This window comes from Chromobacterium sp. ASV23 (assembly GCF_016428945.1).
GTDB lineage: Bacteria > Pseudomonadota > Gammaproteobacteria > Burkholderiales > Chromobacteriaceae > Chromobacterium > Chromobacterium sinusclupearum.
Genome location: NZ_JAELTR010000002.1, coordinates 1 through 111534 on the forward strand (window position 1 = coordinate 1; position 111534 = coordinate 111534).

General features: G+C 64.5%; 103 protein-coding genes and 1 rRNA gene (1 of these 104 only partly in view). 63 read left to right on the forward strand and 41 right to left on the reverse strand.

Annotated features, from left to right (window positions below; translation table 11 throughout):
* The first annotated feature begins 9 nt into the window (after positions 1-9).
* Together rrf and JHD59_RS01185 are read left to right on the forward strand one after the other, a co-directional pair.
* Positions 10-124 (forward strand): 5S ribosomal RNA (rrf, locus tag JHD59_RS01180).
* A gap of 98 nt (positions 125-222) precedes the next feature.
* Complete coding sequence (locus JHD59_RS01185) at positions 223-1185, forward strand: ion channel (protein ID WP_233163832.1); 963 nt, start codon at positions 223-225, stop codon at positions 1183-1185.
* A gap of 24 nt (positions 1186-1209) precedes the next feature.
* Here JHD59_RS01185 and JHD59_RS01190 read toward each other — a convergent pair whose 3' ends face one another.
* Positions 1210-3000 (reverse strand): GAF domain-containing sensor histidine kinase, encoded by a 1791-nt coding sequence (locus tag JHD59_RS01190; protein WP_233163833.1) that lies wholly within the window; start codon positions 2998-3000, stop codon positions 1210-1212.
* A gap of 98 nt (positions 3001-3098) precedes the next feature.
* A complete protein-coding gene (gene pssA, locus JHD59_RS01195; protein ID WP_199152836.1) occupies positions 3099-4442 on the reverse strand; it encodes a CDP-diacylglycerol--serine O-phosphatidyltransferase in 1344 nt (447 codons plus the stop codon).
* A 186-nt stretch (positions 4443-4628) separates the two neighbouring features.
* Between pssA and JHD59_RS01200 the strand changes: the two genes are divergently transcribed.
* Complete coding sequence (locus JHD59_RS01200; RefSeq protein ID WP_189338848.1) at positions 4629-5156, forward strand: RNA pyrophosphohydrolase; 528 nt, start codon at positions 4629-4631, stop codon at positions 5154-5156.
* Positions 5157-5269: 113 nt separating this feature from the next.
* Complete coding sequence (gene parE, locus JHD59_RS01205; RefSeq protein ID WP_103319772.1) at positions 5270-7234, forward strand: DNA topoisomerase IV subunit B; 1965 nt, start codon at positions 5270-5272, stop codon at positions 7232-7234.
* A gap of 131 nt (positions 7235-7365) precedes the next feature.
* Here parE and JHD59_RS01210 read toward each other — a convergent pair whose 3' ends face one another.
* A complete protein-coding gene (locus tag JHD59_RS01210; RefSeq protein WP_199152837.1) occupies positions 7366-8058 on the reverse strand; it encodes an ABC transporter substrate-binding protein in 693 nt (230 codons plus the stop codon).
* 238 nt (positions 8059-8296) lie between these two features.
* The gene (locus tag JHD59_RS01215) at positions 8297-8893 is read right to left on the reverse strand and encodes a short chain dehydrogenase (protein WP_103319767.1); all 597 of its coding nucleotides are present in this window, start codon (positions 8891-8893) and stop codon (positions 8297-8299) included.
* Between the two features lie 104 nt (positions 8894-8997).
* Between JHD59_RS01215 and JHD59_RS01220 the strand changes: the two genes are divergently transcribed.
* The 4 genes from JHD59_RS01220 to JHD59_RS01235 all read left to right on the forward strand — a co-directional run bounded on the left by JHD59_RS01220 (position 8998) and on the right by JHD59_RS01235 (position 11908).
* A complete protein-coding gene (locus tag JHD59_RS01220) occupies positions 8998-9882 on the forward strand; it encodes a LysR family transcriptional regulator (protein WP_103319765.1) in 885 nt (294 codons plus the stop codon).
* 68 nt (positions 9883-9950) lie between these two features.
* On the forward strand, positions 9951-10508 hold the full coding sequence (locus tag JHD59_RS01225) for a chromate transporter (RefSeq protein WP_199152838.1): 558 nt from the start codon (positions 9951-9953) through the stop codon (positions 10506-10508).
* Positions 10505-11020, forward strand: a complete 516-nt coding sequence (locus tag JHD59_RS01230; protein WP_199152839.1) for a chromate transporter — start codon at positions 10505-10507, stop codon at positions 11018-11020. Before JHD59_RS01225 ends, JHD59_RS01230 begins: the two co-directional genes overlap by 4 nt.
* A 42-nt stretch (positions 11021-11062) precedes the next feature.
* Complete coding sequence (locus JHD59_RS01235) at positions 11063-11908, forward strand: hypothetical protein (RefSeq protein ID WP_199152840.1); 846 nt, start codon at positions 11063-11065, stop codon at positions 11906-11908.
* Positions 11909-11914: 6 nt separating this feature from the next.
* On the opposite strand, the gene fumC is transcribed toward JHD59_RS01235, so the two are convergent.
* Positions 11915-13300 carry a class II fumarate hydratase gene (gene fumC, locus JHD59_RS01240; RefSeq protein WP_199152841.1) on the reverse strand — a complete coding sequence of 462 codons (1386 nt, stop codon included), beginning with the start codon at positions 13298-13300 and terminating at the stop codon, positions 11915-11917.
* Between the two features lie 142 nt (positions 13301-13442).
* Between fumC and acnA the strand changes: the two genes are divergently transcribed.
* The 8 genes from acnA (at position 13443) to JHD59_RS01280 (ending at position 23784) form a co-directional block, all read left to right on the forward strand.
* Positions 13443-16115 (forward strand): aconitate hydratase AcnA, encoded by a 2673-nt coding sequence (gene acnA / locus JHD59_RS01245; RefSeq protein WP_199152842.1) that lies wholly within the window; start codon positions 13443-13445, stop codon positions 16113-16115.
* Between the two features lie 119 nt (positions 16116-16234).
* A complete protein-coding gene (hemE, locus tag JHD59_RS01250; RefSeq protein ID WP_199152843.1) occupies positions 16235-17299 on the forward strand; it encodes a uroporphyrinogen decarboxylase in 1065 nt (354 codons plus the stop codon).
* A gap of 555 nt (positions 17300-17854) precedes the next feature.
* Entirely contained in the window at positions 17855-20038 is a 2184-nt protein-coding gene (locus JHD59_RS01255) for a primosomal protein N' (protein ID WP_199152844.1), read from the forward strand.
* Positions 20039-20042: 4 nt separating this feature from the next.
* Positions 20043-21443, forward strand: coding sequence for a D-alanyl-D-alanine carboxypeptidase/D-alanyl-D-alanine-endopeptidase (dacB, locus tag JHD59_RS01260; protein WP_233163834.1), 1401 nt, complete (start codon positions 20043-20045; stop codon positions 21441-21443).
* Between the two features lie 55 nt (positions 21444-21498).
* Positions 21499-21756, forward strand: coding sequence for a glutaredoxin 3 (grxC, locus tag JHD59_RS01265; protein WP_199152845.1), 258 nt, complete (start codon positions 21499-21501; stop codon positions 21754-21756).
* A gap of 110 nt (positions 21757-21866) precedes the next feature.
* The gene (secB, locus tag JHD59_RS01270) at positions 21867-22319 is read left to right on the forward strand and encodes a protein-export chaperone SecB (protein WP_103319995.1); all 453 of its coding nucleotides are present in this window, start codon (positions 21867-21869) and stop codon (positions 22317-22319) included.
* A gap of 10 nt (positions 22320-22329) precedes the next feature.
* Positions 22330-22770 (forward strand): SH3 domain-containing protein, encoded by a 441-nt coding sequence (locus JHD59_RS01275; protein ID WP_043620680.1) that lies wholly within the window; start codon positions 22330-22332, stop codon positions 22768-22770.
* A gap of 9 nt (positions 22771-22779) precedes the next feature.
* The gene (locus JHD59_RS01280) at positions 22780-23784 is read left to right on the forward strand and encodes an NAD(P)H-dependent glycerol-3-phosphate dehydrogenase (protein WP_199152846.1); all 1005 of its coding nucleotides are present in this window, start codon (positions 22780-22782) and stop codon (positions 23782-23784) included.
* 418 nt (positions 23785-24202) lie between these two features.
* Here JHD59_RS01280 and JHD59_RS01285 read toward each other — a convergent pair whose 3' ends face one another.
* Together JHD59_RS01285 and JHD59_RS01290 are read right to left on the reverse strand one after the other, a co-directional pair.
* Positions 24203-25387 carry an FAD-dependent oxidoreductase gene (locus tag JHD59_RS01285; protein ID WP_199152847.1) on the reverse strand — a complete coding sequence of 395 codons (1185 nt, stop codon included), beginning with the start codon at positions 25385-25387 and terminating at the stop codon, positions 24203-24205.
* A 41-nt stretch (positions 25388-25428) separates the two neighbouring features.
* Complete coding sequence (locus JHD59_RS01290) at positions 25429-26394, reverse strand: LysR family transcriptional regulator (protein ID WP_199152848.1); 966 nt, start codon at positions 26392-26394, stop codon at positions 25429-25431.
* A gap of 267 nt (positions 26395-26661) precedes the next feature.
* On the opposite strand from JHD59_RS01290, the gene JHD59_RS23075 reads away from it, so the two are divergent.
* The 5 genes from JHD59_RS23075 (at position 26662) to adhE (ending at position 32396) form a co-directional block, all read left to right on the forward strand.
* Complete coding sequence (locus tag JHD59_RS23075; protein WP_255521346.1) at positions 26662-26793, forward strand: hypothetical protein; 132 nt, start codon at positions 26662-26664, stop codon at positions 26791-26793.
* Entirely contained in the window at positions 26790-27206 is a 417-nt protein-coding gene (locus JHD59_RS01295; protein ID WP_199152849.1) for an ester cyclase, read from the forward strand. The genes JHD59_RS23075 and JHD59_RS01295 overlap by 4 nt, the downstream gene beginning before the upstream one ends.
* An 87-nt stretch (positions 27207-27293) precedes the next feature.
* Positions 27294-28157, forward strand: coding sequence for a DMT family transporter (locus tag JHD59_RS01300; protein WP_199152850.1), 864 nt, complete (start codon positions 27294-27296; stop codon positions 28155-28157).
* Between the two features lie 176 nt (positions 28158-28333).
* Positions 28334-29368 (forward strand): carbonic anhydrase, encoded by a 1035-nt coding sequence (locus JHD59_RS01305; protein ID WP_233163835.1) that lies wholly within the window; start codon positions 28334-28336, stop codon positions 29366-29368.
* Positions 29369-29732: 364 nt separating this feature from the next.
* A complete protein-coding gene (gene adhE / locus JHD59_RS01310; RefSeq protein WP_103320005.1) occupies positions 29733-32396 on the forward strand; it encodes a bifunctional acetaldehyde-CoA/alcohol dehydrogenase in 2664 nt (887 codons plus the stop codon).
* Between the two features lie 36 nt (positions 32397-32432).
* Here adhE and JHD59_RS01315 read toward each other — a convergent pair whose 3' ends face one another.
* Positions 32433-33245, reverse strand: coding sequence for a transporter substrate-binding domain-containing protein (locus tag JHD59_RS01315; RefSeq protein ID WP_199152851.1), 813 nt, complete (start codon positions 33243-33245; stop codon positions 32433-32435).
* Between the two features lie 232 nt (positions 33246-33477).
* Between JHD59_RS01315 and JHD59_RS01320 the strand changes: the two genes are divergently transcribed.
* Positions 33478-34869 (forward strand): amino acid permease, encoded by a 1392-nt coding sequence (locus tag JHD59_RS01320; RefSeq protein WP_199152852.1) that lies wholly within the window; start codon positions 33478-33480, stop codon positions 34867-34869.
* Positions 34870-34910: 41 nt separating this feature from the next.
* Here the strand turns inward: JHD59_RS01320 and JHD59_RS01325 are convergent, their stop codons facing one another.
* Positions 34911-35816 (reverse strand): LysR family transcriptional regulator, encoded by a 906-nt coding sequence (locus JHD59_RS01325; protein ID WP_199152853.1) that lies wholly within the window; start codon positions 35814-35816, stop codon positions 34911-34913.
* Between the two features lie 99 nt (positions 35817-35915).
* Between JHD59_RS01325 and JHD59_RS01330 the strand changes: the two genes are divergently transcribed.
* Positions 35916-36905, forward strand: a complete 990-nt coding sequence (locus tag JHD59_RS01330; protein WP_199152854.1) for an aldo/keto reductase — start codon at positions 35916-35918, stop codon at positions 36903-36905.
* A gap of 304 nt (positions 36906-37209) precedes the next feature.
* Entirely contained in the window at positions 37210-38412 is a 1203-nt protein-coding gene (locus JHD59_RS01335) for a diguanylate cyclase (protein ID WP_103320014.1), read from the forward strand.
* Here JHD59_RS01335 and JHD59_RS01340 read toward each other — a convergent pair.
* From JHD59_RS01340 to mfd, 3 genes are all read right to left on the reverse strand, one after another.
* Positions 38409-38927 carry a DinB family protein gene (locus tag JHD59_RS01340; RefSeq protein ID WP_199152855.1) on the reverse strand — a complete coding sequence of 173 codons (519 nt, stop codon included), beginning with the start codon at positions 38925-38927 and terminating at the stop codon, positions 38409-38411. The two genes, JHD59_RS01335 and JHD59_RS01340, sit on opposite strands and share 4 nt — an antisense overlap.
* A gap of 281 nt (positions 38928-39208) precedes the next feature.
* A complete protein-coding gene (locus tag JHD59_RS01345; RefSeq protein WP_103320016.1) occupies positions 39209-39826 on the reverse strand; it encodes an ATP-dependent Clp protease proteolytic subunit in 618 nt (205 codons plus the stop codon).
* 495 nt (positions 39827-40321) lie between these two features.
* Complete coding sequence (gene mfd / locus JHD59_RS01350; RefSeq protein WP_199152944.1) at positions 40322-43711, reverse strand: transcription-repair coupling factor; 3390 nt, start codon at positions 43709-43711, stop codon at positions 40322-40324.
* A gap of 287 nt (positions 43712-43998) precedes the next feature.
* Between mfd and JHD59_RS01355 the strand changes: the two genes are divergently transcribed.
* Positions 43999-47265 (forward strand): EAL domain-containing protein, encoded by a 3267-nt coding sequence (locus JHD59_RS01355; RefSeq protein WP_368671508.1) that lies wholly within the window; start codon positions 43999-44001, stop codon positions 47263-47265.
* A gap of 63 nt (positions 47266-47328) precedes the next feature.
* Positions 47329-48078, forward strand: a complete 750-nt coding sequence (gene rlmB, locus JHD59_RS01360) for a 23S rRNA (guanosine(2251)-2'-O)-methyltransferase RlmB (protein ID WP_199152856.1) — start codon at positions 47329-47331, stop codon at positions 48076-48078.
* A gap of 41 nt (positions 48079-48119) precedes the next feature.
* On the opposite strand, the gene JHD59_RS01365 is transcribed toward rlmB, so the two are convergent.
* Positions 48120-49010, reverse strand: a complete 891-nt coding sequence (locus JHD59_RS01365; protein ID WP_199152857.1) for a LysR family transcriptional regulator — start codon at positions 49008-49010, stop codon at positions 48120-48122.
* A gap of 104 nt (positions 49011-49114) precedes the next feature.
* Here JHD59_RS01365 and JHD59_RS01370 point away from each other — a divergent pair, with 104 nt between their 5' ends.
* Together JHD59_RS01370 and JHD59_RS01375 are read left to right on the forward strand one after the other, a co-directional pair.
* Entirely contained in the window at positions 49115-49558 is a 444-nt protein-coding gene (locus JHD59_RS01370; protein WP_199152858.1) for a CidA/LrgA family protein, read from the forward strand.
* Positions 49548-50231: an LrgB family protein gene (locus tag JHD59_RS01375; protein ID WP_233163836.1), complete on the forward strand. Its 684-nt coding sequence runs from the start codon at positions 49548-49550 to the stop codon at positions 50229-50231. The genes JHD59_RS01370 and JHD59_RS01375 overlap by 11 nt, the downstream gene beginning before the upstream one ends.
* Before the next feature lie 76 nt (positions 50232-50307).
* On the opposite strand, the gene JHD59_RS01380 is transcribed toward JHD59_RS01375, so the two are convergent.
* Entirely contained in the window at positions 50308-50814 is a 507-nt protein-coding gene (locus JHD59_RS01380; protein WP_103320025.1) for a Cd(II)/Pb(II)-responsive transcriptional regulator, read from the reverse strand.
* A gap of 80 nt (positions 50815-50894) precedes the next feature.
* On the opposite strand from JHD59_RS01380, the gene JHD59_RS01385 reads away from it, so the two are divergent.
* Complete coding sequence (locus JHD59_RS01385) at positions 50895-53285, forward strand: heavy metal translocating P-type ATPase (RefSeq protein ID WP_233163837.1); 2391 nt, start codon at positions 50895-50897, stop codon at positions 53283-53285.
* A 1-nt stretch (position 53286) separates the two neighbouring features.
* Here JHD59_RS01385 and JHD59_RS01390 read toward each other — a convergent pair whose 3' ends face one another.
* Positions 53287-54030: a putative metalloprotease CJM1_0395 family protein gene (locus JHD59_RS01390; protein ID WP_199152859.1), complete on the reverse strand. Its 744-nt coding sequence runs from the start codon at positions 54028-54030 to the stop codon at positions 53287-53289.
* 96 nt (positions 54031-54126) lie between these two features.
* Here JHD59_RS01390 and JHD59_RS01395 point away from each other — a divergent pair, with 96 nt between their 5' ends.
* Positions 54127-54603 carry an acyl-CoA thioesterase gene (locus JHD59_RS01395; protein ID WP_199152860.1) on the forward strand — a complete coding sequence of 159 codons (477 nt, stop codon included), beginning with the start codon at positions 54127-54129 and terminating at the stop codon, positions 54601-54603.
* Positions 54604-54674: 71 nt separating this feature from the next.
* Positions 54675-55349 (forward strand): TIGR01621 family pseudouridine synthase, encoded by a 675-nt coding sequence (locus tag JHD59_RS01400; RefSeq protein WP_199152861.1) that lies wholly within the window; start codon positions 54675-54677, stop codon positions 55347-55349.
* A gap of 14 nt (positions 55350-55363) precedes the next feature.
* Here JHD59_RS01400 and JHD59_RS01405 read toward each other — a convergent pair whose 3' ends face one another.
* From JHD59_RS01405 to JHD59_RS01425, 5 genes are all read right to left on the reverse strand, one after another.
* Entirely contained in the window at positions 55364-56173 is an 810-nt protein-coding gene (locus JHD59_RS01405; protein ID WP_199152862.1) for a ChbG/HpnK family deacetylase, read from the reverse strand.
* A 55-nt stretch (positions 56174-56228) separates the two neighbouring features.
* Positions 56229-56618, reverse strand: a complete 390-nt coding sequence (locus tag JHD59_RS01410; protein ID WP_199152863.1) for a GtrA family protein — start codon at positions 56616-56618, stop codon at positions 56229-56231.
* Positions 56615-57625 carry a glycosyltransferase family 2 protein gene (locus tag JHD59_RS01415; RefSeq protein WP_199152864.1) on the reverse strand — a complete coding sequence of 337 codons (1011 nt, stop codon included), beginning with the start codon at positions 57623-57625 and terminating at the stop codon, positions 56615-56617. The genes JHD59_RS01410 and JHD59_RS01415 overlap by 4 nt, the downstream gene beginning before the upstream one ends.
* Positions 57626-57639: 14 nt before the next feature.
* Complete coding sequence (locus JHD59_RS01420) at positions 57640-59109, reverse strand: glycosyltransferase family 39 protein (RefSeq protein WP_199152865.1); 1470 nt, start codon at positions 59107-59109, stop codon at positions 57640-57642.
* 118 nt (positions 59110-59227) lie between these two features.
* Positions 59228-60604: a peptide MFS transporter gene (locus JHD59_RS01425; RefSeq protein WP_199152866.1), complete on the reverse strand. Its 1377-nt coding sequence runs from the start codon at positions 60602-60604 to the stop codon at positions 59228-59230.
* Between the two features lie 342 nt (positions 60605-60946).
* Here JHD59_RS01425 and JHD59_RS23080 point away from each other — a divergent pair, with 342 nt between their 5' ends.
* Complete coding sequence (locus JHD59_RS23080) at positions 60947-61078, forward strand: hypothetical protein (protein WP_255521348.1); 132 nt, start codon at positions 60947-60949, stop codon at positions 61076-61078.
* 110 nt (positions 61079-61188) lie between these two features.
* Complete coding sequence (locus JHD59_RS01430; RefSeq protein WP_199152867.1) at positions 61189-62574, forward strand: tryptophanase; 1386 nt, start codon at positions 61189-61191, stop codon at positions 62572-62574.
* Positions 62575-62585: 11 nt separating this feature from the next.
* Here JHD59_RS01430 and JHD59_RS01435 read toward each other — a convergent pair whose 3' ends face one another.
* Complete coding sequence (locus JHD59_RS01435; RefSeq protein ID WP_199152868.1) at positions 62586-63161, reverse strand: methyltransferase domain-containing protein; 576 nt, start codon at positions 63159-63161, stop codon at positions 62586-62588.
* 165 nt (positions 63162-63326) lie between these two features.
* Between JHD59_RS01435 and JHD59_RS01440 the strand changes: the two genes are divergently transcribed.
* Both JHD59_RS01440 and JHD59_RS01445 read left to right on the forward strand, forming a co-directional pair.
* Positions 63327-63776, forward strand: a complete 450-nt coding sequence (locus JHD59_RS01440; protein WP_199152869.1) for a YbaK/prolyl-tRNA synthetase associated domain-containing protein — start codon at positions 63327-63329, stop codon at positions 63774-63776.
* Positions 63773-64111: a hypothetical protein gene (locus JHD59_RS01445; RefSeq protein WP_199152870.1), complete on the forward strand. Its 339-nt coding sequence runs from the start codon at positions 63773-63775 to the stop codon at positions 64109-64111. Before JHD59_RS01440 ends, JHD59_RS01445 begins: the two co-directional genes overlap by 4 nt.
* A gap of 73 nt (positions 64112-64184) precedes the next feature.
* Here the strand turns inward: JHD59_RS01445 and JHD59_RS01450 are convergent, their stop codons facing one another.
* The 6 genes from JHD59_RS01450 to ccoN form a co-directional block, all read right to left on the reverse strand.
* Positions 64185-64718, reverse strand: a complete 534-nt coding sequence (locus JHD59_RS01450; protein WP_103320048.1) for a FixH family protein — start codon at positions 64716-64718, stop codon at positions 64185-64187.
* Between the two features lie 4 nt (positions 64719-64722).
* Complete coding sequence (gene ccoG, locus JHD59_RS01455) at positions 64723-66156, reverse strand: cytochrome c oxidase accessory protein CcoG (RefSeq protein ID WP_199152871.1); 1434 nt, start codon at positions 66154-66156, stop codon at positions 64723-64725.
* Between the two features lie 113 nt (positions 66157-66269).
* Positions 66270-67199: a cytochrome-c oxidase, cbb3-type subunit III gene (gene ccoP, locus JHD59_RS01460; protein ID WP_103320052.1), complete on the reverse strand. Its 930-nt coding sequence runs from the start codon at positions 67197-67199 to the stop codon at positions 66270-66272.
* Positions 67196-67387, reverse strand: a complete 192-nt coding sequence (locus JHD59_RS01465; protein ID WP_199152872.1) for a CcoQ/FixQ family Cbb3-type cytochrome c oxidase assembly chaperone — start codon at positions 67385-67387, stop codon at positions 67196-67198. Before JHD59_RS01465 ends, ccoP begins: the two co-directional genes overlap by 4 nt.
* A gap of 3 nt (positions 67388-67390) precedes the next feature.
* Positions 67391-68005, reverse strand: a complete 615-nt coding sequence (gene ccoO, locus JHD59_RS01470) for a cytochrome-c oxidase, cbb3-type subunit II (RefSeq protein WP_103320058.1) — start codon at positions 68003-68005, stop codon at positions 67391-67393.
* A gap of 18 nt (positions 68006-68023) precedes the next feature.
* A complete protein-coding gene (gene ccoN / locus JHD59_RS01475) occupies positions 68024-69448 on the reverse strand; it encodes a cytochrome-c oxidase, cbb3-type subunit I (protein WP_103320060.1) in 1425 nt (474 codons plus the stop codon).
* Positions 69449-69606: 158 nt separating this feature from the next.
* Between ccoN and JHD59_RS01480 the strand changes: the two genes are divergently transcribed.
* The 3 genes from JHD59_RS01480 to pepN all read left to right on the forward strand — a co-directional run bounded on the left by JHD59_RS01480 (position 69607) and on the right by pepN (position 74409).
* On the forward strand, positions 69607-69822 hold the full coding sequence (locus JHD59_RS01480; protein ID WP_146042138.1) for a hypothetical protein: 216 nt from the start codon (positions 69607-69609) through the stop codon (positions 69820-69822).
* An 84-nt stretch (positions 69823-69906) separates the two neighbouring features.
* Positions 69907-71700, forward strand: coding sequence for a M61 family metallopeptidase (locus tag JHD59_RS01485; RefSeq protein ID WP_199152873.1), 1794 nt, complete (start codon positions 69907-69909; stop codon positions 71698-71700).
* Between the two features lie 90 nt (positions 71701-71790).
* A complete protein-coding gene (gene pepN, locus JHD59_RS01490) occupies positions 71791-74409 on the forward strand; it encodes an aminopeptidase N (protein ID WP_199152874.1) in 2619 nt (872 codons plus the stop codon).
* A gap of 74 nt (positions 74410-74483) precedes the next feature.
* On the opposite strand, the gene JHD59_RS01495 is transcribed toward pepN, so the two are convergent.
* The gene (locus tag JHD59_RS01495; protein WP_199152875.1) at positions 74484-74909 is read right to left on the reverse strand and encodes an Hsp20/alpha crystallin family protein; all 426 of its coding nucleotides are present in this window, start codon (positions 74907-74909) and stop codon (positions 74484-74486) included.
* Between the two features lie 304 nt (positions 74910-75213).
* Here JHD59_RS01495 and JHD59_RS01500 point away from each other — a divergent pair, with 304 nt between their 5' ends.
* Positions 75214-76131: an alpha/beta fold hydrolase gene (locus tag JHD59_RS01500; protein WP_199152876.1), complete on the forward strand. Its 918-nt coding sequence runs from the start codon at positions 75214-75216 to the stop codon at positions 76129-76131.
* Between the two features lie 218 nt (positions 76132-76349).
* On the opposite strand, the gene JHD59_RS01505 is transcribed toward JHD59_RS01500, so the two are convergent.
* On the reverse strand, positions 76350-76910 hold the full coding sequence (locus tag JHD59_RS01505) for a YqaA family protein (protein WP_199152877.1): 561 nt from the start codon (positions 76908-76910) through the stop codon (positions 76350-76352).
* A gap of 136 nt (positions 76911-77046) precedes the next feature.
* Here JHD59_RS01505 and JHD59_RS01510 point away from each other — a divergent pair, with 136 nt between their 5' ends.
* From JHD59_RS01510 to JHD59_RS01545, 8 genes are all read left to right on the forward strand, one after another.
* On the forward strand, positions 77047-77676 hold the full coding sequence (locus JHD59_RS01510) for a 2OG-Fe(II) oxygenase (protein WP_199152878.1): 630 nt from the start codon (positions 77047-77049) through the stop codon (positions 77674-77676).
* A 144-nt stretch (positions 77677-77820) separates the two neighbouring features.
* A complete protein-coding gene (locus JHD59_RS01515) occupies positions 77821-78912 on the forward strand; it encodes a PTS fructose transporter subunit IIC (protein ID WP_255521349.1) in 1092 nt (363 codons plus the stop codon).
* Positions 78913-78936: 24 nt separating this feature from the next.
* Entirely contained in the window at positions 78937-79230 is a 294-nt protein-coding gene (locus tag JHD59_RS01520; RefSeq protein WP_071108237.1) for a PTS fructose transporter subunit IIB, read from the forward strand.
* 44 nt (positions 79231-79274) lie between these two features.
* Positions 79275-81767: a phosphoenolpyruvate--protein phosphotransferase gene (gene ptsP, locus JHD59_RS01525; protein ID WP_199152880.1), complete on the forward strand. Its 2493-nt coding sequence runs from the start codon at positions 79275-79277 to the stop codon at positions 81765-81767.
* Positions 81764-82960: a mannose-6-phosphate isomerase, class I gene (gene manA, locus JHD59_RS01530; protein WP_199152881.1), complete on the forward strand. Its 1197-nt coding sequence runs from the start codon at positions 81764-81766 to the stop codon at positions 82958-82960. Before ptsP ends, manA begins: the two co-directional genes overlap by 4 nt.
* A gap of 38 nt (positions 82961-82998) precedes the next feature.
* On the forward strand, positions 82999-83817 hold the full coding sequence (locus JHD59_RS01535; RefSeq protein ID WP_043620578.1) for an AraC family transcriptional regulator: 819 nt from the start codon (positions 82999-83001) through the stop codon (positions 83815-83817).
* A 50-nt stretch (positions 83818-83867) separates the two neighbouring features.
* Positions 83868-84968, forward strand: coding sequence for a chorismate synthase (gene aroC / locus JHD59_RS01540; protein WP_199152882.1), 1101 nt, complete (start codon positions 83868-83870; stop codon positions 84966-84968).
* Positions 84969-85026: 58 nt separating this feature from the next.
* The gene (locus tag JHD59_RS01545; RefSeq protein WP_199152883.1) at positions 85027-86448 is read left to right on the forward strand and encodes an EAL and HDOD domain-containing protein; all 1422 of its coding nucleotides are present in this window, start codon (positions 85027-85029) and stop codon (positions 86446-86448) included.
* 268 nt (positions 86449-86716) lie between these two features.
* Here JHD59_RS01545 and JHD59_RS01550 read toward each other — a convergent pair whose 3' ends face one another.
* The 3 genes from JHD59_RS01550 to JHD59_RS01560 all read right to left on the reverse strand — a co-directional run bounded on the left by JHD59_RS01550 (position 86717) and on the right by JHD59_RS01560 (position 88484).
* Positions 86717-86989 (reverse strand): hypothetical protein, encoded by a 273-nt coding sequence (locus JHD59_RS01550; RefSeq protein ID WP_199179922.1) that lies wholly within the window; start codon positions 86987-86989, stop codon positions 86717-86719.
* Positions 86990-87090: 101 nt separating this feature from the next.
* Positions 87091-87963: a 4-hydroxybenzoate octaprenyltransferase gene (ubiA, locus tag JHD59_RS01555; protein ID WP_368671510.1), complete on the reverse strand. Its 873-nt coding sequence runs from the start codon at positions 87961-87963 to the stop codon at positions 87091-87093.
* Positions 87960-88484 (reverse strand): chorismate lyase, encoded by a 525-nt coding sequence (locus tag JHD59_RS01560; RefSeq protein ID WP_233163838.1) that lies wholly within the window; start codon positions 88482-88484, stop codon positions 87960-87962. Before JHD59_RS01560 ends, ubiA begins: the two co-directional genes overlap by 4 nt.
* A gap of 99 nt (positions 88485-88583) precedes the next feature.
* On the opposite strand from JHD59_RS01560, the gene JHD59_RS01565 reads away from it, so the two are divergent.
* From JHD59_RS01565 to JHD59_RS01575, 3 genes are read left to right on the forward strand one after another with little or no spacing between them, the layout of a single operon-like run.
* Complete coding sequence (locus JHD59_RS01565) at positions 88584-88928, forward strand: CidA/LrgA family protein (protein WP_199152886.1); 345 nt, start codon at positions 88584-88586, stop codon at positions 88926-88928.
* A complete protein-coding gene (locus tag JHD59_RS01570) occupies positions 88925-89641 on the forward strand; it encodes an LrgB family protein (protein WP_233163839.1) in 717 nt (238 codons plus the stop codon). The genes JHD59_RS01565 and JHD59_RS01570 overlap by 4 nt, the downstream gene beginning before the upstream one ends.
* A 60-nt stretch (positions 89642-89701) precedes the next feature.
* The gene (locus JHD59_RS01575; protein ID WP_199152887.1) at positions 89702-90160 is read left to right on the forward strand and encodes a histidine phosphatase family protein; all 459 of its coding nucleotides are present in this window, start codon (positions 89702-89704) and stop codon (positions 90158-90160) included.
* Positions 90161-90224: 64 nt separating this feature from the next.
* Here the strand turns inward: JHD59_RS01575 and metE are convergent, their stop codons facing one another.
* A complete protein-coding gene (gene metE, locus JHD59_RS01580) occupies positions 90225-92507 on the reverse strand; it encodes a 5-methyltetrahydropteroyltriglutamate--homocysteine S-methyltransferase (protein ID WP_199152888.1) in 2283 nt (760 codons plus the stop codon).
* A gap of 94 nt (positions 92508-92601) precedes the next feature.
* On the opposite strand from metE, the gene JHD59_RS01585 reads away from it, so the two are divergent.
* A complete protein-coding gene (locus JHD59_RS01585) occupies positions 92602-93528 on the forward strand; it encodes a LysR family transcriptional regulator (RefSeq protein ID WP_304490676.1) in 927 nt (308 codons plus the stop codon).
* Here the strand turns inward: JHD59_RS01585 and JHD59_RS01590 are convergent.
* Positions 93508-94125, reverse strand: coding sequence for a hypothetical protein (locus JHD59_RS01590; protein WP_199152889.1), 618 nt, complete (start codon positions 94123-94125; stop codon positions 93508-93510). The genes JHD59_RS01585 and JHD59_RS01590 overlap by 21 nt on opposite strands.
* 188 nt (positions 94126-94313) lie before the next feature.
* Here JHD59_RS01590 and JHD59_RS01595 point away from each other — a divergent pair, with 188 nt between their 5' ends.
* The 5 genes from JHD59_RS01595 (at position 94314) to JHD59_RS01615 (ending at position 99067) form a co-directional block, all read left to right on the forward strand.
* Positions 94314-95642 carry an MFS transporter gene (locus tag JHD59_RS01595; protein WP_199152890.1) on the forward strand — a complete coding sequence of 443 codons (1329 nt, stop codon included), beginning with the start codon at positions 94314-94316 and terminating at the stop codon, positions 95640-95642.
* Complete coding sequence (locus JHD59_RS01600; protein ID WP_199152891.1) at positions 95639-96331, forward strand: transglutaminase family protein; 693 nt, start codon at positions 95639-95641, stop codon at positions 96329-96331. Before JHD59_RS01595 ends, JHD59_RS01600 begins: the two co-directional genes overlap by 4 nt.
* A 69-nt stretch (positions 96332-96400) precedes the next feature.
* Positions 96401-97678, forward strand: coding sequence for a phenylacetate--CoA ligase family protein (locus tag JHD59_RS01605; RefSeq protein WP_199152892.1), 1278 nt, complete (start codon positions 96401-96403; stop codon positions 97676-97678).
* A 10-nt stretch (positions 97679-97688) separates the two neighbouring features.
* Complete coding sequence (locus JHD59_RS01610) at positions 97689-98510, forward strand: pyridoxal-phosphate dependent enzyme (RefSeq protein ID WP_199152893.1); 822 nt, start codon at positions 97689-97691, stop codon at positions 98508-98510.
* Positions 98507-99067 (forward strand): hypothetical protein, encoded by a 561-nt coding sequence (locus JHD59_RS01615; RefSeq protein WP_199152894.1) that lies wholly within the window; start codon positions 98507-98509, stop codon positions 99065-99067. The genes JHD59_RS01610 and JHD59_RS01615 overlap by 4 nt, the downstream gene beginning before the upstream one ends.
* A gap of 35 nt (positions 99068-99102) precedes the next feature.
* Here JHD59_RS01615 and JHD59_RS01620 read toward each other — a convergent pair whose 3' ends face one another.
* A complete protein-coding gene (locus tag JHD59_RS01620) occupies positions 99103-99261 on the reverse strand; it encodes a hypothetical protein (protein WP_199152895.1) in 159 nt (52 codons plus the stop codon).
* A gap of 161 nt (positions 99262-99422) precedes the next feature.
* Here JHD59_RS01620 and JHD59_RS01625 point away from each other — a divergent pair, with 161 nt between their 5' ends.
* Positions 99423-99923, forward strand: coding sequence for a VOC family protein (locus JHD59_RS01625; protein ID WP_199152896.1), 501 nt, complete (start codon positions 99423-99425; stop codon positions 99921-99923).
* 3 nt (positions 99924-99926) lie between these two features.
* On the opposite strand, the gene JHD59_RS01630 is transcribed toward JHD59_RS01625, so the two are convergent.
* From JHD59_RS01630 to glnA, 5 genes are all read right to left on the reverse strand, one after another.
* Positions 99927-100679 (reverse strand): ABC transporter substrate-binding protein, encoded by a 753-nt coding sequence (locus tag JHD59_RS01630; protein WP_199152897.1) that lies wholly within the window; start codon positions 100677-100679, stop codon positions 99927-99929.
* A gap of 88 nt (positions 100680-100767) precedes the next feature.
* On the reverse strand, positions 100768-102180 hold the full coding sequence (gene ntrC, locus JHD59_RS01635; protein WP_103320112.1) for a nitrogen regulation protein NR(I): 1413 nt from the start codon (positions 102178-102180) through the stop codon (positions 100768-100770).
* A 34-nt stretch (positions 102181-102214) separates the two neighbouring features.
* The gene (glnL, locus tag JHD59_RS01640; protein ID WP_199152898.1) at positions 102215-103276 is read right to left on the reverse strand and encodes a nitrogen regulation protein NR(II); all 1062 of its coding nucleotides are present in this window, start codon (positions 103274-103276) and stop codon (positions 102215-102217) included.
* Between the two features lie 151 nt (positions 103277-103427).
* Positions 103428-103889: a DUF4124 domain-containing protein gene (locus JHD59_RS01645; RefSeq protein ID WP_043620536.1), complete on the reverse strand. Its 462-nt coding sequence runs from the start codon at positions 103887-103889 to the stop codon at positions 103428-103430.
* A gap of 127 nt (positions 103890-104016) precedes the next feature.
* The gene (gene glnA, locus JHD59_RS01650; RefSeq protein ID WP_103320117.1) at positions 104017-105435 is read right to left on the reverse strand and encodes a glutamate--ammonia ligase; all 1419 of its coding nucleotides are present in this window, start codon (positions 105433-105435) and stop codon (positions 104017-104019) included.
* Between the two features lie 403 nt (positions 105436-105838).
* Here glnA and JHD59_RS01655 point away from each other — a divergent pair, with 403 nt between their 5' ends.
* From JHD59_RS01655 to JHD59_RS01680, 6 genes are all read left to right on the forward strand, one after another.
* The gene (locus JHD59_RS01655) at positions 105839-106291 is read left to right on the forward strand and encodes a rhodanese-like domain-containing protein (RefSeq protein ID WP_103320134.1); all 453 of its coding nucleotides are present in this window, start codon (positions 105839-105841) and stop codon (positions 106289-106291) included.
* Between the two features lie 101 nt (positions 106292-106392).
* Positions 106393-107214 carry a shikimate dehydrogenase gene (aroE, locus tag JHD59_RS01660; protein WP_199152899.1) on the forward strand — a complete coding sequence of 274 codons (822 nt, stop codon included), beginning with the start codon at positions 106393-106395 and terminating at the stop codon, positions 107212-107214.
* A gap of 2 nt (positions 107215-107216) precedes the next feature.
* The gene (mtgA, locus tag JHD59_RS01665) at positions 107217-107903 is read left to right on the forward strand and encodes a monofunctional biosynthetic peptidoglycan transglycosylase (RefSeq protein ID WP_199152900.1); all 687 of its coding nucleotides are present in this window, start codon (positions 107217-107219) and stop codon (positions 107901-107903) included.
* A gap of 294 nt (positions 107904-108197) precedes the next feature.
* Positions 108198-109634 (forward strand): magnesium transporter, encoded by a 1437-nt coding sequence (mgtE, locus tag JHD59_RS01670; protein WP_199152901.1) that lies wholly within the window; start codon positions 108198-108200, stop codon positions 109632-109634.
* 6 nt (positions 109635-109640) lie between these two features.
* Positions 109641-110459, forward strand: a complete 819-nt coding sequence (prmC, locus tag JHD59_RS01675; RefSeq protein ID WP_199152950.1) for a peptide chain release factor N(5)-glutamine methyltransferase — start codon at positions 109641-109643, stop codon at positions 110457-110459.
* A 60-nt stretch (positions 110460-110519) separates the two neighbouring features.
* Complete coding sequence (locus tag JHD59_RS01680; protein ID WP_199152902.1) at positions 110520-111209, forward strand: phosphatase PAP2 family protein; 690 nt, start codon at positions 110520-110522, stop codon at positions 111207-111209.
* Between the two features lie 67 nt (positions 111210-111276).
* Here JHD59_RS01680 and JHD59_RS01685 read toward each other — a convergent pair whose 3' ends face one another.
* Positions 111277-111534 carry the 3' portion of a peptidylprolyl isomerase gene (locus JHD59_RS01685; RefSeq protein WP_043620513.1) on the reverse strand. It continues 222 nt past the right edge of the window, so only the last 258 of its 480 coding nucleotides appear in the window; the start codon falls outside the window, past its right edge; the stop codon is at positions 111277-111279.

A 111534-nucleotide genomic window follows, 5' to 3' on the forward strand; every position in this document is an offset into this window, starting at 1 on the left:
AAGTTTATGTCTGGTGGCCTTAGCGAGGTGGTCCCACGCCTTCCCATCCCGAACAGGATCGTGAAACGCCTTAGCGCCGATGATAGTGTGGCATTCGCCATGTGAAAGTAGGACACCGCCAGACGCCTCATACGACAAAGCCCAGCTCACACGAGCTGGGCTTTGTGCTTTGCGCGCGCCAATCTATCCCTGTCGTCCGCTATTGCGCTTTCGAGTGCGCGAATGGCCGCCATTGACGTCTGTTTGCATCCCTCACACAATCAGCCTTTGCAGACTTTGACATGGTGGCGCCAGATGGTTACTCGCAGCAGCAAACCCGCGCGACGCATAGAGGCGGGCGGCCGCAGCCTGTTCATTCACAGCCTGCCGCGCCACTCCCTGCATGACCTCTATCACTACTGCATGACCATCAGTTGGCCGCGTTTTTACCTGTTTATCGCGGCGGCTTTCATCGCATTGAATCTATTGTTTGCCGGGCTCTATCAATTGCAAGCCGGCGGCATAGCCAACCAGTTTCCGCCTGGTTTTTTAGGCGCATTCTTTTTCAGCGTCGAAACGCTGGCGACGGTTGGCTATGGCGATATGCATCCGCAAACGCTGTATACGCATTGGATTTCCATGCTGGAAATTTTCATCGGCATGATGAGCATTGCATTGATTACCGGCGTGACGTTTGCCCGCTTCTCGCGGCCCAGGGCGCGTATCGTGTTTACCAGCAGCCCCGTAGTGCGGCCATTGAACGGTGAGCCGGTGTTGATGCTGCGCGCGGCTAATGCCAGAAATAATGTGATCATTGATGCCAGTGCCCGCCTGCGGCTGTTGCAGCAAGAGGTGACTGCCGAAGGAACGACCTTTCGCAAGCTGTACGATCTGGAACTGGTGCGGGATGAGCACCCGATGTTTGTACTCGGCTGGACGCTGATGCATAAGATAGATGAGCGCAGCCCCTTGTATCAACGCGATGCCGACTCACTGGCGGCGGTCAAGGCGCAGCTGATCTTGTCCATCAACGGCATGGATGAAACAACCATTCAGCCTATGGTGGCGCGGCATACGTTTTCGCATCAGGATATTCGTTGGAATCATGCCTTCGCCGACCTGATCTATACCGATGAAGATGAAAACGACCATGTCGACTACCAGCGCCTGCAGGAAGTCCGGCCGTTGTCATCGGCCAAGGATTAGGGCGGGTTAGGGGAGTGGGGGCGGCTAGCAGGCATTGGCCGAGAAGGTGATGATGAAGGCGGCGCCATGCCCCGGCTCGCTTTCCAATCGGATCTGGCCTTTCAGGATGACCTGAACGATGTTGTGGACCAGCGCCAGACCAAGCCCGATGCCGCCCTGGCCCATGCGGGTTGTGAAAAACGGATCGAAGACCTTGCCATGCAGTTCTGTCTCGATGCCCTTGCCGTCGTCAGCATAGCGCAGCGTGATTTCGTTGCCTTCGCGGCTGATGGCTACGGTGATGCAGCCAGTCTCCTTGCCGTCGAAACCATGAGCCAGCGAGTTGGCAATCAAGTGGGAAAGCAGTTGTTCCAGCGCGCTGGGATAGTTATCGATGATCAGATCGGACGGAGCCTGTAACTCCACTTTGACATGCGGATGATGTTCTGGCGACAGCAGGGTTTGCAGCAGTCTGGCGATGACTTGGCCGAGATTGAAGCTGCGTTTGGGTTGATCCAGTTGGTCGACTGCGATTTGTTTGAAGCGGCCGATCAAGTCGCCGGCCTGTTCGCTGTTCCTCTGCAATAAATCGCAGCTTTCCGTGGCTTTCTCCAGAAATGCCTGCAGGCCTTTGCGGGAGAGTTGTTTCTCGGCGTCTGCCTTGGCGATGGCTTCTACGTCGGCATGGATTTGAGACGAGCACAACAGGATGTTGCCGATGGGCGTGTTCAGCTCATGCGCCATGCCGGCGACCATGCGTGCCAGCGCCGCCTGTTTCTCCACGATGCTGATTTGCTGCATTGCCTTTTTCAGCTCGGCGGTGCGGATGGCGACGCGTTCTTCCAGGTGGCTGTTCAGTAATTGCAATTCCTCCTCTGCGTGCTTGCGTTCCGTGATGTCGGAGTAGGTGCCTATCATGCGCAAGGCTTGGCCCTGCGTGTCCAGGCTGACCGCCATGCCGCGTCCCAGCAGCCAGATCCAGCCTTGATCTTTGAGAAACCGGTGTTCGATGGCAAAGGACCCTTGCGGCTGGCGCAGATAACTGGCCAAGTCCGCCAAAACGGTTGGCAGGTCATCCGGATGAATGCCGGTCTGCCAAAGTTTGAAATCGGCGATTTCCTCCGGTTGGCTCAGGCCAAGCAGTTGCTGGCAACGATTGGATAAGTAAATCTCGCCGCTGGCGATGTCCCAGTCCCATACGCCGTCGCCGGCGCCTTCCAGCGCGAAGTGCCAGCGCTCCTCGCTTTCTCGCAGCGCCTGCAGCGCTTTGCGCTCGCCTGCGCGCAACAGTTCGAACTCGCGGCGTACCCGTTCCGCCTCTTCGGCGCGCAAGGCGGCGTCTTCCTGCGCCCTGGCCTTGTCGTTGTAGATCTGCCGCAGGTCTCGCTCCACCATGCTGCGAAACTGGGCCAGCAATTGGCGATAAGTTTGGGTGTAACCGTTCTCCTCGCGATCCAGAATGCAGATGGTGCCGAAGACCTCCTCGTTAGGCCAGATCAAGGGCATGCCCATATAGGAGATCATGCCCAGCTTGATGTCCGGATTGTTGCGCCAGTGCGGATCGGTCAAGGCATTGGGCACCGTCAGCTCGTTGCGGGTGCTCATCACCGTTTCGCAATAGAGGCCGGTGCCCAGATCGGCCAGCTCGTCTTCCTCATAAGGATTGCCATCGCTATGGCTGGACAGGAACACCTTTATCTTCGGTGGCTCCACGCGCATGATCAGCGCGGCGGGAATGCTGACAATGCGGGCCATCAGATCCAGCACTTGCTGCCACTTTTCCGAATAGTCGTGGCTGACCGACAAATGGCGCGTTTCCACGCGGATGGCTCGCATCAAACGGCTCCGCTTGCATGATGACTGACTGTATCAGCATAGCCGGCTGGCGCGGCGAGGGCGGAAAAAACAAGCCCCGCGAAAGCGGGGCGAGGTGCTTACAGCATCAAATTGAGCATGCGGTCTATCCGCACGCGGCTCAAGCGGGTGAGCAGTTTCTTGATCTGTTCCGGGTAGTGCTTCACGTCTTCCAGCTGGCGGTAGTGAGCCAGCGGAGTGGTGTGGCGCAGAATGCTGTGTTGTTCGGCTTCGCCCTGCGCGCGCAGGGAGCCTTGCGGGTCGCGCAGCAGCAGCGCGTTTTCCAGGTCCAGGCGGAAGGCGCGGGGATTCAGGTTGTTGCCGGTCAGCAGGATGTAGCGCGCGTCGCTCCAGATGCCCTTCAGGTGATAGGTGTTGTCGCCGTCTTTCCACAGATGGATGCGCAATTGCTGGCGCGACACGTATTGGCGCTGGCGTTTGGCGAAGCGGCGCAGATTCATCTCGTACAGATAGGGCAGCGCGCCGATCACGCGGAACGGTTGCTCCGGCGGGATGTAGAAGTCGTTGGCGGTCTTGTCGCCGACCACGATGTCGATTTCCACGCCGCGGCGCAGGGCGCGGTTGATTTCCAGCACCACGGCGCGCGGAAAGTTGAAATACGGCGTGCAGATGAACAGCTTGCTGTCCGCGCTGGCGATGATATCGAGTATCGTGCGGTTCAGCCGGTTGCCCTTGCCGATGCCGACAATGGGGGCGATGGCCAGTTGCTCCGCCGAGCCTGGCTGCAAGGCGGCGGGACGGTACTGGCTGTGCACCAGCTTGTCGCGGAACTGGCGGATCTCCTTGCGGATGCTGCGGGTGGACGGCGCGGGTTTGTCCAGCCGGAATACCGCCGGGTCGTTGAAAAACTGCTCGGCCATGAAATCGGCCATGGTATCAGCCAGCTGCGGGCTGCGGATCAGGTGATAGCGGTCGAAGCGGTACTTGTCCAGCTTGTGCAGATAAACATTGTTCAGGCTGGCGCCGCTGTAGAACACGGTGTCGTCGATGACGAAACCTTTCAGGTGCAGCACGCCGAACAGCTCGCGCGTTTGCACCGGCACGCCGTAGATCGGAATGTCCAGATCGCGGCGGGCGGCTTCCTCGCGGTACCAGCTGGCGTTGCAGTGCGACTGGTCTTCGCCTATGCGGCCGCGCTGGGCGCGATGCCAATCCACCATGACGCGCACGTCCAGCTCAGGCTGGCGTTGCTTGGCCAAGTACAGCGCGTCCAGGATTTCCTGGCCCGCTTCCTCGTTTTCCAGATACAGCGCGCACAGGTAGACGCGCCGGGTCGCCGCGGCGATCGCTTCCAGCAGCCGCAGGCGAAAATCGCTGGTCTGCAGCAGCGTGGTGAAGTCTTGCGGCGGCAGCGGAAGCCAGGGCAGGCGGGTCAACGTGGGTCGATTGAGCAGAAATGCCATGAATGCGCAGTAGATTGACGTTCAATCGACGCATCGTAGCATCGTTTGGCCGATTTGGGGGAGTGCGCGAGGGCGCAAGTGACGGCGGTCAAGCGTTTTGACGCGCCGCCGGCTGGCGGGCCGCGTGGCAAGGCGGGCCGAAATGTGCAAAAATTCCGGTAACGAGACGAATTGCAGGTTTTTTCCATGCTGGACCGGGACGGATACCGCCCAAACGTCGGAATCATCCTCACCAACGCCAAAAACGAGGTGTTCTGGGGGAAGCGCGTGCGCGAGCATTCCTGGCAGTTCCCGCAAGGCGGCATCAAACCGGGCGAAAGCCCGGAGGCCGCCATGTACCGCGAACTGCTGGAAGAAGTGGGCTTGCTGCCCCAGCACGTGAAGATCCTGGGACGCACCCGCGACTGGATGCGTTATGAGGTGCCGACCAATTGGGTTCGCCGCGAATGGCGCGGCAGTTACAAAGGGCAGAAGCAGATCTGGTTTCTGCTCAGGCTGGTGGGCCGCGATAGCGATGTTTGCCTGCGCGCGTCCACGCATCCGGAGTTCGATGGCTGGCGCTGGAACGATTATTGGGCGCCGGTGGACGCGGTGATCGAGTTCAAGCGCGATGTGTACGAGCGCGCTTTGTCCGAGCTGTCGCGCTTCCTGCGGGGCGTGGAGAGCCACGACGCCTACCTGGCGCGCATCGCCGCGGCGCAGAGCGAGCAGTGAGCGGGCCGCGCAATTTTGCAGCACAGCGACGGCGGGCAATGCCCGCTGTCTTTATTTGAGCCGTCCCATATGGACGGCGTCGACGTGAAACGCCGACAGGGTAAGACCACAACATGACTCAACAATACGACGAATCCTCGGTACGGGTGCTCAAGGGGCTGGAGCCGGTCAAAGAGCGGCCCGGCATGTACACCCGCACCACCGATCCCACCCACATCTGCCAGGAAGTGATAGACAACGCCGCCGACGAGGCGCTGGGCGGCTACGCGCGCAAGATCGCCGTCACCGTGCACCAGGACGGCTCGCTCAGCGTGGAAGACGATGGCCGCGGCATTCCGGTGGGCCTGCATCCGCAGGAAGGCGTGCCGGTGGTGGAGCTGGTCTTCACCCGCCTGCACGCCGGCGGCAAGTTCAACAAGAAGGACGGCGGCGCCTATGCCTTCTCCGGCGGCCTGCACGGCGTAGGCGTATCGGTGACCAACGCGCTGTCCACCCGGTTGGAAGTCGAGGTCAAGCGCGATGGCGGCGTGCACCGCCTGGTGTTTTCCGGCGGCGACGTGATCGAACCGCTGGCCCGCGTGGCAGACTGCGGCCCGCGCACCAGCGGCACTCGCGTGCGGGTGTGGCCGGACGGCAAGTATTTTGAAAGCCCGCGCTATTCGATGCAGGAGCTGGAGCGGCTGCTGCGCGCCAAGGCGGTGCTGCTGCCCGGCGTGGCGGTGACGCTGACGGTAGAAAAGCCCAGCGGCGACGAGGTCAAGGTTTGGCAGTATCCGGAAGGCTTGAAGAGCTATCTGGCCGAATTGTGCAACGGCGACGAACCGGTGGCGCCGCTGTTCGCCGGCGAAGCCTATATCGGCGACGACCACGAGCAGTTCGCCAAGGGCGAGGGCGCGCAATGGGCGATGGCCTGGTTCGAAGACGGCGCCAGCGGCGAGAGCTACGTCAACCTGATCCCCACCCCGGTGGGCGGCACGCATGAGGCCGGCCTGCGCGCCGGCGTGTTCGACGCGGTGAAGAGCTTCATCGACCACCACAACCTGCTGCCGCGCGGCGTCAAGCTGATGGCTGAAGACGTGTGGAGCCGCGTGCGCTTCGTGTTGTCCGCCCGCGTGCTGGACCCGCAGTTCCAGGGCCAGACCAAGGACAAGCTGACCAGCCGCGACGCGCTGAAGCTGATCTCGGGCCTCGCCCGCGATCCGGTCGAGCTGTGGCTGAACCAGCATGTGGAAGCCGGCAAGAAGATCGCCGAGCTGGCCATCCGCCAAGCGCAGAGCCGCCTGAAGTCGGTCAAGAAGGTGGAAAAGAAGAAAGGCTCCGGCGTGGCGGTGCTGCCGGGCAAGCTGACCGACTGCGAAAGCGAGGACATCGAGCGCAACGAGCTGTTCCTGGTGGAGGGCGATTCGGCCGGCGGTTCGGCCAAGCTGGCGCGCGACAAGGAATACCAGGCTATCCTGCCGCTGCGCGGCAAGGTGCTGAACAGCTGGGAGACGGACAAGGACCAACTGTTCTCCAATGCCGAAATCCACGACATTTCCGTGGCGATAGGCGTGGACCCGCATGGCCCGAACGACCAGCCGGACCTGTCCGGCCAGCGCTACGGCAAGATCGCCATCCTGTCCGACGCCGACGTGGACGGATCGCACATCCAGGTGCTGCTGTTGACGCTGTTCTTCCGCCATTTCCCGCGGCTGGTGGAAAACGGCAATATCTACATCGCCCAGCCGCCGCTGTTCCGCGTCGATGTGCCGGGCCAGGGCAAGACCCGTCCGCCGCGCAAGCTCTATGCGCTGGACGAGGGCGAGATGACCGCCATCCTGGATCGTCTGCGCAGCGAGGGCGTGCGCGAGAACGCCTGGACCATTTCCCGCTTCAAAGGCTTGGGCGAGATGAACCCGGAGCAACTGAAAGACACCACCATGAACCCCGACACCCGCCGCCTGGTCAAGGTGCAGGTGCGCCCCGGCATGCTGAAGGAAACGCTGGACATGTTCGTCATGCTGATGGGCAAGGGCGAAGCGTCCAGCCGCCGCAGCTGGATGGAAGCCAAGGGCAACGAGGTGGAAGCCGATATCTGATCCGCCGCCTTGGCGTATTCCCGAACCCGCCCGCTTGGCGACAGGCCGGCGGGTTTTTTGCGCTTTGCGTCGCTAACCAAGCCTCGCAGAGGCCCAGAGCCAAGGGCGGCGACGCAGGATCAGACGCGGCGCTAATCGTAGCGCGCCAGCAGCGCGGCGATTTCCTGCTTGCCCTGTGGCGATGAGCAAGCGGCGCGCAGCTTGTCCAGCATGGCGGCGTCGCGCGCCAGCGGGTGGGCGCGCGACACATAAACCGCCATCGGCTCGTTGCTGATCGACAGCTCCGCCCATTTGTCCCCCGGCGTCGATATCTCGCGCAGGGTGCGGCCGCAGCCGGGACGGACGCACATCATCGCGTCCAGCCGGCCGATGCGCAGCATGCGGAAGCCCTGATGCAGATCGCTGACGTATACCCTGTCCGCGCCGCTATCGGCGAGGAAGTCGTCCAGAGTGTGGGTGCCGCGCAGAATGCCGACCGGGCGCTGCCGCAGATCGGTCTGGCTCAGCTTGCGGCCGGCATCATGGTAGATCACGGACAGCCGGATCGCCGTCGGGCGGCACACTTCCAGGCCGAAGCCATCGCGCTCCGCCGACGCGGTAATCAGCGCCAGCGCGTTCTGGCCGCTTTTGAGGTCTTCCACCACCCGCGGCAGCGGCCGGATGTCCTGGCGCAGCTGCAGGCCGCTTTGCGCGGCCAGCCAGCGTAGGAAGCGCGGCGCCAAGCCGTCGCCGCTGGCGGCGTCGCCCCATGGCTCTATCGCCTGGCTGGACGACTGCACCGGTTCTGCGTGCGCCGTCTGCAACCACAATATCGATACCAGCATCCCCAGCCATGTCCTGCCCATTGCCGCCCTCCGCCATTGCGCGCCCAAGGCGTCGGGCGCGGCTAGTGCAGTATAGGCAGGCGTGTGCGCCGCTCAGGGGCGGACAGCATGATTCTTACCATCGCCTTCAGGTGGAGCGTTCCTTGGAAAAGATGCCGCGCAGTCCATCGCTATCCGGCCCGAAGTGGCGGCGGCATTTCAGACTGCGGCTTCGATCGGTCAGATCTTGTAAGACGGATTACCACACCGTCAGCGTCTGGCCGTTGGCGATGCCTTCCACGCTGCGCACATAGGCCAAGGCGGCGCGGGCGGCGGGCACCGCTTCGAAGCCGGGGAAGTAGGGGGCATAGCCTTCCCATGACTCCTGCAGCACATTCGGGCTGACGACATTGATGCGCTGGCCGCGCGTCAATTCCAGCGCGGCGGCGGCGGCGAAGCCTTCCAGCGCGCGGTTGACGGCGGTGGCGTTGCTGCCGTGGCGGATCGGCTGGGCGCTGACGATGCCGCTGGTCAGCGTGATGGAGCCGCCGTCGTTCAGATAGTGCTGGCCGGTCAATGCCAGGTCGATCTGGCCCAGCAGCTTGTTTTCCAGGCCGATGCGGAAGTCGGCGGCAGTCATCTCCGCCAGCGGGCCGAAGTGCAGGCTGCCGGTGGCGCTGACGATGGCGTCGAGACGGCCTGCCTGTTCGAACATCCGTTGCACGCTGGCGCTGTCGGTGATGTCGACGCGCAAGTCGCCGCTGCCGCGGCCGGCGGTGAGAATCTGGTGGTGGGACAGGGCGTGCTGGACGGCGCGGCCCAGCGTGCCGCTGGCGCCTATTAGCAGGATTTTCATGGTGTTTCTCCAGTGGGGTGAACGATGAGCGTAGTGTGCAGGGATTAGCCGTTTTGATTAATCCGTTATGATGAACAGGATTCATAACCTGGAGTTTCTAATTTATGGACAGGCTGCTCAGCATGGAGTTGTTCGTCGCCGTGGTGGACAAGGGGAGTTTCACCGCGGCCGCGGAGGCGCATCGGTTGTCCCAGCCCATGGTCGGCAAGCATATCGCCGCTCTGGAAAAGCGCCTGGGCGGCCGGTTGCTGGTGCGCACCACCCGGCGCCAGCAGCTGACTGAGCTGGGGCAGCACTATTACCAGCGCTGCCGCGCCATCCTGGCGGAGCTGGCGGCGGCAGAGGATGCCGCCGAGCTGCTGCGGCAACAGCCGCGCGGAGTGCTGCGGCTCAATGCTTCGGTGACGTTTGGCAGCTTGCGCCTGGCGCCGCTATTGGCCGAATTCATGGCGCGCTATCCGGAGATAGGCGTGGAGCTGGAGTTGAGCGACCAGTTGGTCGATTTGGTGGCGGACGGCTACGACGCGGTGTTCCGCATCGGCCAGCTGGCCGACTCCGGCATGGTGGCCAGGCGGTTGAAACCCTATCGGATGATGATCGCCGCCTCGCCGGCCTATCTGGCCACGCGCGGCACGCCGCAGACTCCGGCCGATCTGGCCGGCCACGACTGTCTGGGATTCAGCCGCTGGCAGCGCGATGACGGCTGGGACGCGCTGGCCCGCCGGCACGGAGTGGAGATCGCCGCCAGCCGTTTCCAATGCAACCAAGGCCAGGCCTTGCGGCAGCTGGCGCTGGCCGGCGCGGGGCTGGCGCTGCAGGCGGAGGCGCTGCTGGCCGACGATGTGGCTTCGGGCCGGCTGGTGTCTTTGCTGGATGGTTATCTGCCGCCGCCCAAACCCATGCACCTGATCTACCCGGCGGACCGGCAGCCCTTGCCGAAATTGAGGGTCTTCGTCGATTTCATCGTCGAGCGCCTGGGCGCGCTGTGAGTTTTATTGACCGCCCCTGTCAGAAATTCTCGTTTGTAGTGTTCCTGGCCCAAGAGTAGTGTCAAAGCATGAATACCGAACTGATCAAACCGCGCCGGCGCGACTTGTTCGCCGGCTTCTTCTCCGTCGGCATCACCGGCTTCGGCGGCGTGCTGCCGCAGGCGCACAGCATGCTGGTGCAGCGTCGGCGCTGGCTGTCCGAGGGCGATTTCGCCGAGCAGCTAGGGCTGTGCCAGGTGCTGCCCGGCCCCAATATCGTCAATATGGCAGTGTCGGTCGGCGCGCGTTTCCACGGGGCGATGGGCGCGATGGTGGCCGTGTCCGGCTTGCTGCTGGCGCCTTTGGTCATCGTGCTGCTGCTGGCGTCTCTTTATGGCCGTTATCGCCAGCTGCCGCTGGTGGAGCAGGTGATGCACGGGCTGGCTTCCGCCGCGGCCGGCCTGCTGCTGGCGATGGCGCTGCGCCTGCTGCCCAGGCTGGAGCGGCGCGGCTGGAGCGCGCTGGTGGTGATTGCCACCTTCGCCGCCATCGCGCTGTTCCGTTTGCCCTTGCTGTGGGTGTTGCTGGCCACGATACCGCTGGCGCTGGGCCTGGCTTGGCTGAGCAAGGGAGGGCGCGGGGAATGATCTTGCTGACCTTGCTGTGGGAGTTTGGCTTGTTGTCGCTGATGGCGGTGGGCGGCGCCAATGTAGTGCTGCCGGAGCTGCAGCGCATCGTGGTGGCGCATGGCTGGATGAGCGCGGCGCAGCTGGCGGAGTTGTTCGCGCTGGCCCAGGCCGCGCCGGGACCGAATGTGCTGGTGGTGAGCCTGGTGGGCTGGCATGTGGCCGGTGTGGGCGGCGCGCTGGTCAGCATGCTGGGCATTTGCCTGCCGTCGTCCTTGCTGAGCTTTTATGTGTCGCGCTGGTGGGCGCGCCACCGCGGCGGCGAGCTGACTGGGCTGTTGAGCCGCGCCTTGCTGCCGCTGACGGTCGGCTTGATCGGCGCCAGCGCCTGTTTGCTGCTGCAGGCGGCCAACCGCGGCTTCGCCGGCTGGGGGCTGAGCGCCGCGGTGGCGCTGTTGGCCTGGAAGCGCAACTGGAACCCCTTATGGTTGCTGTTGCTGGGCGGCGTGGCGGGCGGCTTGGGCTGGCTGTGATCTGCGGCCATAATGGCCTTATCGCTATGTAATGGACCGCATATGGCCAAGATGCTGAGTCTGTTGCTGCTGGGGTGCTGGCTGTCGCTGGCTCAGGCGGCCGGCGTGCAGATCAATTATGCGCTGGTGTCAGGCGACAACGATCCGCACTGGCCGTATATCCAGGCGCTGTTGCTGCTAGCTTGCGGCCAGATGAACCTGCGCTGCGAGCTGCTGGCCGCGCGCGACATGAACCAAGGCCGGGCGATGGAGCAGATGCAGCGTCCGGACAGCAGCGTCGACCTGTTCTGGGGCATGACCAGCCGCGAGCGCGAACGCAAGCTGTTGACCGTGCGCATCCCGCTGGACAAGGGGCTGATAGGCTGGCGCGTGCCCTTGATCAACGCCGACCGGCCGCAGCTGTTCAAGGACGTCAAGACGCTGCGGCAATTGAGCGCGTTCCGGGCCGGCCAGGGCCAGGACTGGCCGGATACTCAGATCTTGCAGCATGCCGGCCTGCCGGTGCTGACCAGCCCGGACTACCCCAATCTTTTTTCCATGCTGCGCCAGCGCCGCTACGACTACTTCCCGCGCAGCGTGATCGAGGTGCAGCAGGAGCTGGCATCGCCGTCCGGCAAGGGACTGATGCTGGACCCGTATCTACTGCTTCATTATCCCACCGCCTTTTATTTCTTCGTTTCGCCGCAGCGGCCGGAGCTGGCGCGGATGCTGCAGCAGGGTCTGGAGAAGAGCGTGCGCGATGGCAGCTTCGACCAGCTGTTCAAGACCTTCAACAGCGACCATCTGCGCGCCTTGAAGCTGTCCGGCCGCACCGTGATCGAGCTGGACAACCCGCTGCTGCCGGAAGGCACGCCGCTGTCGCGGCGCGAGCTGTGGTTCCATCCGTGAGGACGCTTAGATCATGTCTTCCGGCCTGACCCAGGCATCGAACTGTTCCGCGCTGAGATAGCCCAGCGCCAGCGCGGCCTCGCGCAAGGTGGTGCCGTGATGGTGGGCGTGCTTGGCGATGGCCGCCGCCTTGTCGTAGCCGATGTGCGGGTTCAGCGCCGTGACCAGCATCAGCGAGCGCGCCATCAGCTCGGCGATGCGGGCGCGGTTGGCCGCCATGCCGTCCACGCAGTGCTCGCGCAGGCTGTCCATGCCGTCGGCCAGCAGCCGCGCGCTTTGCAGGAAATTGTGGATGATCAGCGGCTTGAACACATTCAGTTCGAAATTGCCGGAGGCGCCGCCTATGGCCAGCGCCGCGTCGTTGCCCAGCACCTGGCAGCACAGCATGGTCATCGCCTCGCATTGGGTGGGGTTGACCTTGCCCGGCATGATGGAGCTGCCCGGCTCGTTTTCCGGCAGGGTCAGCTCGCCCAGGCCGCTGCGCGGACCGGACGCCAGCCAGCGGATGTCGTTGGCGATCTTCATCAGCGCGGCGGCCAGCGTTTTCAGCGCGCCGTGGGCGAACAGCAGCGGCTCGTGGCCGGCCAGGGCGGCAAACTTGTTGCCGGCGCTGGCGAACGGCAGGTTGCATTCCTCTGCCAGCCGCGCGGCTACCTTGTCGCCAAAACGCGGATCGGTATTGAGCCCGGTGCCGACCGCGGTGCCGCCAACGGCCAGCTGGCACAGCATGGGCAGCGTCGCGCGCACGGCCTCTTCGGCCAGGCACAGCTGCGTCGCCCAGCCGGAGATCTCCTGACCCAGTGTCAGCGGCGTGGCGTCCTGCAGATGGGTGCGGCCTATCTTGACGATGTCGGCGAATTCGGCGGATTTGGCCTCAAATGCTTGCCGCAGCAAGGTCAGCGCAGGCAGCAGCCTGGCGTGCAGCTGCTCCGCCGCGGCGACGTGCATCGCGGTGGGGAAAATATCGTTGGACGACTGGCCGCGATTGACGTCGTCGTTGGGATGGACCAGGCGGCCTTCGCCGCGCTTGCCGCCCAGCAGCTCGGAGGCGCGGTTGGCCAGCACCTCGTTCATATTCATATTGCTCTGGGTGCCGGAGCCGGTCTGCCAGACCGACAGCGGGAACTCGCCATCATGGCGGCCGGCCAGCACTTCTTCGGCGGCGGCGGCGATGGCCGCGGCCTTGACCTCGTCGAGCGTGCCCAGCTCGCGGTTGGCGATGGCGCAGGCGCGTTTGACCCGGGCCAGCGCCAAGATCAGCTCCGGCGGCATCTTCTCGCTGGAAATATGGAAGTGCGCCAGCGAACGCTGGGTTTGCGCTCCCCACAGCGCATCGGCGGGCACGTCTATCGGGCCGAAGCTGTCGCGCTCGGCGCGCATGGATTTTTTCATGTCATCATCCTTTCCTGGCAGAACCGCTGGCGGGGCGGGCTGTCCTACGTTTGTTCAGAAGCAGATCTCGTGGGCGGTCGGCAGACCGCTCTTCCATCGTGGCCTTTCCGGCCCGCACGGCCGGCGTTCACCGGAGTCGATCATGTCCCTGCAAGCTCAAGACAGTCTGCGCGAATTTACCCTGGCTTCGGGCCGGCGCGCGTTTTTCCATTCGCTGCCGGCGCTGGCGGCGCTTGGCGTCGGCGATGTCAGCCGGCTGCCGGTGTCGCTGCGCATCGTGCTGGAGTCGCTGCTGCGCAAGCTGGATGGCCAGCGTATAACCGAAATGCATGTTCGGCAACTAGCCGGCTGGCAGCCGCAAGCCGAGCGCAGCGAGGAGATTCCCTTCGCCGTCGCCCGCATCTTGCTGCAGGACTTCACCGGCGTGCCGCTGTTGTGCGATCTGGCGGCGATGCGCAGCGCCGCGGCGCGTTTTGGCAAGCCGCCGGCGCGGATCGAGCCGCTGGTGCCGGTGGACCTAGTGGTGGACCACTCGGTGCAGGTGGACTACTTCCGCGAGGCCAATGCCTTGGATCTGAACATGAAACTGGAATTCCAGCGCAATGCCGAGCGCTATCGCTTCATCAAGTGGGGCATGCAGGCTTTCGAGACGTTCAAGGTGGTGCCGCCGGGCATCGGCATTGTCCATCAGGTGAATCTGGAGCATCTGGCGCGCGGCGTGCTGCAGGATGGCGATGTCTACTATCCGGACACCCTGGTCGGCACCGATTCGCATACCACCATGATCAACGCGTTGGGCGTGGTGGCTTGGGGCGTCGGCGGCATCGAGGCCGAGGCCGGTATGCTGGGCCAGCCGGTGTATTTCCTGACGCCGGATGTGGTGGGCGTGCATCTGAAAGGCCGGCTCGCGGCCGGCGTCACCGCCACCGATCTGGTGCTGGCGGTGACCGAGCTGCTGCGCGGCGCGCATGTCGTCGGCAAGTTCGTCGAATTCTTCGGCGAGGGCGCCGCTTCCTTGACCTTGCCGGACCGGGCGACGCTGGCCAATATGGCGCCGGAGTACGGCGCGACCATGGGCTTCTTTCCGCCGGACGAACGCACCGTCGATTATCTGGCGGCGACCGGACGCAGCGACGAGGAGATCGACGCCTTCCGTCGCTATTTCCAGGCGCAGCAGCTGTTCGGCATGCCGCAGGCGGGAGAGATCGAATATAGCGAAACTCTGGTGTTGGATTTGGCCTCCATCGTCCCCAGCGTGGCCGGCCCGCGCCGGCCGCAGGACCGCATCGCGCTGACAGCGTTGAAGCCGCGCTTCAGTGAGCTGTTGCGCAAACCGGCGGCGGATGGCGGCTATGGCAAGGGCGCCGCGGTCGCTTCCGGGCGCGCGCTTGCCGACGGCGCGGTGCTGATCGCGGCCATCACGTCCTGCACCAATACTTCCAATCCCGGCGTGATGCTGGCCGCCGGCCTGCTGGCGCAGAAGGCGGCGGCGCGCGGGCTGACCGTGGCGCCGCACATCAAGACCTCGCTGGCCCCCGGCTCCCGCGTGGTGACCGACTACCTGGGCAAGGCCGGCCTGCTGGAGCCGCTGGCGCAGCTGGGTTTCCGCGTGGTGGCTTACGGCTGCACCACCTGTATCGGCAACGCAGGCCCGCTGGATGCGGATATCGAGACCGAAATCTCCGCGCGGGAGCTGGTGTGCGCGGCCGTGCTGTCCGGCAACCGCAATTTCGAGGCGCGCATCCATCCGGCGCTGAAGGCCAATTTCCTGATGAGTCCGCCGTTAGTGGTGGCTTTCGCCATCGCCGGCCGGGTGGACATCGATCTGGACGCCGAGCCGCTGGGCATGGGTAGCGACGGCCAGCCGGTGTTCCTGCGCGAGGTCTGGCCCAGCCAGGACGAAGTGGCCGCGGCGCTGGCCCAGGCGGCCGATCCGGAAACCTATCGCCGCCTGTACCGCGATCTCGGCAGCCTCAATCCGCTGTGGGGCGGCATCGTGGCCGATCGCGGCGAGACCTATGGCTGGGCGCCGTCCAGCTATATCGCCGAGCCGCCGTTTTTTGCCGATTTCGCGCTGACGCCGCCGGCGCCAAAGCCAGTGCGCGGCGCGAGGGCGCTGGCGATCTTCGGCGACTCGGTCACCACCGATCACATCAGCCCCGCCGGCTCGATCAAGCCGGCGTCGCCGGCCGGCCTGTACCTGCAGGCTCAAGGCATCAAGCCCGCGGACTTCAACAGCTACGGCTCGCGTCGCGGCCATCATGAGGTGATGATGCGCGGCACCTTCGCCAATGTGCGCATCCGCAACCTGATGCTGCCGCCCGGCGCCGATGGCCGGCCGGTGGAGGGCGGGCTGACGCTGCATCAGCCGGACGGCGCGCAAATGGCGATCTACGACGCCGCGATGGCCTACCAGGCCGAAGGCACGCCGACCGTGATCTTCGCCGGCGAGGAGTACGGCACCGGCTCCAGCCGCGATTGGGCGGCCAAGGGCACGCGGCTGCTGGGCGTGCGCGCGGTGATCGCCAAAAGCTTCGAGCGCATCCACCGCTCCAATCTGGTGGGCATGGGCGTCTTGCCCTTGCAGTTTCAGCCGGAGGACAGCGCGGCGGGCCTGGCGGGCGACGAAACGTTCGATCTGGAAGGGCTGGACGGCGAACTGAAGCCGCGCCAGGACGCGACTTTGGTGATCCGCCGTCCGGACGGCGGCGAGCGGCGGCTGCGGCTGACGCTGCGCATCGACACCCCGGTGGAGGCGGAATACTACCGCCACGGCGGCATTCTGCCGTATATGCTGCGCCAGTTGCTGGCCTGAGCCTACCGGCTGGCAGCGCGCGTCCTGACAAGGCGCGGCCGTTTTTTTGAGCGGCCGCAGTCGGGCCCCGGCGCGCGCTGCGCTATAATGGCCGCCGATTTCCATAGCCGCGTGACGCCATGACCCAGCTGAAAAACGATACCTTCCTGCGGGCTCTGCTGAAGGAGCCGGTTGAATACACCCCGATCTGGATGATGCGCCAAGCCGGACGCTACCTGCCGGAATACCGCGCCACCCGCGCCCGCGCCGGCAGCTTCATGGGCCTGTGCACCAGCCCGGACTACGCCACCGAAGTGACGCTGCAGCCCTTGGAGCGCTTTCCGCTGGACGCGGCCATCCTGTTCTCCGACATTCTGACGGTGCCGGACGCCATGGGCCTGGGCCTGTATTTCGCCGAAGGCGAGGGGCCGAAATTCCAGCGCCCGCTGCGCGACGAAGCCGCCATCCGCGCGCTGGTTCCGGCCGAGCTGGACAAGCTGCGGTATGTGTTCGACGCCGTGGCCAGCATCCGCCAGGCGCTGGACGGCCGCGTGCCGCTGATCGGCTTCTCCGGCAGCCCGTTCACGCTGGCCTGCTATATGGTGGAGGGCGGCGGCTCCGACGACTTCCGCCACGTCAAGGCCATGCTGTACAGCCGGCCTGAGCTGCTGCACCACATCCTGGAAATGAACACTCAGTCGGTGATCGCCTACCTGAACGCCCAGATCGATGCCGGCGCGCAGGCGGTGCAGATTTTCGACACCTGGGGCGGCGCGCTCAGCCATGCCGCTTACCGCGAGTTTTCGCTGGCTTATATGCAGCGCATCGTCGCCGGCCTGAAGCGCGAGGCCGATGGCCGTCGCGTGCCGGTCATCGTGTTCACCAAGGGCGGTGGGCAGTGGCTGGAAGACATCGCCGCCATCGGCGCCGATTGCGTGGGCCTGGACTGGACCACCGACATCGGCCGGGCGCGCGCCCGCGTCGGCGCCAAGGTGGCGCTGCAAGGCAATTTCGATCCCAATGCGCTGTTCGCGGAGCCGGCCGCCATCGAGCGCGAAGTGGCACGCATCCTGGCCGGCTACGGCCAGGGCAGCGGTCACGTGTTCAATCTGGGGCACGGCATTTCGCAATTCGCCGACCCGGCTCATGCCGGCGCCTTGGTGGACGCCGTCCATCGTTTGTCCCGCCGCTATCATTGCGATTGAGCGGCGCCGGCGGGCGAGATGGCGCGGCCCGGGGCGGCTGCGCCATCTTGGTGCGTTGGACGGTGTTTTGAAGGATTTTCTTCAAACAGACGGAAGACTCGATTGCAGAATTTCTTAGCGGCGCCGGGCGAAAGGCGCTTGATTTTTTTAAATTTTTATTAAATTTTCATCGCTTGCACGGCGCTAAGCCATTGCCGCATGGCAGGGTATTCTTGCCCGCCGCTAGGCTGTTCGAGTACGAATCAAGTCGTTGATGTCGATGCCCCAACATGCGGGTTGACAGCCGAAGCGGCTGGTGTTCCAGAAGTTATGCACACCGCCTAGTCCCTGCGTCCTGCCTTGTCAAGCATGGGCGGCAAAAAAAATAGCAACGATTTAAGTTGTTGAAAATAAAAGACTTTTACATTTGATTAATTTTTGTGCAATCCAGCGGAAACACTGATTTAGCGGCTTTTTGCTGGCTATCGCCAGGGTTGTTCACAAAGTTATCCACAAGATCTGTGCACAGCGAATGCAAAGCCTTGTCGCAGCAGGGTTTGCCGAGGAAGAGCATAAATGTCCGAGCGGGATTCTGTTCAAGTGGCGGTCGACGTGCCGCTGGCCGGAACGTTCAGTTACCTGACTGAATCGCCTGTCATGAGCGGCATGCGCGTCTGCGTCCCCTTCGGTCCGCGGCGGCTGTGTGGCGTCGTGGTCACGCCGATACCGGGGGAGGGTGTGCCGGATTGCGACAGCGCCAAACTCAAACGCATCGAAATGGTGCTTGATGGCCTGCCGCCGCTGCCCGAGGAGTTTCTCGCCCTGGTCCGTTTCGCCGCGGATTATTACCACCACCCGCTGGGGCAGACCTTGTTCGCGGCCTTGCCGACCACGCTGCGCGAGCCGCGGGACATCAAGCGGCCGGACCGTCGTCCCTTCGCGCTGACCGCGCAGGGCCTGGCGGAGCCGCCGCCGGCGCGGCAGAAGGCCAGACTGGCTTTGTGGCAGGCCTTGCTGGACGGGCCGTTGACCTTGGAGGCCGCCAAGGCCCATACGCCGCAGGCCGGCAAATGGCTGGCCGACTGGCTGGCCGAAGGCAAGGCCGAGCGCGTGGCGCTGGAGCCGCCAGCCTTGCAACTGGGCGAATCGCCGGCGCTGAACGACGAGCAGCAGGCGGCGCTGGACGCGTTGCGCCGCAGCGAGGGTTTTCAGCCCTGGCTGCTGCATGGCATCACCGGCAGCGGCAAGACCGAGGTTTATCTGCGGCTGATCGCAGACAGCTTGGCCACCCGCCTCCAGGTGCTGGTGCTGGTGCCGGAAATCAATTTGACGCCGCAGCTGATCGACCGCTTCGCGCGCCGCTTTCCCGCCAGCCGCATCGTGGTGCAGCACAGCCATCTGGCCGATGGCGAGCGCTTGCAGGGCTGGCTGGATGCCTGGCATGGCGAGGCCGATGTGGTGATCGGCACTCGGCTGTCGGTGTTCACGCCGCTGCCGCGGCTGGGGCTGATCGTGGTGGACGAGGAGCATGACGGCTCGTTCAAGCAACAGGACGGTTTGCGCTACCATGCGCGCGACCTGGCGGTGTGGCGCGCGCGCCGCGCCGGCATCGCCATCGTGCTCGGCTCGGCCACGCCCAGCCTGGAGACGGTGGCCAATGTCGAGGCCGGCCGTTACCAGAAGCTGGCCTTGAGCCGGCGCGCCCATGGCGCGGCGCGGCTGCCGGACGTCCGGCTGGTGGACACCCGCCGCAAGAAGCTGGTGGAGGGTTTGGGCGAGCCGGTGCTGGAGGCCTTGAAAACCAGGCTGGCGCGCAAGGAAATGAGCCTGGTGTTCATCAACCGCCGCGGCTTCGCGCCGGTGGTCGCCTGCACCGCCTGCGGCTGGACCAGCGGCTGTCCGCATTGCTCGGCCAAGCTGGTGGTGCACCTGATGGAGCGCAAGCTGCGCTGCCACCATTGCGGCTGGGAGGAACCGGTGCCGCCGGCCTGCCCGGACTGCGGCGATCCCGACATCAAGCCGCTGGGCGAGGGCACGCAGCGGCTGGAATCGGCCTTGCAGCGCATGCTGCCGGAGGCGCGGGTGTTGCGCATCGACCGCGACACCACCAGCCGCAAGGATGCGTGGGACGAGATTTACCGCAAGGTGAACGGCGGCGAAGTGGACATCCTGGTGGGCACCCAGATGCTGGCCAAAGGCCACGATTTCGGCACGCTGTCGCTGGTGGCGGTGCTGGGAGCGGACGGCGGGCTGTATTCAGCCGATTTCCGCGCCTCGGAGCGCTTGTTTTCACAGCTGATGCAAGTGGCTGGCCGCGCCGGGCGCGCGGAGTCGCCGGGCGAAGTGCTGGTGCAGACGCAATGGCCGGACCATCCCTTGTACCAGGCCTTGGTGGCGCACGATTTCGACGGCTATGCCGCCAGCCTGCTGAACGAGCGGCGCCAGGCCGGTTTCCCGCCCGGCGTGTTTCAGGCCTTGCTGCGCGCCGACAGTCCGCAGCTGGCGCAGGCCACGGCTTTTTTGCGGGAAGCGCGCCAGGCGCTGGAGCCGTTGGCGGAGGGCGTGCTGATCTCGGGCCCTGCGCCGGCGCTGATGGCGCGGCTGGCGCAGCGCGAGCGCGCGCAATTGGTGCTGGAATCGCCGCAGCGCGCCGCGCTGCATCGCCTGTTGGATGTTTTGCCGCCGCTGCTGGATGGCTTGGCCAAGACGCATGGCCGCGCCCTGCGCTGGTCGTTGGATGTCGACCCGCAGGATTGGTGAAAGGATGAAAATGAAATACGCGTTTGTCGCGCTGATTTTTGCCGGGCTGGGCGCCCAGGCTTCGGCGCTGGACCTGCATGGCCTGAAGCCGGACGAGGTGGCGGTATGGGCGGCGCCGGTGGAGGGCGGCGCGCCGCTGGCCAGCCACCGCGCCGACGAGCCGGTCAACCCGGCCTCGACTATGAAGCTGCTGACCGGCTGGGCCGCGTTGAACCGGCTGGGGCCGGACTACCGCTGGAAGACCGCGTTGCTGTCGGCCGCGCCGGTGGAGGGCGAGGCGCTGAAGGGCGATCTGTACTGGCTGGGCGGCGGCGATCCGCGCTTCGACAACGGCAATCTGCTGAGCCTGTTGTACAGCCTGCGCTTGCGCGGCATCCGCCAGCTGGACGGCCGGCTGCTGCTGGACAAGCGGGCCTTCGGCAAGGTCGGCGGCGCCGATGATTTCGACGACGACGCCGGGCGCGCCTTCGTGGTCGGTCCCGATACCCATCTGGTGAATCTGAAAGTGGCTTGGCTCACCTTCTACCGCGACGGCCAGAACGCGCGCGTGGTGCTGGATCCGCCGCTGGCCGGCGTGGAAGTCCGCAGCGAGCTGAAGCCGGGCGGCGACGAGCCGTGCCCCGATGTGCGGCGTTTTGTCTCCATCGCCAACGACGGCCGCCATGTCAGCGTTGCCGGCAGCCTGCCGCAGGCCTGCGACGGCCAGCGCGCCTACGTCAATGTGCTGGAGCACGACGAATTCGCCGCGCAGGACTTCGCGGCGCTGTGGCATGCGCTGGGCGGCGTCGGCCCCTTGCGCACGGAGCAGGGCACGGCGCCGGACGGCGCGCGCGAACTGGCGGCCTGGCAGTCTCAGCCCTTGTCGGTAGCGTTGGCCGACATCAACAAATACAGCAACAACACCATGGCGCGCACGTTGTTCCTGACGCTGGGGCGCGAGGCCGGAGGCGGGGACGACACCGCCGCCGCGGCAGAGCGCGCCTTGCGCGACGAGTTGCAGCGCCGCGGCATCGCCGACGCGGACGCGCTGCAGCTGGAGAACGGTTCCGGCCTGTCGCGGCGCGAACGGGTGACGGCCCGGTTGCTGGGAGAGGTGCTGCTGGACGCGGCGCGCGGACCCTATGCCGGCGAGTTCATCGCCAGCCTGCCCATCGCCGCCACCGACGGCACGCTGAAGAAGCGCTTCGCCGATCTCGGCCCGCGCCTGCGCATGAAAACCGGCACGTTGAACGACGTCAAGGCACTGGCCGGCTACTGGCAGGCTGCGGACGGCAGGCGGCTGGCCATCGTCGCCATCGTAAACGGCCCGCGGGCCAAGGCGTCCGGCCCGGCGCTGGACGCGCTGGTGTCGGATCTGGCCCTGAGTTTCAATACCGCGGCGATGCGACCCAGCGCAAAGCCTTGAGCGGCCAACTCAGGCTATAATCGTCGGCGATTGATATTTTACCCAGGCAATGAACATGAAACCGGTAACGATGTACACCACCGCGGTCTGCCCCTACTGCGTCCGCGCCAAACAATTGCTGGTCAGCAAGGGCGTCAGCGGCATCACCGAGATCCGCATCGACCTCGACCCGGCCGAGCGCGACAAAATGATGGCGCTGACGGGCCGCCGCACCGTGCCGCAAATCTTCATCGGCGAGACCCATGTCGGCGGCTGCGACGACCTGGTGGCGCTGAACCAGGCCGGCAAGCTGGACACGCTGCTGGCCGACTGAGCGGCGCGCCCATCCGCGGTGTTGGCCGTGGCCGGCTTTCGTGCGATGATGCCCGCCGTTGGACCGATAAAATTCTACCGTCATCGAGACGGTTTTTTGTGAGATAGAACATGAGCGAACAACAAGAGCTGCAACCGGCGTTTTCCATCGAAAAAATCTATGTGAAGGACTTGTCGCTGGAGGTGCCGAACGCGCCGCAGGTATTCCTGGAACAAGCCCAGCCGGAAATCGACATGCAGCTGGCCAGCGCCGGCCAGCAACTGGATGACGGCTTCTTCGAAGTGACCCTGACCGTCACCGTGACCGCCAAGCTGCCGGAAAAGACCCTGTTCCTGTGCGAAGTGGCCCAGGCCGGCATCTTCCAGATCCGCAACATCCCGGCCGAAGACCTGGACCCGATCCTGGGCGTGGCCTGCCCGAACATCCTGTTCCCGTACGCCCGCGAAGCGGTGTCCAGCGTGGTGAACCGCGCCGGCTTCCCGCCGGTGCTGCTGGCCCCGATCAACTTCGAAGCCCTGTACATGCAGCAGCGTGCGCAGCAGGCCGAAGCCGGCAACGCCTGAGGCTGACCGGATGAAGCGCCTCGTTATCACGCTGCTGCTGGTCCTGGGCGTCGCCCAGGCCGCCCAGGCCCTGGAGTTCCGCTCGGTCAAGGAAACCGGCGTCGCGTTATACGAGGCGCCCACGCTGACCGCCAAGAAACTGTTCGTGGTCAGCCGCTATTACCCGGTGGAAGTGCTGCAAAGCCAGAAGGAATGGGCGCGCGTGCGCGACGCCACCGGCGGCATCGCCTGGATTCCTTCCGCCGCGCTGTCCAAGCAGCGCTGGCTGCTGGTGGTGTCCGCCCAGGCCGGCGTGCGCGACAAGGCCGGCGAGGACGGCAAGCTGCTGTTCACCGTGCCCAAGGACGGGGTGGTGGAGATGCAGGACGCGCCGCAGGCGGGCTGGGTCAAAGTCCGCCACCGCGACGGCAGCGTCGGCTATGCTCGAATCACCGACCTCTGGGGTTTGTAAGGGCTTGCCATGAAACTGGCCATACTTGGCGCCGGCGCTTGGGGAACCGCGCTGGCGATCGCTTTTTCCCGCCACCATCAGGTGACGCTGTGGGGCCGCGACCCCGCGCAAATCCAACAGATGGCCGATGAGCGCGTCAACCGGCGCTATCTGGCCGATTGTCCGTTTCCCGACGCGCTGAATGTGTCGGCCGATTTGGCCGAGGCGGCCGACGGCGCCGAGCTGCTGTTGATCGTCACGCCGATGTCCGGCCTGCGGCCCACGCTGCGCGCGCTGACGGCCCTGGACATCGCCTTGCCGCCCATCTTGTGGGCGTGCAAGGGCTTTGAATCCGGCTCCAGCCTGCTGCCGCATCAAGTCGTGGCGGAGGAGCTGCCCAGCGATCACCGCTGCGGCGTGCTATCCGGCCCCAGCTTCGCCCGCGAAGTGGCGCAGGATCTGCCCTCAGCCGTGACCATCGCTTCCGACGACGCCGAATTTGCCGCCTATGTGGCGCGGGAGCTGCACAGTCCGCGCCTGCGGCTGTACGCCAATAACGACCTGGTGGGCGTGGAAGTGGGCGGCGCGGTCAAGAACGTGATGGCGATCGCCACCGGCGTGGCCGACGGCCTGCATTTCGGCCTGAACGCCCGCGCCGCGCTGATCACCCGCGGCCTGGCCGAGATCACCCGCCTGGGCGTCGCGCTGGGCGCCAGCCAGCAAACCATGATGGGCTTGTCAGGCATGGGCGATCTGATCCTGACCTGCACCGGCGAGCTGTCACGCAACCGCCAGGTTGGCCTGAAGCTGGCCGAGGGCAAGCCCTTGGAACAGGTGCTGCAGGAGCTGGGCCATGTCGCCGAAGGCGTGGCCACGGCGCGCGAAGTGCTGACCATGGCAGAACGCCTGCAGGTGGACATGCCGATCACCGCCGCCGTGTGCGGCCTGCTGTATCAGGGCAACGACCCGCAGCAGGTGGTGGACGGCCTGCTGGGCCGATCGCCCAAATCCGAGTCCGGCGGCGCGCTGGACTGATCGCCGCGCCGAAAGCGCTTGAATGACCAAGGCCGCACCCGATCGGGGCGGCCTTTTCGTTTGCCCCTAGGGGCTGTTGACGTTTGGTGAGTGGATCGCGTTTGCGCCGATTTGGGCCGGAAGCAAGGCGCACAGTCCGCCGCATAGTCATTCTATGCAAGGGCTGGGCAACGTGGCTTCCGGCCCAAAGCGGCCAAACCCGCAGGGCCGGGCGCCTTTCGTGCCGACTCTTCGTTGTTCCGCGCTGGCAGAGAATGACTATGCGGCGCGCGAAACGCCTCGATTCGGCGCAAAACGCATCCCGGCGCGACCGCTCACAAAACGTCAACAGCCCCTAGTGGCTTGGTGAGATGCCTAATCTGAGATTTTCCGTGCGATAGGCGATGTATGGAGCGCCCGGTTTGGCCGGGCTTGCGCGCTATTTTGAGGATAGGCCCAGCGCATAGCGTATCACGCCGCGCTTCAGCGGCCCGGCCTTGTCGGCCAGCCGCAAGCCCAGTCCGCGCAGCGCCTTCAGCGGCGGTATGTCGTTGCCGAATCCATAGCAGAACGCGTCCATGCCGGTCTGCATCGCCAGGTTGGCCGGCTTGCGCGCGCGCTGATAGCGCGCCAGCGTCTTCTCGCTCGCCCAGTCCTCGCCCTTGGCGTGGGCGTCCAGAATGGTCTTGGCCAGCAGCGCGGCGTCCTGGAAGCCCAGGTTGACGCCCTGGCCGGCCAGCGGATGGATGGTGTGGGCGGCGTCGCCGGCCAGCGCCACGCCTTCGCGGACATAGCATTGGGCATGACGGCGGGTCAGGCCGAAGCTGCCGCGCGCCGCGATGCGCTTGATGCCGGGCAGTTTGCGCGGGAAAGCCTGGCTGACGGCGGCGATCAGCTCGTCATCCGGCAGCGCCAGCAGCCGCTTCACCTCTTCCGGCCGGTGATACCACACCAGGGACGCGGCGTCGCCGCACAGCGGCAGGAAGGCGAGCGGGCCGCTGGGGGTGAAGCGCTGCCAAGTGATGTCCTGCTGTTCGCCATCAATATGGCAAGCCAGCACCAGCGCATGCATCGGGTAATCCCAGCTGGTGATGCCGATGCCGGCCGCCTCGCGCACCTGGGAGCGCGCGCCGTCGGCGGCGACCAAGAGCCGCGCCTGCAGCTGGCTGCCATCCGCCAGCGTCAGTTGCGAGGCCTGCGGCCGGTAGACGATATCGCGCACCACCGCCGGGCAGCGATAGTCGATGTCGCCCTTGTCGCGCAGCGCCGCGGTGGCGGCCAGCTGCACCACGCGGTTCTCCACGATGTGGCCCAGCTCCGGCACGCCGGCTTCGGCGGCGTCGAACAGCGTGCCGCAAGACTCGTCCTGTTCCCATACCTGCATGCGCCGGTACGGCGCGGCGCGCATCGCCAGCACCTGGTCCCAGGCGCCGATGCGCTGCAGAAAGGCGGCCGATGCCGGACTGATGGCCGAGACGCGCAAGTCCGGCGCTTGTTCCGGGGCAAACGGCGCCGGCGCTTCGCGCTCCAGCACCGTGACCGACAGTCCGCTGCCGGAGAGCGCGGCGGCCAGCGCGCTGCCTACCATGCCGCCGCCGACGATGACGATGTCGCGATGTTCCATTGCATTCTCCTTGCTGTGCCGGCCATCGGCGCAAATGGGCGTCATTCTGACAACGACGGCATGGCCGCGCCTTGGTCTGGATCAAGCCTGTCGTCCAGCAGCGCGCGCATCCGCGGCACCACGTACTGGATGAAAGCCTCGTACTTGCGCGGCAGCGGGTGGCGATACGGGTAGACCAGGAACACCGGCCAGCAATCATGGCTCCAGCCCGGCAGCACCGGTACGAGGCGGCCGCTTTTCAGGTGCTCGCTAGCGACATAGCGCGGCAACAGGGCGATGCCGCTGCCGGCAATGGCGCCGGATAGTAGCGGGGCGTACTGGTGGCTGCTGAACACCGGCTGTATGCCGATCTGTTTTTGCACGCCGTCTTTTTCCAATAGCCATTCCGGCGTGGCGCGCAGCTTGGGGCGGCTGGTGTCCAGCAGGATGCGGTGGCGCGCCAGGTCTTCCGGTTCCACTAGCGGCGGCGCCTTGGCCAGGTAGTCCGGCGAGGCGTAGGCCCATTCGCGCACAAAACCCAGCGGTTTGGCCACCAGCGCGTCATCGTGGACGTTGCGGGTGCGGATGCAGAAATCCAGGCCTTCGGCTATCGGGTCTTGCAGCCGGTTTTCCACCTGCAGATTCAGCTTCAGGCCAGGATGCAGCACGGCCAGCTCGGCCAGGATGGGGGCCAGCAGGTACTGGGCGAACGAGGTGATGGAGCTGATCACCAGCGGGCCGCTGACTTCTCCCTCCGCCTCGTTGATGTCTATGCGCGCGCGCTCCAGCAGGCTGCGCAGCTCGCGCGCGTGCGCGGCCAGGCGCTGGCCGGTTTCAGTCAGCGCCACGCGGCGGGTGTTGCGCAGCACCAGCACGGAGCCCAGGTCTTTTTCCAGGGCCTTCACCAGTTGGCTGATCCGGCTCTTGGTGCAGTCGAGTTCCTCGGCGGCGGCGGTGAAGCTGCCGCAGCGGACCAAGGCGTCGAAGGCCAGCAGCGCTTGGGCATCGGGTAGGTGGTTTGTTCTCATTTCTTGAACAGTGTGTCATGACATATGGGCTTTTTCAATCATCAAGCGCTCTATAGCATCTTGGCATGATGATTGATTGAACAATGGAGGCCGTAATGTGGGTGATCAGACCGTGGCGGAAGCTGCGCAGATGGCTGTGGAGATTATTGGGCGATGAGCGCCAGGTCAGGGAGCGCATCCATTGGGTAGAGGGGCGGCAGGGCTGAGCGCAGCCCAGGCATGCTGGGCCGCGGATAGATCGGATAAGGATGGAAAAGGCGGGCGAAGATGGACAAGTTGCGTGCGGTGTACAGAACGTGGGTGGATTGGTGGTGGCAGGGCATGACGATACATGCCCGCCAGGTGTGCCGAGACGAGTCGGAGATACTGGAGCGCATCCGCGACGGAGGAAGACGATGAGCAGTGAACAAACCCGAGCCGTGGTGCAAGGCTTTCTGACCGAGGTGGGCTCCGGCCGCAACCCAGACGCGGCAGCGCGATATATGGCGACCAGCGTGGCGGCGCATCAGCTGGAATCGGAAAATCCGCGCACGCTGGCGCGCAGCCCGGCGAATTACGCCGAGCATGTGCGCGATTTCCTGCGGCTGTTCGGCAATTTCGAGCTGCGCATAGACGAGCTGTTGGTCAACGGCGACCGCGCCTATGCGCGCTGGACTCAGTTTGGCCATCTCCAGGCCGAAATCAACGGCGTGCCGGCCAGCGGCGAGCCGCTGGTGCTGATCGACAGCGCCTGCTACCGGGTGGCGGACGGCAAGATCGTCGAATACTGGATACAGGCGGACCGGATGGGCTTGGCGCGGCAGCTGGAGTGAGACAGCGTTCGACAGCCGTCATCGGATTCTGAAACAATGTCTCCTTAGGGCTGCGCAGACGGCCCGACTACCGCAACAGGAGACGCCTTGCCCTACCTCGCCCTGACGCTGTCCATGTTTCTATGGTCTAGCGCCTTCATTGTCCTGAAATACGTTTTCCAGTTCTACCACCCGCTGGCCGTGCTGTTCGCGCGCATGGCCGTGGCCACGCTGTGCCTGTTGCCGCTGGCGATGGGCGGCCGCATCAGCTGGCATTACCGCAAGGGCGACTGGCGCTGGCTGCTGGCGATGGGCCTGGCGGAACCCTGCCTGTACTTCCTGTTCGAGGCCAACGCCTTGACCTTGACCAGCGCCTCGCAGGCCGGCGTGATCACGGCCACGCTGCCGATGCTGATGGCGATAGGCGCCAGCCTGTTCCTGCATGAGCGCCAGTCGCGCCAGGTGTGGTTGGGCATCGCCTTGTCGTTTGCCGGGGTGATCTGGCTCAGCATGGACAGCCGCGCCGGACCGGGCGCGCCCAATCCTTCGCTGGGCAATGCCCTGGAGTTCTGCGCCATGGTGTGCGCCTGCGGCTATGTGCTGATCGCCAAACGGATGTCCGCGCGCTATTCGCCGCTGGCCATTACCGGCATCCAGACGCTGACCGGTTGCGTCTGGTTCGGCCTGGCCATGCTGACGCCGTGGGGCGTCTGGCCGGACACGCTGTATCTGATTCCCAGCCTGTGGGTGTTGTATCTGGGCGCGGTGATCACGCTGGGCGCGTATGGGCTGTATACCTGGGCCGTATCGCGCATCCCGGTGGCCAAGGCTGGAGCTTTTAATAATCTGATCCCGGTGTTCACCGTGCTGTTGGCCTGGCTGCTGCTGAATGAGCGCTTCGAAGCCTGGCAGGCCGCTGCCGGCGCGCTGGTGTTCGCCGGGGTGTGGCTGAGCCAGCGGCGGCAGGGGTGAGGGGACGCGACAGGGGTAGACACAGACAACACGGTTGTCAGTTTTGTCCTGCCTGCCAATGGATGGCTTAGGCAGTTTGCTGCCACGCGGCAATATCGCAATGACGCTGGCGGCTTCCCCGCCCATGGTCGATGATGCAGAATACAAACCATTGCGTATGACCTAAGGAATCGAGCATGAGTCCACGGCTGATCATAACTTGCATGGCGGCGCCGCTGATATTGGCCATGGCGATGGCGCGCGCCGAAGATACGCCCAGCGCGCCCCAGGTGCAGCAGGTGATCAAGCTGCCGCTCAAGGTCAAGCCGGTCGTCGCGGCCCCGACTACGCCTATGCCTGCATCGTCGGGGGCGATGCAGGCCGCGCCGGCCGCCGCCGGCAAGATGGCTCCGGCGCAGGGCAAGTCCATGCCGCAGGCGGCGCCGGAAGCGATGGCGCCGGGCGTCACCATGGGCCAGCCGCCTGCCCGCGATCTGTCGCAACCGAGTCCCGAGGTCCGGGCGCCGGGCACCAAGCCCAGAACGGCGCATCGCGCCAAGTCCAGGAAGACCAAGATGGCGCATGGCGGCGCCAAGACCATGGGCGAGGCCGCCCAGGTCAAGGATGTGGTGTCGAGCATTCTCAAAGCCAATAGCGTCGCCATCAGCAAGCATAATCCGGGCTATCTGGCCAAGCTCGGCGATCGCGCCATGCCCAAGGCCACGGTGGTGACCTGCTCCAGCCCGGGCGGCCAGTTGGGGATGTCGGGCGGCGATGCGGATCTGTTCGTGATCAGCAATATGGGCAACCAGCTTGCCACGTCCGAGGGCTCGGTCGAGTACGGCGTTCGCCATCTGCACACGCCCTTGCTGATGTTCGTCAGCCATACCGGCTGCGGCGCGATCAAGGCGGCGGCCGGCGACTACAGCAATATGGAGCCGTCCATTCAGAAGGAGCTGGACAGTATCGAGATCCCCAAGGGAATCGACGCCACCAACGGCGCGCTGATCAACATCAACAACCAAGTGGAGGGCGCCATCCTGAAGTTTTCCGGCGAGGTGGAGGCCGGCAAGCTGGCGGTGCTGGGCGGCTACTACGATTACAACAACGATCTGAAGCAGGGCCGCGGCCGGCTGGTGATCACCAATATCAATGGCGAGACCGATCCGGCGCGCATCCGCGAGCTGAGCAGCAGCGGCCGCTATTTCCACTATGGCTTCATGGGGCGTTGAGCGGCCCGGTAGCGATGCCGTTACAACCGTTCTGATCCAGACCATGCAGAGAGCGCCGATTCGGCGCTCTTTTTCATGGAAAACTGAAAATTGTTTGGCCGTGCGCAAAAACGAATATCCGAAAACGGACTACGATGGCAGGGAATCGAGCGAGTCATGGCCGATTGCCAGTAAAGCCCCTGAATTTTATAGGGGTATAGTCGGGTGGATGTAATGGCTCCGCTACAAAGGGTTTGATGGCGCCGTCATGGTTTGATGGTGCGAAATGGGTTTTTTGCCGGTTGTTTTTTCGATTGTGAAAATTTTTAGTCGAAAACGAACAATCAGGCGCTCGATATTTTCATTTGGTTTCTGGAGAGACAAAATGGCTGTTAGCAATCAAATCGAACTCGACGCCCTGGTGGCCCGCGTAAAGAAGGCGCAAGTCGCCTTCGCGCAGTTCACGCAAGAGCAGGTTGACCACATCTTCCGTTGCGCCGCGCTGGCCGCCGCCGACGCCCGCATTCCGCTGGCGCGGATGGCCGTCGCCGAAACCGGCATGGGCGTGATGGAAGACAAGGTGATCAAGAACCACTTCGCCTCCGAGTACATTTACAACAAGTACAAGGATGAGAAGACCTGCGGCGTGCTGTCCGAGGATGACACCTTCGGCACCATCACCATCGCCGAACCCATCGGCGTGCTGTGCGGCATCGTGCCGACCACCAACCCGACTTCCACCGCCATCTTCAAGGCGCTGATCTCGCTGAAAACCCGCAACGGCATCATCTTCTCGCCGCACCCGCGCGCGCGCCGCTCCACTTGCGAAGCCGCCCGCCTGGTGCTGGAAGCCGCCGTCGCTGCCGGCGCGCCGCAAGACATCATCGGCTGGATTGATGAGCCGTCCGTCGCGCTGTCCAACCAACTGATGCACCACCCCGACGTCAACCTGATCCTGGCCACCGGCGGCCCGGGCATGGTGAAGGCCGCTTACTCGTCCGGCAAGCCCGCCATCGGCGTCGGCGCCGGCAACACCCCGGCCGTGATCGACGAAACCGCCGACATCAAGCGCGCGGTGGCCTCCATCCTGATGTCCAAGACCTTCGACAACGGCGTGGTCTGTGCCTCGGAGCAGTCCGTCATCATCGTCGACCAGATCTACGACGCGGTGCGCGAACGCTTCTCCAAGCACGGCGGCTACATCCTGTCCAAGAGCGAAGCCGAGGCCGTGCGCAAGGTGATACTGCAGGATGGCAGCCTGAATGCCGCCATCGTCGGCCAGAGCGCCGCCAAGATCGCCGCCATGGCCGGCATCACCGTGCCGCCCACCACCAAGGTGCTGATCGGCGAAGTGACCGAGGTGTCCGATCAGGAAGCCTTCGCTCACGAAAAACTGTCCCCGACCCTGGCCATGTATCGCGCCAAGGACTTCATCGACGCTTGCGACAAGGCCGCCGCGCTGGTGACCATGGGCGGCATCGGCCACACGTCCTCGCTGTACACCGACCAGGACCTGCAGGAAGAGCGCGTGCGCTACTTCGGCGACAAGATGAAGACCGCCCGCATCCTGATCAACACCCCGTCCTCGCAGGGCGGCATCGGCGACTTGTACAACTTCAGCCTGGCGCCGTCGCTGACCCTGGGTTGCGGCTCCTGGGGCGGCAACTCGATCTCCGAGAACGTCGGTCCCAAGCACCTGATCAACAAGAAAACCGTCGCCAAGAGGGCTGAAAACATGCTGTGGCACAAGCTGCCGAAGTCCATCTACTTCCGTCGCGGCTCCCTGCCGGTGGCCCTGGAAGACCTGGCCGGCAAGAAGCGCTGCCTGATCGTCACCGGGCAGTACCTGTTCGAACACGGTTTTGTGGACGAACCGATCCGCCTGCTGAAGAAAATGGGTCTGGAAGTGGAAGTGTTCTTCGAAGTGCCGGCCGACCCGACCCTGGCCGTGGTGCGCAAGGGCGCGGACCTGGCCCACGCCTTCAAGCCGGACGTGATCATGGCGATCGGCGGCGGCTCGCCGATGGACGCGGCCAAGATCATGTGGGTGATGTACGAGCATCCGGAAGTGCACTTCGCCGACCTGGCGCTGCGCTTCATGGACATCCGCAAGCGCATTTATCAGTTCCCGAAACTGGGCCAGAAGGCCATGATGGTGGCGGTGCCGACCACCTCCGGCACCGGCTCCGAAGTGACCCCGTTCGCCGTGGTGACTGACGAAGTGACCGGCGTGAAGTACCCGATCGCCGACTACGAGCTGACCCCGAACATGGCCATCGTGGACGCCAATCTGGTGATGGACATGCCGAAGTCGCTGACCGCCTTCGGCGGCATCGACGCGGTCACCCACGCGCTGGAAGCGTATGTGTCGGTGATGGCCAACGAGTACTCGGACCCGCAAGCCCTGCAGGCGCTGAAGCTCCTGAAGGAATACCTGCCGTCGTCCTACCTGAACGGCGCCAACGATCCGAAGGCGCGCGAACAAGTGCACAACGCCGCCACCATCGCCGGCATCGCCTTCGCCAACGCCTTCCTCGGCGTGTGCCACTCGATGGCGCACAAGATCGGCGCCGAGTTCGGCCTGGCCCACGGTCTGGCCAACGCGCTGTTGATCAGCAATGTGATCCGCTACAACTCTGCCGACGTACCGACCAAGCAGACCGCCTTCAGCCAGTACGACCGGCCGAAGAGCGTGGCGCGCTATGCTGAAATCGCCCGTCACCTGGGCCTGGAAGCCAACCGCGACCACGAGCGCGTCGAGAAGCTGATCGAGTGGGTGGACGAGCTGAAGAAGACGCTGGGCATCCCGTCGTCCATCCAGGCCGCCGGCGTGGCCGAAGCGGACTTCCTGGCCAAGGTGGACGAAGTGGCCGAGGCCGCGTTTGACGACCAGTGCACCGGCGCCAACCCGCGCTACCCGCTGATCAGCGAGCTGAAGCAACTGCTGCTCGACAGCTACTATGGCCGTCCGTACAAGGAAGCCTGGGAACGCGAAGAGCCGGCTGCCAAGGCGGAAGCCAAGCCGGCCAAGGGCAAGGCCAAGGCCTGAGTGAGTTAGACCTGTATCAGACCCAACCGGTCGGCGTCAGCCGGCCGGTTTTTTCATTGCCGCTTTAGGCTGCGGCGGCGGGACGCCATCCAGCTTGTTGTCCATCAGATAGCGGTGGGTGATGGCTTCGACATTGATGTGCTTGAGTCCCTGATTCAGGATGTCGGCCAGCCTTTTGCCTTCGGCCGATGGTTTGAAGCAGACGTATAGCAGCTTCTCCTCCAGCAGGTGCGGATTCATCCGCAGATTGCCGCGCGCGGTTTTCAATTTCGGATCGTTCTGCATCAGGTAGTCGAAGACATAGCGGTCAATCACCGCCAGGTCGATATGACGGCGATCGAGTTTCAACAGGTTTTGGGTGTCGTCCAAGGCCTCGTCCGCATTCTGCCGTTTGGTGGCGATGCGCTCGTCCAGTTCCGCGGTATTGACGTAACCCTGCACCACGCCTACGCGCAGGCGCGACAGCTCGGCCAGTTGTTGCCACTGATAGTGGCTATTCATGCGCTCGGCGAAGCCAAGGGGGCTGCGGCCAATCGGGTCGGAAAAGAAAAAGGACTTGCGGCCGGCGGCGGAGTCGTATTCCGGAAAGTAACCCGCCACCTGAGGATTGAGGGTGGCTTCGGCTACGGCGCGTTGCCAGGGCACCACCTTGATGCGCACCTTGTAGCCCATGGCGGCGTAGGCGGCGCGGATCACCGCGCTGTTGAGGCCTTGCTCGGCGAGCTGGCTGCCGGTATAGGGCGGCCAGTCCAGCGTGGTCAGCGTCACGGTATGAGACGTGTCGGCCAGGGCGCTGCCCGCCGCGGTCAGCGACAGGATCAGGCAAAGGCCAGGCAGGCTTCGTATCACGCGTCCCTCCTTGTGTCTGTCCTATTGCATCATAGGTTTTCCTAAGTGGATAGAGGGGGACTTGTCGGTTTGCGTATTTGGTGTTTTCCGCTCTTTTTACGCATTTCAACGGCGTTAAGTTTTGCTTGTTGGAATAATTTCATTTTATTCAAATAAAATATATCGATGACATGGCAAGTTGTATGTGCTAATTTCGCCGCGTCGATTGGGCGAGAGAAATTAGGAGAACATCATGCAATCCACGCAACAGACCCTGCATAGAGGTCTGGAGGAAAGGCATATCAATTTGATGGCGCTGGGTGCCACCATAGGCGTCGGCCTGTTCCTGGGATCGGCCACCGCGATCAAGATGGCCGGTCCGGCCATCATGCTGGCCTACGGCATCGGCGGCTTGGCCATCTTCATGATCATGCGCGCGCTGGGCGAGATGGCCATCCACAACCCGGTGGCTGGTTCGTTTAGCCGCTATGCGCAAGACTACCTCGGCCCGCTGGCCGGCTACCTCACCGGCTGGAACTACTGGTTCCTGTGGCTGGTGACCTGCATGGCGGAAATCACCGCCGTCGGCGTCTACATGGGCATCTGGTTCCCGGACGTGCCGTCCTGGTACTGGGTGCTGGCGGCGATGCTGGCGATGGGCGGCGTCAACCTGATCGCGGTGAAGGCTTACGGCGAGTTCGAGTTCTGGTTCGCGCTGATCAAGATCGTCACCATCGTGTTGATGATAGCCGGCGGCTTCGCCATGATTGTGTTCGGCTTCGGCAACCACGGCGTCGCCACCGGCATCGCCAATCTGTGGGCGCACGGTGGCTTCATGCCGCATGGCTTTTCCGGCGTGCTGATGTCGCTGCAGATGGTGATGTTCGCCTACCTGGGCGTGGAAATGCTGGGCCTGACCGCCGGCGAGGCCAAGAATCCGAAGAAGGCGCTGGCGCGCGCGGTGGATTCGGTGTTCTGGCGCATCCTGATCTTCTACATCGGCGCCTTGTTCGTGATTCTGTCCATCTACCCGTGGAACGAGCTTGGCACCCGCGGCAGCCCCTTCGTGATGACTTTCGAGAGCCTGGGCATTCCGGCCGCCGCCGGCATCATCAACTTCGTGGTGCTGACCGCCGCCTTGTCCTCGTGCAATAGCGGCATCTACAGCACCGGCCGCATGCTGTTCAATCTGGCGGAGCAGAAACAGGCGCTGCCGCTGTTCGCCAAGGTTTCGAAAAGCGGCGTGCCGGTGCCGGCGCTGTTGTTGTCGATTGCCGCGCTGTTGGTGGGCGTGCTGCTGAATTACCTGGCGCCCAAGGAAGTGTTCACCTGGCTGACCGCCATCTCCACCTTCGGCGCGGTATGGACCTGGCTGATCATCCTGCTGGCGCAGTTGCGTTTCCGCCGTTCGCTGTCGGCCGATCAACTGGCATCCATCAGCCACCGCATGCCGCTGTGGCCTTACGGCTCCTACCTGACGCTGGGCTTCCTGGCGCTGGTGATCGCCCTGATGGCTTACTTTCCGGACACGCGCGTCGCGCTGATCGTCGGCCCAGGCTGGCTGGTGTTCCTGGTAGCGGTGTACTACCTGCTCGGTTATCACAAGCAGGACGCCGCCTGGCGGCTGGCGCAGCAGGGACGCTGAGCATTGGACTGATCATTGAAACCCGCCGTTGGCGGGTTTTTTTATCCGGCAACGCCGTTTGCGTCGCGCAGAAAGTCTATCAAGGCGCGCAGCTTGGCCGGTGGGCGGCGTTGCTGCGGGTAGAACAGGTACAGCGCTTCCGCCGGCGGCAGGTACGGTTCCAGCACGGAAACCAGCCGCCCGGCCTGGATGTCGTCGCGCACCAGGTCTTCGGCCAGATAGGCCAGCCCCACGCCGCCGCGCACGCCCAGCAGCCTGGCCTGGTTGTCGTTGGTGAGCAGCGGTCCGCGCAGCGCCAGTTGCCGCAGCTGGCCTTGTTCGATGAACTGCCAGCGGTATTGCGGCCCGCTGGCGCCAAAGCGGTAGCCTATGCATGCGTGCTCGGCAAGGTCGTCCGGCGTGGCCGGCACGCCGCGCCGCGCCAGATATTCTGGCGTGGCCGCCACGACGAAGCGGATGGGCGGGCTGACCTGCGCGGCCTGCATGCCGGGTTGTAGCCGGTCGCTGAAGCGGATGCCTGCGTCGAAGCGCTGGCCGACGATGTCGACCAGGCCATCGTTGATGTCCAGCTCCAGCGTGAGCGCCGGATGTTGCCGCAGGAAGCGGTCCAGATGCGGATACAGCACGATCTGCGCCGCGGTGTGCGGCAGGGTCAGCCGCAGCGTGCCGGCCGGCTGGCCTTGCTGCTGGCGCGCGTCGTCCAGCGCTTGCCTGATCTCTTCCAGCGCCGGGTTCAGCCGTTCCAGCAGGAGTTCTCCGGCTTCGGTCGGCGTCACCTGGCGGGTGGTGCGCGCCAGTAAGGGCACGCCGAGCTGGCTCTCCAGCTGGCGCATGGCTTGGCTCAGCGCCGAGGCGCTGACGCCGAGTTCGGCCGCGGCGCGGGTAAAGCTGCGATGGCGGGCGATCAGCGCGAAGGCTTGCAGGGCGTCGTGTTGGGGTCGCTGCATTGTGAAGCTCGGCTAATTAATGTTTGTCATTTTCGGCCATTTATCCTCGCCTGGCCATCTCCTATGCTGACGTCACTTTCCAAACGAGGAGCAAGGGCGATGCAAAAACGCACACTGGGCCGCAATGGCCCGCAGGTTTCGGCGCTGGGCTTGGGTTGCATGGGGATGAGCGCCTTCTATGGCGCGCATGACGACGCCGAGTCGCTGGCGACGCTGGACCTGGCGCTGGACCTGGGCGTCAACCTGCTCGATACCGCCGATATGTACGGCCCTCACACCAACGAGCTGCTGCTGTCCAAGTTGTTGGCCCGGCGCCGCGGCGAGGTGGTATTGGCCACCAAGTTCGGCATCGTGCTGGATCCGGCCAACCCGGCCAAGCGCGGCGTCAATGGCCATCCCGACTACGTGCGCAGCAGTTGCGAGGGCAGCTTGGCGCGGTTGGGCGTCGATCATATCGACCTCTACTACCTGCATCGCATCGACCCGACGGTGCCGATCGAGGAAACGGTGGGCGCGATGGCGGAGCTGGTGCGGGCCGGCAAGGTGCGCTATCTGGGCTTGTCCGAGGCGTCGGCCGAGACGCTGCGCCGCGCGGCGGCCGTGCATCCCATTCATGCGCTGCAAAGCGAATACTCGCTGTGGACGCGCGATCCGGAAGACGGCGTGCTGGCCGCCTGCCGCGAGGTCGGCGCGAGCTTCGTCGCCTACAGCCCGCTGGGCCGCGGCTTCCTGACCGGCGCGATCAAGAGCCCGGACGACTTCGCCGCTGATGATTTCCGTCGCAGCAATCCGCGTTTCCAGGGCGAGAACTTCCAGCGCAATCTGCAATTGGTCGACAAGGTGAAGCAAATGGCCGCGGCCAGGGGATGCAGCCCGGCGCAGCTGGCGCTGGCCTGGCTGCTGGCGCAGGGCGACGACATCATCGCCATTCCCGGCGCGCGCAAGCAGGCGAATCTGCGCGACAACCTGGGCGCGCTGCAGCTAGCGCTGACGGCAGCCGACCTGTCTGAACTGGACGAGGTGTTCGCCGCTGGCCAGGTGAGCGGTTCGCGTTACGCGGCCGAGGTGATGCAGTTGTTGAATCGCTGAAGGCGGCCGGCGTGGGCTGATGCCGGCGCGGAATGATTTTGCGCTCCCGCACGGATGCAAAATCGTTAATATCCCGGACCGGCCGCGAGCGGCATGGATTGGCCAGACGTCGGCAAAGCGCTTTGCCGGGCATCAGCCGTCCGGCCGTTGCGGCAAAGACACGAGTGGCGGACGGATGATGTCAAAAGCATCAATTGTCTTAAGCGTTGAGCGAAACGATCTGTTATGTTGTGAACGTTTTGATTCCGGGGCGCGGAGTTGACGCAGATGGCGAGCAGGCGCCAGCGTCGCACGGCCTGCATCCATGACCATCCAATCCGTTCATAGCATTCTAGATTTCAAAGCCACCTTGCTCAGCACCACGGGTTACACGCTGATGCTGACCTTGGTGGTGCTGCTGTTCTGGCGCTACAACCGGCGCGAGCCGGCCCTGTTGACGTTGGGGTTGAGCGGGGCGATCAGCGCTGCCGGCTCCACCCTCGCTTTCCTGCCTTTCCCGCTGGCGCCATGGCCTAGCTTGCTGCTGGTCACGCTGCTGTTGCTGATGTTCCACCCGATGGCGCTGCTGGCCACGCGCCAGCTGTTTGGTCTGAGGGACCGGGGCGTGTTTTGCCTGGGCAGCGCCGCGGCGGTGATGCTGGCGTTCATCCTGCTGGGCGGCGAGGCGAATTACGGCCATCGCGTCATGGTGACATCGTTCTCCCATGTGATTTTCTGGTCCTTGATTTTTGCGCAGTTTCTGCGCGCGCGCGGCCAGGCGACGCCAGTTGGGCACTGGCTGGCGGCAGGTTTGGCCACGCTGATCATCCTGATCTCAGTTTGCCGCTTCGCCGTGGCCTGGTGGATGGGCGATCCGGGGTTTGCCGAGCGCGGCGGGCTGTTCAATCTGTTTTCGTCGCTATGTCTGTTTTGGCTGACTTTCTGCTTCAGCCTCAGCATATTGTTCATCAGTTATGAACGCCTGCTGATGCAACTGCGCCAGCAGGCCGATCAGGATGGCCTGACTCGGCTGCTCAACCACCGCACGTTTCTGGAAAAGGCCGACGGAATATTCCGCCGCGCGGTCGACAGGGGGGAACCGCTGTCGCTTTTGCTGATCGACCTGGACCATTTCAAGAGCATCAATGACCGCTACGGCCATCAAGTGGGCGATGAGGTGCTGCGCCAATTGGCCGACTGCCTGCGCCGCGAGGCGCGCCTGGGCGACTTGCTGGGGCGGCATGGCGGCGAGGAGTTTGTGGCGCTGCTGCCGCAGACCAGCCGCCTCGACGCCTACCACGCGGCGGACCGGCTCAGGCTGGCCATCAGCACTTTGCAGCCGCGCATCGGCGAGTTTTCCTTGAGCATCAGCGCCAGCATAGGCGTGGCCAGTTTGCGGCCGGCAGAGCATGAAAGCCTGGCCAGCCTGTTTCTGGAGGCGGACTTGCTGCTGTACCAGGCCAAGCATAACGGCCGCAACCGGGTGGAGATGGAGCGCGTGGCCGCGCCGGTGGTAGCGGCTGTCTAGAGAGGTAGAGCGGCCTCGCGATGCACGTCGCGCAGGTAGACCGGCAGGTCGGTCGTGGGCGGCGTGGCCGGCAGCTGGTACAGCATGTCCGCGACAAAGCCGCGATGATAATTCTTGTGGTTGACGATGTGCAGCAGCATATCGCCCCGCCGCATTCTGCCCTTGCCGCCATCGACGAACAGGAAGTCGATTTCCGCCTCGCTGTCCGCCGCATTCAATCTGTCCGCATAATCGATATACCAGCGGTCCAGTTCCGTCTGGGCGGCGTCCAGCTCCGCCAGGCTGGGCGTCGCTTCGGTATTGCGGCTGGCATAGCCGTGGGGACGCTGCTGCAAATGGGCCTGCCAGATGCGGTCCACCACCAGATTGTGATTCAGCGTGCTGAGGATATTGCCGAAGACGGTGGCGCGAGGCTTGCTCAATTCGGCCTCGGGCAAGGGGTCCAGCGTATCGAACAGGCTGCGGTTGGCCCAGGCGTTATAGCGGACCAGCATGCGGATATGGCGCAGGGACATGGCGTGTGCTTTTGGAGTGGATTATCCTGATTTTAAATGACAATGGATTTTCAAGCGAGCCGGATAGCGAAAGCGGACGGGTGAGGAAGTCTTTAACGCCGTCTTGTGGCAATTGCTTCCCGACATAGGCTGGGGTCAGTGTCAACGCGGCTTCGGCTGGACCAGACTAGGTTGGATGGGAAATTAAACTGAACCAAGCGGCCAGATAATGGCGCAACGGCATGAGCCAAGTAGCCGTGATGCTTTGGTTATCCGCCAATCGTGGGCGCGGGCAAGGCTGTTCAGCCAGCGTTTGGTTTGGTTTTGGCATGCGCTGCCTTGCGTGGCGCGATGGCCGGCGCGCCTTTTTGGATGTTCCCCAGGCGACGGCGGATGTTGTCGCTGTCCAGCCAGATGTCCTCGCCCTTCAGGATGCGATCCAGCTCTTCATCGGTCAGGAAGGGGCGGCAGACATGGCGCATGACTTTTTCAAACCATTTGCCGCTGGCCATCACCTGCGCCTGCTGCTCGTTGCCCTTGCCGATCAGCGCCGAGGAGTAGTTGTGGAACATCAGCTGGCAGGTATCGTGCACCACCAGTTCGTCGCCGGCCAGGAAGATCAGCGCGCCCATGGAGTAGGCCCGCGCTTCCAGAATGGTGACCACATGGGCCTCGCTGGCGCGGATGTTGTTGATGATCTGCAGGCCGGCGTCGAAGTTGCCGCCGGGGGTATTCAGGTGCAGGTAGACGATGTCGTTACCGCTGGCGGTGCGCAGGGTGTACAGCAGGTCGGTGTAGTGGATGGCTGCGCCAATCTCCTCCGACAGATAGAACGAGATCTGCCGCACCGTGCCTTGGGTTTCGTACTGGCGGTACAGCGGGACGGGTTTGTCGTCGTCATCGGGGTCGGTGCGGGGCATGATGGCTCCTCATTGCGCTGGTCTTTCCAATTTAGCCCTGGCGGGGGGCTCTTGCCTTGTATTGGCGTGAGTTGCTCCTTTCCCATCTCTCATCTGAGTGGTTGTAGTTGGCGCAAGGGTGTTGTGTCCGCTTTGCGGACGATGATTGAGTGGCGGGACTGCCCGCCGGGCAGGTCAGGGAGCTGTCTCGCCAGTTCCCCGACACCCCTAGGCGACCCCAGCAGCGCTGCGAAACCCCGGCTCCTTGCCCAGCGGTTTTTTTGTCGGGGTTTCGCGGGCTGCAGGGGCGGCCTGGGGTTGTCTGCGTGCGAATCTTTGATTCGCTCAGCGATAGGGGGCTGGCCGCACAGCCCCCTCACCCGTTTGCCGGGCGGAACCGGTATCTAAATCATTATCCGCTTAGCGGATTCATCAGAAGAGATCGCGTGGATAGGAGAACCGTCAATTCAATCGAGCCGGCTGCTCATTAGCGGCACTGATGGAAATCAAGCCAGCCTACGTGCCCAACTCCTTCAATACCTCTTTCACCTTGACGATCCGCTGCGCCACTTCCGGCAGCGCCTGCTCCACCCGCAGCTTGTCCTGCCCGGCCAGGCGATAGTTCTTCTTGCTCTGGATCAGCATGATGATCTTCACCGGATCGATCGGCGGGTTCTTGATGAAGGCGATCTGCACCGCTACTTCGCTGGCGTCCAGCTTCTGCACGCCCAGCTCTTTGGCGGTCAGGCGCAGACGGTGGCTTTCGATCAGCGTCTTCACGCTCTGTGGCGGCAGGCCGAAGCGGTCGATCAGCTCTTCGTGGATATCGTCGATTTCGCCCTCGGTTTCGCAGCTGGCCAGGCGTTTGTAGATCAGCAGCCGTTCGTGCACGTCCGGGCAATAGCCGTCCGGCAGCAGGGCGGGGCTGTGCAGATTGATCTCGGTGGTGACGCCCAAGGGCGCGTCCAGGTCCGGCGCGCGGCCTTTTTTCAGGTCGCGCACGGCTTGTTTCAGCATCTCGGTGAACAGGCTGAAGCCCACTTCCTGCATCTCGCCGGATTGGCCTTCGCCCAGGATTTCGCCGGCGCCGCGGATTTCCAGGTCGTGCATGGCCAGATAGAAGCCGGCGCCGAGTTCGCCGGACAGCTGGATCGCTTCCAGGCGTTTTTGCGCGTCGCGGGTCATGCCGTCCGGCGTCAGCAGGTAGGCGTAGGCCTGGTGGTGCGAGCGGCCGACGCGGCCGCGCAGCTGGTGCAGCTGCGCCAGGCCGAACTTGTCGGCGCGGTTGATCAGGATGGTGTTGGCGTTGGGGATGTCGATGCCGGTTTCAATGATGGTGGAGCACAGCAGCAGGTTGAAGCGCTGCTGCAGGAAGTCGCGCATCACCTGTTCCAGCTCGCGCTCGCGCAGCTGGCCGTGGGCCACGCCGATGCGCGCTTCCGGAATCAGCTCGGCCAGCTTTTCCCGCATGTTTTCTATGGTGTCGACTTCGTTGTGCAGGAAGAACACCTGGCCGCCGCGTTTCAGCTCGCGCAGCACCGCCTCGCGGATCACGCCGTTGCTCAAGGGGCTGACGAAGGTTTTCACCGCCAGGCGGCGGCTGGGGGCGGTGGTGATGGCGGAGAAGTCGCGCAGGCCTTCCAGCGCCATCGACAGCGTGCGCGGAATCGGCGTGGCGGTCAGCGTCAGCACGTCGACGTTGGCGCGCAGGCGTTTCAGCTGTTCCTTCTGCCGCACGCCGAAACGGTGCTCCTCGTCGATGATGACCAGGCCCAGATTCTTGAACTGGATATCCGGCTGCACCAGCTTGTGGGTGCCGATGACGATGTCGACGCTGCCTTCGGCCAATCCCGCCAGCGCCTGCTTGGTTTCCTTGCCGCTTTTGAAGCGGGATAGCTCGGCGATGCGCACCGGCCAATCGGCGAAGCGGTCGGAGAAGTTCTGGAAGTGCTGTTCGGCCAAGAGGGTAGTGGGCACCAGCACCGCCACCTGCTTGCCGCCCATCACCGCGACGAAGGCGGCGCGCAGCGCGACTTCCGTCTTGCCGAAGCCGACGTCGCCGCATACCAGCCGGTCCATGGGCTTGCCGGAGCACATGTCCTGGATCACCGCCTCGATGGCGCTGGCCTGGTCCACGGTTTCTTCAAAGCCAAAACCGGCTGCAAAGGCGGCGTAGTCGGCGTGGGACAGCTGGAAGCTGTGGCCTTCGCGCGCGGCGCGCTGGGCGTACAGATTGAGCAGCTCGGCGGCGGTGTCGCGGGCCTTTTCCGCCGCGCGTTTCTTGGCCTTTTCCCAGGCCGGGTTGCCCAGCTTGTGCAGCTGGATGTCGTCGGTGGCGCCGCCGGCATAGCGCGAGATCAATTGCAGCTGCGACACCGGCACGTACAGCGTGGCGCCGTCGGCGTACTCCAGCTGCATCAGTTCGGTTTCGCCCTCGCCCAGGTCCATGGTTACCAGGCCTACATAGCGGCCGATGCCGTGCGCCTCGTGCACTACCGGGTCGCCGGCCTTGACCTCGGCCAGATCGCGCAGCATGGCGTCGGACGCCGCCCGCTGGTGTTTGCGGCGGGTGTGGCTGCGCGCGACGTGCTGATACAGCTCGCTTTCCGTCACCACGGCGATGCCAGGCTCGGCCAGCGCGAAGCCGGAATACAGCGGCGCCACGGTCAGCGCCAGCGGCATCTTGCCGGCGATGAAGTCGGCCCAGCTGTCCACCGGCGTCGGCTTGAGGCCGTTTTCAGCCAGGAAGGCCAGCATGGTTTCGCGGCGGCCCAGGCTTTCCGCCGCCAGCAGGATGCGTTTGTCGCTGGCGGCGATGAAGCTCTGCAGCTTGTGCAGCGGCGCCTCGGCGCGGCGGTCCACCGCCAGTTCCGGCAGCGCGGCGCCGCCGGTTTCGCCTTCGCCGGCCAGTTCGATGCGGGCATACGGCTTGAGCCGCGCCATCAGTTCGTCCGGCCGCAGGAAGATGTCGGCCGGCGGCAGCACGGGCCGCTCGGTATCGCCGCGGGCCATGTCGTAGCGGCTTTGCGCATCGCGCCAGAAGGTTTCCGCCGCGGCCTGCACGTCGTGGTGCAGCACCACCAGCGCGTCCTCGCCGACGTAGTCGAACAAGGTGGCGGTTTCGTCGAAGAACAGCGGCAGGTAGTACTCGATGCCGGCCGGCCACAGCCCCTGCGAGACATCTTTGTAGACGCGGCTCTTGCTCGGGTCGCCTTCCATCTTTTCGCGGTAGCGCTGGCGGAAGGCGGTGACGCCGCTTTCGTCGGCCGGATATTCGCGCGCCGGCAGCAGGCGGATTTCCGGCACCGGGTACAGCGTGCGCTGGCTGTCGGGATCAAAGGTCTTCAGGCTGTCGATTTCGGCATCGAACAGGTCGATCCGGTACGGCAGCGGCGAACCCATGGGATACAGATCGATCAGGCTGCCGCGCACCGAGAATTCGCCCGGCGCCATGACTTGCGTCACGTGCTGGTAGCCGGCGGTGACCAGATCGCCGCGCAGTTTTTCCACATCCAGCTGCTGGCCGGTTTTCAGGAAGAAAGTGCGGCCCAGCAGATAGCTGACCGGCGCCAGCCGGCTCAAGGTGGTGCTGACCGGCGCGATCACCACCTGGCATTCGCGCTGGCGGATCTGCCACAGCGTGGCCAGTCGCTCGCTGACCAGGTCGCCGTGCGGCGAGAAGTGGTCGTAGGGCAGCGTTTCCCAGTCCGGGAACAGGGCGATGGACAGATCCGGCGCGAAGAACGGCAGCTCGGCCTTCAGCCGTTGCGCGGCTTGGGCGTCGGCGGTGAGGATCAACAGCGGTTGGCGCTGCGCGGCCAAGGCGGCGATGGCATGGCTATCCAGGCCGTCTGGCAGACGGCCGCAACGGGTTTTCTGGCCGGCGGGCGGCAGGGTCGGGTGCATATCCAACTTGATCTGCTTCTGTGCGGAGTTGTGCTTGTGGCGATTATAACAGCGCGCGCGGCGTTTCCCCGGCGGCGAACGCTAGCCGGCGCGGTCAAACCCGGCTATCGTATGCGTTTGGCTCAAATGTCATTTATCTCAATTAGAAGAAAAACAGCATGGGGCCAGGATTAGACATTCAAAAAAATAATGCATAACACCGCGACTCATGTCGAAATAAATGAAATTTGCATGATGCGGGCGTGGCCAAGATCCGGCAAACCGGACGACAGCTAAAGGATGGAAGCGTGAGAACCACACTAAGGGTGGAGGAGGGGTTGGTTTTCCTGGGGTTTGTCGGCGGCGTGGCCTTGTGGCCGCGCAGTCCCCAGGCGGCACTGACACTTGCCAGTTTTTTGCCGCATGGCCTGTTTGCCTGGCAACAGCTCGCGCGCGGCGCGCGGCGCAGCTGGTGGTGGCCGTTGGCCGCCTTGTTACCGGCGCTGTGGCTGATGCCGTCGCTATGGGGCATGCTGCTGGCCGGCTCCTTGTATCTGATTCCGCCCGGCCTGCGTTTGGGGCGTTTGACGGCCTGGCGGCCGCGTCCGGCCACGCCGAATCAGCTGCGCGATCTGCTGCTGGCCTTGATCGTCTATCCGGCGCCGCTGGCGGCCTTGCCGCTGGGCGTCTACGTCTGGGGCTCCGGCGGCGGCCATGTTGTCTGGTCATGGGCGTGGCAAGGCTGGGCCGCCCTGGCTTCCGCGCTGTTCTTGTGCGTGCCCCTGGCGTGGCCGTCTCCGCACGCGCCGTCCTGGACGGTGCGCCTGGAGCAGGCGCTGATTCTGGCCTTGGTGGCCATGGAGGCCGGCTTGCTGCAGTCCAGCGAGATCAATCTGAACATTCCCAACCAGCTGTTGTTTTTTCCCTTCATTCTGTGGGCGGCTTGCCGCACCGGCTTGGGCGGCGCCGCGCTGACCGCCGGCGCGGTGGCGGTGGGCTTGTCGCTGGCGTCAACCGGTTCCGGCGCCGTCAGCCACGCCATCATCGGCCATGTCTCCACCGATCTGCTGCTGGCGCTGGCGCTGAACGTCTCCGGCCTGCTGGTGGCGATTCTGATGGATGGGCACCGCTCCGACGAGGCGGCCTTGAAGACGTTCCGCGCGCGCATCGACTCCCTGGTCAATAACAGCCCGACCATGATGTCGCTGAAGGACATGGATGGCCGTTATCTGCTGGTCAACGCCGCCTATGCGCGGCGGGTGGGGGTCTCGCCGGGAGAATTGCCGGGGCGTCGGCCGGAGGACGTGTTCGATCTGGACGATGCCCGGCAGATCCGCGAGCAGGACCAGCAGGTGCTGAACCTGCTGGCGCCGCGCCAGTTCGAGGAGCATTTCGTGCTCAACGGCGTGGAGACCTATCTTTTGGCCTCCAAGTTTCCCCTGTTCGACGCCGACGGACGGCCCGCCGGAGTGGGCAGCGTCGATACCGACATCACGCTGAGCAAGCGCGAGCAGCGCGCCAAACGCGAGGCCGAGGAGCGTTATCTGGCGCTGGTGGAGCAGTCGCTGGTCGGCATCTACATCATGCAGGACGAGCGGCTGGCGTATGCCAATCCCAAGCTGGCCGAGATCATGGGCCATGCGCCGGAGGAAATGGTGGGCATGACCATGGCCCAGTTGTTGGTGCCGGGCGAGGCGGTGAGGCTGCGCCAGCAGCTGCTGCGCCGCTTCCGCGAGAATATCGCGGTGATGCACTATTCCACCCGCGGGCTGCGCAAGGACGGCGTGGTGGTGGACATGGAGGTGCACAGCCGTTTGTTCGAGCTGGATGGCCGCAAGGCGGTGATCGGCGTGGTGATGGACATTTCGGATCGGCTGCTGGCCGATACCAATCTGCGGCTGGCGGCCAAGGTGTTCGAAAATTCGGCCGAGGGCATCCTGATTCTAGACGCCAGCGCCCGCATCATCGCCGTCAACGACGCCTTCACCCGCATCACCGGCTATACGGAAGACGAAGCGCTGGGCAAGCCTTCGCGCATCTTCCATCTGGGCGAGCGGGAGCGGGAAGCCATGCGGGAGGCCCTGGCCGGCAGCGGCCACTGGCAGGGCGAGATGCAGGACAGGCGCAAGAACGGTGAATGGTATCCGGCCGAACTTTCCATCTCCGCGTTGCGCGACGAAGACGACGAACTGTGCAACTACGTGGCGGTGTTTTCAGACATCACCCAGCGCAAGGAGGCCGAGGCGCGGCTGCAGTTCCTGGCCAATCACGATCCGCTGACCCGGCTGCCCAACCGCAGCAGCCTCACCGCGCAACTGGACGAGGCGTTGGCGCGCATGGCCAGCCAGGGCGGCCAATTGGCGGTGATGTTCATCGACCTGGACCGCTTCAAGCTGATCAACGACTCCTTCGGCCACCAGGCCGGCGACCTGCTGCTATGCGAGATCGCGCTGCGCCTGGCGCGCGTGGTGGGCGAGCGCGGCATGCTGGCGCGGCTGGGCGGCGATGAATTCACCCTGTTGATGAGCGGTTTCGACAGCCACACCCAGCTGGGGGAGGTGGCCACCGACATCCTGACCGAACTCGGCCGGCCGCTGAGCCTGGAGGCGCATGAGGTGTTCATCACCGGCAGCATAGGCATCAGCGTATTCCCGCATGATGGGCAGGATGCGCAGACCTTGCTGAAAAACGCCGACGTGGCGATGTACCGCGCCAAGGATTCCGGCAAGAACACCTACCAGTTCTTCGACGCCGGCATGAACACCCAGACCTTCGAGCGTCTGCTGCTGGAAAACGGCCTGCGCATGGCGCTGGAGCGCGGCGAATTCGAACTGCATTACCAGCCGCAACTGGCCGCCGACAGCCGCGCGCTGCAGGGCGCGGAGGTGTTGCTGCGTTGGCGCCATCCGCAACTGGGCCTGGTGCCGCCGGTGCGCTTCATCGCGCTGGCCGAGGAAACCGGGCTGATCAAGCCGATCGGCGACTGGGTATTGGCCGAGGCCTGCCGCCAGTTGGCGGCCTGGGACCGCCAGGGCCTGGCGGTGCCGCGGCTGGCGGTGAACCTGTCGCCGCGCCAGTTCGGCCAGCCGTCGCTGCCGGCCAAGGTGGCCGGCGCCTTGCAGGCGGCGGGCCTGCCCGCCAGTCGGCTGGAGCTGGAAATCACCGAGAGCATGCTGATGCAGAATCCAGACGAAGCCGTGCAGCTGTTGGCGCAACTGAAAGCGTTGGGCGTATGGCTGTCCATCGACGATTTCGGCACGGGTTATTCCTCACTGTCCTATCTGAAGCGCTTCCCGCTGGACACACTGAAGATAGACCAGTCCTTCGTCGACGGCCTGCCCGACGACGAGGACAATGCCGCCATCGCCGAAGCCATCCTGGCCATGGCCAAGAAGCTGAAGTTCCACGTGGTGGCGGAAGGGGTAGAGAACGAGGCGCAGGCGGCCTTCTTGCAAGGCAAGGGCTGCCACACGCTGCAGGGCTACCACTTCAGCCGGCCGCTGCCGGCGGCGGAGTTCGCCGCGTTGGTGGCTGGCTGGCCGCAACCGCTTGCGGCGGCGGGCATCCCGGCGTGAAGCTGGGCCGTGGGGCAGCTTGCGGCTACAATGGCGGGAATTGTGAATTAGAGAATCTCCGCCATGAGCAACAAACGCCTGATACACGGCTTCCACGCCATCAACGCCCGACTGTGGCAGAACCCGAAGAGCCTGCTGGAAATCTGGCTGGCCGGCGGACGCCATGATGCCCGCGCCAAGGCGGTGCTGGGCAAGGCCGGCGAGGAAAAGGTCAAGCTGCACATCGTGGACAAGGAACGGCTGGACAGCATGAGCGGCAACGCCCGCCATCAGGGCGTGGTGGCGATGATAGACGCCAGCATGAACTACGTGGATCTGGACGATGTGCTGGAAAACCTGTCCGAGCCGCCGCTGCTATTGATCCTGGACGGCGTGACCGATCCGCACAACCTGGGCGCTTGCCTGCGGGTAGCGGACGCGATGGGCGCGCACGCGGTGATCGCCCCCAAAGACCGCTCCGCCACACTGAACGCCACGGTGTCCAAGGTGGCTTGCGGCGCGGCCGAGGTGGTGCCTTACATCACCGTCACCAACTTGGCGCGCACCCTGCGCGATCTGAAGGATGCCGGGGTGTGGATTGCCGGCACCACCATGGAAGCCGATACCGACCTGTATCACTTCGAAGCATCCGGCCCGCTGGCCTGGGTGATGGGCGCCGAGGGCGAGGGCATGCGCCGCCTGACGCGCGAGCACTGCGACGTGCTGGTGTCCATTCCGATGTTCGGCACCGTCGAGAGCCTGAACGTGTCGGTATCGTCCGGCATGGTGCTGTCGGAAAGCCGCCGCCAGCGGGTGCTGAAGACGCAGGGTTGAGCTTTGGTTTAGTCAGAAAAAGGCCGCGCATGCGGCCTTTTTCATCCCTGTCCGCCCAGCCGTTCCCGCGTCAGCGCCAGCCAGGCGCGGGCGGCGTGGGACAGGTAGCCGCCGCGCTGCCAGATCAGGCCCAGGTGCCAGTACAGCTTGTTGTCGTACAGCGGGATCACGTCGTATTGCCCGCTGTCCAGCCGCGCCACGATGCTGCGCGGCAGCAGGGTGACGCCGAGATTGGCGCCCACCAGTTCGACGATGAAGTCCCAGTGCGCGCTGCGGCCGACGATATTGGGCGTTTTGCCCAGCTCGCGGAAGGCGTCGGTGACGCGGCGGCATAATGTGAAGTCTTCCGGATACAGCACCAATGGCTGGTCGGCGATGTCGGCCAGGCGCACCAGCGATTGGCCTTGCCAGCGGGAGCCGGCGGGCGCCACCAGGCACAGCGGGTCGCGCACCACCGAATAGTGTTCGAACAGCTGGCTGTCCACCGGCAACACGGCCACGCCGATTTCCAGTTCGCCGCTCTTGATGCGGTTTTCGATGGCCAGCGCGCCGTCTTCCACCATTTTCAATTCGATCTGCGGATACAGTCGGCGGTAGTGGCTGACCACCGGGGCGAAGAAAGCCACGCCCACCATGGGCGGCAGGCCGACCACCAGCTCGCCGCGGCTGAGGCCGGACAGGTCGGTCAACTCGTTTTTCAGCTTATGCATCGCCGACAGCACATCCAGCCCGCGCTCGTAAGTGACGCGGCCGGCGTCGGTCAGCCGGAAGCTGCGGCCCTCGCGCAGGATCAGCGGCATGCCGAGTTCCTCCTCCAGCTGTTTCACCATCTTGCTGATGGTGGGCTGGGTGACGAACAGCGCGTCGGCGGCGCGGGTGAAGCTTTGGCATTTCACCAGTTCGACAAAATAGCGCAAGGCGCGGATGTCCATTTGCATTCCTGATTGGAATCGTAACGATAATTTTAATTCATTTTTAGAATGAAATACGGCTGGCTATACTAGCTTCAACTCCGTAAGTCGATGGAAGCCGAATCATGGCACGCCGCCTGTTTTACCGCCTGATGCCGCTGTTGCAAACCTGTAGCCAGGTTGCGCTGCTGAGCCTGGTGTGGCTGGCTGCCAGTCAGCTGAGCCACCGTTTTCTGCCGGCCATGCCGGCCGGCGTGCTGGGCATGCTGCTGGTGCTGCTGGGTTTCTGGTCCGGCCTGCTGCCGGTGAGCTGGTTCCGGCACGGCGCGCGTTGGCTGTTGGCGGAGATGCTGCTGTTCTTCATCCCGGCGGTGGTGGCGGTGGTGCAGTATCCGGAAGTGATTGTATCCGCCGGTGTCCGCCTGTTGTTGGTGATTGTGGCCTCTACCGCCTTGGTGATGGTGGTGACCGCTCTGGTGGTGGATCGCTGCTACCGCCTGGAAATCTGGATGCGCCGTCGCGCCAGCAACCGCAAGGCGCAGATGAGGGTTGAAGCCCATGGAGCATGAAATTGCCTTGATCTCCTTTGTACTCACCGTGGTGTTGTACTGGATGGTCAAAAAGTATTACCTGAAGACCCGCAGCTGGTGGAGCACGCCGATTCTGGCGGTGCCGCTGCTGGTCATCGGCCTGGTGGTGTTGGCGCGTGTGCCGTATCACACCTACTTTGCCGATACCCGTTGGCTGACCTGGCTGTTGGGGCCGGCGACGGTGGCGTTTGCGATACCGATTTACGAGCAGCGCGCGCTGATCCGCAAGCATTGGCTGTCCCTGAGCTGCGGCGTGCTGGTGGCGATACCGGTGGCCGTGGGCAGTTCGGTGATGCTGGCGCGCTGGCTGGATTTGTCCGAAGCCATGCAGAAGAGCTTGGCGCCGCGTTCGATCAGCACGCCGTTCGCCTTGGCGGCGGCGCATACGCTGGGCGGTTCGGCCGATCTGACCGCCTTGTTCGTGGTGGTGACCGGGGTGTGCGGGATGATGCTGGGCCAGCTGATGTTGACGATGCTGCCGATTCGTTCCGCCCTGGCGCGGGGCGCGCTGTTCGGCGCCGCGGCCCACGCGGCCGGCACAGCCAAGGCGAATGAGATTGGCGCCGAGGAAGGCGTGGTAGCCAGCCTGACGATGATGCTGGCCGGGGTGGCGACGGTGTTTGCCGCGCCGCTGATTGGATACTGGCTGTAACGAGTTTGTGTTGTGACCTGGCTGCCGGTGGGGTGGTAGCCAGTGGGTTTCTCCTCTTCCCCAAAACGAGCGTTGATTACGGCCGGCCCTTTTGGGTCCGGCCATTTTTTTTGGCCGCGTGGTCGTGATCGTGGCTATGGCCGTGGTTGTCCTGGCCGAACGGCGTGTGGCAGACGCAAGGTTCGCCCTCGGCCGCCTCCACCAGCGTTTGCAGAATGCCGCAGTCGGCGGCGGCGTGGCTGTCGTGGCATTTGTCGCGTAAAGCCAACAGCTGCTGCTCCAACAGCCGCAGGGCCTCCACCTGCTGGTGCACCTTGGCGATCTGCTGGTCGATCAGCAGATTGATGTCCTCGCAGTCGTGCTCATGATCCGCCTTGAACGCCGCCAGGTTGCGGATGTCGGCCAGCGACATGCCCAGCGAGCGGCAATGCAGGATGAAGTTCAGTTCGCCCAGCTGCTCCGCATTGTAATGGCGGTAGCCGGAAGCCGAGCGCTGCGGCGCCGACAGCAGGCCCTCGCGCTCGTAATAACGTATGGTTTCCACCTCGCAGCCAGTCTTTTTGGCCAGTTCACCGATCAACATCCTGCCTCCCGCTCAAAAACGCTTGACCCTGTAGCAACTACAGGGTGTGCAATGTGCCCAGACTATCAATGGAGGCGCATATGTCAAGCGTTACGCGTTATCGCAAGGCGGGCAAACCGCATCAAAACCGGCCGCATAGCCATGGCGGCGATTGCTGCTCGGCCAAGGTGGAGGCGGGCCTGGCGCTGGCCGACGCGCAGCGTCACGACCACGCGCACGATCACGGCCATGCGCATGGCGCATCGTGTTCGCAAGAGCATGGCCACGATCACAAGCACGATCATAAACATGATCACGGCCATGGCGCCGGCTGTTCGCACCATCACGATGACGCGCCGGCCCGCGTGCAACTGGGCCAGGGGCAGGGCGCCAAGCGTTCCCGGCTGCAGATCCAGGCCATGGACTGCCCGACCGAAGCCCGCCTGATCGAAAAGGCCTTGTCCGGCATGAACGGCGTGGTGGCGCTGGAGTTCAACTTCATCGAGCGCGTATTGCTGCTGCAACATGATCTGCCGAATCTGGACGACGTCAAACGCGCCATCGCCAAAGTCGGCATGCAGGCGGTGGAACTGGGCGGGGGCGAACATGCCGCCGCGCCGATTGTCTCTACCCGCCGCGCCAATCTGCTGTTGCTGGCCTCCGGCCTGGCCGCGGCCGCGGCGGAAGCCACGGCCTGGAGCCTGGGCGACGACAAGCCGGCGGTGGCGGCGCTGGCGCTGGCTTCCATCCTGCTGGGCGGAACTTCCACGCTGAAAAAGGGCTGGATCGCGTTGTCCACCCGCACCCTGAACATCCATTTTCTGATGTCTGTCGCGGTGATCGGCGCCATGCTGATCGGCCAGTGGCCGGAAGCGGCGATGGTGTTGTTCCTGTTCGCCATTGCCGAGCGGCTGGAGGCGATGTCGCTGTCCCGCGCAGGCGAGGCGGTGCGCGCGTTGATGGCGCTGGCGCCGGAAACCGCCTGGGTGGCCGATGGCGCCGGCTGGCGCGAGGCGCAGGCCGCCGAGGTGGCGGTGGGCAGCCGCGTGCGGGTGCGTCCGGGCGAGCGCGTGCCGCTGGATGGCCGCATCGTGTCCGGCCACAGCAGCTGCAACGAAGCGCCGATCACCGGCGAAAGCCTGCCGGTGGACAAGGGGCCGGACGACGGCGTGTTTGCCGGCAGCATCAACGGCAACGGCGTGATCGAGATCGAAACCACCGCCGAGGCGTCCGGCTCGGTGCTGGCGCGCATCATCGCCACCGTGCGCGACGCGCAGGCCGCCAAGGCGCCGACGCAACGTTTCATCGACCGATTCGCCGCCGGCTATACCCCGGTGGTGCTGGCGCTGGCCGCATTGTTTGCGGTGGGCGCGCCGATGGCCGGCCTGCTGCCGTGGCATCAGGCCATCTACAGCGCGCTGGTGATGCTGGTGATCGCCTGCCCGTGCGCGCTGGTGATCGCCACGCCGGTGACGGTGGTCAGCGCCCTGGCTTCCGCCGCGCGCCATGGGCTGCTGGTGAAGGGTGGCGCGCCGCTGGAAATGGCCGCCCGCATCGATACCGTATGCCTGGACAAGACCGGCACGCTGACCCGCGGCGAGCCCCGCATTACCCGCGTCCTCCCGCTGGCCGGCGATAGCGAAGAAGCCGTGCTGGCCTGGGCGGCGGCGCTGGACAGCCATTCCACCCATCCGCTGGCGCGCGCGGTGCTGGACGAGGCCGCCAAGCGCGGTGTGGCCATCCCCGCCTCGGCGCAGGTGAGCGAGCTGATCGGCCGAGGCGTCAGCGGTCAGGTTGAGGGACTATCCCTGCAACTGGGCAGCCGTCGCCTGGCGGAAGAACAGGGCGCGTTGTCGCCGCAGCTGAAACAGACCTTGCAGGCGCTGGACGTCGCTGGGGAAGGCGCGCTGGTCTTGCTGAGCGGCGACCAGGCGCTGGCGGTGTTGGCGGTGGCCGATCAGGTGCGGCCGGAAGCGGCGGCTACGATTGCTCGGCTGAATCGCCTGGGCGTGCGTACGGTGATGCTCAGCGGCGACAGTCCGCAGGTGGTGACTGCCATCGCCAGGCTGACCGGCGTCGGCGCGGCCCATGGCGGCCTGCTGCCGCAGGACAAGCTGCGCCATATCGAAAGGCTGCAACAGGAAGGCAAAGTGGCAATGGTGGGCGACGGCGTCAACGACGCGCCGGCCTTGGCTCGCGCCGATCTGGGCATCGCCATGGGCGCCGCCGGTTCGGACAGCGCGCTGGAAACCGCCGGCGTGGCGCTGATGGACGACAAGCTGTCGCGCTTGGCCGACCTGATCGCCCATGCCCGCCGCACCGCCCGCGTGCTGAAAGTGAATATCGCCATCGCGCTGGGCATCAAGCTGGTGTTCTTCGGCCTGGCGCTGGCCGGCGTAGCCAGCCTGTGGATGGCGGTTTTCGCCGATGTGGGCACCAGTTTGATCGTCATCGGCAACGGTCTGCGGCTGGCGCGCAAGGTTCAGGCCTGATTCAGGCGTAGGTATCGATATGCTGCCCCGGTTGGGTTTGACTGCCCTCCGGGGCGCTGGCTTTTTGGGCTTTTTCCAATGGGCTGAGTTTGGAATTGCCGTTTTGCTGCGTCAGCTCTGCCTGACGCGCCTGTTGTTCCACTTGCGAAGCTTCCGCGGCCACCGCCCGATCTTGTCCTGATGGGTCTGAGGGCGCCAGCGCCGCGGCGCGCACCGTTTCCGCGTTTTGTATCGTCTGCTGCGGCGTACTGCCGCGGCTCAATTGAATCGGCACTTCGCCGCCGATCGCATACTGCTTGCCATCCGGCCCTTGTTCGTAGGTGAAGCTGGCGGCGCCGGCCAGGGAGCCGCCAGCTGCCTGGTGCGCCGCCTCATGCCGTCGCACGTCGGTATCGCGCGCCTTCAGTTCCGTCACTTCCTTCTGCTGCGCATCGTTCAGCGGTTTGCCATCGGGAGCCTTGGGCGCGGCCGGGTTGGCGTTTTGAGTTTGGTTGGCGGCGGGTTTGCCGTTTTGGCTGTCCGGATTGCCGTTTTGGCTGTCCGGTTTGCCTTGCTTGTCCGCCGAGCCGCTTTGGCTTGCACCGGATACGGTGTTGGCTGAGTTGGACTGGGAGCTGTCTACGTTTGAGGCGGGCACGATAGAAGCATCCGCCCGCAATTGCTGGCAGGCGGGGCATTGGCAATTGGCGCCATGGACGGGCAGGGTATAGCCGCCATAGCCGCCGGAAATGCTGGAGATGGACATGGCGCAACTTCCTTCTAGCATTGCAGTATAGAAGCCGTTGCTGCTTATTCCAATCTACGTGGCAGAATGCCGGGTATTGAAACGAGGGAGACAAGGATGAACGAACAGAGCCAGGGCCAGCGCGAGTTGACAATGTCGGTGTTGATGACGCCGGATATGGCCAATTTTTCCGGCAATGTGCACGGCGGCGTGCTGCTGAAGCTGCTGGACCAAGTGGCCTATGCCTGCGCCAGCCGTTACGCCGGCTGCTATGTGGTCACGCTGTCGGTGGACCAGGTGCTGTTCAAGCAGCCCATCCACGTGGGCGAGCTGGTGACCTTCCTCGCCAGCGTCAACCACGTTGGCCGCACTTCGATGGAGGTGGGCATCAAGGTGGTGGCGGAAAACATTCAGACCCGCGCCCAGCGCCACACCAACAGCTGTTATTTCACGATGGTGGCCTACCAGGACGGCAAACCGATGACGGTGCCGACGCTGGTGCTGGAAACCGAGGAGCAGCGTCAGCGTTTCCGCGCGGCGGAGATGCGCAAGCAGTTGCGCATTGAGATGCAACAGCGCAAGGAAGGCGCCTAATCTTTCCGCGGGCGCTGTCGTCAGGACGGCGCCTGCTCTACAATGCGCCGTTTGTTTCTGGCGCGCTTCTCATGTACACCCTGATCCATACCGATCCCCGTTTCTACCTGCTGGACAAGCATCCCGGCGTCAGCTTCCATCGCGATGGCGATGCGCCGGGGCTGATGGAGGCGCTGCGAGCCGGGCTGGGCGACGAGGCGCTGTGGCCGGTGCACAGGCTGGATCGCATCACTTCTGGGCTGATCCTGGTGGCGCGTTCCGCGGAAGTGGCGCGCGCGCTGGGCGAGGCGCTGGCGGAGCGGGAGGTGGAGAAGTACTACCTGGCCTTGTCGGACCGCAAGCCGGCCAAGAAGCAGGGGCGGATCAGCGGCGATATGGTCAAGGGGCGCGGCGGCGCGTGGCGCTTGACGCCGACGCAGGCCAATCCGGCGGTGACGCAGTGCTTCAGCCACTCCCTGCGGCCGGGCGTCAGGCTGTTTCTGCTGCGGCCGCGCACGGGAAAGACGCACCAGCTGAGGGTGGCGATGAAATCGCTAGGCGCGCCGATACTCGGCGATGAATTGTACGGTGGGACGCCGGCCGACCGCGGCTATCTGCATGCCTATGCGCTGCGCTTTGAGCTGGATGGAGATGGTTTTGCCTTTATCCAGCCGCCTGGCCATGGCGAATGGTTCACCGGCGATCCCTGCCGCGCCTTGCTGGCGCAGCTGGGCGAGCCGTGGTCGCAACCTTGGCCGGGCGCGTAAACACCCAGGCCAGATCAGGCGGCGACGGTTTCCGGCTGGAAGCGAGTCAGGCTGATCTGATGGCGCTGGCACAGCTCGGCGAAGGCGTCGCTGGCCAGATAATCGTATTCACGGCTGCGGCAGGCGGCGATTGGATCGTCGGCGTCCTGACCCGGCAGGCCCGGGTGGCACATGATCAGGGCGTGATTGGGGCTGCGCGCCAGCCAGGACTGCATCAGCCCGGCAAAGTCGGCCTGCGGCGTCAGCGAATACATGCCGCCGAACCACGGCGTGGTGGCGAAGCCGCGCTGCTGCGCCTGTTCGTCGAAGTTGGTGCAGACGCTGCGCAAAATCAATGACTTGAGCCGGTTGTCGCCGGGATGGCCCAGCTTGTCCGGCGCGCGCAGATACGGCAGCCGGTCTTCCGGCCAGCGGTGCTGGATGGCGTCGAACAGCGCGTCGCGGATGACCGGCAGCGCATGCACATGCTGGTGGCCGTCGACGAAGTCCGGCAGACGGCCGAAGTGTTCCGCGAAGCGGTCGATCTGGGCCAGCATCTCGTCGCGCAGCGTCGGTTGCGACAGCTGGCGCAGCTGGCTTTTCATCAGCCAGTGCGACAGCGGCTTGGCCGGCGCGCCAAACGCATGCGTGAGGTTGAAATGCAGGCCGACATCGACCCGGTCCGCCCGCACCTTGATTTCGCCAGCCAGTTCCGGCCAGTGCGGCGACTGGCTGAGCACGCTGGTAGCGGACAGGCGCCCGGCATCGATCAGTTGCAGGATGCCGGCGCTGATGCTGCCGGACTGGGCGAAGTCATCGGCGCAGAGAGTCAATCGTTTCGTCATGGATGGTATGACTGGCGGCTTTGACAAAAGTTTACGAAGCAATTTTGTCACGGTATTAATTTGTATGTGGCGCCGAGGCAAAGGCCCACAGCTTGCCCAGCACGAAAGTCAACACCGCCACCGCGAACAGCACAATCGCCAGCGAGACGCGGTAATCCAGCGGCGTGCAGCGCAGCAGCAGGAAGTACATGGCTTCGTTGACGCAGAAGCTGAGGCAGGAGACGCCGAAGAAGCGCGGCAGCGCCTGACGGTGCGGCACATGGCGCGCTTCGAAAGTGAAGCGGCGATGGCCCCAGTAGCTGATCTGAAACGCGCCAAGGAAGCCCAGCACATTGGCGACGAGCGGCGCCACGCCCAGCGGCACCAGCGCCAGCGTCACCAGGGCGAAATGCAGCAGCATGGCGGAGACCCCCACCACGCCGAACCAGAACAGTTGCCGCGTCATGCCTGATCGTCTTCCCGTTTGTGGACCCGGCTGATCAGATAGGTAGGACGGCCCTTCACTTCATTGAAGATGCGGCCGACGTATTCGCCCAGGATGCCGATGGACAGCAGCTGCACGCCGCCGAGGAAGGTGACGGCGACGGCCAGCGTCGGCCAGCCGCTGACCGGGTTGCCGAATAGCAGCGTGTGCAAGAGTTCCCACAGCGCGTAGCCGATGGACAGTAGCGAGATGAAGAAGCCAACCAGCGTCCAGATGCGCAGCGGCATATTGGAGAAGGCGGTCAGGCCGGTCAGCCCCAGGCCCAGCAGGTTGCGGAAATTGAAGCTGCTTTTGCCGGCGCGGCGCTCCTGCGTTTGCGTCTCCAGCGCCAACTGGGTGAAGCCCACCCAGTTGTACAGGCCTTTCATGAAGCGGTTGCGTTCAGGCATCTGGCGCAGCGCGTCCAGAATGCAACGGTCCAGCACGCGGAAGTCCTGGGTGTTCTCCGGGATCTTAAGCGGCGCGCCGGTGTTCAAGAGCGCGTAGAACACGCGGGTGAAGGCGCGCTTGGCCAGCGTTTCGTTGTCGCGGTTGGCGCGCACGCTGTACACCATGTCATAGCCTTCGCGCCATTTGTCCAGAAACACCGGCACCATTTCCGGCGGATGCTGGAAGTCGCCGTCTATCAGCACCGCCACGTCGCCCTGGATGTGGTCGATGCCGGCGGTCAGCGCGATCTCCTTGCCGAAGTTGCGCGACAGCTGGATCAGCGTCACCGGCAGGCGCTGGCTGGCCTGCAGCACCTTGGGCACGGTGTCGTCGCGGCTGCCGTCGTCCACCACCACCAGCTCATGGCGCAAGCCTTGTTCCGTCAGCAGGCGATGCAGCGTCTCCAGCATCGGCACGATGTTTTCGGATTCGTTGTAAGCCGGGATGATGCAGCTGACCAGCGGGTCGGCCGGGCGCTCGGCGGCGCGCAGCGCCAGCAGATAGGGCGGAGTGAAGCCGTGGTTGCGGGTATCGGTCATGGTTCTGTCCGGAGTCAGTGGCCGGCTGCGGGCCGCAGCAACAGCATGCGGTCCTTCATTACCGGAAACTCCGCCGCGCGGACGTAGCCGGCGGCGATGGCGGGCGGCAGACTGGCGAAATCGCGCTGCTCGGTCACGATCCAGCTGCCGGGATGCGCCGCCAGAAAGGCGGTTAGCGCTTGCGGATTGGCAGTGGTGCGCACCTTGCCCTGGCTGTAAAACTCCGCCGAAAACTCGCGGCGGCTGTCCCAGTAGAACAGCATGGCGCCGGCCTGCGGCTGTTGAGCCTGCCAGGCGGCGATCACCGGTTTCTGCGTGCGGAAATATTTGGCGCCGTCATAGCGCTGCAAGCCGATGGCGGCCAGCACCAAAAGGCCCGAGGCCAGCGCCAGCCAGGGCAGGGCGCGGCCGGAGCGGGCGTTCAGGTCGCGCCGCCACAGCTCGGCCATCAGCAGGGCCGCGCCGGGCAACATGGGTAGGGAGTACGGGAAGATGATGTTGCCGGACATCGTGAAGAACAGCAGCGTCATCACGGTCCACAGCGAGAGATACAGCAGCCAGCCGTCGTTTTCGCTGGCGCGGACGATGGCCGGCAAGCGGCGGGCGCGGCAGGCCAGCCAGGCCAGCATGGCCAGCGACCACGGGAACAGCGCGCCCAGCGCGTAGGGCCAGATCATGCCGCGCGGCGTGGCGTGGGCGAAGCCGTACTTGTCGCCTTTCCAGCCGGAGTCGAGGAAGCGGCTGACGTGTTCGCCCATGATGAAGTAATTGAGGAAGCCCGGCGTGCGGATTTCCGCCCAGGCATACCAGGGCACGGCGATGGCGGCGGCCAACAGCGTGCCGGTAATCCACGGCAGCTCGGTCCACAGCCGTTTCCACTCGTTGCGGATCAGCACCCAGAAGAAAATCGGCATGCCCACCAGCACCACGTCCAGCGGCCCCTTGGCCAGCAAGCCCAGTCCCAGGCCGGCGAAGAAGGCGTAGCGCCACAGCCGGCTGCCGCCGTTCATCGCATGCCAGAACGCCACCTGGCTCAGCGCGACGCAGAACAGCAGCGAGGGGTCGGTCATCACCGTGCCGGCGGCGCCGTAGAACAGCAGCCCGCCGGCCAGCATCAGCGCGGTGGCCAGGGCAGCGTCGCGGCCGGCGCGGCGGCGCATCAGGTCGGCCGTCAGCCAGAGCGTGGCGAGGGCCAGCAGCAGGGCCGGCAGGCGGGCGGCGAATTCATTGACGCCGAACAGGCCCATGCTGGCCGCGGACAGCCAGGTAGACAGCGGCGGCTTGGCCCAGAACGGCACGCCGTAGTCGTGCAGCGGCGTCACCCAGTTGCCGGTTTCCAGCATCTTGCGGGCGATTTCGGCGTAGCGCGCCTCGGTGGTGTCGGTGAGCGGGATGGCCCACAGCGCGACCAGACGGATCAATAACAGCGCCAGAAGCGCATAGCCGGCAGCCTTTTGCCAAGCAGAAGTTGCAGCGGATTTCATTCAGGATCAAAGAGAATCGATTCGGCGCAAGGCTATCACAGAGCGGGCTTGCCGTCTGCCCCGCGCCGGAATGCAAAACGCCACCCTGAGGTGGCGTTGAAGCGAAGGCGCGCGCCGCTTACTGGCGGCCGTGCATCATCTTCTTCAGCACGCTGGACAGCGCGAACAGGATCAGCGAGCTGGCGCCGGCCATGAACACGAACAGCATGAAGAAGTCATGCAGATTGTTGACTGCGTAGCCCAGGAAGTGCGGCACCGGTTTGGCCGGGTCCGGGTAAAGCTCGGACAGCGTGCCGGCAAACTTGTTGGCGGCGGCGTTGGACAGGAACCAGATGCCCATCATCAGGCTGGTGAAGCGGGCAGGAGACAGTTTCACCACCAGCGACAGGCCGATAGGCGACAGGCTCAGCTCGCCGAAGGTGTGCAGCATGTACAGGCTGACCAGCCACAGCATGCTGACCTTGACGCCCGGCGCCAGGCCGTCCACGCCGAAGGCGATCACCAGGTAGCCGATGGCCAGGAAGAACAGGCCCAGGGCCATTTTGGCCGGAGACGACGGCTCCATGCCCTTGTTGCCCAGCTTGGTCCAGATCCAGGCGAAGATAGGCGCGAACAACACCACCGAGATCGGATTGATCGACTGGAAGAACGAGGCCGGCACGGTGTAGCCCAGCAGATTGCGGTTGGTCTGCTCTTCGGCGAAGAAGGTCAGCGAGGCGCCGGCCTGCTCAAAGGCGGACCAGAAGAAGATCACAAACGCCGACACGATCAGGATCACCGCCAGGCGCTGCTTCTCGATGCCGGTCAGCGGCGCGTGCACCACTTTCTCGCCGCTTTCGTGGTGGCGCTTCGGCGCCATGCCGATCGGCTTGCCTTCCGGCGTCACCAGATACTTGTTCTTGAACAGGCTGAAGATGACCAGCGACAGCAGCATGCCGCAGCCGGCGGCCATGAAGCCCCACTTGAAGTCCGACGGATTGCCGGTGTCGCCCAGCGAGCCGCACACCAGCGGCGCAAACAGCGAGCCGGCGTTGATGCCCATGTAGAAGATGGTGAAGGCGGAGTCCACGCGTTTGTCGCCCGGGGCGTACAGCTGGCCCACCATGGACGAGATGTTCGGCTTGAACAGGCCATTGCCGGCAATCAGCATGCCCAGGCCGCCGTACAGCAGCCAGGAGGCGGCGACGACGTTGGTTTCGTGCAAGGAGCCGGAGAAGAACAGCATGAACTGGCCGAGGGCCATCAGCACGCCGCCAGCCAGAATGGAGCGGCGGTTGCCCCAGTAACGGTCGGCGATGTAGCCGCCCACCAGCGGAGTCAGGTAAACCAGGCCGGTATAGGTGCCGTAAATGTCGGACGCATGCGCCTTGTCGAACAGCAGGGCCTTGATCATGTACAGCGTGAAGATGGCGCGCATGCCGTAGTAGCTGAAGCGCTCCCACATCTCCGTCACAAAGAGCAGATACAGCCCCTTGGGATGCGATTGTGTAGACATAAGGGTTTCCTTCGAGTGACTTGAGACATCACCAGCAACAAGCGATGTTTTTTGTTTTTTATTGAGTGCCTATGTATTTTGTAGGCAGCGCATGATCATATCGAGTAAATGTTGAGATGTGAAAATTTTTTTAGGAAAAATGTAATTACCATGTAATATTTAGAGCATTGACTTTGTTTTTGTGATGTTTTTTACTGAGCTATTTAGCTGGGATTCATGAGTTTTATGCATTTTGTTCATTGAAGATTGTATACATTGTGTGTTGCTTGATAGTCACACTGTAAACGGTATGTGATTGCCATTCATATGGGATGACGCTATGGTCATTGTGGGCTTGCGCCCATGATTCCACTGCTCATGCAAGGTATGGCGATGAAGATCACAACTTGCCTGGCGCAGACCTTCCACGATGGCCCGCGCCCCAACTGGTACACGCTCGATATCATCCTGACGTTCGATTTCCCGCACGCCTGAAGCCTCCCCGTCCCTGCTTTTACCCCTTTGTTAAAAACGCAAGACGGCCCGCCAGCCGCGACCGCGCGCGACCATGCGCCGTCCGGCGGCGCGCCGCGAGGAGACGCATCATGGCACGACGCATACCTGAACCATTCCGCATCAAAATGGTGGAGACTATCCGCCAAACCACCGCCGAAGACCGCCGCCAGGCGCTGCAGGAGGCCGGATGGAACCCCTTCCTGTTGAAGGCCGAGGATGTCTATATCGATCTGTTGACCGACAGCGGCACCGGCGCCATGTCCGACCGCCAGTGGGCTGGCCTGATGATGGGCGATGAAGCCTATGCCGGTAGCCGCAATTTCCACCACCTGGCCGATACGGTGCGCGAAGTGTTCGGCTATGCGCACACCATTCCCACTCACCAGGGGCGCGGCGCGGAGCAGATTCTGTTTCCGGAATTGGTGAAGCGTTGCCGCAGGCAGCGGCCGGTATTCCTGTCCAACTATCACTTCGACACCACCAAGGCGCATGTCGAACTGGCCGGCGCGCGCGCCGTCAATGTGCTGACGCCGCAGGCGCTGGATACCGGCACCGCCTATGACTGGAAGGGCGATTTCGACCTGCCGCGGCTGCGCGAGATCGTGGCGGCGGAAGGCGACAACGTCGCCGCCGTCATCATAACCATCACCTGCAACAGCGCCGGCGGCCAGCCGGTGTCCATGGGGAATATCCGCGCGGTCAGCGAGCTGGCGCGTGCGCATGGCATTCCCGTGGTGATAGACGCGGCCCGTTTCGCCGAGAACGCCTGGTTCATCCGCCAGCGCGATCCGGCCTACGCCGGCGCGTCTATCGCGTCCATCGTGCGCGAGATGTTCGACTGCGGCGACATGTTCACCATGTCGGCCAAGAAGGACGGCCTGGTCAATATCGGCGGCCTGTGCTGCTTCAAGGAAGACGAAGCGCTGTTCCGCGCGGTGCAGGTCAACTGCGTGCCGATGGAAGGCTTTGTCACCTATGGCGGCCTGGCCGGGCGCGATATGGAAGCCTTGGCGATAGGCCTGAAGGAAGGGCTGGACGACGCCTTCCTCAGTTATCGCATCGGCCAGGTGGCGTATCTGGGCGAGCGTCTGCGCGAGGGCGGAGTGCCGATTCAGACGCCTACCGGCGGCCACGCGGTATTCGTCGATGCGCGGCTATTGCTGCCGCACATCCCAGCCGAGCAGTTTCCGGCGCATGCCTTGGCCTGCGAACTGTATCTGGAAGGCGGGGTGCGGGCGGTGGAAATCGGCTCGCTGCTGCTGGGCCGCAATCCGCAAACCGGCAAGCAGGAGCCATCGCCATTCGAGCTGATGCGGCTGACCATTCCGCGCCGCGTCTACACCAACGACCACATGGACTACATCGCCGACTGCCTGATCGAGGTGAAAAAGCACGCCGGCGCGGTCAGGGGCCTGACGTTTGAATACGAACCTCCCATCCTGCGTCACTTCATGGCGCGGTTGCGGCCGGTGTAAGGGGGCCATTGTCAGCCGGCGAAGGCCGGCTTGCGGATGCGCATGACGAAAGTGCAATCGCCTACCACGTTGTAGAAGTTCTGTACCGCCATGGCGATGTCCCCGTCCTGGAGCTGGCCGCTGTTGAAGCGGCTGGCCCAAGGCTCCAGGATTTTCACGTCCGAGGATTCCATCACCCAGTCCACGCCCAGATAGACGCCCAGCGGCGTGCTGGACCCGCCTTCCGCCATGCTCTGGCGGTTCAGCTCCTGATTGAACATCTGCAAGCCCATCGCGGTGATGGGGCGGACGTGTGTGGGGTCGGCCAGGTAATTGTCGCTGCGCGGATGGGGAACGATGATGGTGACGCGGGCATTCGCCGCGCACACGCGGTATAGCTCCCGGATGATGCCGAGGTACACCTCGGTGCTGGCGCCAAGGTGTTCCAGCACATGGCTCATCACGACCTCGTCCACCGAGCTGTCGGCCCAGGGCCAGGGGAAATGCTCCAGATCGACCACTTGGTCCGGCTGGCAGGCGGCTTGGGAGTCCACATTGACGAAGCCGGGACGTTGGTCATGGCCGCAGCCGAGGTTGAGTTTGAGCATAGGTGCGTCGCTGATGAGGGGGGCTTCAGTGTAGCGGTCTGTCCGCTGGAGCAACAAGAGCGGCAACGGAGTTGTTTGATCGTTGTTTGCCCTCATGTAAATTGGCGAAAGTCAGCCGGATGCCGGGGGGGGGAAACCATGTTTGAACGTTTGCGGAAAATGTTGGTGGCTGAAAATGCGTTTTTCCGGGTGATAGAACATCCGGCCGAAGGCAATTCGCACAAGGTGGCTGAGATACGCGGCACCGAGGTCGGGCAGGGCGCCAAGGCCATGCTGTGCCGGGTGGCGGATGCGCCGGGCCAGTTTGTGCTGGCGGTGCTGCCCGGCGACGAGCGGGTGGACTTCGCCAAAGTGGCTGCCGCCGTCGGCGCGCGCAAGGTCAGGCTGGCGGACGCGGTGGATGCCGAGGCGGCGACCGGCTGCGTGATCGGCGCCATCCCGCCGTTCAGTTTTGATCCCGCCATCCGGCTGGTGGTGGACCCGCAGCTGCTGGCGCGTTACGGCGAAATCGCGTTCAATGCCGGCAGGCTGGATGCTTCCATGGTGCTGGACTGCGACGATTACCTGCGTCTGGCCAAGCCGCTGCTGGCCGATATCCGCAAGGAGCCGGCATGAAGCTGGAGCCCTTGGCCGGCTACGCCCGCGCCATCATGGGCGGGGCCGGGGCGGAACGGATTATCGGGCGCGAGGAGCGGAGCGAGAACTGGCGCGAGGCCGATTGCGAAGTGATCTTGCGGCAGCGCGATTACCGCTTCGACAACGGCGTAGTCATCCGCCGCGGCATCGAGGTGGACGATTATCCCAGCGAGCTGGCCTGCTCCGAGTGCTGGATCACTTACGAAGTGATGGCTTTGGGCGAATCGCCGGGTATTGAACCGATGCGCAAGAGCTTCGACAATGCCTGCCGCGAGGCCTACTGGCTGCGCTACCATTCCGATTTGATCATTTGAGTATGACGCCGCGAGACGGCGCCATGCAAAACGGCCCGCTGCGCGGGCCGTTGGCGTTTCTGGACGGTTGGACTCAGTGTCCCGCCGGCTCCAGTTTGGGTTGGCCTAGCTGCACCATCGGGCCTTGGGCGGTTTTCCATTCGCCCTGAATGCGCCATTTCTTGTCGTGGTCCTCCACCAGCACATACCAGTGGTTGGCGGTGACCAGCGGCTGGGCCAGGATGCCCTGGTATAGGTTGGGGCCGGCCATGGTCATTTCGGCGCTCTGGTCGAAGTCGTCCTGCGCCGGGTGGACCATGCGCAGCGACAGGGTATCCGGCAGCTTGCTCTTGCTGCTGGTGATCAGGCGCAGGCTGCGGCCGTCAGAGCCGAACATCAGCTGGCCGGACAAGCCCATCTGCGCCGCCACCTTGTCGCGGTGCAGTTCCATATTGATGGCCTTGCCCTTCTTGTAATAGTCGTCGGTGACCAGACCATCGTCCGATTTGATGGCGGCTGCCAGGAAGAAGATGCCGACGATGATGGACACCAGCGGAATGCCGAACAGGATCCAGGGCCAGGGCTCTTTGTACCAGGGGCGGGGCGGGTGGTGGGCAGTGTGCTGCATGCGTTTATTCTCCAATGAAACTGGATTTTTCTTCCACGCGCAGGGCGGGGTTGTTGAGCGACTGGATCACGAAATGGATTTCGTGGCTGCCCTTGGTCGCGTATTGCGGGTCGGCTTGCACCTGCACGGTAATCGATTGGGTTTCCGTGGCGCGCACCTGGGTTTCTGGCTGCTCCGCTTTAACCTTGATGCCGGGAAGGCCATTGGCTGTGATGGCGAAGCGCTGATTTTGTTCCGTGGTATTGATGATCTTGATGATGTAGCTGTTTTCCAGCCAGCCTTCTTCGGTTTCGCGCACCAGCGAGGCGCGGTCGCGGATGATGTCTACCTTGAAGGGTTTGCGCAGGGCCAGCGAGGTGACGGCGGCGCAGAACACGATGAGCAGCACCAGGCTGTACAGCACCACGCGCGGCCGTTTCAGACGCGAGGCAATGGCCTTTTCCGGGTATTTGCCTTCCAGCGCGTTTTCCGTGGTGTAGCGTATCAGTCCGCGCGGATAGCCCATCTTGTCCATGACGTCGTCGCAGGCGTCGATGCAGGCGGCGCAGCCTATGCATTCGTATTGCAGGCCGTTGCGGATGTCGATGCCCACCGGGCACACCTGCACGCAGATGCTGCAGTTGATGCAGTCGCCCAGCCCTTGCTCCTTCGGGTCGGTGCCTTTTTTGCGCGCGCCGCGCGGTTCGCCGCGGGCCTCGTCGTAAGAAATGATCAGCGTGTCGGCATCGAACATCACGCTCTGGAAGCGGGCGTATGGGCACATGTATTTGCATACCTGCTCGCGCATGAAGCCGGCGAACAGATAGGTGAAACCGCCGTAGAAGAACATCCAGAAGCTTTCCCACGGGCCGTAGCTAAAAGTGGGAAGCGCGGCCACCAGGCTGCGTATCGGCGTGAAGTAGCCCACCAGGGTGAAGCCGGTCCACAGCGAGAATGCAATCATGATGAAATGCTTGGTGACTTTCAGGCGCAGCTTGGTTGCGCTCATGGGCGCCGCATCCAGCTTCATGCGCTTGTTGCGGTCGCCCTCCACCCATTGTTCTATCCACAGCATGATCTCGGTGTACACCGTCTGCGGACAGGAATAGCCGCACCATAGCCGTCCTGCGATGGTGGTCCAGGTGAACAGGCCGAAGGCGCAGCACATCAAGAGCGCGGCGAGGTAGACGAAGTCCTGCGGCCATACGGTGAGGCCAAACAGGTAAAACTTGCGGTTGATCAGATCGAAGAACACCGCCTGGCGGCCGTTCCATTGCAGCCAGGGCAGGCCGAGGTACAGCAGCTGGGTGCCGATGACGAACAGGATGCGGAAGTTGTTGAACAGGCCCTTGACTGAGCGGGGATAGAGCTTTTTCTGGGTTTCGTACAGCGAGATGGTGGCGCTGTCCTTATCGGCGTTCTGGACTTTTATGGGGATCTTCTTCAGAGACTCTGACATTGTTTTTTCCTGAAGAGGACTTGGCTGAACTCACCTCTGCGATGCGCTGGGCCAAGGCCTCTGTGGGTGGGGAGGAAAAACGCCGCCTGCCGGAGCAGGCGGCGTAGCCAGGCTTATTGCGGCGCCTTGGGATTGTTGGACAGGCTCCAGACGTAGGCGGCCAGCAAGTGGACCTTGCCTTCGCCCAGGAAGTCCTTCCAGGCCGGCATTTGATTGTTGCGGCCATTGGTGACGGTTTCGATGATGGTCTTCTCGGTGCCGCCATACAGCCAGTTGCCGGACGGGTGGGTCAGGTTGGGCGCGCCCAGTTGCTGGTTGCCCTTGCCGTCCGCGCCGTGGCAGGCGGAGCACAGCGTGGCGAAGGTTTCCTTGCCGCGAGAGGCCCGCTCGGCGTCAAACTTCTTTTTGTTGACGGAGAGCGACAGCACGTAGTTGGCCACATCCTTGACCTTCTCCTCGCCCAGCACCGCGCCCCAGGCCGGCATCTGGCCGTGGCGGCCGTTCAGGATGGTGGTCTTGATGGTGTCGGGCTCGCCGCCGTACAGCCAGTCGTGGTTCACCAGATTGGGGAAGCCCTTGGCGCCGCGGGCGTCCGCGCCGTGGCACTGCACGCAGTAGGTCTGGAACAGGCGTTTGCCCATTTCCTGAGCCTGCGGATCGGCCGCCACCGCCTTCAAGTCTTGCTTGAGGAACTTGTCGTACAGCGGCTGGTACTTGGCTTCGGCCTTGGCGCGCTCGTCCTTGTACTGACCTACCTGGCTCCAGCCGAAGACGCCCTTGTAGTCGCCGAGGCCCGGATACAGCACCAGATACACGATGCCGAACAGCAGCGTGATGTAGAACATCAGCATCCACCAGCGCGGCAGCGGGTTGTTGTACTCCTCCAGGTCGCCGTCCCACACATGGCCCAGGGTCTGGACTTCCTCGCCCTTCTTGACCGTGGTCTTGGACTGGGTGAATACCAGCAGGGTCAGGCCGATGATGCCGCCCAGCACGATCACGATAATCCAGATGTTCCAGAAATCGCTTGTGAATTGACTCATTTTCTTGCTCCGTTGGAAGCCTGGTCGTGTGGGGCTTCCTCTGCCTTGTCGTCATCCAGGAAGGGCAGATTCGCCGCTTCCTCGTACCGGTTCTTGGAGCGTTTGCTATAGGCGATGATCAGCACCACGATGAAGAACGCGAAGCAGACCACGGTGAATAGCGAACGTCCTATCGTTACCCAGTCCATGGCTCAACGTACATTCTTCAGTGCAAGGCCCAGGCCTTGCAGGTAGGCGATCAGCGCATCCAGTTCGGACTTGCCCTCCACTTGCGACTTGGCTTCGGCGATCTCCTTGTCGGAGTACGGCACGCCCACCTTGCGCAGCGCTTCCATCTTGGCCGGCACCACGTCGGCATCGGCCAGATTCTTGGCCAGCCACGGGAAGGCAGGCATGTTCGACTCCGGCACCACGTCGCGCGGGTTGGTCAGGTGCACGCGGTGCCATTCGTCGGAGTAGCGGCCGCCTACGCGCGCCAGATCCGGGCCGGTGCGCTTGGAGCCCCACTGGAACGGGTGGTCGTATACCGACTCGCCCGCCACCGAGTAGTGGCCGTAACGCTCGGTTTCGGCGCGGAAGGGACGGATCATCTGCGAGTGGCAGTTGTAGCAGCCTTCGCGGACATAGATGTCGCGGCCGGCCAGCTGCAGCGCGGTGTAAGGCTTGACGCCGGCTACCGGCTCGGTCACGGATTTCTGGAAGGCCAGCGGCAGGATTTCCACCAGGCCCGCCACGCTGATCACCAGCAGGGTCAGCACGATCAGCCAGCCGACATGTTCTTCGATCAGTTTTTGGATTTTGTCCATGATTTTTCTTTCGCCCCCTTAGTGTGCTTGTGCGGTGACTGCCGGAATCTTGGCATCCACGGCGCGGCCGGCGGAGACGGTGCGGAAGGTGTTGTAAGCCATCAGCAGCATGCCGGACAGGTACAGGGCGCCGCCAAGGAAGCGCACGAAGTAGTAGGGGTAGCTGGCCTTGACCGACTCGGCGAAGGCGTAGGTCAGCGTGCCGTCCGCGTTCAGCGCGCGCCACATCAGGCCCTGGGTCACGCCGGAAATCCACATCGAGGCGATGTACAGCACCACGCCGACCGTGGCCAGCCAGAAGTGCGCCTCGATCAGCTTGACGCTGAACATGGAGTCGCGGCCGAACAGGCGCGGAATCAGGTAGTACATCGAGCCGATGGTGATGAAGCCCACCCAGCCCAGCGCGCCGGAGTGCACGTGGCCGATGGTCCAGTCGGTGTAGTGGGACAGCGCGTTGACGGTCTTGATCGACATCATCGGGCCTTCGAAGGTGGACATGCCGTAGAACGACAGCGAAACCACCAGGAACTTCAGCACCGGGTCGGTGCGCAGCTTATGCCAGGCGCCGGACAGGGTCATGATGCCGTTGATCATGCCGCCCCAGGACGGCGCCAGCAGAATCAGCGAGAACACCATGCCGACGGATTGGGTCCAGTCAGGCAGAGCGGTGTAGTGCAGGTGGTGCGGACCGGCCCACATATAGGTGAAGATCAGCGCCCAGAAGTGCACCACGGACAGGCGGTAGGAGTAAACCGGCCGGCCGGCCTGCTTGGGCACGAAGTAGTACATCATGCCGAGGAAGGCGGCGGTCAGGAAGAAGCCCACGGCGTTGTGGCCGTACCACCACTGCACCATGGCGTCGACGGCGCCGGAATACACCGAATAGGACTTCCACAGCGTCACCGGCACGAAGGCGGAGTTGACGATGTGCAGCAAGGCCACGGCCAGGATGAAGGCGCCGTAGAACCAGTTGGCCACATAGATGTGCTTGACCTTGCGGATGGCGATGGTGCCGAAGAATACGATGGCGTACACCACCCAGGTCACGGCGATCAGCAGCTTGATCGGCCATTCCAGCTCGGCGTACTCCTTGCCGAAGGTGAGGCCCAGCGGCAGGGTGATGGCGGCCAGCACGATGACCAGTTGCCACGCCCAGAAGGTGAAGGCGGCCAGCTTGTCTGAAATCAGCCGGACGTTACAGGTACGCTGCACCACATAGTAGGAAGTGGCGAACAGGCCGCAACCGCCAAAGGCGAAAATGACGGCATTGGTGTGCAGGGGGCGCAGGCGGCCAAAGTGGAACCAGGGCCCGAAATTGAGCTCCGGCCATACCAGCTGGGCCGCGATGACCACGCCCACCAACATGCCGACGATGCCCCAGACTACGGTCATGATGGCAAATTGGCGCACCACCTTATAGTTATAAGTGGGTTGCGTTTCCATTAAGGTTTTCTCCAAGGTTGCTAACTCAGAACATGAACAAACCGTAGCGACTTGAACTTTTTCAATGCAGCCCAATCTGCTGCATGAAGCGGTGGCACGTCGCGGGAACCGAAACAGCATGGTTGGGTCAAGTGCTTGACCTGTATCGATAGGCTTCGATGTCTGTATTAGCAGCTCGCCAGCCTTTCCGACAGCACCAAATTCCCATCCAGACCAATGCCTTTATTCTAAATCAAGCATTTACCGCCAACCAGCTGGATGGGCGGCTTGGCCGTTCCGGCATGTTCTTGCCGTGGTACTACTCGCATGGCAATCGTAAACAGTCCAAATTGCCACTCATGCAATTGTATTGGCATGCAGGCAAGGCTTATTGACATGGATCAATACGGCACAATTGGCGGCGCTTGCGGCGCGGTAATGCTAAAATCATCGCGTTTTGCAACGCATGCAGGCAGATCATGATCCAGTCCATCCCAGTACAGTACACTCTGCGGCCGGCATCGCCGGAAGCCCACCTGTTCGAAGTCACGGTTACCGTTTTGCAGCCAGCCAAGAATGGCCAGGTTTTTTTCCTGCCGGCGTGGATTCCCGGCAGTTATATGATACGTGAATTTTCAAAGCATATCGTATCGTTGTCCGCGGAAGCCAGCGGCAAGACGGTGGCATTGCGCCAGTTGGACAAGAACCGCTGGCAGGCCGAGCCGGCCAAGGGCGCGCTGACGCTGCGCTATCAAGTGTACGCCTTCGATCTGTCGGTGCGCGGCGCCTATTTGGACGGCGAACGCGGTTTCTTCAACGGCACCAGCGTGTTCCTGGCCGTAGATGGATATCAGGACGAACCGTGCTCGGTCGACATCCACGCGCCGGACGGCAAGTCTTATGCGGATTGGAAAGTGGCCACCAGTCTGCCGGCCGCCGACATCAAGAAGAAGAGCGGCTTCGGCCGCTACCAGGCATCCAACTACGACGAGCTGATCGATCACCCGGTGGAGCTGGGCAATTTCAAGAAAGTCAGCTTCAAGGCCTGCGGCGTGCCGCATGAGTTCGTCGTATCCGGCCGTTTCCAGGGCGATCTGAAGCGCTTGGCCGAAGACACCCGGAAAATTTGCGAATACCAGATCAAGCTGTTTGGCGAGCCGGCGCCGTTCGATCGCTATGTTTTCATGCTGTTTGTCGGCAAAGACATCTACGGCGGCCTGGAGCACCGCGCCTCCACCGCGCTGGTGGCCAATCGCGACGATTTGCCGGCGCCGGGCGCGGCGGAAATCAGCGACGGCTACCTGAAGCTGCTGGGCCTGATCAGCCACGAATACTTCCACAGCTGGAACGTCAAGCGCATGAAGCCGGCGGCGTTCACGCCGTACGACTTGAACCGCGAAGGCCATACCCGCCTGCTGTGGGCGTTTGAAGGCATCACCTCGTATTACGACGACCTGGCGCTGGTGCGCAGCGGCCTGATCGACGAGAAGCGCTACCTGGGTCTGCTGGCCGAAACCATCACCGGCGTGCAACGCGGCGCCGGTAGACTGAAGCAGACCTTGGAGCAGTCCAGCTTCGAAGCCTGGACCAAGTATTACCGCCAGGACGAAAACAGCCCCAACAGCATCGTCAGCTACTACACCAAGGGTTCGCTGGCGGCGCTGGCGCTGGACCTGCTGATCCGCCGCGACAGCAAGGGCAAGCAGTCGCTGGACGACGTGATGCGCGCGCTGTGGGCCAAGTGGCTGGCGGACGGCAAGGGCCTGGAAGAGGACGAGTGGGAAAAGATCGCCATCGAAACCACCGGCCTCAAGCTCAAGCCCTTCTTCGACCTGGCGCTGCGTTCCACGCAAGACCTGCCGCTGGCTGAACTGCTGGCCAGCCAGGGCGTCGAATTGAAATTCGAGGCGGCGCAAGGCGCGTCCGACCGCGGCGGCGTGGTGGAGGCCTTCGCCGGCAAGCCCGCGCCGCTGACCTTGGGCGTCAAGACCGCAGGCGATGCCGCCGGCGTCAAGCTGGCCCAGGTGCTGGATGGCGGCGCCGCGCAGGCGGCCGGCCTGTCCGGCGGCGATGTGGTGGTGGCGGTGGACAAGCTGCGCGCCGTCGATCTGGACAAACAGATCGCCCGCTATCAGGCCGGCGACAAGATCAAGCTGCATGCTTTCCGCCGCGACGAGCTGATGAGCTTCGACGTGACGCTGCAGCCTGCCGCCGAGGACACCTGCCGCCTGAAGCTGCTGCCGGATGGCGGCAAATGGATCGCCAGCCGCTGAGCGGAAACGATACAACAACGAGCGGCGCCAGCAGGCGCCGTTCTGTCTATGCATGAGGCCGGCCACAAGCCGGACGATAAGGAGACACGCATGGCCCAACAGCCGGAAGTGAAGTATCGCAAGGATTACCAGGCCCCGGCCTTTCTGATCGACCGCGTCGATCTGGTGTTCGACATCGAAGATGAATTCACCCGGGTCCATTCCCGGCTGGTGGTCAACCGCAATGGCCAGTCCGCCGCGAGCGAACTGAAGCTGGACGGCAGCGCCAAGCTGATCGCCGTGGTGCTGGATGGCGAAAAGCTGGACGAAACCCGCTATCAGCTTGCCAATGATGTGCTGACCGTGCCCCAGGTGCCGGACAGCTTCATCCTGGAAATCGAAACCGAACTCGACCCGGCGGCCAATACCAGCCTGATGGGCCTGTACGCTTCCAGCGGCAATCTGTTCACCCAGTGCGAGCCGGAAGGCTTCCGCAAGATCACCTACTACCTGGACCGTCCGGACGTGATGGCCAAGTTCACCACCACCATCAAGGCCGACAAGCAGAAATATCCGGTGTTGCTGTCCAACGGCAACAAGGTGGGCGAGGGCATGGTGGACAAGAAGCGCCACTGGGTTAAGTGGGTGGACCCGTACCGCAAGCCGGCCTATTTGTTCGCGCTGGTGGCAGGCAAACTGGTGGCGCTGAAGGACAAGTTCGTCACCATGCGCGGCCGCGAGGTTCAACTGGAAATCTGGACCGAACCGGCCGATCAGGACAAGACCGCCCACGCGATGGAGTCGGTCAAGCACTCCATGAAGTGGGATGAGGAGCGTTTCGGCCTGGAGTACGACCTCGACATCTATATGATCGTGGCGGTGGGCGACTTCAATATGGGCGCCATGGAGAACAAGGGCCTCAACATCTTCAACACCAAGTACGTGCTGGCCCGCCAGGACACCGCCACTGACACCGACTTCGAAGACATCGAGGCGGTGATCGGCCACGAATACTTCCACAACTGGACTGGCAACCGCGTGACCTGCCGCGACTGGTTCCAGTTGTCTCTGAAGGAAGGCCTGACCGTCTACCGCGATCAGGAATTCAGCGCCGACATGTACAGCCGCGCGGTCAAGCGCATCGACGACGTCAAAGGCCTGCGCATGGCGCAGTTCCCCGAGGACGCCGGCCCGACGGCGCACCCGATCCGTCCGGACAGCTACATCGAGATGAACAACTTCTACACCATGACCGTGTACGAGAAGGGCGCGGAAGTGGTGCGGATGTATGAAACCCTGCTGGGCCGCGAAGGCTTCCGCAAGGGCATGGACCTGTACTTCAAGCGCCATGACGGCCAAGCCGTCACCTGCGACGACTTCCGCGCCGCCATGGCCGACGCCAATGGCGCCGATCTGGAACAGTTCGCGCTATGGTACAGCCAGGCCGGCACCCCGCGCCTGTCGGTCTCGTCCAGCTACAACCCGGCCGAGCAAAGCTACACCCTGACCGTCAAGCAAAGCTGCCCGGCCACGCCGGGCCAGAACGTCAAGCAGCCCTTCCACATCCCGCTGTCGCTGGGCCTGGTGGGCGCGGACGGCAAGGACTTGCCGCTGCGACTGGCGGGCGAGGCGGAAGCCGTTGGCCCCTCGCGCGTGCTGGACATCAAGGCCGCCGAGCAGAGCTTCACCTTCCTCGACATCCCGGCCGAGCCGGTGCCGTCCTTGCTGCGCGGCTTCTCCGCGCCGGTGAAGCTGGAATACGACTGGCGCGACGACCAGCTGGTGTTCCTGATGGCCAACGACAGCGACAGCTTCTGCCGCTGGGAGGCCGGCCAGACCTTCGCCGAACGTCTGTTCAAGCAACTGATCGCCGATGTGGCCGCCGGCCGCGAGCTGAAGCTGTCCGAAGTGTTCATCGGCGCTTTCCGCTCGGTGCTGAAAGACCACAGCCTGGATCCGTCGTTCAAGTCGCTGATGCTGACGCTGCCGACCGAGGGCGAGATCCTGGAAATGGTGGACGTGGCCGATCCGGCGGTGATCCATCAGGTGCGCGACTTCGTGCTGGATCAGTTGGCGCAGGCGCTGCGCGGCGAATGGCGCGAGGCCTACGAGATGAACCTCACGCGCGAGTACAAGCCGCAGGACTCCGGCAAGCGCAGCCTGAAGAACCGCGCGCTGTGGATGCTGAACCGCCTGGATGACGCCTGGCCGGCCGAAACCGCCGCCAAGCAGTGCCGCGAAGCCGATAACATGACCGACCAGATGGGCGCGCTGCTGGCGCTGCGCGACCGCGACGGCCAGGAGCGCGACGAGTGCTTCACCGCCTTCGCCTCGCGCTGGCAGAACGAAGCGCTGGTGATGGACAAGTTCTTCATGCTGATCGGCGGCAGCCAGCTGGCCGGCACGCTGCAGCATGTGGAGGCGGCGCTGCTGCATCCGGCGTTCAGCATCCGGAACCCGAACAAGGTGCGTTCGCTGCTGGGCGCCTTCGGCGCGAACATGTTCCATTTCCATGCGGTGGACGGCAGCGGCTACCGTTTCATGGCGGACCGCATCTTGCAGCTGGACGCGATCAATCCGCAGGGCGCCAGCGGCCTGACCCGCGCCTTCCGTCGCCTGCAGAAGCTGGAGCCGGGCCGTCAGGCGCTGATGCGCGCGGAGCTGGAGCGCCTGGCCAAGGCCGAGCTGTCCAAGGACGTGTACGAGATCGTGTCGAAGATTCTGGCTTGATCCCATTTCTGCATCGATGAAAAACGCGCTGGGCATCCAGCGCGTTTTTCATGGCAGGGCCGATATCCGGCGGACTACTCGATGCGCAGGCGCTGCCCTGCGCCGCTATTGCGCTTCTTCGGCAACGTCAGGCACAGCACGCCATTTTCATACTTGGCGCTGGCGGCGTCGCGGTCGATGTCCTGCGGCAGCTGGAAGCTGCGCGACACCATGCCGTAGTAGCGCTCGCTGCGCAGTTTCTGCTGATCCTGGTTGGCTTCGTCAAACTGTTTGACCTCGGCTTTGATGGTCACCAAGGGGCCGTCGATCTCGACATGGATGTCCTCCTTGCCGACGCCGGGCAGCTCGGCGTCCACCAGATAAGCCTGCTCGGTTTCCTTCACATCCATCCTGATTTGCGATGGCAGCGCGTCGCCGTGCAAAGGCTTGATGAAGAAGCCCGGGGTGAAGTCGCGGAAAAATTCGTCAAACAGGCTATGGCGGGCGGGCAACATGCTCATTTGCTTCTCCTTTCCTATCAGTGGCTTACGGCAGGCGCCGTGGTGATAGGGGAGATAGGGGCGGATCGCGCGGGATTCAAGAGTGGGCCGGCCCGACGTTTGACCGATATCAAGCCCTCAGCCACAAACCCGCGAAATCAGTCCAGCCGTTGCCGGCTAGCTGCAGGCGGGCCAGCTGCGGGCTGGCGCTGTGCCGCGCCGGCAGGTCTTGCCGACGCTTCCGCTTTGCCGGGTTCTTTGTCATGATCAAGCGTTTGCTTGAATCGCCGCGCAGACGGCGACGGCATGACCCAGCGAGGAAGCCATGGAGAAACTGCAGCAGGATTGTTATGTGCCGGTGGGCGACGGCGAGAACTTGTATCTGAAGCGCATCGGCCGCGCCGGCGGCGCGCCGGTGCTGATGGTGCACGGCGTGATGGCCAACGGCCGCATCTTTTATACCGATTCCGGCAAAGGGCTGGCGCACTTCCTGGCCGATGCCGGCTACGACGTCTACGTGGCGGATTTGCGCGGCCGCGGCAAGAGCACGCCCAAGATCGGTCCGCACAGCCGCCACGGCCAGACCGAAACCATCTGCGAGGACCTGCCGGCGCTGCATGCCTTCATCCGCCGCAAAAGCGGCGGCCAGAAGCTGCACTGGATCGCCCACTCCTGGGGCGGCGTGCATATGTCGAGCTGTCTTGTGCGCTTTCCCGACATCGCCGCCGAGGTGGAGAGCGTGGTGTATTTCGGCTCCAAGCGCAGCGTGCGCGTGCGCAACTTCAACAAGCTGGTCGAGGTGGACTTCATGTGGAACACCGCTTCGCGCTGGTTGATCAAGGTGTTCGGCTATTTGCCGGCGCGGCGGATCCGGCTGGGGGCCGATGACGAGAGCGACAAGAGCCATCTGCAAAGCAAGCTGTGGGCGCAGCCCAAACCGTGGATCGATAGCGATGACGGTTTCGACTACGCCGCCGCGGCGCGCGCCGGCCATATGCCGCCCACGCTGTATTTCGCCGCCGTCAACGACCCCTGCCGCGGCCACCCGGAGGACGTGCGCCGTTTCCGGGACGAGTCCGGCCCGCACCTCTCGCGCCTGCATCTGCTGGGGCGGCGCGCCGGCCATCTGCACGACTACAACCACGTGTCGCTGCTGACCCACCCTGATGCGCCGCGCGACCATTTTCCGCTGGCGCTGGACTGGCTGGCCGGACGCTACGACAAGGTGGCCGAGAATTATTAATCGCCAGCGCCTAGGGGCTGTTGACGTTTGGTGGGTGGATCGCGTTTGAGCTACGCCAAACCCGTAGGGCCGGGCGCCTTTCGCGCCGACTCTTCGTTGTTCCGCGCTGGCAGAGAATGACTATGCGGCGCGCGAAACGCCTCGATTCGCCGCAAAACGCATCCCGGCGCGACCGCTCACAAAACGTCAACGGCCCCTTGATGTTGCGAGCGGGCCGCTCAGAATAATTGGCCCAGCCCGCGCCAGAAGTCGTCCGGCACCCACAATAGCGCCGAGGTGGTGAGCAGGTAGCGCAGGAATTTGCCGACGGCCATGTAGCACACGCTGGGCCAGAACGAGATGCGCAGCCAGCCTGCCAAGGTGCACAAGGGATCGCCGATTCCCGGCAACCAGGAAAGCAGCAAGATCGGCGCGCCCCGAAGGCGCATCCAGCGGACGTAGCGCTTGCCCAGCGGTGCTTTGCCAGCGGGCGGCGATGGACTGGCCGCCTGAGCATGGCCATGCTTGCGGTGGCTGCGGCGCAGGCGATAGCGCAGCAGCGCGAGCTTGGCGCCATAGCCCATCCACCAGTCTATGATCCCGCCCAGGGTGTTGCCGAGCGTGGCGACGGCCAGCACGGGCCAGAACATGTCCGGCTTGAGCTTGATGTAGGCGAAGACTGCCGGTTCCGAGCCTAGCGGCAGCAGGGTGGCGGAAACCAGGCTGATCAGAAAAATGGCGGACAGCCCCACTTTGGGCAGGTTCAGCATGTCCAGCAGATAGTTGAGCAGTCCTTCCATGGCATTGGGCTCTAGGCGTGTGGGTGGTCAGGGATGATAGCATCCGCAAAATGTCAGCAAAGCTTGACGTCCGGCATTCGCCTTGCGGCCCGGCTTGTGGTAGAAAGCGTCAGCCCGTTTTTTGAGCAAAACCGACATGACCGCGCTGCAATTCGATCTTGATACCGTTCTCGACACGCTGGCCGAACAAGGCTGGATCGTGCTGCCCCAAGCCTTGCCGGCCGAACTGACCGCCAATCTGCGCCAAGCCTGCCTGCAAGTATGGGACGAAGGCCGCTTCCACGAAGCCGCCACCGGCCGCGCCGATGGCCAGGCGCGGCGCGCAGAAATCCGCTCCGACTCGGTGCTGTGGCTGGATCAGGTGGCCGAGCTGCCGGCCGTCGCGGCTTATAACGCCGCGATGGACGAGATCATGCGGGCGGTGAACCGCGGCCTGTATCTGGGCCTGGCCGAGCTGGAGTCCCACTTCGCCGTATATCCGGAAGGCGCGTTCTACAAAAAGCATCTGGACCGTTTTCAGGATGACGACGCCCGCACGCTGACCACCGTGTTCTATCTCAATGAAAACTGGCCGGCCGGCGCCGGCGGCCAGATCCGCTTGTACCTGGATCAGGACTGCCAGCAGTTCATCGACGTGGAGCCGGAGGCCGGCACGCTGGTGCTGTTCCTGTCCGACCGTTTCTGGCACGAGGTGCTGCCGGCCAGGCAGCAACGGCTGTCCGTCACCGGCTGGTATCGCCGCCAGGGCGGCAGCCTGCCCTGGTGAGCCCTAGCGCTCGCATCTGTTTTGACGCCGGCCCAGCCGGCGTTTTGTTTTTTGGCGGATTTGTCTTGTGAGAATGATCCGGCGCGCCGCCGCGATGTCACAAAAGTCCACATCCGGCTGATCTCGCCACTATATCGGCCTTCCATGCCTGCGTTAGCCTTGTTCCATCCACAAACGGAGGAGAACAACATGCAGGCTCGTCTGGAACAATGGAAGCAGTATCTGCTGACTGGGGTGTCTCACGTCATCCCTTTCATCGCCAGCGGAGGGATTCTGATCGCGCTGGCCATTTCGCTGGCGCCGATGACGGGCAAGGGGCCGGACTTCAGCCACGCGCCGGTGCTGAAGCTGATCATCGATATCGGCGGCAGCGCCTTCGCGCTGCTGCTGCCGGTGCTGGCCGGCTACATCTCCTATGCCCGCGCCGGCAAGCCCGGCCTGGTGGCCGGCATGGTGGGCGGCCAGATCGCCCATACCGTCAATGCCGGCTTCCTTGGCGCGCTGATCGCGGGCTTGCTTGCCGGCTGGGTGGTCGAGCAACTCAAGAAAATGCCGGCGCCCAAGGCGCTCAAGCCGCTGATGCCCATCCTGATCATTCCCATCCTGTCCTCGCTGGCCATCGGCGTGCTGATGTTCGAGGTGCTGGGCGTGCCGATTGCCAATCTGATGGTCACGCTGGGCGTCTGGCTCAAGTCCATGGGCGGCGCCAACGCCATGGTGCTGGGCGCGCTGCTGGGGGCGATGGTGGCATTCGACATGGGCGGGCCGATCAATAAAGTGGCGTTCTTCTTTGGCGCCAGCATGATCGCCGAGGGGCAATACCAAGTGATGGGCGCCGTCGCCGTGGCCGTGTGCATTCCGCCGCTGGGCCTGGGCCTGGCCACCAAGCTGCGCAAATCGCTGTGGACCGAACAGGAACGCGAAGCCGGCTCCGCCGCGCTGGGCATGGGGATGATAGGGATCACCGAGGGCGCCATCCCGTTTGCCGCGTCCGACCCGCTGCGGGTGATCCCCACCATCGTCGCCGGTTCCGCCCTGGGCGGCATGATCGCCATGCTGGGGGGCGTGGGCGACCACGCGCCGCACGGCGGCCCCATCGTGCTGCCGGTGATAGACAACCGCTGGATGTTCGCGCTGGCCATCGCGGCCGGGGTGCTGCTGGTGGCCGTCACCATCAATCTGCTCAAAGCGCGCGCCGCCGACCGCTTGCCGGCCGCCGCGCCCGCCCATGAATAACCGTGTCTTGCCAGGAGAAAGAATATGAAAGTCGTCGCCATTACCGCCTGCCCCACCGGCATTGCCCACACTTACATGGCCGCGGAGAAACTGGAAAGCCTGGGGCGCCAGCTCGGGCATGACATCAAGGTGGAAACCCAGGGCGCCATCGGTATCGAGAACGAGCTGTCCAGCCGCGATATCCAGGCTGCCGACGTGGTGCTGTTGGCGGTGGACATCGCCATAGAGGGCGAGGAGCGCTTCGAGGACAAGCGCGTGGTGCGGGTGCCGATCCAGAACGTGCTGAAGGATGCCAAGGCGGTGTTTGCGCTTCTGTAAATCCGGCTGGCCCGCGCGGGCTGGCGCAGCAAGAAAGCAGTCTTATGTCACACAGTCTTACCCTGATCTGTCCCTTGCCCAACGGCATCCACGCCCGTCCGGCCAGCCGGATCGCAGAATTCTGCGGCGGCTTCCGCGCTGCCATCCGCTGGCGCAACCAGCGCAACGGCCAGCTGGCGGACGCCAAGAGCGTGCTCAGCCTGATAGGCGGCGACATCCTGTTCAACGACATCGTCGATATCGAGATAGACGGCGAGTCCGCCGCCGAGGCGGCCAAGCAATTGCAAGACTTCCTGCGCGACACCTTGCCGCATTGCGACGAGGCGCTGTCGGCCGAACCGGCCGCCAGCCGCGCCCTGCCGCGCGCGCTGGCCGAGCTGTCGCCGTCGCCGTGTTTCGGCCAGCCGGCCGGGCAGGGCGTGGCGATAGGCGAGTTGTGCGAGCATCGCGGCTACCTCTTTCCCGCAGTTGACGCGCTGCCGGCTTCGCGCGGCGAGCCGCATGAGCGCGAAGCCTTGCGCCAGGCGCGGGAAGCGCTGGCGCAGCGGCTGCAGCAGGAAACGGAGCGCCAGTCTGGCCAGGCCGCGGCCATCGCGCAGGCCCATCTCGCCATTTTGTGCGATGCCGATTTTGACGCCCGCTTGAGTCAGGCGCTGCGGCAGGGGCTGGGCGCGGCGGCGGCGGTGGCGGCCACCGTGGCCTACTACCGCGACATGCTCGGCCAATCGGCCAGCGAGTATCTGCGCGAACGCGAAATCGACATCCGCGACGTGGGCCGCGGCTTGCTCGAATATCTGCATCCGCAGGACGCGCCGGCCGCGACGGCATGGCCGGCCGCCGCCGTGCTGTGGGCCGAGGACCTGGCGCCGAGCGAGCTGCTGGCGCTGGACCGAAGCCGCGTCCGCGGCCTGCTGCTGGGCCGCGGCGGCCTCACCTCGCACACCATCATCCTGGCGCGGGCCTTCTCGCTGCCGGTGCTGACCGGCGTGCCGCGCGCGGCTATCGCCGCCAGTCTGGGCCGGACGGCGGTGCTCGATGCCGGGTTGGGCGCGCTGTTTCTCGCGCCGCCAGCGCCAGTGCTGGACTACTACCGCGAAGAGGCGGCCTTGCTGGAGGCCAGGCGGCAACGCGAGGCGCAGGCCAGCCAGGGCGAGAGCCGCAGCGCCGACGGCTGCCGCCTGGAACTGGCCGTGAACATCGCCTCCGCCGAAGAGGCGCAACTGGGCTTTGCCCAGGGCGCGGACGGCGTGGGCCTGTTCCGCACCGAGATGCTGTTCATGGAGGCGGACACGCCGCCAAGCGAGGAGAGCCAGTTCCAGCATTATGCCGAGGTGGTGCGGCTGGCGGCCGGCCGCCCGGTGATCATCCGCACCTTCGACATCGGCGGCGACAAGCCGGCGCGCTGCCTGCCGGCGCCGGCGGAGAGCAACCCGTTTCTGGGTTATCGCGCCATCCGCATGTATCCGGACCAGGAGGCCGTGTTCCGCGCCCAGCTGCGGGCCATTCTGCGCGCGTCCGCGCTGGGGCCGGTCAAGGTGATGATCCCCATGGTCGCCACGCTGGCGGAGGCGCGCTGGGCGCGCCGCGTGCTGGACGAGGAGCGCGCGGCGCTCGGTCTGGCGCGGCCGGTGCCGTTGGGCATCATGCTGGAGGTGCCGTCGGTGCTGTTCCAGCTGGACGCCTTTTGCCGCGAGGTGGATTTCTTCAGCGTGGGCAGCAACGATCTCACGCAGTATCTGTTTGCCGCGGATCGCGACAACGAGCGCGTGGGCGCGCTGTACGACAGCCTGCATCCGGCGTTTTTGTCGGCGCTCGCCCAGGCAGTGAAAACCATCCATCGTCACGGCCGCTGGATAGGCCTGTGCGGCGAGGTGGCGGCGTCGCCGCATGCCTTGCCGCTGCTGCTGGGCATGGAACTGGACGAGCTGAGCATGAGCGCGCCGTCTCTGCAGGCATGCCGGCGCAGGCTGCGCGAACTCGATGCCGGCGAGTGCCGCGGCTTGCTGCAACAGGCGCTGAGCTGCGAAGACGGCGCGGCGGTGCGCGCGCTGGTGGAGGCGCACGGCGCGCGCGGCAAGCTGCCGATGCTGACCGCGGAATGCCTGCTGCCGAGCATGGCCTGGCGCAGCAAGGCGGCCGCGATCAAGGGGCTGGTCGACCGGCTGTGGCTGCTGGAACGCTGCGATGACCGTTACGGCATGGAGGAGGACTTGTGGCTGCGCGAGCAGGCTTACTCCACCGGCCTCGGGCACGGCTTTGCCATTCCGCACGCCAAATCCAAGCATGTGCTGCATCCCACTCTGTGCCTGGCCAAGCTGCAACAGCCGGTGGACTGGGGCGCCAGCGATGGCCAGCCGGTGGACATGGTGCTGCTGATCGCCTTCAATGCCAGCGATGCCGGGGCCGAGCATCTGAAATTCTTCTCGCGTCTGGCGCGGCTGGTCATGCACGAGGACTTCCGCCGCCAGCTGCGCGAGGCATCCGATCCGCAACGGCTGCTGACGCTGCTGCAGGCGCGGCTGGAGGGCGCGGCATGAGCGCCTATCCGCTGCACGGGCTGGCCCAGCATTATGCCTGGGGAGGCCGCCGCTTCATTCCGCGCTTGCTGAACTGGCCGGCGGAAGACGCCGAGCGGGTGGCCGAGTGGTGGCTGGGCGCGCACGAGGATGCGCCGTCGGTGATCATGACGGCGCACGGACCGCAACCGCTGCACTACGCCATCGCCCATCAGCCCGAGCGTTTCCTGGGGATGGACGTGCGCGCCAGACATGGCGATCGGCTGCCGTTTCTGCTCAAGGTGCTCGATGTGGACGCGCCGTTGTCCATCCAGGTGCATCCGGACGCGGAGCAGGCGCGCGCCGGTTTTGCCCGCGACAATGCCGCCGGCCTGGCCGCGCACGACCGCCGGCGCCATTACCGCGATCCGTTTCCCAAGCCGGAGATGATGGTGGCGCTGTCGCCGTTCTGGCTACTGCACGGCATGCGCGCGGACGCGGAAATCGACGCGCTGCTGGCGCGCCAGCCGGAGTGGGCGCCGTTGCGGCAGCGTCTGGCCGAGGAGGGCGGCGCCAGCCTGTACCGTCATCTGTTGCGCCTGCCGCAGCCGGAGGTGACAGCGTTGCTGGCGTCACTGTGGCAACGGCTGGCGCGGCAGCCGCCTGCCGGGCCGGACGACCCCGATCATTGGGCCGCGCGGCTGGCCGATGCGCGGCGCGAGGACCGCGGCGTGTTCGGCTGCTATCTGCTCAATCTGGTGGGGCTGCGGCCGGGCGAGGCCATCTTCCAGCCGGCGCGCCTGCCGCACGCTTATTTGCATGGACGCAATGTCGAGCTGATGGCGAACTCGGATAATGTATTGCGCGCGGGCCTGACCGACAAGCCGGTGGACGTGGAGGCCTTGCTGGAAGTCATGGAGGGTGCCGCGGCGCGGCCGCGCGTGATATCCGCGCCGGACGGCTGCGGCCTGCAGCCGTATCCGCGTTGCGGCGGCGAATATTTCGCGCTGGACCAGCTGCTGTTGGGAGAAGGGGAGGCCGCCTCCTGGCGGGCCGGCGGACCGGAAGTGTTGCTGGTGGTCGATGGCAGCCTGCAGGTGCGGCATGCCGAGGGCGAGATCGAATTGGCGCAGGGACAAAGCGCGCTGTTGCTGCCCGGCACGCGCTGCGAGGCTAAGGCCGGCCGGCTGGCGCTGGCCTACCGCGCGTTTTGCCCGCCGTCCACCCTGTGTTAGCGTGTGCGGCAAGGAGTGTGAGGAATGAATGTAAAAGCATGGCGTCGCCTTCTTCGTTTCGCCTGAGCTGGCCGTCTACGCTGAGGCGGCTGTGCCACGCTCCGGCTGGCAAGCATGTGCCGGCCGGGGCTTATCAGGTGCACTTCCCGCGCTTGGAGCTGGTGCTGTCCAATCGCTACCACTACGGCCACGAGGGCTGTGAGAACGGCTGCCTTTCGGCGCAGGAGGCCCTGTTCATTCCGGCGGAGCACTGGACGCTGCCCAACTGGTGCGCCAACGGAGAAGTGCTGCACATCCTGTTCGATTACGCCAGGATCGGTTTCAGCCTGGTGCGTTCCGGTCCGCAGGGCGTGATCAGCACGCACAAGGAAAGCATGGTGCTGGCGCAGCGCGGCAGCCTGAATGGCATGCTGGATGTGCTGGCCGGGCTGTGCCGCGATGGCGCCTCCCCGGAGGTGCTGCGGCTGCAGGGGCAGGCGCTGCTGGCCTTGCTGCAGACACTGTACGATGAAGCGCGCGACAGTCATTGGCAACAAGGCGGCAACCAGTTCCGCGCCATCTGCCTGTATATCAGCGAGCACCTGTACGCGCCCCTGACGCGCGAGGACGTGGCCCTGCGCTTCGGCATCTCCACCACGCATCTGTCGCGCCTGTTCCGCCAGCATCTGGGACACGGTTTCTGCGAGTTTCTGGCCCAGGCGCGGCTGGATCTGGCCAAGGCCTTGTTGCGGCAAGGCCAGCTTGCCTTGCCCGCAGTGGCGGCGCGCTGCGGCTATGTGGATGTCAATTATTTTCACCGCGTGTTCAAGCAGCGTTTCTTGATGACGCCGGCCGCGTATCGACGCGAGTTCGCCTGATCGCTCATGCTAGAATCGATCGCATAGACGAAAACAGCAGGGGATCGCAGATGTCAGGCAGCAGCATGGGTCGATTGTTTACCGTTACTTCTTTTGGCGAAAGCCATGGGCCGGCCATAGGCTGCGTGGTGGACGGCTGCCCGCCCGGCTTGGCGCTGACCGAGGCTGATATCCAGCTGGAACTGGACCGCCGCAAGCCCGGCACCAGCCGCCACGTCACCCAGCGCCGCGAGCCGGATACCGTGGAAATCCTGTCCGGCGTGTACGAAGGCAAGACCACCGGCACGCCGATCGCGCTGTTGATCCGCAATACCGACCAGCGCAGCAAGGACTACGGCAATATCGCCGACACCTTCCGTCCCGGCCACGCCGACTACTGCTACTGGCACAAATATGGCACCCGCGATCCGCGCGGCGGCGGCCGCTCGTCAGCGCGCGAGACGGCGGTGCGCGTGGCGGCCGGCGCCATCGCCAAAAAGTGGCTGCACGAGAAATACGGCATCGTGATTCGCGGCCACATGACGCAGATCGGCGAAGTGCAGATGCCGTTCAAGGGCTGGGAGCATGTGGGGCAGAACCCCTTCTTCAGCGCCGACCCGGACGTGGTGCCGCGGCTGGAGGAATACATGGACTCCATCCGCAAGAGCCTGGACTCCATCGGCGCGCGGCTGCGCGTGGTGGCGGACAATGTGCCGGTGGGCTGGGGCGAGCCGGTGTTCGACCGGCTGGACGCCGACATCGCTTACGCCATGATGAGCATCAATGCGGTCAAGGGCGTGGAGATCGGCGCCGGTTTCGGCTGCGTGACGCAGAAAGGCAGCGAGCATGGCGATGAGCTGACGCCCGAGGGCTTCGCCAGCAACCACGCCGGCGGCGTGCTGGGTGGCATTTCCACCGGCCAGCAGATCGATGTGTCCATCGCCATCAAGCCGACGTCTTCCATCGCCCAGCCGCGCCGCTCCATCAATAAACAGGGCGAGCCCATCCTGATGGAAACCCATGGCCGCCATGATCCTTGCGTGGGCATCCGCGCCACGCCCATCGCCGAGGCGATGCTGGCGCTGGTGCTGATCGACCACGCCTTGCGCCACCGCGCGCAGTGCGGCGACGTGCGAGTGGAAACCCCGAGAATTGCCGGTCGCATCGGCTAGAATTCTATCTGGATACCGGTTTGCGGGGGAGGCGGCCGGTGCAACATAGGATCCCAACATGCTGAAAAGCCTGATCGATGGCCTGACTGGACGGCTTAAAAAGACCACTGTAGAAGAAACGCGCCCGCCTTCGTCGCCAGACATGTCTGACACTACGATGCTGGAGCTGCCGCCGGAATTGCCGGCGGAGGAACTGCCGGCGACGCTGGGCTTTGTTTCGCACCAGCCGGTGATGGACAAGCAGCGCCGGGTGGTGGCCTATGATTTCTTCGTCCGCCAAGGCAAGCGCAACATCGAGGCCGGCAAGCAGCAGGAGTTTGACCGGCTGCTGCTGTCGACGCTGCACAATATGGACATCTTCCGCCTGCTGGCCTACCGCCGCGCCTTCGTCCATATCGCGATGACCTCGCTGGACGAACCGCTGCTGCGCAGCATGCCGGCCGGCAGCGTGATTTTCGTGCTGGAGGCGGTGCCGGGCATGGAAGTGTCCGAGTTCATGCTGGGTCAGCTGGACGATCTGCAAAAGCTGGGCCTGCGCTTCGCGCTGGAGCCGGCAGCCTACGACCAGACCATACTGACGCCCGGTCTGCAGGCTGATCTGTTTGGCCGCATGGACTACATGGTGCTGGATTTCGCCGGCCCGTCCACCCGAGTATTGGCGCCGATTCTCGACCAGCTGCCCAAGCGCTATCCGGCTGTGCGCTGGATAGCCCGCAATGTCGGCACCGCCGAAGACCTGGATGTTTGCCTGCGCGCGCCGGGGCACAATCGCTTCGCCCTGTTCCACGGGCCGTTCGTCAGCACCGCGCATTCGCTGGAAGGCGGCAAGGTGGACAATAGCCAGACCCGCGTCCTGCAGATCATGCGGCTGCTGCGCGCCAATGCCGAGGCCAAGGAGGTGGAAGCGCAGTTCAAGCTGGACTCGGTGCTGCTGTTCAAGCTGCTGCGCTTCATCAACTCGCCTATCCATGGCCTGGCGCGCAAGGTGCAGACCATAGAGGAAACCTTGCTGCTGTTGGGCCGGGAGACCATGTTCAAGTGGCTGTCCATGCTGCTGTTCACCTCGCGCAAAGAGGATGGCAACGCCATCGCGCTGCTGGAGAAATCGCTGATCCGCGCCCGCTTCATGGAAAAGCTCGGCAGCTACCGCGGCAACAAGCTGGAGGCGGAGCACCTATTCCTGACCGGGATGTTTTCATTGCTGGACGTGCTGCTGAACATTCCGTTTCCGGATGTGCTGGACCCGCTGGAATTGCCGCTGACCGTTCGCGAGGCGGTGATCGAGCAAAAGGGCATCTTCGCCCCGCATCTGGCGCTGGCGCTGGCCTGCGAGCATGGCGACAATGTGCAGATCGAAGCGCATGCCAAGGTGCTGAGTCTCGATATCGACATGGTCAATCAGTACTACCTGGATTCCGTGGTCTGGGCGCAGGTGGTGCTGCGAGACAGCGAAGTGCACAACAATGTCGAAGCGGTTTGAAATCAATCCTTATTGAGGCCGGCCCGCGATGATCGCGGGCTTTTTCATTTTGAAAGGCTGCGGCATCTGTATAGCGTTTGCGCCGTCATGCTTTGGGTTTGGAAAATCGAAATCGTATGGTCTGGGCGCGGTAAGACGGTTTTCTGCAATACATGACCGATTTGCCTGATCAGGATGCTGAGCCTGCCCCGCGTATTAAAAATGCCGCCCACTCGCTGGAGTGGGCGGCATGGCTCCCGCGAGGGAGCTTTTTTCATGGCAGCAAGGCTTACTTGGCGGCGGAAGCAGCCTTATGGCCAGCCTTGTGCTTTTCATGAGCCGCGCCGGACGCGTGCTTCTTGTGCGTCTTCTTGTGGTGCGACTTCTTGTGTTCAGCCTTGTGTTCAGCCTTGTGTTCCATCTTCTTTTCAGCGGCCGGGGCGGAAGCGGCCGGGGCGGCGAAAGCGGAACCAGCGAAAGCAGCAGCGATCAGAGCAGCCATCAGTTTTTTCATGATGTTCACCTTCCTGTGTGACTTATTGGTATTGGCGTGTTTTGCCATCGGGCAGTGCCCGACCTTGTTCAGAGCAGGGAAGCGATGGGAAGTTCATGAGATATGGTTGATGCAAGGGTAATTTATTGTAAATGGCATATTTTACCCATTTACACTAAGTAGCTCAGCGCCAAGCCTGCGAACACGACTGCCCCCACGCGGTTGTTGTCGAGGAAGGCCTTGAAGCATTTGGCGCGATCGCGGTGCTGGATGTCGCGGTACTGCAGCGCCATCAGCGCGGCGGCCGCCGCCAGCCCCAGGAAATACGGCCAGGCCAGCGCCAGATGCAGTCCGATGCCGGCCATCAGCGCCAGGAAAACGGCGTGGCAGGCCATGATGCCGGCGACATCGTAATCGCCCAGCGTGATGGCGGAGGTCTTGATGCCCAGCTTCAGGTCGTCCGGCTTGTCCGCCATGGCGTAGGCGGTGTCGTAGGCGATGACCCAGAACAGGTTGGCCAGCAGAAGCAGCCAGGCCAGCGCCGGCACCGCGCCGGTTTCGGCGGCGAAGCCCATGGGAATGCCGAAGGAGAAAGCAATGCCCAGATAGGCCTGGGGCATCGGGAAGAAGCGCTTGGTGAACGGATAGCTGGCCGCCACCAGCAGGGCCGGCACGCTGAGCAGTTTGGTCAGGGTGTTCAAGGGCAGCACCAGCAGGAAGGACAGCAGGGCCAGGAAGGCGGCCAGGAACAGCGCCTCTTTCTGGCTGACCGCGCCGCGGGCGAAAGGCCGCTGGCTGGTGCGCGCCACGTGGGCGTCGAAGTCGCGGTCGGCGTAGTCGTTGATCACGCAGCCGGCCGAGCGCATCAGGAAGGTGCCGAGGCAGAAGATGGCGACGATGGGCAGATGCGGCCTGCCGTCCGTGGCCAGCCACAGCGCCCATAGCGTGGGCCACAGCAAGAGCAGCGTGCCGATAGGCTTGTCCCAGCGCATCAGTTGGCGGTAGTTCTCGTATCGGTCGCGGATCCGGGCGGACGAAATCACAGCAAATCCTTCAAGGCGGGCAAAAACAGTTCGGTCAGCAGCAGCGGCGAGCCGTGCAGCAGGAAGCGGCAGCGCCGCGCGGGGTAGCATGCCGCGGTTTGCGTCTGCGCCGCGGCGGCTGCCAGTGGATGGCTGGCATCCAGCAAGCCATAGCGCAAAGGGTCGCGGCGCAGTTCCGGCAGTTCGCCGAACAGCGTCAGTCCCAGCGAGCGGCTGCCGCGCTCCAGCACCGGCAGCCAGTGCGGGCAGCCGGGGCGCGCCACGCTGCGCGCGTACACCACTGGGATATCGTCCAGCGTCAACAGCACGTGCCGGGCGTATGCCGGCGAATGCGGCGCGGCATCCAGCGCGTCGGCCTCATCCTGCAGCGTCTGGTTGACGCCTTGCTGCAGCACGCGCACGGCAAAGCGGCGGCCGCTGGCTTGCAGGCGCAGGCTCAATGAGCCGGGTTCGGTCAGACAGTCCAGCACCGAATCGGGCAGGACGGGCGGCGCGGGGCGCCACAGGGCATTGTTAACCATGGCGCGCATTATGCCAAAAGCCGTTGCGGCTTGTCGCCTGTGGCGGTATGCGCCGCCAATCTCTTGCCTTTATCATGAGGCGCAGAAGGGAGGCGAACGATGCTGGATCTGATGTTGTGTTTGCTGGGTTTTCAGTTATTGGGCGAAGTGTTGACGCGCGCTTTGGGCTGGCCCTTGCCAGGGCCGGTGTTGGGGCTGTTGCTGCTGTTCGCGGCTTTGTGGCTGCGCCGCGGCGTGCCGGCCATGCTGCAGCGCGAGACGCCGCGTTTTCTCGGCCACATGTCGCTGCTGTTCATTCCGGCGGGCGGCGCCCTGATGGCTTATGCGCCCTTGCTGCGCGTTCATGGCTGGCAACTGGCGCTGATTCTGCTGGCTTCTTCGGTCATCACGCTCTTGGTTACCGGCGCGGTGTTGAAACTGTTGCTGCGGCGGAGGCTCCAATGAGCGGAGCCATTAGCCAAACCGTGCTCGATTCGCCGCTCACAGGCATATTTGTCACGTTGCTGGCGTATCGTTTGGCGCTGGCCGCCAACCGCCGCTGCGATGGCCACCCGCTGTCCAATCCGGTGCTGCTGGGCGTGTTGCTGGTGCTGGGTTGGTTATGGCTCAGCGGCAGCAGTTATCAGCAGTACATGAATGGCGCCCGTTTCATCCAGCTGATGCTGGGACCGGCCACGGTGGCGCTGGCGGTGCCCTTGTACGGCAATCTGTCGCGCTTGAAGCGCGCTCTCATGCCGCTCTCGGTCAGCATCTGCGTCGGCGGGCTGACCGGCATGCTCAGCGCGGCCGGACTGGGTTGGTGGCTGGGACTGGATGCGCCGGTGCTGGTGTCGCTGGCTACGCGGGCGGTGACCACGCCGATCGCGATGAGCCTGGCCGGCAGCCTGGGCGGCGTGCCGGAGCTGGCGGCGATGTTCGTCATCGTGTCGGGGATTGTCGGGGCAGTCATCGCGCCGCCGCTGTTTGCGCTGCTGGGCTGGCACGACGACATGTTGCTGGGGGTAGCCACCGGCGTCAGCGCCCACGGCATCGGCACGGCAAGAGTCTTCCATTTGTCCGAGGCCGCAGGGGCGTTTGCCGGGTTGGCGATGGGTTTGAATGGCGTTTTCACCGCGATGCTGCTGCCATGGCTGGTGCGCTGGGTGCACCTCGGTTAGCATGCAGGGCGCGCCCGGCTTGGCTTGATGACCAGCAGGGCGGATAACAAGGAGAATGATATGGATTTGATTTTATGGCGCCACGCCGAGGCCGAGGAAGGCGTTGACGATTTGGCGCGCGCGCTGACCCGGCGCGGGCAGCAGCAGGCCAGCCGCATGGCGTCCTGGCTGCGCAACCGTTTGCCGGAGCATTACGTGCTGCTGGCTTCGGAAGCGGTGCGTTCGCAGCAGACTGCGGCCTACCTGGCCAAGAGCTACACCGTTTTGCCAGAACTGAACCCGGGCGTGGAGGTGGACGATGTGCTGCGCGCGGTAGGTTGGCCGGAGGCCGGCGGCACCGTGGTGGTGGCGGGGCATCAGCCTTACATCGGCTGGCTGGCGGCTAGGCTGTTGGCGGAGCAGCAGCAGATGTGGAGCGTCAAGAAGGGTTCGGTGTGGTGGTTGAATCACCGTGAGCGCCATGGCATCGAACAGGTCAGGCTGAAGCTGATGCTGACGCCGGGGATGCTGGACCCGTGAGCCCCGAACCCGCCCCTTATCCCAGTCCGACGCCCCGCCTTGCCGGGGCGTCTTCATTTGCGGCTCAAGCGCTTTGCGCCAGTTTCTCGCGCAGCTCTCGTCCCACCTTCACCATCGCGCTCAAGGCGGCCTCCGCCTCCGGCCAGCCGCGCGTCTTCAGGCCGCAATCGGGATTGATCCAAAGCCGCTCGGCCGGGATGACCCGCAACGCCAGCTGGAGTCGCGCACGGATTTCGTCCGCGCTGGGCACGCGCGGACTGTGGATGTCGTAGACGCCGGGGCCGATGGCGTTGCGGTAATGGAAGCGGCCCAAGTCGGCCAGCAGCGCCATGTCCGAGCGCGCGGTTTCGACTGTCAGCACATCCGCGTCCAGATCGGCGATGGCCGGCAGGATGTCGCCGAATGTCGAGTAACACATATGCGTGTGGATCTGCGTCGCGTCGTCCACGCCCTGGCAGGACAGGCGGAATGCCTCGCCGGCCCAGGCCAGATAGCCGTCGCGCTCGGCGTGTTTCAGCGGCAGGCCTTCGCGCAGGGCCGGCTCGTCGATCTGGATCACGCGGATGCCGGCGGCTTCCAGGTCGCGCACCTCGTCGTTCAATGCCAGCGCGATCTGCCGGCAGACTTCGCCGCGCGGCAAGTCGTCGCGCACAAAACTCCATTGCAGCAGGGTGATCGGGCCGGTCAGCATGCCTTTTACCGGCTTGGGCGTGAGGCTCTGCGCATAGCGCGCCCAGTCCACGGTCATCGGGCCAGGCCGGCTGACGTCGCCGAATAGCAGCGGCGGTTTGACGCAGCGGCTGCCGTAGCTCTGCACCCAGCCGCCTGCGGTGAAGGCGAAGCCGGCCAGCTGTTCGCCGAAGTATTCCACCATATCGTTGCGCTCGGCTTCTCCGTGCACCAGCACGTCCAGCCCCAGCTTCTCCTGGCGGCGGATCGCCAGTTCGATTTCCTTCTCCATCGCTAGCCGGTAGTCGTCGGCGGACAGATCGCCCTGCTTGAACGCGGCGCGGCTGGCGCGGATGGCCTGCGTCTGCGGAAAGGAGCCTATGGTGGTGGCGGGCAGCGGCGGCAGTTTGAGCCAGGCCTGTTGCCGCGCCGCGCGCACCGGATAGGGGCTGGCGCGGCGATAGCCGTCGGCCGGCAGCGCGGCCAGCCGCTGGGCCACGGCGGGATGATGGATGCGCGGACTGCCGCGTCGCTGCGCCCGGGCGAAGTCGCTGCCGGCCAGCTCGTTGGCGATGGCGGCGCGCCCCTGCTCCAGGCCGCGTTTCAGCGTTTTCAGCTCGTTCAGCTTTTGCACGGAGAAGGCCAGCCAGTTTTTCAGTTCGGCGTCCAGCGAGGTTTCCGCCGCGGCGTCGAAAGGGCAGTGCAGCAGCGAGCAGCTGGGGCCCAGCCACAGCCGCTCGCCCAGGCGCTCGGCCAGCGGCGCCAGTTGCTCCAGCCGCGCGGAAAGATCGGCGCGCCAGATATTGCGGCCATCGATGACGCCGGCGGACAACACCTTGTCGGCTGGGTAGGCGTCGATGAAGGCATCGATCTGTTCCGGCGCGCGCGCCAGGTCAAGGTGCAGGCCGGCCACCGGCAGCGTCTTCAGCAGCGGCGCATGCTCGGCCACGCTGCCGAAGTAGCTGGCCAGCAGCAGTTTGGGGGCGTCCTGGCTCAGTTGCTCATAGGCCGGCCGCAGCGCCGCTAGCCAGGCAGGCTCCAGATCCAGCGCCAGAATCGGTTCGTCGATCTGTACCCAGGCGGCGCCCGCGACGCGCAAGGATGACAGCAGTTGGCGGTAGGCGGCGATCAGGCCGGGCAGCAGCGACAGCTTGTCGAAGGGCTCGCCCTTGACCTTGCCCAGCCACAACAGGGTCAAGGGGCCCAACAGCACCGGCTTGGCGGCCACGCCCAGCGCCTGGGCTTCGCGCAGCTGGGACAGCAGGCGGTCGGGCTGAGCGCGGAATGCGGTATCCGCCTGCCATTCCGGCACCAGATAGTGGTAGTTGGTATCGAACCATTTGTTCATTTCCAAGGGGGGCTGGTCCTGCGCGCCGCGCGCGAGCTGGAAGTACTGCGCCGTGGTCAGCGCGGCGGGATTGAAGCCGAAGCGCGGCGGCGCGGCGCCGACCAACAGCTGGGCATCCAGCACATGGTCGTACAAGGAGAAGTCGCCTACCGGGCTGAGCGCGACGCCGGCGCCCTTTTGCAGCAGCCAGTGCTTTTGCCGCAGCTCTTTCGCGCCTTGCAGCAGGCCGGCTTCGTCAATTTCGCCTTGCCAGTGGTTTTCCAACAGCGTTTTCAGTTCGCGTTTGGCGCCAATGCGGGGAAAACCAAGGAGATGGGTGGTGATGCGCATGCTGTTGCTTCCGGCTATCTGGATCAATCCAGCATCCGTCATTGTGCTGTATGATTCAAACTCATTATTTTGCTGTTCAACATGAATGGAATCGATGATGAGCCTGCTGGAGCTAAGGCATCTGAAAAGCCTGATGGCGCTGGCTGAAACCGGCAGCGTGTCGCAGGCGGCGCAGCGCCTGTATCTGACGCAGTCCGCGCTGTCGCACCAGTTGAAGCAGCTGGAGGCGGCCTACGGCTTGACGCTGTTCGAACGCAAGACCCAGCCCCTGCGCTTTACGCCGGCCGGCGAGCGGCTGTTGCTGCTGGCGCGCGATCTGCTGGCCAAGGTGGCGGCGGCAGAGCGCGATCTGGCGCGCATCCGCCAGGGAGAGGCGGGCGAAGTCAGGGTGGCGGTGGAATGCCACACTTGCTTCGACTGGCTGATGCCGGCGATGGACCAGTTCCGCCAGCACTGGCCGGCGGTGGAGCTGGACATCGTGTCCGGCTTCCATGCCGATCCCGTCGGCTTGCTGCTCAGCGACCGCGCCGATCTCGCCATCGTGTCGGAGGCGGAGCCGCAGACGGGCATCGCCCATCTGGCACTGTTTTCCTATGAGATGGTGGGCATCGCCGCGCGCGAGCATCCATTGGCGGCGAAAGCGGTGTGGCAGGCGGAGGATTTCGCCGGCGAAACGCTGATCCATTACCCGGTGGCGGACGAGATGCTGGATCTGCTGCGCAAGGTGCTGATGCCAGCCGGCGTCAATCCGGCGCGTCGCACCGCCGAGCTGACCATCGCCATCATTCAGCTGGTGGCCAGCCGCCGCGGGGTGGCGGCGCTGCCGTACTGGGCGGTGCAGCCGTATCTGGAGCGCGGCTACGTGGTGGCGCGCCGGGTCGGCGAGCATGGTCTTTACAGCCAGCTGTACGCGGCGTTGCGCGAGGCGGACGCCGAGCGGGCATACATGCAGGACTTTGTGCAGACGGTGCGCGACAGCAGCTTTGCGACCTTGCCCGGCCTATCGCGGCTGGAGGCCTGAGCGGCCGGCGCCGGCCCGCAGCAAGGGCAACAGCGCGTCCAGCCGCTGCCGGCATTGCGGGCGCAAGCGGCGGCTGTTGGCCGCCATCGCGGCGGCGGAGCCAACATCCCGCACTGCCTGTTGGAACGGCGCCCAGCCGGCCAGCAGCCAGACAGGCTGCGGAGAGACGGCGGCGCAGGCGGCCGCCTGGGGCGCGCCGGCGCCGCACAATTCGCGCAGCCTATCGTTGGCCCGCGCCAGAACGTCGTTTTCCGTTTCCGCCATTTCCACTTTCTCCAGCCGCAGCAGATAGATGCGGGCGGCCAGCCAGTCTGCCTCGTCGCTCAGTTGGGGCGGCGTCGGCCTGGCCCGCGGGCGGCGGGCCGCCAATAGCATCGCCAGCAGGCGGATCTCGGGCAGCATCGATTCCAGCAGCCAGCCGCTGCGGCGTTGCCGAGACAGCCAGCCGGCCAGCGGATGGCTGGAAAGATCCAGGCGCCGGCCCAGGCATTCGCCATCGCAGACCAGGGCGATGGGTTTCAGTTCGGCGCGCCGCGGTTCCGGGGCCGTCAGGATGCCGATATGGTTTTCAAATGGTCTGTTTCCTGTTGGCGACATGGAGGAGCTGCGCGGGAGGCCGCGTCCTGGTTGGGTTATGGTTGGATCGGCATCAATGACGTAAGGAAATAGATAATTAAATTATTCCCAAAATGAATATTTCGTTTGACTTCGGCGGGCATTGTTGCGCACCATATATTTGAAATCAATATATTTTTATGAATTTAAATTATATGAGAGCGGAATCGATGTCGGCCAAGCAACTGGATGTCGGCGAGTTGATCAATCGCGAGCGTTTTTCCGCGCGGCAATGGCGCATCCTGATCCTCTGTTTCCTGATCGTGCTGTGCGACGGCTTCGATACCGCCGCCATCGGTTACATCGCGCCGGCCGTGATCCGCGACTGGGGCGTGGCGCGCACCCAGCTGGGGCCGGTGATGAGCGCCGCGCTGTGGGGGCTGGCCGCCGGCGCGCTGCTGGCGGGGCCGCTGGCCGACCGGATCGGCCGCAAGCGCGTGCTGCTGGGGGCGGTGCTGCTGTTCGGCGCGATGAGCGTCGCGGCGGCCGGCGCAGCCGACTTGCCGGCGCTGGCCTGGCTGCGCTTCGCCACCGGGCTGGGCCTGGGCGCGGCGATGGCCAACGCGGTGACGCTGATGTCCGAATACGCTCCGGAGCCGCGTCGGGCCTTCATCGTCAGCGCCATGTTCTGCGGCTTTCCGCTGGGCGCGGCTTGCGGCGGGCTGCTGGCTTCGTGGCTGGTGCCGCACGCCGGCTGGCGCAGCGTGCTGCTGCTGGGCGGCGTCGCCCCCTTGCTGCTGCTGCCGGCGATGTGGCTGCTGCTGCCGGAGTCGCTGCGCTTCCTGTTGCTGCGCGGCAGAGACGGCGAAGCCCGCCGCATTCTGAAACAGTTGCTGCCCGGCGTGAGGCTGGGCGACGGCGACAGGCTGGTGCTGCGCGAGGAAGACCGGACGCACGGCTTGCGGCTGGTTTGGTCCGCCGACTACCGCGCCGGCACGCTGCTGTTGGCGGCGGCTTATTTCATGGGTTTGCTGATCTTCTACCTGCTGACCAGCTGGCTGCCGATTCTGATCAGCGACAGCGGCATGGATTTGCGGCAGGCGGCGCTGCTGACCGCGCTATTCCCGTTCGGCGGCCTACTGGGCAGCACGCTGACCGGCTGGCTGATGGACCGCTACGACTCGCACCGGGTGCTGGCGCTGGCCTATCTGCTGACCGGCGCGCTGGTGTTCTGCATCGGCCAGGCGCTGGATAATCACGGCCTGCTGGCGCTGACCATCTGCCTGGCCGGCATCGCGATGAACGGCGCGCAGGCGTCGATGCCCTCGCTGGCGGCCGCCTACTACCCGACGGCGGGCCGGGCCAGCGGGGTGGCGTGGATGATGGGGATAGGCCGCTTCGGCGGCATCGCCGGCGCCTTGCTGGGCGCGACGCTGCTGAAGCTTCACTTGGGCCTGCCGCTGTTCTTCGCCTTGCTGTCTTTGCCGGCGCTGCTGGCCGCCGCGGCCTTGCTGCTCAAGCGGCGCGCCGTCTCCATCGCAGGGAGGGCATGGGCATGAGCGGGAACACGATAGCCGGCGTGTTGGAGATGGTGCGCCGCCAGGCCCTGCCGACCGACGACCGCGAGTACTGCGTCGCCCTGCACGACTATGTGCGCGACCAGGTGCGCTTCGGCTTCACCACCGGTTTCGAAAGCGTGACGCCGGAGCAGACGCTTATCCTGGGACGGGGGCATTGCAACGCCCAAGCCGACCTGCTGTGCGCGCTGCTGCGCGGCGCCGGCTTCGAAGCCAGCCTGCGCTTCGTCGCGCTGGACAAGCGCATCCTGCGCCACGCGGTGCCGGCCCCGGTGCTGTTCTGCCTGCCTGCCAGACTGTTCCATGCGGTCACCCAGGTAAGGCTGGGTGGGCAAAGGTGCAGTATCGACAGCTATATCTTCGACCGCTCGGGCTTCCGCCAGCAGCAGGCGCGCTTGCGCGCGGCCGGCCTGGAGCGCGGCTTCGGCCTGGGGCAGGGCGCGGTCTGCGATTGGAGCGGCTGCGGCGACGCGTTTTCCCAGGCCGAGCCCAGCGATCTCAAGCCCGACAACCTTCAGTTCCCCACGCTGGCCGCGGCCGTGGCCAGCCGGGCCGGCAACAACACCCTGCTCGGCATCCATTTCAACCAGTGGCTGGCCTGCGTGCCGACGCCGCTGCGCCGCGCCAGCGAGCGTTATCTGAACAGCCGCTTGGGGCCCGCCATGACTTAGCGGCCGCTGCGGCGTCGTGGCCGGCCGCGGGGCCGGCGTTTGATTGCAACTCCAACGAGGAAACGAACCATGTTGCCTGTCGCAAGGATTGCTCGCGTCGTCGAGCAGGCATCGCTGCGCCCGTTCTACCCGCGCCATTGGGGCGTGGAGCCAAGCCAGATCATGCAATGGCTGCGCGACGGCGAGTACCATCGGGTGCCGGTGATCCGCAAGCAGGATCTGTCCAATCATTGGGACGAACTGATGGAGTACGGCGACTTCACCGACGTTGTCAGTTCTTCCGGGACCACCGGGCGACCGGTGGAGCTGCCGGTGCACCGGCTGCAGGAGATGGTGTGGGTGGATTGCGTGGCGCGGGTGCTGACCGAATTGGGCGCGAAGCCGGGCGACCGCATGCTGCACCTGCTCAGCAACAACGACATGTTCACGCTGGGGCCGCTGGTATTGCAGGCGGCCAAGAAGGTGGGGCTGGGGCCGTTCCGCTGCTCGCCGCAGCGCACGCGGCGCATCCTGGACGTGGTGCATTACCACCAGCCGGCCTTCGTGGTCGGCAATCCGGTGGTGATGCTGGAGCTGGCGCAGACCATGGGCGCGGACTTCCCGGCGCCGGAATGCCTGCCCGACTACGCCTATTTCGGCGCCTGCGGCGCGTTCGACGCCGATAACCGGCCGACGCCGGTGGCGCGGAAGGTGATGGAGCTGTGGGGGCTGAAGGACGCGCTCAACGAATACGGCTGCAGCGAACTGGGCTCGGTTGGCCACGAGTGCCTGCGGCACCGCGGCTTCCACATCAACGACGATGCGGTCCACGTCGAGCTGATCGATCCCGAAACCGGCTTGCCGGCTGCGCCGGGCCAGCCGGGCGAAGTGGTGGTCACTTCGCTGACCTTGCCGCGCGGCTTCATCGCGGTGCGCTACGGCACTGGCGACATCGCCAGCTGGCTGGACGACAGCCCCTGCGACTGCGGCCGCCGCAGTCCGCGGCTGGGCGCCATCATCGGCCGGGTCGACCACCAACTGAAGATCCAGGGCCAGACGGTCTATCCGGACCTGATCTTCGACGTGCTGGGCCGGGTGGACGGGATAGACAACGAGCTGGTGGTCCGCTGTCCGGACGAGCAGGGCGGCCAGCAGGTGGAGGTGTGGCTGTCGGCGGGAGACGGCGGAGCCGACATCGTCGGCCGGGTGAGCGAGATGCTGTTGCAGCGGCTGGCGGTGGCGCCTTCCCTGCGCCTGGTGCCTTTCGATCTGATTCAGACGCTGAAGCAGGACAAGATGGCCAGCGGCAACGGCGTCAAGGTGCCGCGCTTCATCGACCTGCCGCTGCCCGTTCATGCCTATCTGTGAGGGACTTGCCATGACGACATTGCTGTCGGCGCCGGGCCTGCTGCCCGGCCTGAGCCTTAAGCTCGAATACCAGAACCCCTCCTTGTCGATCAAGCATCGCTCGCTGCCTAAGACGCTGCTTGAACGCGCGCGCGCCGGTCGGGTACGCCGCGACACGACGCTGGTGATCATGACCGCCGGCAGCGCCGGCGTCAGTGTCGCCTGGGCGGCAAGCCAGATCGGCTGCCAGGCCTTGCTGCTGATGCCGGAGAGCGCGCCGGACAGCGTGGTCAATTACGCGCGCTGGCTGGGCGCGGAGGTGGAGCGCCGCCCGCATCCGCAGCTGCAGGAGCTGCTGGACGCCCATCGCGGCATGCCGGGCAGCCATGTGGTCGAGCAACTGAGCGACGCGGAGCTGATCGGCCATTACCGGGAAGTGGGGGAAGAGCTGCTGCGCCAAGCGCCTGGATTGGCGGCGGTGACGGTGTCGGCCGGCACCTGCGCGTCGCTGATGGGCATCGCCGAAGCGCTGGCGCCGGCTGGCGTGCCGGTCTACGCCGTGGAGCCAGCGGAGGCCGCGGTGCTGTCGGGCGAGCCTTGGCGTCCGCACAATATTCCGGGCCTGGCGCCGCCGGCGCCGACGCGGCTGTTCCGGCGCGAAGCGGTGGCCGGCGTCGTGCCGGTGGCGTCGGAGTTAGCCTGGTCCACAGCGCGCGAGGCGCTGGCCGCCTGCGGCGAGCCGGTAGGGCCGTCGTCCGGCGCCGCCATCGCCGCCGCCCGCATATTGCGTGGCCGCGGCGTGGACGGCGCTATCGTCGCGGTCTGTTCCTCGCATATGGTCACCAGCCTATGAGCCTGCATCAGGCTAGCGTCGCGGCTGGCCGCCTCCCTCCGTTGCGGCGGAAAGCCGAGCAGGCGCCGCCGGCCATCGAGATTCCCTGGCGGGAGGCGCGGCCGGTGTCGCCTGACGCAATCTGCGCCTGCAGCCGCGGCGTGTTGGTGCACCAGGGCTATATGACCGGCGCGCTGCAGGCCAGCCGCGGCTGCGCGCTGCGCATCCGCCGGCTGTGGCAGCGCCACGACGCACGCCGGCTGGAGCGCACCATCCTGTTGCTGGACGAGCGGCAGCGCTGCCATGTGGCGGCCTGGATCAGGATAGAGCTGCTGGCGTTCGAGCCGCGGCTGAAGCGGCAACTGGTGGAGTCGGACCTGCCGTTCGGCGGCATCCTGGCGCGGGTGGGCATCCGCCCGGCGTTCGCCGGGCGCCAATATTTCGTTTTGCCCAGGCTGTTCGCCGCCAGCGGCGCCATCGCCTACCGCCGCTGCTGCGAGCGGCATTATGGCCGCAGCCACTACATGCTGGACGAGGATGGGCGGGTGCTGGCCGAGGTGTATGAAGCGCTGCCCTGAGCGCCGCGCCGAAGCTTGAGGCCCGGCGGAACGGCTCAGCGCAGCGCGTGGGTCAGCAGGTAGTAGGCGATGTACAGCCAGCTCAGGAAGCCGTGGATGATCGCCCACAGAATGGAATGATTGGCCGACCATGACAGGGCGACGGCGATCAGCGTGCCCAGAGAGAAGCCGTATCTTGCGCGGCGGGTGTCCATGATGAGAGATGCCTGGAAAAATGGGGATGGGGCCAGTGTACGGCCATTGGCCGTATCGTGGCATGATTGACTTCTAACGCGGCCGGCAGGATTTCGCATACATGCCGCGCGGCATGGCGTAAACCGCGCCGTGTTTTTCCAACCCAGAATTCAGGTGACAGATGGGCATTAAACGACTCAACCATGCCGTGCTTTACGTCAGCGATGTGGCGGACAGCGCGGCGTTTTACCGCGATGTGCTGGGCTTTCGCCCCAAGGGCGATGCCGCTTCCAGCCGCGCGGTGTTCGCGCAGGCCGCGCATTCAGACAATGACCATGACCTGGCGCTGTTCCAGCTCAACCTGGGCCAGCAGCGCTCGGGGCCGTTCAGCCCGCGCGGCGAGACGCCTGCGCCGCATCAGCCCAAGGCCGGCTTGTACCACCTGGCCTGGGAGGTGGACACCATTCAGGAATTGAAGCGGATACGCGACCATTTGGCCGAGATCGGCAAGCTGGGCATGGAAGAGGACCATGGCGTGCACAAGAGCGTGTATGGCCATGATCCGGACGGCTTGCTGTTTGAGGTGTGCTGGTTTGTGCCGGAGGATTCGCCGCAGCGGGACGATGCCGCCCCGGGCGATGGCCGGCTGGATTGGGGGCGTGAGCTGGCGCGCTTTGGCTGAGGCTCAGCGCGCGCCTTCCGGCAGGTAGCGCGGGCGCAGCTGCGGCATCTGCCGCCATAGGCATGCCACCTGCCGGGCATGTTCGCGTGCGTAGCCGCGGCTGAATACCCAGTAATAGGGTTTGCTGCGCAGCGGCGGCGACATGCGGTGTATCTTCAATTCCGGATGGTGGCGCAGGTAGAGGTCGCCTGCCAGTTGGTGCAGGACGTAGGCGTCGGTGCGGCCCGCCTGCAGCTTGGCGAAATTGTCTTCTATGCCCACGCTTTCTTCGACGTCGATGCCGCGCGCCATCAGTTCGCGGCCTATCGACCAACCCTGGTTGACCCCTACGGTTCCGTTGATGCCGTAGAGCCCGCTGCCGTCCCAATGCAGCGGACTGCCGTTGCGGACGTAGAAGGCATAGCTCAGGGTGGTCATCCGTCGTTCTGGATCGGGTTGGCCGTCGCGCAGCGGAAACGCGATCAGCCGGCTGCGCTCATCGGTGTAGGACAGCAGCAGCGCGCCATCCAGCCGGGCCAATTGCAGGTTCTGTACGATGCGCTCCCCAGGCTGACGGCTGATGCGGCCCTGCAGGCCGCAGTTTCGCAACGCGGCCTGCGCCAGTTCGATGGCGCGGCCGCGCGGCGGATTGGCCGGCGACGGGTCTTCAATGACATAGGGGCTGGTCAGGGCGGAGCTGACCGCCAGCTGCAAAGGCGCGGCGGCGTGCAGCGTGAGCGGGCACAGCGCCGCCAGCGCGAGGTACGAACGCAACATCGATGGAATCGGGCTAGAGGACTGGTCCGATTCTATCAGCATTTATTGAAAATGATGCGGTTGTAATTGCTTGTTTGATTAATAGTTATCAACCGGCATCGTGGGCTTCCAGACCGAGCTCCTGGATTTTGCGCGTCAGCGTGTTGCGGCCCCAACCCAGCAATTGCGCCGCCTCCACCTTGCGGCCGCCGGTATGGGCAAGGCCGGCGCGGATGCAGGCGGTTTCGAAGCGGCGGGTCAGCTCGTCCACGATGCCGCTCTCGCCGGCCTGCAGGCGCTGCCGGATCTCATCCGTCAATTGCGCTTCCCATGCCGCGTCATCACGCGCGGCCAGCGCCGGGGTGGCCGGCTCGCGCAGTTCCGGCGGCAGGTCGGCGATTTCCACGGTCTGGCCCGGCGCCATCACGCAGATCCATTGGCACAGGTTTTCCAGTTCGCGCACATTGCCGGTGAAGGGGCTGCGCTGGATCAGCGCCATCGCCGCCTCGGACAGCCGCTTCGGCTCCACGCCCAGTTGCGAGGCGCTCTTGGCCAGGAAGTGGCGGGCCAAGAGCGGGATGTCCTCGCGCCGTTCGCGCAGCGGCGGCAGGCGCAGCCGGATCACGTTGAGGCGGTGGTATAGATCCTCGCGGAACAAGCCGTCGCGCACGCGCTGCTCCAGGTTCTGGTGGGTGGCGGCGATGACCCGCACATTGGCCTTGATCGGCGTATGGCCGCCGACGCGGTAGAAGTGGCCATCGGACAGCACGCGTAGCAGGCGGGTCTGCAGCTCGGTGGGCATGTCGCCGATTTCATCCAGAAACAGCGTGCCGCCTTCGGCCTCCTCAAAGCGGCCGCGGCGGGTGGCCAGCGCGCCGGTGAACGCGCCTTTCTCGTGGCCGAACAGTTCCGACTCCAGCAAATCCTTGGGGATGGCGGCGGTGTTCAGCGCGATGAACGGCTTGGCGGCGCGCACGGAATGGCGGTGCAGCGCCTCCGCCACCCGTTCCTTGCCGGTGCCGGATTCGCCGGTGATCAGCACCGTGACGTGCGATTGCGCCAGACGGCCGATGGCGCGGAACACGTCCTGCATGGCCGGCGCCTGGCCCAAGAGCACCGGCAGCGCCTCCGGGCTGTCCGCGCCGCCGCCCTGGGCCTGGCTTTCCGCCAGCGCGCGCTCGATCAGCAGCACGGCCTGATCGATGTCGAACGGTTTGGGAAGGTATTCGAAGGCGCCGCCCTGGAACGCCGACACCGCGGAGTCCAGGTCGGAGTGGGCGGTCATGATGATCACCGGCAGCTGCGGGTGTTCGGCCTTGACCTTGGCCAGGAATTTCAGGCCGTCGGTGCCGGGCATGCGGATATCGGAAATGATGGCCCGCGGCGTGGCGTCGTACAGCGCGTTCAGCGCGTCGTCGGCGCTGGCGTAGCTGTCAAAGCCGATGCCGGCGCGGGTCAGCGCCTTTTCCAGCACCCAGCGTATCGCCTTGTCGTCGTCGATGATCCAGACCGGTTGGGCCATTGGGTTTCTCCTCGTATTCTTGTCGATATCGTTGTCAGCCGGCGGCGTCGGCGCCGAACGGCAGCATCACGGTGAAGCAGGTCTGGCCGGGGCGGGAGTCGAACTCTATGCTGCCGCCGTGTTGGTGGACGAAGGCCTGGGCCAGCGTCAGCCCCAGGCCGGTGCCTTCGGCGCGGCCCGTCACCAAAGGGTAGAAAATATGGTCGCGGATGTCCTCGGGGATGCCGGGGCCATCGTCGACGATCTGCAATTTCAGCGCCAGCTGGTGGCGTTTGCGCGCCAGCGTGATCTGCCGCGCCACCCGCGTGCGCAGCTCGATGCGGCCCTGGCCGCGCATGGCCTGCACCGCGTTGTTGACGATGTTCAGCACCACCTGGATCAGCTGTTCCTTGTCGGCGGACAGCAGCGGCAGGCTGGTGTCGTAGTCGCGCACCACCGCCAGACCTTGCGGATGCTGGGCCAGCGCGATGCTGCGCACCCGTTCCAGCACCTCGTGGATATTGACCTGGCTGCGGCTGTGGCTGCGGTGCGGCGCCAGCAGGCGATCCACCAGCGTCTGCAAGCGCAGCGCTTCCTCGGTGATGACCTCGGTGTATTCCTTCAGCTCTGGCCGGTCGGCCAGTTCGTGCTCCAGCAATTGCGCCGCGCCGCGGATGCCGCCCAGCGGGTTCTTGATCTCGTGCGCCAGATTGCGGATCAGCTCGCGGTTGGCCTGGTGCTGCAGCAGCAGCCGTTCCTCGTTGGCGATTTTCAGCTGCTGGTCCAGGGGGCGCAGCTCGATCAGCGCCAACAGGCCGTCGCCGTCTATCGGCGTGATCGACAGCGTGACATGCAGGATGGCTTCATTGTGCTGCGGCCGTAGTTCCAGGTCGTGCTCGATATAGCTGGCGCCCTGGCGCAGCGCGGTATGCAGCGCCTGGCGCAACGCGGGGCAGGGATGAAACAAGCCGGTCAGGCCGTGGCGCAGCAGCTCGCGGCTGCCCAGCGCCAGCAGGTTCTCGCATGCGGGATTGACGAAGCGCAGCGCGCCGGCGGCGTCGCAGATCAGCACCGGCGTGTCTAGCAGTTCCAGTCCGGCGAAGCTGGGTGTCGACATGAGGTTTCGCTTTTCAGGAATAAAGGTGCGCGGAATGAAGCCGCGTCCTTGATCAGCAATAAGCGCGCCAGCTTGGCGGCGTCGAAAAGCGCGCCTTGCGGCGTGGACGCGGCGTTTTGAGGCTTAGAATGCACCATTTTGGTGCGAATGGCTAGGGCAGCCCCAGTTCCTTCTTCAGCGCGGCGACATTCTTCTCGCGGTCGGTGACTTCGTTTTGCAGCTTCTGCACCCGGTCCAGGTATTTCTGATAGTTGCGGGTTTCGTCGCCGTTGCGCACGGCCTTGCCGTCGGCCAGCGCTTTCTTCGCCGCATCCAGCGCCTTGACCTCGTTGGCCAGTTCCTGCTCCAGAATCTTCTTGCGCCCGCTGTCGCGCTGCTTCTGGGTATCAGCGTCGACATTCGGATAGCCGCCGGACGCCGGCGCTTTGTCGGCATTGCCGCCGCTGGGCTTGCGGCCGTGGTAGGTGGATAGCGGGTTCAGCGTGATCGGTTGGGCGCCGCGCAGCGGCACATTGGTGTAGGTGACGTTGCCGTTGGCGTCGACGTATTTGTAGATCGTGGCGGCCTGGGCGCAGCCGCAGGCCAGCAGCAGGCTTAAAGCGAATATTTTCATCGTCTGAGACTGGTATGGGTGCCCCTGCATGATAAGCAAATCGCGCCCGGTCGTCATCGGTTTGCGCGCGGCGCCATGAAAAACGGCAGCCTGTCGGCTGCCGTTGTTGAGCGAGTCGTCGCCGTTTTTAGAGAGAGTAGTACATCGCGAATTCCACCGGGTGGGTGGTCATGCGGGTCAGGTTCACTTCCTGCATTTTCAGCTCGATGTAGGCATCGATCCACTCGTTGGAGAACACGCCGCCGCGGGTCAGGAACTCGCGGTCCTTGTCCAATGCGGCCAGGGCTTCATCCAGCGAGGCGCACACGGTCGGGATCAGCTTGTCTTCTTCCGGCGGCAGATCGTACAGGTTCTTGTCCGCGGCATCGCCCGGGTGGATCTTGTTCTGGATGCCGTCCAGGCCGGCCATCAGCAGAGCAGAGAAGCACAGGTACGGGTTGGCCAGCGGATCCGGGAAACGGGTTTCGATGCGGCGCGCCTTCGGGCTGGCCACGTGCGGGATGCGCACGGAGGCGGAGCGGTTCTTGGCGGAGTAGGCCAGCTTCACCGGAGCTTCGTAGTGCGGCACCAGGCGCTTGTACGAGTTGGTGCCCGGGTTGGTGATGGCGTTCAGCGCCTTGGCGTGCTTGATGATGCCGCCGATGTAGTACAGGGCGGTATCGGACAGGCCGGCATAGCCTTCGCCCGCGAACAGGTTCTGGCCGTCTTTCCAGATGGACTGGTGCACGTGCATGCCGGAGCCGTTGTCGCCGACGATGGGCTTGGGCATGAAGGTGGCGGTCTTGCCGTAGCTGTGGGCCACGTTGTGCACCACGTACTTCAGGATCTGGGTCCAGTCGGCGCGCTGGGTCAGCGTGCTGAACTTGGTGCCGATTTCGTTCTGGCCGGCAGTGGCCACTTCGTGGTGGTGCACTTCCACCGGGATGCCCAGCTCTTCCAGCAGCAGCACCATGGCGGAGCGGATGTCTTGCGAGGAATCAACCGGCGGCACCGGGAAGTAGCCGCCCTTGATGCCCGGACGGTGGCCCATATTGCCGCCTTCGAATTCTTCCGCCGAGGCCCAGGCCGCTTCTTCGGCCTTGATCTTGACGAAGCAGCCGGACATGTCGGTGCCCCAGGTGATGCTGTCGAAGATGAAGAATTCCGGCTCCGGGCCGAAGTAGGCGGTGTCGCCGATGCCGGAGGCCTTCAGGTAGGCTTCGGCGCGCTTGGCGATGGAGCGCGGGTCGCGGTCATAGCCCTTGCCGTCGGCCGGGTCGATCACGTCGCAGTGCATGAATACGGTCGGCTCGTCGAAGAACGGGTCGATGCGGGCGGTAGCCGGGTCGGCCATCAGCAGCATGTCGGAAGCTTGGATGCCTTTCCAGCCGGCGATGGAGGAGCCGTCGAAGGCGTGGCCGCGCTCGAACCAGGCGTCGGCGTCTTCCAGCAGCACATGGGCCGGGATGGAGACGTGCTGCTCCTTGCCGCGGGTGTCGGTGAAGCGCAGATCGACAAATTTGACGTCGTTTTCTTGGATCAGTTTGACTACGTCGGCTACTGCCATGGTTTATCTCCTGAAAGGCAACGTGCACCCAAGGGCAAGTGCGTGAAAATTGGTACGCCCGGCATAAAGCAGGAAGCGTGCCAGCTTAAAAATCGCTGCTGCTGCATTGTGTCATAGGCGCATGGCCTTCGCCAGCAACCTGGAATGGACAAGTTTGACCCATGCTGGTGCCGTAAATTTTTGTAATGCACCAGATTGGTGCCATTCGCCAGCCATGTCATTTGCCAGTCATGTTGTTCGGGCAGATAATCGCCAACATGAGGGTCGCTGACAAAACCCTGCAGAGAGCCTGAGCGAAGGCGCGCCGACGCAGACAGCGGTCGCCCGGCAAGGAGCGCAACGCAGGATCAGGGGTTCTGTCAGCGACTCTACGCCACGCATGTTGCAAACGGAGGGATACATCATGAGTCGCATGAACCTGATACTGCAGGCCGCGCACGAGCGGGCGGAGCAGATGGGCCTGCCCTATAGCGGCGCCGTTTTGCCGGACGAAGCCTATGAGCTGATGCAATCGCTGCCCAAGGCGGTGCTGCTGGACGTGCGCAGCCATGCCGAGTGGCAGTTTGTCGGCACGGTGCCGCAGTCTGTCAAGATCGAGTGGCGCAGCTTTCCCGGCATGGCGCCGAACCCCAATTTTCTGGCCCAGCTGACGCATCAGGTGGACCCGGAATCGGTGCTGCTGGTGCTGTGTCGCTCCGGCGTCCGTTCCGATGAAGTGGCGCGGCTGGCGGCGGCCAATGGCTACAGCGAGGTGTACAACGTGCTGGAAGGCTTCGAGGGCGACAAGGACGAAATGGGCCATCGCAACTCGGTGGGCGGCTGGCGGCAGCGTGGCCTGCCGTGGGAGCAGAATTGAGCGAATGGTTTGGGCGGGTTGAAGTTTATGTCATTAAACGGCAAAGTGTGGCCTGAATCCGCTGCCGCGCGCAGCGCCAACTTAATATTGGAAAGCCGACCATGACCGATCGTTACGCCGTTATCGGCAACCCGATTTCCCATAGCCAGTCGCCGTTCATCCATCAGGAATTCGCCCAGGCTACCGGCCAGGATATCTCCTATGAAAAGCTGTTTGCCGATCTGGGCCGATTCAAGGACGTCGTCGACGAGTTTGTCGCCCATGGCGGAAAGGGGCTCAATATCACCCTGCCGTTCAAGAGCGACGCCTATCGCTACGCTCAGGAGCTGACCGAGCGCGCGCGCGCGGCCGAGGCGGTGAACACGCTGACGTTCCGCGACGGCAAGGTCTACGGCGACAACACCGACGGCGTGGGGCTGGTGCGCGACATCGTGGAAAACCTGGATTACCCGATCTACGGCCAGCGCGTGCTGATCCTGGGCGCCGGCGGCGCGGTGCGCGGCGTGCTGGAACCCATTCTGGAGCAGAAGCCGTCCAGCCTGACCATCGCCAACCGCACCGTGATCAAGGCCGAAGCGCTGGCGCATCACTTCGCCCGTTATGGAAAAGTGGAGGCCGTCGGCTACGACGCGCTGCAAGGCCGCAGCTTCGACATCATCATCAACGCCACGTCCACCAGCCTGAACAACGAAATGCCGCCGCTGCCGCGCGGCGTGTTCACCGCCCGCACGCTGGCCTACGACATGGTGTACAGCTCCGGCCTGACGCCGTTCCTGCAACGCGCCCAGGGCGAAAACGCAGGCATGCTGGCCGACGGCCTGGGCATGCTGGTGGAGCAGGCGGCGGAATCGTTCGCCATCTGGCGCGGGGTGCAGCCGGAAACGCGCAAAGTGACCAATATGCTCAGGGAAGTGCTGGCCTGAGCATGACGCGCTGGATCCTGAAAATTCTGGCGGCCCTGGTGGCCGCCTTTGTACTGTATAACCTGTGGGTGTTCGGCCATATCCTGTACTGGCGCAGCCATAATCCGGATGCCAGCTCCTTCATGAACGAGCAGTTGGCGAAGTTGCAGCAGGACGATCCGGAGGCCGAGCTGAGCCATAAATGGGTGCCGTACGAGCGGATATCGCCCAATCTGAAGCGGGCCTTGATCGCGGCGGAGGATGCCAAGTTCGTCGACCACGAAGGTTTCGACTGGGATGGCATCGAGGTGGCGTTCGAGAAGAACTTGAAGAAGGGGCGCATCGTCGCCGGCGGTTCCACCATCAGCCAGCAGCTGGCCAAGAACCTGTTTCTGTCCAGCGGCAAGACGCCGTGGCGCAAGTTGGAGGAAGCGCTGATCACGGTGATGCTGGAGAAGACCATGGACAAGCGCCGCATCTTCGAGATCTATCTGAATGTGATCGAGTGGGGCAATGGCGTGTTCGGCGCCGAGGCGGCCTCGCGTCATTACTTCCGCACCAGCGCATCCAGGCTATCCGCCGGCCAGGCGGCCAAGCTGGCGGCCATGGTGCCGAATCCGCGCTATTACGACGATCATCGCAATGCGCCGGGTCTGGCCAAAAAGACCCGCATCATCCAGCGTCGAATGGCATACGCCGATCTGCCGTAAGGCTGGCGCTCGCTCATGATGGAACGGACGGCCGCCGCCGTCCGTTTTCTTTTTCCAGGCGCGCGATCGCGGCGGATGATGCGGCGCAATAGATGGCGCGGTTGCCGGCTTGGAGCGATTTGTTGTGGCGTGTTACAATCCGCACCGTTATTTTTGTTGCCGCGCGCCCTTGCGCGGCGAAACCGCATGGACTTGCCCAGTTACCCCGCGATTCCACCCCGCTCTACCCCTAACGAATAAATCCCGTCTCAGATAGTCAGCCCGTCTGCGCCCTCTGGGCGGAAGGAGACGTGCATGACGGTTGCCTTCAAGCAACAATCCGCCGATCGTCTGCAAGAAAGCCTCGGTTTGGTGCAGCGCCTGATCGAGCGTCAACGCGAGCTTGAATCGACCGCCGCGCGCCAGGATGGCGAGGACGCGGCCGACGCCCTGGCACCGCGGCACAACCTCGCTGAACTGAAACAGAAGCTGGCGCAACTGCATCCGGCCGACATCGCCCATGTGCTGGAGGCGCTGCCGCTGGAGGATAGACTGCTGGCTTGGGATCAGACCGATCCTGCACGCGACGGCGCCATTTTGCTGGAAGTGTCCGACGCCGTGCGCGAGTCGCTGATCGAGGTGATGGACCCGGATCAGCTGGTGGCCGCGCTGGCGGAGCTGGACACCGACGATCTGGCCGAGCTGGCGCCGGACCTGCCGCGCCAGGTGGTGTACGAGGCGATGGCGCGGCTGGATGAAGAAGCGCGCGGCCAGTTGCAGGAAGTGCTGTCCTATGGCGAAGACCGCGTCGGCGCGCTGATGGATTTCGAACTGGTGAAGATCCGCGCCGATGTCAGCTGCGAGGTGGTGTTGCGCTACCTGCGGCGCTTCGACGAGCTGCCGAACCAGACCGACAAGATTTTCGTCACCGACGAGGCCGGGCGGCTGAAGGGCGTGCTGGCTATCCGCAAGCTGCTGGTGTCCGACCCCGAGGCCGAGGTGGCCGATGTGATGGCCACCGAGGTGGTGAGCTTTCATCCGGACGAGCCGGCGCTGGACGCCGCCCAGGCGTTCGAGCGTTATGATCTGGTGACGGCGCCGGTGGTGGACGAGCGCGGCATGCTGCTGGGCCGGCTGACGGTGGACGCGATGGTGGACGTGATCCGCGAGGAAAGCGACAGCGAAGTGCTGAACCTGGCCGGCCTGAAGGAAGAGGAAGACCTGTTCGCTCCGGTGATAGACTCGGTGAAGAACCGCTGGTCCTGGCTGGCGATCAATCTGTGCACGGCCTTTTTCGCCTCGCGGGTGATCGGCGCCTTCGAGCACTCCATCGCCCAGCTGGTGGCCTTGGCTGCCTTGATGCCCATCGTCGCCGGCATAGGCGGCAACTCCGGCAACCAGACCATCACCATGATTGTGCGCGCGCTGGCCATGGGCCAGATGCGGACCGGGCAGGCCAGCCGCTTGTGGCGCAAGGAGATCGGTGTCAGCATCATCAACGGCATGATCTGGGGCTCCGTCATCGGCGTGATCGCCTGGCTGTTGTACGGCAGTGCGTCGCTGGGCCTGGTGATGCTGGCGGCGATGACGCTGAACCTGATGCTGGCCGCCACCATGGGCGTGTTGATTCCGACTTTGATGCAGAAACTGGGCAAGGACCCGGCACTGGGGTCCAGCGTGCTGATTACCGCCTGCACTGATTCGGGCGGTTTCCTGATTTTTCTCGGCCTTGCCACCGTATTTCTACTGTAAATGATGCTGACTATCGAACAGGCGCTGCGCCGCCATTCCCTGCCCAGGCTGGAGAGCCGCATGCTGCTGATGCATGCTTGGCCGGAACTGACCCACGCCGCCATCATCGGCTATCCGGAGCGCGAGCTGCCGCAAGACGCCAAGGCGGCATTCGATGCGCTGGCCGCGCGGCGTCTGGCCGGCGAGCCGATGGCGTATCTGCTGGGCGCGCGCGAATTCTACGGCCGCGATTTCAAAGTGAGCCCGGCGGTGCTGATTCCGCGTCCGGAAACCGAGCATCTGATCGAATTGGCGCTGGCAAAAGTGGACAAGAATGCCCCGGCGCGGGTGGTCGATCTGGGCACCGGCAGCGGCATCATCGCCGTGACGCTGGCGCTGGAGGCGCCCGCCTGGACGGTAGGCGCGGTGGATGTCTCGGCCGAGGCGCTGGCGGTGGCGCGCGGCAATGCCGAGGCGCTCGGCGCCGGCGTCGATTTCCGCCTGGGCAGCTGGTATGCGCCGCTGGAACCGTCGGCGCGCTTCGATCTGATCGCCTCTAATCCGCCGTATATCGAGCGGGATGACCATCATCTGGCCGAGGGCGATCTGCGTTTCGAGCCGCGCGGAGCGCTGACCGACGAGGCCGACGGACTGGCCTGCCTGCGCGAGATCGCCGCCGGCGCGCCGGCTCGGCTGGCGGAGGGCGGTTGGCTGATGGTGGAGCATGGCTACGACCAGGGCGCGGCGGTGCGCGGCTTGCTCGCCGCAGCCGGGCTGTTGGCGGTGGAAACCATCCGCGACTTGGCCGGTCAGGACCGTATCACCATTGGACGGAAAGCGGGCTGAGCCATGTCTTGCTTGAAGCGATTCTGGCCCGCCTGTGTCCTGGTACTGCTCGGCGCGGGCATGCTGATCTGGCCGCCGGCGAATCAGCAAGGCTTTCTTGCGCTGAATGGGATGTTGAATGCGCTGCCGGCCCCCGTGTGGCGCTTTCTCAGCATCTTTGGCGACTGGCCTACCGCGCTGGCCTTGATGCTGGCCTGGAGCTGGCGCGATCCCAAACGCTTGCCGACGCTGATTGTCGCCGGCGTCGTCGGGATCGCCCTGTCCGTCGGTTTGAAGGCGGGTTTCAATGTGCCGCGGCCGCCATTGGTATTGCCGCCCGGTACGGTGGAGCTGCTGGACCGGCTGCCCGGCAACGGCTCATTCCCGTCCGGCCACGCCCTGGCCTCGGCGGCGCTGGCGACTTTTGTCTGCCAAGGCATGGGCAGGGCGGGGCGATGGGCGTGTTATGGCTTGGCCGCGCTGGTGGCGCTGTCGCGCATCGCCATCGGCGTGCATTGGCCGCTGGACCTGATGGCCGGGGCTTTGTTGGGCTGGGGAACGATGCGGCTGGCGATGGCGCGGTGCTGGCCCGGCGGGTGGCCAAGGGATGTCGAGCGCACCGCCGAAATGATTCTGCTGGTGTTGTTGAGCGGAGCCCTGGCATGGCTGTTGGGCCAGCGCGCGATGTATGCGGACTACTGGCTGCGCGCCGGCATCGCGGGCGCGGTGGCGCTGCTTGGCTTCGTTAGGCTGGCCCGGCGCGGGCATTGAGCGCGGCTTGAGGGCAAAACAAAGGCGGACCCGCGGGTCCGCCTGCGTCATCGCTGGCCTGAGGCTATCAGTGATGGTGGCCGTGTTCGCCATGGGCGTGGCCGTGGCTGATTTCGTCAGCGCTGGCGGCCCGCACTTCCACAACCTTGGCGGCGAAGCGGATGTTCATGCCGGCCAGCGGGTGGTTGGCGTCGACCACGGCTTTGCCGTCGGCGATGTCGGTGACGCGGAACAGCAGCAGTTCGCCGGTTTCCGGATCATCGGCTTCGAATACCATGCCGACTTCCACGTCAGCCGGGAACACTTCCAGGTCTTCCACGCGGAT

Coding starts and splice junctions, on each gene's coding strand:
- JHD59_RS01545 (WP_199152883.1), top strand. CDS start 85,027: ATGCTGAAAAGCCTGATCGATGGCCTGACTGGACGGCTTAAAAAGACC.
- ntrC (WP_103320112.1), bottom strand. CDS start 102,180: ATGGCCCAACCGGTCTGGATCATCGACGACGACAAGGCGATACGCTGG.
- JHD59_RS01680 (WP_199152902.1), top strand. CDS start 110,520: ATGCTGATCTGGCCGCCGGCGAATCAGCAAGGCTTTCTTGCGCTGAAT.
- JHD59_RS01325 (WP_199152853.1), bottom strand. CDS start 35,816: ATGCAGCGACCCCAACACGACGCCCTGCAAGCCTTCGCGCTGATCGCC.
- rlmB (WP_199152856.1), top strand. CDS start 47,329: ATGAGCAACAAACGCCTGATACACGGCTTCCACGCCATCAACGCCCGA.
- JHD59_RS23075 (WP_255521346.1), top strand. CDS start 26,662: ATGGACAAGTTGCGTGCGGTGTACAGAACGTGGGTGGATTGGTGGTGG.
- JHD59_RS01465 (WP_199152872.1), bottom strand. CDS start 67,387: ATGGACTGGGTAACGATAGGACGTTCGCTATTCACCGTGGTCTGCTTC.
- JHD59_RS01285 (WP_199152847.1), bottom strand. CDS start 25,387: ATGGAACATCGCGACATCGTCATCGTCGGCGGCGGCATGGTAGGCAGC.
- fumC (WP_199152841.1), bottom strand. CDS start 13,300: ATGAAAAAATCCATGCGCGCCGAGCGCGACAGCTTCGGCCCGATAGAC.
- JHD59_RS01590 (WP_199152889.1), bottom strand. CDS start 94,125: ATGTCGCCAACAGGAAACAGACCATTTGAAAACCATATCGGCATCCTG.
- grxC (WP_199152845.1), top strand. CDS start 21,499: ATGAAACCGGTAACGATGTACACCACCGCGGTCTGCCCCTACTGCGTC.
- JHD59_RS01255 (WP_199152844.1), top strand. CDS start 17,855: ATGTCCGAGCGGGATTCTGTTCAAGTGGCGGTCGACGTGCCGCTGGCC.
- JHD59_RS01330 (WP_199152854.1), top strand. CDS start 35,916: ATGCAAAAACGCACACTGGGCCGCAATGGCCCGCAGGTTTCGGCGCTG.
- JHD59_RS01615 (WP_199152894.1), top strand. CDS start 98,507: ATGAGCCTGCATCAGGCTAGCGTCGCGGCTGGCCGCCTCCCTCCGTTG.
- aroC (WP_199152882.1), top strand. CDS start 83,868: ATGTCAGGCAGCAGCATGGGTCGATTGTTTACCGTTACTTCTTTTGGC.
- JHD59_RS01375 (WP_233163836.1), top strand. CDS start 49,548: ATGGAGCATGAAATTGCCTTGATCTCCTTTGTACTCACCGTGGTGTTG.
- mfd (WP_199152944.1), bottom strand. CDS start 43,711: ATGCACCCGACCCTGCCGCCCGCCGGCCAGAAAACCCGTTGCGGCCGT.
- JHD59_RS01535 (WP_043620578.1), top strand. CDS start 82,999: ATGGCGTCGCCTTCTTCGTTTCGCCTGAGCTGGCCGTCTACGCTGAGG.
- JHD59_RS01655 (WP_103320134.1), top strand. CDS start 105,839: ATGAGTCGCATGAACCTGATACTGCAGGCCGCGCACGAGCGGGCGGAG.
- JHD59_RS01185 (WP_233163832.1), top strand. CDS start 223: ATGGCCGCCATTGACGTCTGTTTGCATCCCTCACACAATCAGCCTTTG.
- pssA (WP_199152836.1), bottom strand. CDS start 4,442: ATGGCATTTCTGCTCAATCGACCCACGTTGACCCGCCTGCCCTGGCTT.
- JHD59_RS01295 (WP_199152849.1), top strand. CDS start 26,790: ATGAGCAGTGAACAAACCCGAGCCGTGGTGCAAGGCTTTCTGACCGAG.
- metE (WP_199152888.1), bottom strand. CDS start 92,507: ATGCGCATCACCACCCATCTCCTTGGTTTTCCCCGCATTGGCGCCAAA.
- JHD59_RS01320 (WP_199152852.1), top strand. CDS start 33,478: ATGCAATCCACGCAACAGACCCTGCATAGAGGTCTGGAGGAAAGGCAT.
- JHD59_RS01500 (WP_199152876.1), top strand. CDS start 75,214: ATGGAGAAACTGCAGCAGGATTGTTATGTGCCGGTGGGCGACGGCGAG.
- JHD59_RS01645 (WP_043620536.1), bottom strand. CDS start 103,889: ATGAAAATATTCGCTTTAAGCCTGCTGCTGGCCTGCGGCTGCGCCCAG.
- JHD59_RS01575 (WP_199152887.1), top strand. CDS start 89,702: ATGGATTTGATTTTATGGCGCCACGCCGAGGCCGAGGAAGGCGTTGAC.
- JHD59_RS01565 (WP_199152886.1), top strand. CDS start 88,584: ATGCTGGATCTGATGTTGTGTTTGCTGGGTTTTCAGTTATTGGGCGAA.
- aroE (WP_199152899.1), top strand. CDS start 106,393: ATGACCGATCGTTACGCCGTTATCGGCAACCCGATTTCCCATAGCCAG.
- ptsP (WP_199152880.1), top strand. CDS start 79,275: ATGTCACACAGTCTTACCCTGATCTGTCCCTTGCCCAACGGCATCCAC.
- JHD59_RS01630 (WP_199152897.1), bottom strand. CDS start 100,679: ATGTTGCGTTCGTACCTCGCGCTGGCGGCGCTGTGCCCGCTCACGCTG.
- JHD59_RS01200 (WP_189338848.1), top strand. CDS start 4,629: ATGCTGGACCGGGACGGATACCGCCCAAACGTCGGAATCATCCTCACC.
- JHD59_RS01220 (WP_103319765.1), top strand. CDS start 8,998: ATGGACAGGCTGCTCAGCATGGAGTTGTTCGTCGCCGTGGTGGACAAG.
- JHD59_RS01510 (WP_199152878.1), top strand. CDS start 77,047: ATGACCGCGCTGCAATTCGATCTTGATACCGTTCTCGACACGCTGGCC.
- ccoP (WP_103320052.1), bottom strand. CDS start 67,199: ATGAGTCAATTCACAAGCGATTTCTGGAACATCTGGATTATCGTGATC.
- manA (WP_199152881.1), top strand. CDS start 81,764: ATGAGCGCCTATCCGCTGCACGGGCTGGCCCAGCATTATGCCTGGGGA.
- JHD59_RS01405 (WP_199152862.1), bottom strand. CDS start 56,173: ATGACGAAACGATTGACTCTCTGCGCCGATGACTTCGCCCAGTCCGGC.
- ccoG (WP_199152871.1), bottom strand. CDS start 66,156: ATGTCAGAGTCTCTGAAGAAGATCCCCATAAAAGTCCAGAACGCCGAT.
- JHD59_RS01345 (WP_103320016.1), bottom strand. CDS start 39,826: ATGCCCCGCACCGACCCCGATGACGACGACAAACCCGTCCCGCTGTAC.
- mgtE (WP_199152901.1), top strand. CDS start 108,198: ATGACGGTTGCCTTCAAGCAACAATCCGCCGATCGTCTGCAAGAAAGC.
- JHD59_RS01520 (WP_071108237.1), top strand. CDS start 78,937: ATGAAAGTCGTCGCCATTACCGCCTGCCCCACCGGCATTGCCCACACT.
- JHD59_RS01370 (WP_199152858.1), top strand. CDS start 49,115: ATGGCACGCCGCCTGTTTTACCGCCTGATGCCGCTGTTGCAAACCTGT.
- JHD59_RS01415 (WP_199152864.1), bottom strand. CDS start 57,625: ATGACCGATACCCGCAACCACGGCTTCACTCCGCCCTATCTGCTGGCG.
- JHD59_RS01505 (WP_199152877.1), bottom strand. CDS start 76,910: ATGGAAGGACTGCTCAACTATCTGCTGGACATGCTGAACCTGCCCAAA.
- JHD59_RS01595 (WP_199152890.1), top strand. CDS start 94,314: ATGTCGGCCAAGCAACTGGATGTCGGCGAGTTGATCAATCGCGAGCGT.
- JHD59_RS01385 (WP_233163837.1), top strand. CDS start 50,895: ATGTCAAGCGTTACGCGTTATCGCAAGGCGGGCAAACCGCATCAAAAC.
- JHD59_RS01305 (WP_233163835.1), top strand. CDS start 28,334: ATGAGTCCACGGCTGATCATAACTTGCATGGCGGCGCCGCTGATATTG.
- acnA (WP_199152842.1), top strand. CDS start 13,443: ATGTCCCTGCAAGCTCAAGACAGTCTGCGCGAATTTACCCTGGCTTCG.
- JHD59_RS01420 (WP_199152865.1), bottom strand. CDS start 59,109: ATGAAATCCGCTGCAACTTCTGCTTGGCAAAAGGCTGCCGGCTATGCG.
- hemE (WP_199152843.1), top strand. CDS start 16,235: ATGACCCAGCTGAAAAACGATACCTTCCTGCGGGCTCTGCTGAAGGAG.
- JHD59_RS01515 (WP_255521349.1), top strand. CDS start 77,821: ATGCCTGCGTTAGCCTTGTTCCATCCACAAACGGAGGAGAACAACATG.
- JHD59_RS01610 (WP_199152893.1), top strand. CDS start 97,689: ATGACGACATTGCTGTCGGCGCCGGGCCTGCTGCCCGGCCTGAGCCTT.
- glnA (WP_103320117.1), bottom strand. CDS start 105,435: ATGGCAGTAGCCGACGTAGTCAAACTGATCCAAGAAAACGACGTCAAA.
- JHD59_RS01395 (WP_199152860.1), top strand. CDS start 54,127: ATGAACGAACAGAGCCAGGGCCAGCGCGAGTTGACAATGTCGGTGTTG.
- JHD59_RS01625 (WP_199152896.1), top strand. CDS start 99,423: ATGGGCATTAAACGACTCAACCATGCCGTGCTTTACGTCAGCGATGTG.
- adhE (WP_103320005.1), top strand. CDS start 29,733: ATGGCTGTTAGCAATCAAATCGAACTCGACGCCCTGGTGGCCCGCGTA.
- JHD59_RS01445 (WP_199152870.1), top strand. CDS start 63,773: ATGAAGCTGGAGCCCTTGGCCGGCTACGCCCGCGCCATCATGGGCGGG.
- JHD59_RS01365 (WP_199152857.1), bottom strand. CDS start 49,010: ATGGACATCCGCGCCTTGCGCTATTTTGTCGAACTGGTGAAATGCCAA.
- JHD59_RS01380 (WP_103320025.1), bottom strand. CDS start 50,814: ATGTTGATCGGTGAACTGGCCAAAAAGACTGGCTGCGAGGTGGAAACC.
- JHD59_RS01550 (WP_199179922.1), bottom strand. CDS start 86,989: ATGGCAAAACACGCCAATACCAATAAGTCACACAGGAAGGTGAACATC.
- JHD59_RS01390 (WP_199152859.1), bottom strand. CDS start 54,030: ATGTCCATCTCCAGCATTTCCGGCGGCTATGGCGGCTATACCCTGCCC.
- JHD59_RS01600 (WP_199152891.1), top strand. CDS start 95,639: ATGAGCGGGAACACGATAGCCGGCGTGTTGGAGATGGTGCGCCGCCAG.
- JHD59_RS23080 (WP_255521348.1), top strand. CDS start 60,947: ATGATTCCACTGCTCATGCAAGGTATGGCGATGAAGATCACAACTTGC.
- JHD59_RS01225 (WP_199152838.1), top strand. CDS start 9,951: ATGAATACCGAACTGATCAAACCGCGCCGGCGCGACTTGTTCGCCGGC.
- JHD59_RS01400 (WP_199152861.1), top strand. CDS start 54,675: ATGTACACCCTGATCCATACCGATCCCCGTTTCTACCTGCTGGACAAG.
- mtgA (WP_199152900.1), top strand. CDS start 107,217: ATGACGCGCTGGATCCTGAAAATTCTGGCGGCCCTGGTGGCCGCCTTT.
- JHD59_RS01450 (WP_103320048.1), bottom strand. CDS start 64,718: ATGCAGCACACTGCCCACCACCCGCCCCGCCCCTGGTACAAAGAGCCC.
- JHD59_RS01485 (WP_199152873.1), top strand. CDS start 69,907: ATGATCCAGTCCATCCCAGTACAGTACACTCTGCGGCCGGCATCGCCG.
- JHD59_RS01190 (WP_233163833.1), bottom strand. CDS start 3,000: ATGCGAGCCATCCGCGTGGAAACGCGCCATTTGTCGGTCAGCCACGAC.
- JHD59_RS01410 (WP_199152863.1), bottom strand. CDS start 56,618: ATGACGCGGCAACTGTTCTGGTTCGGCGTGGTGGGGGTCTCCGCCATG.
- secB (WP_103319995.1), top strand. CDS start 21,867: ATGAGCGAACAACAAGAGCTGCAACCGGCGTTTTCCATCGAAAAAATC.
- JHD59_RS01230 (WP_199152839.1), top strand. CDS start 10,505: ATGATCTTGCTGACCTTGCTGTGGGAGTTTGGCTTGTTGTCGCTGATG.
- ccoO (WP_103320058.1), bottom strand. CDS start 68,005: ATGGACAAAATCCAAAAACTGATCGAAGAACATGTCGGCTGGCTGATC.
- dacB (WP_233163834.1), top strand. CDS start 20,043: ATGAAAATGAAATACGCGTTTGTCGCGCTGATTTTTGCCGGGCTGGGC.
- JHD59_RS01435 (WP_199152868.1), bottom strand. CDS start 63,161: ATGCTCAAACTCAACCTCGGCTGCGGCCATGACCAACGTCCCGGCTTC.
- JHD59_RS01280 (WP_199152846.1), top strand. CDS start 22,780: ATGAAACTGGCCATACTTGGCGCCGGCGCTTGGGGAACCGCGCTGGCG.
- JHD59_RS01585 (WP_304490676.1), top strand. CDS start 92,602: ATGATGAGCCTGCTGGAGCTAAGGCATCTGAAAAGCCTGATGGCGCTG.
- JHD59_RS01335 (WP_103320014.1), top strand. CDS start 37,210: ATGACCATCCAATCCGTTCATAGCATTCTAGATTTCAAAGCCACCTTG.
- JHD59_RS01560 (WP_233163838.1), bottom strand. CDS start 88,484: ATGGTTAACAATGCCCTGTGGCGCCCCGCGCCGCCCGTCCTGCCCGAT.
- JHD59_RS01430 (WP_199152867.1), top strand. CDS start 61,189: ATGGCACGACGCATACCTGAACCATTCCGCATCAAAATGGTGGAGACT.
- glnL (WP_199152898.1), bottom strand. CDS start 103,276: ATGTCGACACCCAGCTTCGCCGGACTGGAACTGCTAGACACGCCGGTG.
- JHD59_RS01340 (WP_199152855.1), bottom strand. CDS start 38,927: ATGTCCCTGCGCCATATCCGCATGCTGGTCCGCTATAACGCCTGGGCC.
- JHD59_RS01480 (WP_146042138.1), top strand. CDS start 69,607: ATGTCTGTATTAGCAGCTCGCCAGCCTTTCCGACAGCACCAAATTCCC.
- JHD59_RS01210 (WP_199152837.1), bottom strand. CDS start 8,058: ATGCTGGTATCGATATTGTGGTTGCAGACGGCGCACGCAGAACCGGTG.
- pepN (WP_199152874.1), top strand. CDS start 71,791: ATGGCCCAACAGCCGGAAGTGAAGTATCGCAAGGATTACCAGGCCCCG.
- parE (WP_103319772.1), top strand. CDS start 5,270: ATGACTCAACAATACGACGAATCCTCGGTACGGGTGCTCAAGGGGCTG.
- JHD59_RS01605 (WP_199152892.1), top strand. CDS start 96,401: ATGTTGCCTGTCGCAAGGATTGCTCGCGTCGTCGAGCAGGCATCGCTG.
- JHD59_RS01290 (WP_199152848.1), bottom strand. CDS start 26,394: ATGAGAACAAACCACCTACCCGATGCCCAAGCGCTGCTGGCCTTCGAC.
- JHD59_RS01425 (WP_199152866.1), bottom strand. CDS start 60,604: ATGTCTACACAATCGCATCCCAAGGGGCTGTATCTGCTCTTTGTGACG.
- ccoN (WP_103320060.1), bottom strand. CDS start 69,448: ATGGAAACGCAACCCACTTATAACTATAAGGTGGTGCGCCAATTTGCC.
- JHD59_RS01620 (WP_199152895.1), bottom strand. CDS start 99,261: ATGGACACCCGCCGCGCAAGATACGGCTTCTCTCTGGGCACGCTGATC.
- JHD59_RS01495 (WP_199152875.1), bottom strand. CDS start 74,909: ATGAGCATGTTGCCCGCCCGCCATAGCCTGTTTGACGAATTTTTCCGC.
- JHD59_RS01235 (WP_199152840.1), top strand. CDS start 11,063: ATGGCCAAGATGCTGAGTCTGTTGCTGCTGGGGTGCTGGCTGTCGCTG.
- JHD59_RS01275 (WP_043620680.1), top strand. CDS start 22,330: ATGAAGCGCCTCGTTATCACGCTGCTGCTGGTCCTGGGCGTCGCCCAG.
- JHD59_RS01570 (WP_233163839.1), top strand. CDS start 88,925: ATGAGCGGAGCCATTAGCCAAACCGTGCTCGATTCGCCGCTCACAGGC.
- JHD59_RS01215 (WP_103319767.1), bottom strand. CDS start 8,893: ATGAAAATCCTGCTAATAGGCGCCAGCGGCACGCTGGGCCGCGCCGTC.